100 protein-coding genes and 1 tRNA gene (2 of these 101 cut by a window edge) are annotated in these 90,338 nt (G+C 65.3%); 38 read left to right on the top strand and 63 right to left on the bottom strand.

Annotated elements, in window-relative coordinates; all coding sequences use genetic code 11:
• The 3 genes in view from ACETII_RS10250 to ACETII_RS10240 are tightly spaced (at most 9 nt apart) and all read right to left on the bottom strand, a layout consistent with a single transcriptional unit that may run on beyond the window.
• A protein-coding gene (locus ACETII_RS10250) for a cation-translocating P-type ATPase (RefSeq protein ID WP_472787952.1) crosses the window boundary here: on the bottom strand, positions 1 to 2,890 show its 5' portion. The gene continues 44 nt to the left of window position 1, outside the view; the window shows 2,890 of its 2,934 coding nt (coding positions 1–2,890); the start codon lies at positions 2,888 to 2,890; the stop codon falls past the left edge of the window.
• A 9-nt stretch (positions 2,891 to 2,899) separates the two neighbouring features.
• The gene (locus ACETII_RS10245) at positions 2,900 to 3,364 is read right to left on the bottom strand and encodes a hypothetical protein (RefSeq protein ID WP_472787951.1); all 465 of its coding nucleotides are present in this window, start codon (positions 3,362 to 3,364) and stop codon (positions 2,900 to 2,902) included.
• Complete coding sequence (locus ACETII_RS10240; protein WP_472787950.1) at positions 3,357 to 3,668, bottom strand: DUF5132 domain-containing protein; 312 nt, start codon at positions 3,666 to 3,668, stop codon at positions 3,357 to 3,359. Before ACETII_RS10240 ends, ACETII_RS10245 begins: the two co-directional genes overlap by 8 nt.
• 268 nt (positions 3,669 to 3,936) lie before the next feature.
• On the opposite strand from ACETII_RS10240, the gene ACETII_RS10235 reads away from it, so the two are divergent.
• Positions 3,937 to 5,076: a DUF445 domain-containing protein gene (locus tag ACETII_RS10235; protein WP_472788148.1), complete on the top strand. Its 1,140-nt coding sequence runs from the start codon at positions 3,937 to 3,939 to the stop codon at positions 5,074 to 5,076.
• A 217-nt stretch (positions 5,077 to 5,293) separates the two neighbouring features.
• Here ACETII_RS10235 and ACETII_RS10230 read toward each other — a convergent pair whose 3' ends face one another.
• A complete protein-coding gene (locus ACETII_RS10230) occupies positions 5,294 to 5,650 on the bottom strand; it encodes a hypothetical protein (RefSeq protein ID WP_363345567.1) in 357 nt (118 codons plus the stop codon).
• A 280-nt stretch (positions 5,651 to 5,930) separates the two neighbouring features.
• Between ACETII_RS10230 and ACETII_RS10225 the strand changes: the two genes are divergently transcribed.
• Complete coding sequence (locus tag ACETII_RS10225) at positions 5,931 to 6,086, top strand: GCG_CRPN prefix-to-repeats domain-containing protein (protein WP_405044790.1); 156 nt, start codon at positions 5,931 to 5,933, stop codon at positions 6,084 to 6,086.
• 170 nt (positions 6,087 to 6,256) lie between these two features.
• Here the strand turns inward: ACETII_RS10225 and ACETII_RS10220 are convergent, their stop codons facing one another.
• The 4 genes from ACETII_RS10220 to ACETII_RS10205 form a co-directional block, all read right to left on the bottom strand.
• On the bottom strand, positions 6,257 to 6,598 hold the full coding sequence (locus ACETII_RS10220; protein WP_472787949.1) for a hypothetical protein: 342 nt from the start codon (positions 6,596 to 6,598) through the stop codon (positions 6,257 to 6,259).
• A complete protein-coding gene (locus tag ACETII_RS10215; RefSeq protein WP_363345563.1) occupies positions 6,595 to 6,819 on the bottom strand; it encodes a hypothetical protein in 225 nt (74 codons plus the stop codon). The genes ACETII_RS10220 and ACETII_RS10215 overlap by 4 nt, the downstream gene beginning before the upstream one ends.
• 443 nt (positions 6,820 to 7,262) lie before the next feature.
• A complete protein-coding gene (gene pqqA / locus ACETII_RS10210) occupies positions 7,263 to 7,373 on the bottom strand; it encodes a pyrroloquinoline quinone precursor peptide PqqA (protein WP_363345561.1) in 111 nt (36 codons plus the stop codon).
• 106 nt (positions 7,374 to 7,479) lie between these two features.
• On the bottom strand, positions 7,480 to 8,877 hold the full coding sequence (locus ACETII_RS10205) for an ATP-binding protein (RefSeq protein WP_472787948.1): 1,398 nt from the start codon (positions 8,875 to 8,877) through the stop codon (positions 7,480 to 7,482).
• A gap of 102 nt (positions 8,878 to 8,979) precedes the next feature.
• Between ACETII_RS10205 and ACETII_RS10200 the strand changes: the two genes are divergently transcribed.
• Entirely contained in the window at positions 8,980 to 9,612 is a 633-nt protein-coding gene (locus ACETII_RS10200; protein WP_472787947.1) for a response regulator transcription factor, read from the top strand.
• A gap of 312 nt (positions 9,613 to 9,924) precedes the next feature.
• Here ACETII_RS10200 and ACETII_RS10195 read toward each other — a convergent pair whose 3' ends face one another.
• From ACETII_RS10195 to ACETII_RS10145, 11 genes are all read right to left on the bottom strand, one after another.
• The gene (locus ACETII_RS10195) at positions 9,925 to 10,449 is read right to left on the bottom strand and encodes an SRPBCC family protein (protein WP_363345555.1); all 525 of its coding nucleotides are present in this window, start codon (positions 10,447 to 10,449) and stop codon (positions 9,925 to 9,927) included.
• A gap of 23 nt (positions 10,450 to 10,472) precedes the next feature.
• Complete coding sequence (locus tag ACETII_RS10190) at positions 10,473 to 11,441, bottom strand: vWA domain-containing protein (RefSeq protein WP_472787946.1); 969 nt, start codon at positions 11,439 to 11,441, stop codon at positions 10,473 to 10,475.
• Positions 11,441 to 12,031, bottom strand: coding sequence for an MxaK protein (locus ACETII_RS10185; RefSeq protein WP_472787945.1), 591 nt, complete (start codon positions 12,029 to 12,031; stop codon positions 11,441 to 11,443). The genes ACETII_RS10190 and ACETII_RS10185 overlap by 1 nt, the downstream gene beginning before the upstream one ends.
• Positions 12,028 to 13,029, bottom strand: a complete 1,002-nt coding sequence (locus tag ACETII_RS10180) for a vWA domain-containing protein (protein WP_472787944.1) — start codon at positions 13,027 to 13,029, stop codon at positions 12,028 to 12,030. Before ACETII_RS10180 ends, ACETII_RS10185 begins: the two co-directional genes overlap by 4 nt.
• A complete protein-coding gene (locus ACETII_RS10175) occupies positions 13,026 to 13,913 on the bottom strand; it encodes a nonribosomal peptide synthetase MxaA (protein ID WP_472787943.1) in 888 nt (295 codons plus the stop codon). Before ACETII_RS10175 ends, ACETII_RS10180 begins: the two co-directional genes overlap by 4 nt.
• A gap of 8 nt (positions 13,914 to 13,921) precedes the next feature.
• A complete protein-coding gene (locus ACETII_RS10170) occupies positions 13,922 to 14,767 on the bottom strand; it encodes a DUF58 domain-containing protein (RefSeq protein WP_472787942.1) in 846 nt (281 codons plus the stop codon).
• Positions 14,764 to 15,795, bottom strand: a complete 1,032-nt coding sequence (locus tag ACETII_RS10165; RefSeq protein ID WP_472787941.1) for an AAA family ATPase — start codon at positions 15,793 to 15,795, stop codon at positions 14,764 to 14,766. Before ACETII_RS10165 ends, ACETII_RS10170 begins: the two co-directional genes overlap by 4 nt.
• Before the next feature lie 137 nt (positions 15,796 to 15,932).
• Complete coding sequence (locus ACETII_RS10160) at positions 15,933 to 16,223, bottom strand: methanol dehydrogenase [cytochrome c] subunit (RefSeq protein ID WP_363345542.1); 291 nt, start codon at positions 16,221 to 16,223, stop codon at positions 15,933 to 15,935.
• Positions 16,224 to 16,307: 84 nt separating this feature from the next.
• On the bottom strand, positions 16,308 to 16,883 hold the full coding sequence (moxG, locus tag ACETII_RS10155) for a cytochrome c(L), periplasmic (RefSeq protein WP_472787940.1): 576 nt from the start codon (positions 16,881 to 16,883) through the stop codon (positions 16,308 to 16,310).
• A gap of 33 nt (positions 16,884 to 16,916) precedes the next feature.
• On the bottom strand, positions 16,917 to 17,828 hold the full coding sequence (gene moxJ, locus ACETII_RS10150) for a methanol oxidation system protein MoxJ (RefSeq protein ID WP_472787939.1): 912 nt from the start codon (positions 17,826 to 17,828) through the stop codon (positions 16,917 to 16,919).
• A 95-nt stretch (positions 17,829 to 17,923) separates the two neighbouring features.
• Positions 17,924 to 19,798 (bottom strand): methanol/ethanol family PQQ-dependent dehydrogenase, encoded by a 1,875-nt coding sequence (locus ACETII_RS10145; RefSeq protein WP_472787938.1) that lies wholly within the window; start codon positions 19,796 to 19,798, stop codon positions 17,924 to 17,926.
• A 784-nt stretch (positions 19,799 to 20,582) separates the two neighbouring features.
• On the opposite strand from ACETII_RS10145, the gene ACETII_RS10140 reads away from it, so the two are divergent.
• Genes ACETII_RS10140 through ACETII_RS10130 form a run of 3 tightly spaced genes read left to right on the top strand, consistent with a single transcriptional unit; the run spans position 20,583 to position 23,277 of the window.
• A complete protein-coding gene (locus ACETII_RS10140) occupies positions 20,583 to 22,106 on the top strand; it encodes a phytoene desaturase (RefSeq protein ID WP_472787937.1) in 1,524 nt (507 codons plus the stop codon).
• Entirely contained in the window at positions 22,087 to 23,133 is a 1,047-nt protein-coding gene (locus ACETII_RS10135) for a phytoene/squalene synthase family protein (protein ID WP_472787936.1), read from the top strand. Before ACETII_RS10140 ends, ACETII_RS10135 begins: the two co-directional genes overlap by 20 nt.
• Positions 23,134 to 23,136: 3 nt before the next feature.
• Positions 23,137 to 23,277 (top strand): hypothetical protein, encoded by a 141-nt coding sequence (locus tag ACETII_RS10130; protein ID WP_363345530.1) that lies wholly within the window; start codon positions 23,137 to 23,139, stop codon positions 23,275 to 23,277.
• A gap of 4 nt (positions 23,278 to 23,281) precedes the next feature.
• Here the strand turns inward: ACETII_RS10130 and ACETII_RS10125 are convergent, their stop codons facing one another.
• Both ACETII_RS10125 and crtD read right to left on the bottom strand, forming a co-directional pair.
• Complete coding sequence (locus ACETII_RS10125) at positions 23,282 to 24,028, bottom strand: hydratase (protein ID WP_472787935.1); 747 nt, start codon at positions 24,026 to 24,028, stop codon at positions 23,282 to 23,284.
• A gap of 104 nt (positions 24,029 to 24,132) precedes the next feature.
• Complete coding sequence (gene crtD / locus ACETII_RS10120; protein ID WP_472787934.1) at positions 24,133 to 25,662, bottom strand: 1-hydroxycarotenoid 3,4-desaturase CrtD; 1,530 nt, start codon at positions 25,660 to 25,662, stop codon at positions 24,133 to 24,135.
• Between the two features lie 119 nt (positions 25,663 to 25,781).
• Here crtD and ACETII_RS10115 point away from each other — a divergent pair, with 119 nt between their 5' ends.
• From ACETII_RS10115 to ACETII_RS10055, 13 genes are all read left to right on the top strand, one after another.
• On the top strand, positions 25,782 to 26,651 hold the full coding sequence (locus ACETII_RS10115; protein ID WP_472787933.1) for a polyprenyl synthetase family protein: 870 nt from the start codon (positions 25,782 to 25,784) through the stop codon (positions 26,649 to 26,651).
• Positions 26,652 to 26,659: 8 nt separating this feature from the next.
• A complete protein-coding gene (locus ACETII_RS10110; protein ID WP_472787932.1) occupies positions 26,660 to 27,790 on the top strand; it encodes a methyltransferase in 1,131 nt (376 codons plus the stop codon).
• Positions 27,791 to 27,869: 79 nt separating this feature from the next.
• Positions 27,870 to 28,814 carry a chlorophyll synthesis pathway protein BchC gene (gene bchC / locus ACETII_RS10105; RefSeq protein WP_472787931.1) on the top strand — a complete coding sequence of 315 codons (945 nt, stop codon included), beginning with the start codon at positions 27,870 to 27,872 and terminating at the stop codon, positions 28,812 to 28,814.
• A complete protein-coding gene (locus tag ACETII_RS10100) occupies positions 28,811 to 29,827 on the top strand; it encodes a chlorophyllide a reductase iron protein subunit X (RefSeq protein ID WP_472787930.1) in 1,017 nt (338 codons plus the stop codon). Before bchC ends, ACETII_RS10100 begins: the two co-directional genes overlap by 4 nt.
• A gap of 12 nt (positions 29,828 to 29,839) precedes the next feature.
• Positions 29,840 to 31,372: a chlorophyllide a reductase subunit Y gene (gene bchY, locus ACETII_RS10095; RefSeq protein ID WP_472787929.1), complete on the top strand. Its 1,533-nt coding sequence runs from the start codon at positions 29,840 to 29,842 to the stop codon at positions 31,370 to 31,372.
• Positions 31,366 to 32,820, top strand: a complete 1,455-nt coding sequence (gene bchZ, locus ACETII_RS10090; protein ID WP_472787928.1) for a chlorophyllide a reductase subunit Z — start codon at positions 31,366 to 31,368, stop codon at positions 32,818 to 32,820. Before bchY ends, bchZ begins: the two co-directional genes overlap by 7 nt.
• Positions 32,821 to 32,857: 37 nt before the next feature.
• A complete protein-coding gene (locus ACETII_RS10085; RefSeq protein ID WP_363345512.1) occupies positions 32,858 to 33,100 on the top strand; it encodes a hypothetical protein in 243 nt (80 codons plus the stop codon).
• A gap of 92 nt (positions 33,101 to 33,192) precedes the next feature.
• Positions 33,193 to 33,417, top strand: a complete 225-nt coding sequence (gene pufB, locus ACETII_RS10080) for a light-harvesting antenna LH1, beta subunit (RefSeq protein WP_363345510.1) — start codon at positions 33,193 to 33,195, stop codon at positions 33,415 to 33,417.
• A gap of 12 nt (positions 33,418 to 33,429) precedes the next feature.
• Positions 33,430 to 33,615, top strand: coding sequence for a light-harvesting antenna LH1, alpha subunit (gene pufA, locus ACETII_RS10075; RefSeq protein WP_363345508.1), 186 nt, complete (start codon positions 33,430 to 33,432; stop codon positions 33,613 to 33,615).
• 88 nt (positions 33,616 to 33,703) lie between these two features.
• Entirely contained in the window at positions 33,704 to 34,528 is an 825-nt protein-coding gene (gene pufL, locus ACETII_RS10070) for a photosynthetic reaction center subunit L (RefSeq protein ID WP_472787927.1), read from the top strand.
• A gap of 17 nt (positions 34,529 to 34,545) precedes the next feature.
• Positions 34,546 to 35,520 (top strand): photosynthetic reaction center subunit M, encoded by a 975-nt coding sequence (gene pufM, locus ACETII_RS10065; protein WP_363345504.1) that lies wholly within the window; start codon positions 34,546 to 34,548, stop codon positions 35,518 to 35,520.
• Positions 35,517 to 36,545 carry a photosynthetic reaction center cytochrome PufC gene (pufC, locus tag ACETII_RS10060; protein WP_472787926.1) on the top strand — a complete coding sequence of 343 codons (1,029 nt, stop codon included), beginning with the start codon at positions 35,517 to 35,519 and terminating at the stop codon, positions 36,543 to 36,545. The genes pufM and pufC overlap by 4 nt, the downstream gene beginning before the upstream one ends.
• A gap of 95 nt (positions 36,546 to 36,640) precedes the next feature.
• Entirely contained in the window at positions 36,641 to 36,970 is a 330-nt protein-coding gene (locus ACETII_RS10055) for a hypothetical protein (protein WP_363351284.1), read from the top strand.
• A 9-nt stretch (positions 36,971 to 36,979) separates the two neighbouring features.
• Here the strand turns inward: ACETII_RS10055 and bchJ are convergent, their stop codons facing one another.
• From bchJ to bchI, 5 genes are all read right to left on the bottom strand, one after another.
• Positions 36,980 to 37,591: a bacteriochlorophyll 4-vinyl reductase gene (bchJ, locus tag ACETII_RS10050; protein WP_472787925.1), complete on the bottom strand. Its 612-nt coding sequence runs from the start codon at positions 37,589 to 37,591 to the stop codon at positions 36,980 to 36,982.
• Complete coding sequence (bchE, locus tag ACETII_RS10045; RefSeq protein ID WP_472787924.1) at positions 37,572 to 39,230, bottom strand: magnesium-protoporphyrin IX monomethyl ester anaerobic oxidative cyclase; 1,659 nt, start codon at positions 39,228 to 39,230, stop codon at positions 37,572 to 37,574. Before bchE ends, bchJ begins: the two co-directional genes overlap by 20 nt.
• A gap of 94 nt (positions 39,231 to 39,324) precedes the next feature.
• Positions 39,325 to 40,221: an alpha/beta fold hydrolase BchO gene (bchO, locus tag ACETII_RS10040; protein ID WP_472787923.1), complete on the bottom strand. Its 897-nt coding sequence runs from the start codon at positions 40,219 to 40,221 to the stop codon at positions 39,325 to 39,327.
• Entirely contained in the window at positions 40,218 to 41,990 is a 1,773-nt protein-coding gene (locus ACETII_RS10035; protein ID WP_472787922.1) for a magnesium chelatase subunit D, read from the bottom strand. Before ACETII_RS10035 ends, bchO begins: the two co-directional genes overlap by 4 nt.
• The gene (gene bchI / locus ACETII_RS10030) at positions 41,987 to 43,093 is read right to left on the bottom strand and encodes a magnesium chelatase ATPase subunit I (protein ID WP_472787921.1); all 1,107 of its coding nucleotides are present in this window, start codon (positions 43,091 to 43,093) and stop codon (positions 41,987 to 41,989) included. Before bchI ends, ACETII_RS10035 begins: the two co-directional genes overlap by 4 nt.
• 270 nt (positions 43,094 to 43,363) lie before the next feature.
• On the opposite strand from bchI, the gene ppsR (ACETII_RS10025) reads away from it, so the two are divergent.
• Genes ppsR (ACETII_RS10025) through ACETII_RS10015 form a run of 3 tightly spaced genes read left to right on the top strand, consistent with a single transcriptional unit; the run spans position 43,364 to position 47,494 of the window.
• Positions 43,364 to 44,674: a transcriptional regulator PpsR gene (gene ppsR / locus ACETII_RS10025; RefSeq protein WP_472787920.1), complete on the top strand. Its 1,311-nt coding sequence runs from the start codon at positions 43,364 to 43,366 to the stop codon at positions 44,672 to 44,674.
• Between the two features lie 34 nt (positions 44,675 to 44,708).
• A complete protein-coding gene (locus tag ACETII_RS10020; protein WP_472787919.1) occupies positions 44,709 to 46,895 on the top strand; it encodes a GAF domain-containing protein in 2,187 nt (728 codons plus the stop codon).
• Positions 46,892 to 47,494 (top strand): biliverdin-producing heme oxygenase, encoded by a 603-nt coding sequence (locus ACETII_RS10015; RefSeq protein ID WP_472787918.1) that lies wholly within the window; start codon positions 46,892 to 46,894, stop codon positions 47,492 to 47,494. Before ACETII_RS10020 ends, ACETII_RS10015 begins: the two co-directional genes overlap by 4 nt.
• Here ACETII_RS10015 and ACETII_RS10010 read toward each other — a convergent pair whose 3' ends face one another.
• On the bottom strand, positions 47,495 to 48,412 hold the full coding sequence (locus ACETII_RS10010; protein WP_363351146.1) for a cobalamin B12-binding domain-containing protein: 918 nt from the start codon (positions 48,410 to 48,412) through the stop codon (positions 47,495 to 47,497).
• Positions 48,413 to 48,754: 342 nt separating this feature from the next.
• Between ACETII_RS10010 and ACETII_RS10005 the strand changes: the two genes are divergently transcribed.
• Positions 48,755 to 50,266: an alpha/beta hydrolase gene (locus ACETII_RS10005; RefSeq protein ID WP_472787917.1), complete on the top strand. Its 1,512-nt coding sequence runs from the start codon at positions 48,755 to 48,757 to the stop codon at positions 50,264 to 50,266.
• Here ACETII_RS10005 and ACETII_RS10000 read toward each other — a convergent pair.
• Genes ACETII_RS10000 through ppsR (ACETII_RS09975) form a run of 6 tightly spaced genes read right to left on the bottom strand, consistent with a single transcriptional unit; the run spans position 50,173 to position 56,011 of the window.
• Positions 50,173 to 50,544: a hypothetical protein gene (locus ACETII_RS10000; RefSeq protein ID WP_363351142.1), complete on the bottom strand. Its 372-nt coding sequence runs from the start codon at positions 50,542 to 50,544 to the stop codon at positions 50,173 to 50,175. The two genes, ACETII_RS10005 and ACETII_RS10000, sit on opposite strands and share 94 nt — an antisense overlap.
• On the bottom strand, positions 50,541 to 51,074 hold the full coding sequence (locus tag ACETII_RS09995) for a TspO/MBR family protein (protein ID WP_472787916.1): 534 nt from the start codon (positions 51,072 to 51,074) through the stop codon (positions 50,541 to 50,543). The genes ACETII_RS10000 and ACETII_RS09995 overlap by 4 nt, the downstream gene beginning before the upstream one ends.
• Positions 51,071 to 52,255: a geranylgeranyl diphosphate reductase gene (locus ACETII_RS09990; protein ID WP_472787915.1), complete on the bottom strand. Its 1,185-nt coding sequence runs from the start codon at positions 52,253 to 52,255 to the stop codon at positions 51,071 to 51,073. The genes ACETII_RS09995 and ACETII_RS09990 overlap by 4 nt, the downstream gene beginning before the upstream one ends.
• A gap of 12 nt (positions 52,256 to 52,267) precedes the next feature.
• Entirely contained in the window at positions 52,268 to 53,593 is a 1,326-nt protein-coding gene (locus ACETII_RS09985) for a BCD family MFS transporter (protein ID WP_472787914.1), read from the bottom strand.
• Between the two features lie 29 nt (positions 53,594 to 53,622).
• Positions 53,623 to 54,525, bottom strand: coding sequence for a chlorophyll synthase ChlG (chlG, locus tag ACETII_RS09980; protein WP_472788147.1), 903 nt, complete (start codon positions 54,523 to 54,525; stop codon positions 53,623 to 53,625).
• A gap of 46 nt (positions 54,526 to 54,571) precedes the next feature.
• Complete coding sequence (gene ppsR / locus ACETII_RS09975; RefSeq protein ID WP_472787913.1) at positions 54,572 to 56,011, bottom strand: transcriptional regulator PpsR; 1,440 nt, start codon at positions 56,009 to 56,011, stop codon at positions 54,572 to 54,574.
• Between the two features lie 465 nt (positions 56,012 to 56,476).
• Between ppsR (ACETII_RS09975) and bchF the strand changes: the two genes are divergently transcribed.
• From bchF to ACETII_RS09900, 15 genes are all read left to right on the top strand, one after another.
• Positions 56,477 to 56,983: a 2-vinyl bacteriochlorophyllide hydratase gene (bchF, locus tag ACETII_RS09970; protein ID WP_363351130.1), complete on the top strand. Its 507-nt coding sequence runs from the start codon at positions 56,477 to 56,479 to the stop codon at positions 56,981 to 56,983.
• Positions 56,980 to 58,269 carry a ferredoxin:protochlorophyllide reductase (ATP-dependent) subunit N gene (locus tag ACETII_RS09965; RefSeq protein WP_472787912.1) on the top strand — a complete coding sequence of 430 codons (1,290 nt, stop codon included), beginning with the start codon at positions 56,980 to 56,982 and terminating at the stop codon, positions 58,267 to 58,269. Before bchF ends, ACETII_RS09965 begins: the two co-directional genes overlap by 4 nt.
• 3 nt (positions 58,270 to 58,272) lie before the next feature.
• Complete coding sequence (gene bchB, locus ACETII_RS09960) at positions 58,273 to 59,796, top strand: ferredoxin:protochlorophyllide reductase (ATP-dependent) subunit B (protein ID WP_472787911.1); 1,524 nt, start codon at positions 58,273 to 58,275, stop codon at positions 59,794 to 59,796.
• A complete protein-coding gene (locus tag ACETII_RS09955; RefSeq protein ID WP_472787910.1) occupies positions 59,768 to 63,499 on the top strand; it encodes a magnesium chelatase subunit H in 3,732 nt (1,243 codons plus the stop codon). The genes bchB and ACETII_RS09955 overlap by 29 nt, the downstream gene beginning before the upstream one ends.
• Positions 63,496 to 64,377: a ferredoxin:protochlorophyllide reductase (ATP-dependent) iron-sulfur ATP-binding protein gene (bchL, locus tag ACETII_RS09950; RefSeq protein ID WP_363351122.1), complete on the top strand. Its 882-nt coding sequence runs from the start codon at positions 63,496 to 63,498 to the stop codon at positions 64,375 to 64,377. Before ACETII_RS09955 ends, bchL begins: the two co-directional genes overlap by 4 nt.
• Positions 64,377 to 65,075 (top strand): magnesium protoporphyrin IX methyltransferase, encoded by a 699-nt coding sequence (gene bchM / locus ACETII_RS09945; protein WP_472787909.1) that lies wholly within the window; start codon positions 64,377 to 64,379, stop codon positions 65,073 to 65,075. The genes bchL and bchM overlap by 1 nt, the downstream gene beginning before the upstream one ends.
• Positions 65,072 to 66,508 carry an MFS transporter gene (locus ACETII_RS09940; RefSeq protein ID WP_472787908.1) on the top strand — a complete coding sequence of 479 codons (1,437 nt, stop codon included), beginning with the start codon at positions 65,072 to 65,074 and terminating at the stop codon, positions 66,506 to 66,508. The genes bchM and ACETII_RS09940 overlap by 4 nt, the downstream gene beginning before the upstream one ends.
• Positions 66,505 to 67,272 carry a photosynthetic reaction center subunit H gene (puhA, locus tag ACETII_RS09935; RefSeq protein WP_472787907.1) on the top strand — a complete coding sequence of 256 codons (768 nt, stop codon included), beginning with the start codon at positions 66,505 to 66,507 and terminating at the stop codon, positions 67,270 to 67,272. Before ACETII_RS09940 ends, puhA begins: the two co-directional genes overlap by 4 nt.
• The gene (puhB, locus tag ACETII_RS09930) at positions 67,269 to 67,928 is read left to right on the top strand and encodes a photosynthetic complex putative assembly protein PuhB (protein ID WP_472787906.1); all 660 of its coding nucleotides are present in this window, start codon (positions 67,269 to 67,271) and stop codon (positions 67,926 to 67,928) included. Before puhA ends, puhB begins: the two co-directional genes overlap by 4 nt.
• Positions 67,929 to 67,950: 22 nt before the next feature.
• Entirely contained in the window at positions 67,951 to 68,424 is a 474-nt protein-coding gene (puhC, locus tag ACETII_RS09925) for a photosynthetic complex assembly protein PuhC (protein ID WP_472787905.1), read from the top strand.
• On the top strand, positions 68,421 to 68,732 hold the full coding sequence (locus tag ACETII_RS09920; RefSeq protein ID WP_472787904.1) for a hypothetical protein: 312 nt from the start codon (positions 68,421 to 68,423) through the stop codon (positions 68,730 to 68,732). The genes puhC and ACETII_RS09920 overlap by 4 nt, the downstream gene beginning before the upstream one ends.
• Complete coding sequence (acsF, locus tag ACETII_RS09915) at positions 68,729 to 69,790, top strand: magnesium-protoporphyrin IX monomethyl ester (oxidative) cyclase (RefSeq protein WP_472787903.1); 1,062 nt, start codon at positions 68,729 to 68,731, stop codon at positions 69,788 to 69,790. Before ACETII_RS09920 ends, acsF begins: the two co-directional genes overlap by 4 nt.
• Before the next feature lie 4 nt (positions 69,791 to 69,794).
• Positions 69,795 to 70,634, top strand: coding sequence for a putative photosynthetic complex assembly protein PuhE (gene puhE / locus ACETII_RS09910; RefSeq protein WP_472787902.1), 840 nt, complete (start codon positions 69,795 to 69,797; stop codon positions 70,632 to 70,634).
• 70 nt (positions 70,635 to 70,704) lie between these two features.
• On the top strand, positions 70,705 to 72,006 hold the full coding sequence (gene hemA, locus ACETII_RS09905) for a 5-aminolevulinate synthase (RefSeq protein WP_472788146.1): 1,302 nt from the start codon (positions 70,705 to 70,707) through the stop codon (positions 72,004 to 72,006).
• 298 nt (positions 72,007 to 72,304) lie between these two features.
• Positions 72,305 to 72,541: a hypothetical protein gene (locus ACETII_RS09900; protein WP_363351101.1), complete on the top strand. Its 237-nt coding sequence runs from the start codon at positions 72,305 to 72,307 to the stop codon at positions 72,539 to 72,541.
• Between the two features lie 143 nt (positions 72,542 to 72,684).
• Here ACETII_RS09900 and ACETII_RS09895 read toward each other — a convergent pair.
• From ACETII_RS09895 to rplB, 30 genes are all read right to left on the bottom strand, one after another.
• A tRNA-Thr gene (locus ACETII_RS09895) sits at positions 72,685 to 72,760 on the bottom strand.
• Positions 72,761 to 72,865: 105 nt separating this feature from the next.
• The gene (locus ACETII_RS09890; RefSeq protein ID WP_472787901.1) at positions 72,866 to 73,210 is read right to left on the bottom strand and encodes a LapA family protein; all 345 of its coding nucleotides are present in this window, start codon (positions 73,208 to 73,210) and stop codon (positions 72,866 to 72,868) included.
• A 109-nt stretch (positions 73,211 to 73,319) separates the two neighbouring features.
• Positions 73,320 to 73,610 (bottom strand): integration host factor subunit beta, encoded by a 291-nt coding sequence (gene ihfB, locus ACETII_RS09885; RefSeq protein WP_363351097.1) that lies wholly within the window; start codon positions 73,608 to 73,610, stop codon positions 73,320 to 73,322.
• A gap of 44 nt (positions 73,611 to 73,654) precedes the next feature.
• Positions 73,655 to 74,626, bottom strand: coding sequence for a signal peptide peptidase SppA (gene sppA, locus ACETII_RS09880; RefSeq protein WP_363351095.1), 972 nt, complete (start codon positions 74,624 to 74,626; stop codon positions 73,655 to 73,657).
• A gap of 89 nt (positions 74,627 to 74,715) precedes the next feature.
• The gene (gene cutA, locus ACETII_RS09875) at positions 74,716 to 75,036 is read right to left on the bottom strand and encodes a divalent-cation tolerance protein CutA (RefSeq protein ID WP_472787900.1); all 321 of its coding nucleotides are present in this window, start codon (positions 75,034 to 75,036) and stop codon (positions 74,716 to 74,718) included.
• A 1-nt stretch (position 75,037) separates the two neighbouring features.
• A complete protein-coding gene (locus tag ACETII_RS09870; protein ID WP_472787899.1) occupies positions 75,038 to 76,498 on the bottom strand; it encodes a DegQ family serine endoprotease in 1,461 nt (486 codons plus the stop codon).
• A 131-nt stretch (positions 76,499 to 76,629) separates the two neighbouring features.
• On the bottom strand, positions 76,630 to 77,046 hold the full coding sequence (rplQ, locus tag ACETII_RS09865) for a 50S ribosomal protein L17 (RefSeq protein ID WP_363351089.1): 417 nt from the start codon (positions 77,044 to 77,046) through the stop codon (positions 76,630 to 76,632).
• 95 nt (positions 77,047 to 77,141) lie between these two features.
• On the bottom strand, positions 77,142 to 78,161 hold the full coding sequence (locus tag ACETII_RS09860; protein ID WP_363351087.1) for a DNA-directed RNA polymerase subunit alpha: 1,020 nt from the start codon (positions 78,159 to 78,161) through the stop codon (positions 77,142 to 77,144).
• Positions 78,162 to 78,264: 103 nt separating this feature from the next.
• Entirely contained in the window at positions 78,265 to 78,654 is a 390-nt protein-coding gene (gene rpsK, locus ACETII_RS09855) for a 30S ribosomal protein S11 (RefSeq protein ID WP_014890740.1), read from the bottom strand.
• 142 nt (positions 78,655 to 78,796) lie between these two features.
• Complete coding sequence (rpsM, locus tag ACETII_RS09850) at positions 78,797 to 79,165, bottom strand: 30S ribosomal protein S13 (RefSeq protein ID WP_341104731.1); 369 nt, start codon at positions 79,163 to 79,165, stop codon at positions 78,797 to 78,799.
• 226 nt (positions 79,166 to 79,391) lie between these two features.
• Complete coding sequence (locus tag ACETII_RS09845) at positions 79,392 to 80,687, bottom strand: Hsp70 family protein (RefSeq protein ID WP_472787898.1); 1,296 nt, start codon at positions 80,685 to 80,687, stop codon at positions 79,392 to 79,394.
• 68 nt (positions 80,688 to 80,755) lie between these two features.
• Positions 80,756 to 81,337, bottom strand: a complete 582-nt coding sequence (locus tag ACETII_RS09840) for an adenylate kinase (protein ID WP_363351082.1) — start codon at positions 81,335 to 81,337, stop codon at positions 80,756 to 80,758.
• The gene (gene secY / locus ACETII_RS09835; RefSeq protein ID WP_363351080.1) at positions 81,334 to 82,668 is read right to left on the bottom strand and encodes a preprotein translocase subunit SecY; all 1,335 of its coding nucleotides are present in this window, start codon (positions 82,666 to 82,668) and stop codon (positions 81,334 to 81,336) included. The genes ACETII_RS09840 and secY overlap by 4 nt, the downstream gene beginning before the upstream one ends.
• A 163-nt stretch (positions 82,669 to 82,831) precedes the next feature.
• Positions 82,832 to 83,308 (bottom strand): 50S ribosomal protein L15, encoded by a 477-nt coding sequence (rplO, locus tag ACETII_RS09830; protein WP_472787897.1) that lies wholly within the window; start codon positions 83,306 to 83,308, stop codon positions 82,832 to 82,834.
• 10 nt (positions 83,309 to 83,318) lie between these two features.
• Positions 83,319 to 83,510 carry a 50S ribosomal protein L30 gene (rpmD, locus tag ACETII_RS09825; RefSeq protein WP_363351076.1) on the bottom strand — a complete coding sequence of 64 codons (192 nt, stop codon included), beginning with the start codon at positions 83,508 to 83,510 and terminating at the stop codon, positions 83,319 to 83,321.
• 14 nt (positions 83,511 to 83,524) lie between these two features.
• Complete coding sequence (gene rpsE, locus ACETII_RS09820) at positions 83,525 to 84,097, bottom strand: 30S ribosomal protein S5 (RefSeq protein WP_363351074.1); 573 nt, start codon at positions 84,095 to 84,097, stop codon at positions 83,525 to 83,527.
• A 78-nt stretch (positions 84,098 to 84,175) separates the two neighbouring features.
• Positions 84,176 to 84,538: a 50S ribosomal protein L18 gene (rplR, locus tag ACETII_RS09815; RefSeq protein ID WP_363351072.1), complete on the bottom strand. Its 363-nt coding sequence runs from the start codon at positions 84,536 to 84,538 to the stop codon at positions 84,176 to 84,178.
• Between the two features lie 12 nt (positions 84,539 to 84,550).
• Positions 84,551 to 85,084 (bottom strand): 50S ribosomal protein L6, encoded by a 534-nt coding sequence (rplF, locus tag ACETII_RS09810; protein ID WP_363351070.1) that lies wholly within the window; start codon positions 85,082 to 85,084, stop codon positions 84,551 to 84,553.
• Between the two features lie 38 nt (positions 85,085 to 85,122).
• The gene (rpsH, locus tag ACETII_RS09805) at positions 85,123 to 85,521 is read right to left on the bottom strand and encodes a 30S ribosomal protein S8 (protein ID WP_341104716.1); all 399 of its coding nucleotides are present in this window, start codon (positions 85,519 to 85,521) and stop codon (positions 85,123 to 85,125) included.
• A 14-nt stretch (positions 85,522 to 85,535) separates the two neighbouring features.
• A complete protein-coding gene (gene rpsN, locus ACETII_RS09800; protein WP_363351067.1) occupies positions 85,536 to 85,841 on the bottom strand; it encodes a 30S ribosomal protein S14 in 306 nt (101 codons plus the stop codon).
• A 47-nt stretch (positions 85,842 to 85,888) separates the two neighbouring features.
• A complete protein-coding gene (gene rplE / locus ACETII_RS09795) occupies positions 85,889 to 86,551 on the bottom strand; it encodes a 50S ribosomal protein L5 (RefSeq protein WP_363351065.1) in 663 nt (220 codons plus the stop codon).
• Entirely contained in the window at positions 86,544 to 86,861 is a 318-nt protein-coding gene (gene rplX, locus ACETII_RS09790; RefSeq protein WP_363351063.1) for a 50S ribosomal protein L24, read from the bottom strand. The genes rplE and rplX overlap by 8 nt, the downstream gene beginning before the upstream one ends.
• Positions 86,861 to 87,229 (bottom strand): 50S ribosomal protein L14, encoded by a 369-nt coding sequence (gene rplN, locus ACETII_RS09785; RefSeq protein ID WP_016917723.1) that lies wholly within the window; start codon positions 87,227 to 87,229, stop codon positions 86,861 to 86,863. The genes rplX and rplN overlap by 1 nt, the downstream gene beginning before the upstream one ends.
• A 203-nt stretch (positions 87,230 to 87,432) precedes the next feature.
• Positions 87,433 to 87,675 carry a 30S ribosomal protein S17 gene (gene rpsQ, locus ACETII_RS09780; protein WP_363351061.1) on the bottom strand — a complete coding sequence of 81 codons (243 nt, stop codon included), beginning with the start codon at positions 87,673 to 87,675 and terminating at the stop codon, positions 87,433 to 87,435.
• Between the two features lie 14 nt (positions 87,676 to 87,689).
• The gene (gene rpmC, locus ACETII_RS09775) at positions 87,690 to 87,896 is read right to left on the bottom strand and encodes a 50S ribosomal protein L29 (RefSeq protein ID WP_363351059.1); all 207 of its coding nucleotides are present in this window, start codon (positions 87,894 to 87,896) and stop codon (positions 87,690 to 87,692) included.
• A 13-nt stretch (positions 87,897 to 87,909) separates the two neighbouring features.
• Positions 87,910 to 88,323 carry a 50S ribosomal protein L16 gene (rplP, locus tag ACETII_RS09770; protein ID WP_036285015.1) on the bottom strand — a complete coding sequence of 138 codons (414 nt, stop codon included), beginning with the start codon at positions 88,321 to 88,323 and terminating at the stop codon, positions 87,910 to 87,912.
• A 34-nt stretch (positions 88,324 to 88,357) separates the two neighbouring features.
• Complete coding sequence (gene rpsC, locus ACETII_RS09765; protein WP_472787896.1) at positions 88,358 to 89,125, bottom strand: 30S ribosomal protein S3; 768 nt, start codon at positions 89,123 to 89,125, stop codon at positions 88,358 to 88,360.
• 13 nt (positions 89,126 to 89,138) lie between these two features.
• The gene (gene rplV, locus ACETII_RS09760; RefSeq protein WP_363351055.1) at positions 89,139 to 89,525 is read right to left on the bottom strand and encodes a 50S ribosomal protein L22; all 387 of its coding nucleotides are present in this window, start codon (positions 89,523 to 89,525) and stop codon (positions 89,139 to 89,141) included.
• 6 nt (positions 89,526 to 89,531) lie between these two features.
• Positions 89,532 to 89,810 carry a 30S ribosomal protein S19 gene (gene rpsS, locus ACETII_RS09755; protein ID WP_332081193.1) on the bottom strand — a complete coding sequence of 93 codons (279 nt, stop codon included), beginning with the start codon at positions 89,808 to 89,810 and terminating at the stop codon, positions 89,532 to 89,534.
• Positions 89,811 to 89,813: 3 nt separating this feature from the next.
• A protein-coding gene (gene rplB / locus ACETII_RS09750) for a 50S ribosomal protein L2 (protein ID WP_472787895.1) crosses the window boundary here: on the bottom strand, positions 89,814 to 90,338 show its 3' portion. The gene runs 315 nt beyond the window's last position; only the last 525 of its 840 coding nucleotides appear in the window; the start codon falls outside the window, past its right edge; the stop codon is at positions 89,814 to 89,816.

Raw genomic sequence — 90,338 nt, 5'->3', positions numbered from 1 at the left:
CGCGTTTTGCCGCCTCGTTCGCCGCGAATGGCGCGAGCGCCCCGATCAAGGCGACGCCAAGGTCGGCAGGCCCGATCGGCGTGAGGCCGAGCAGACGCCGAAGCGGCGGGAAGACCATCGCTGCGCTCTGCAGAACGATCGACGCGGCGATCACGGCCGAAAGCGCGTGATTGGGCGGCAGAGCGCCGCTCGCAAAGCCATGCGTCTGCGAGCGGCAAGTCAGGGCGTGGAGAAGCTGGCCCGTGACGAGGCTCGTGAAGCAGACGCCGCGGGCGCGGGGCGAGACGCCGTATCTTGCGCAGCCGTAGGCATAGGCCCCGAAGGCGCCCGCCGCGATCAGTCCGCCTTCGCGGGCGAGCGGGCCGGCGGAGCGCCGGTCGACAATCCCTTGCTGCGGCAGGGCTGGGGGCGCCTGCATCATGTCCTTATGCGGCGGCTCGACGCCCAGCGCCAAAGCCGGCGCGACGTCGGTGACGAGATTGATCCACAAGAGCTGCGCCGGCGTCAGCGGCTGGCCGAGATTGGCGGCCGGGGCGAGCAGCATCAGCAGGATCTCGCTCATGTTGGTGGCGAGCAAATAGCGGATGGCGCGTCGGATATTCGCCTGGGTCGCGCGCCCGCGTTCGATGGCCGGGGCGAGCGACTGGAGATTGTCGTCTTCGAGGACGATATGCGCGACCTCGCGCGCGGCCTCGCTGCCGCTGCGGCCCATGGCGACGCCAATGTCCGCAGCCTTGAGCGCCGGACTGTCGTTGACGCCGTCGCCGGTCATCGCGACGACGTGGCCCGCCGCCTGCAACGCCTTGACGATCTCGAGCTTCTGCCCGGGCGTGACCCGCGCGAAGACATGCGGGACCTCCTGCAGATTCCCGTGGCTCCAGCCGTTCGCCAGCGCGTCGGAGTCGACAATCCGCAACTCGCCGTCGCCCATATCGAGCTGGCGCGCAATCGCGGCGGCTGTCGCCTTCTGATCGCCGGTGATCATGACCGGACTGATGCCGGCGCGACGCAGTTCGGTTAGCAGCGCGCCAACGCCGGGGCGCAAGGGATCAGCGAGGCCGACGAGACCGGCGAAGACATAGCCGTCGAGTTCGGGATCGGCGGCGTCGCGCCTGACGCTGCGATAGGCTGCGCCCAAAACTCTCTGCCCCGCGCCGGCCAGACGATCGTTTTCCTGCTCGACACGGCGGCGCATGTCGTCGGTCAGCATGACTTCGTCACTGCCGATCAGCATCCGATCGCAGAGCCTGAGCACAGACTCGGGGCTGCCCTTGACGGCGGCGAGCCTTTGGCCGCCCGTCGCGCCGTGAAGCGTGATCATGAACATCTGCCGCTCGGTCCGATAGGCGATCCGCTCGATCGGATGCTCATGACGCAGGCGCGCCGCGTCTATGCCGATGTCTTCCGCAAACGCAAGCAGCGCCGCTTCGGTCGCCGACGCGTCGGCCTGGTCCTTCAGCCCCGCCTCATTGCAAAGAGCGACGATCTCGCCCAGCTTCTTGACGTCCGGCGGCGGATGTCGATCACGCTCCGCCGCCGCGCCGCCGATCAAGGAATAGACGCCGCCGCCACAACTCGCCTCCGCGACGGACATCCGGTTGAAGGTGAGCGTGCCGGTCTTATCGAGGCAGATGACGCGGACGGAGGCCAGCGTTTCCACGGCGTCGAGACGACGCACCAGAACATGGCGCTTGCGCATCTCTCTGACGCCGAGCGCCAAGGTGGTCGTCGCCAGGGTCGGCAAGCCTTCGGGGACGGCGGCGACGGCGAGCGCTATGGCGTTCTTGAAGGTCGTGAACGGACCGAAGCCGCGTAACAGGCCGACAAGGAAGACAAGCGCGCAGGCGCCGCCCGCCAGCAGCGTGAGCTGACGACCCAATCGGTCCAGTTGCCGCTGAAGCGGCGTGTCGGGCGCCGCCGCCGTTTCGAGAAATCCCTGAACCATGCCGATTTCAGTGTCGGCGCCGGTTGCAACGACCACGGCGCGGCCGCTGCCGCCCGTGACGACCGTCCCCCGATAGACGATGTTGGACCGGTCGGCGAGAGCGACGTTTCGCGCCGACAGCGGTTCGGGCGATTTGCGCACGGGGGCGCTTTCGCCTGTCAGGGTCGCCTCATTTACCATCAATCCCTGTGCGGCGACGACGCGCGCATCCGCGGCGACGATGGCGCCTGGCCTGAGTTCCAGCACATCGCCCGGAACGGCGCTCTCGACGGCGATGACTTCGCTCTTCCCCTGCCTGATAACCGGGACGCCGCCGCTCAAGGGCTGCGACAATGCGCGCACGGCGCGATCGGCGTGCGTCTCCGTGGCGAAGCCGATGCCGGCGTTGAGCGCAACGACTGAGAGGACAACGATGGCGTCCGCCGCGCCGCCCGTCATAACCGACAAGGCGGCGGCGCCAATCAGCAAGGCGACGGGCAGGCTCTGGAACTGCTCGACGAAAATCTCCAAGCGGTCACGCCCGGGAATGGAGGGGAGGATGTTTTCGCCGAAGCGCTTCAACCGACCCGCAATGGATCTGGTTTCAAGTCCCGTCATCGAGCTGCGCAGCCGGCTCAAGGCCTGATCCACCGGCAGCGCATGCCAGGGCGTTCGGTCCCGTCGCGCGGGGCCGGCTCCGAGGTCGCCCGCCCTGTACCGCAACAGCGCCTTTTCAACCGCTTGGCAAATCGTCGCGACATCCGCCCGGTCGTCGAACACGACCAGAAGCGTTCCGGTGGCGACGCTGCCGGTGGCCAGTTGCACGGCTTGCGTCCCAGACAGGACGCTCTCCAGGGCGCGCTTGAGCCTGCCCGCGCCCTTCAATCCGGGGACGCGCACCCTCACCCTGCCGCGCACCGCGGTGTGGACAAGAGTCAGACCGCTCGCCGCGCCGGGCTTCTGCATGGGCGTCGCTCAGCGCGGGGTCTCTTCTGGGGTCCAGGCGCGTATCGCCTCCCCGGCATACCAGAGCAGCGTGACGGCGGGGGCGAAGACGCGCCCGCGCGCAATCTGGAACATCGCGCTGAGGAGCAGCGCAAGGATGATATAGGCGCGCGCGTCGACGCGACCGGCCGACATCGTCAAGAGGCGCTGGTTGAGCGCCTGCAACTGCTGCCCCAATGCGCCGACCTGGCTCTCGGGTTCGAGTGAAATACGGAACGGGCCGCCGTTCTCGATGACCAGTCGACTGCTGTCCGGACCCGATATCAAAATGCTCGCCGTCACAGGATTGGCGTCGATCCGGGCGGCGGGCAATTTCTCCGCCAGAATCCGCGAAGCCTCGCCGAAATAGGCTTTGTCGTGCCGCCGCGCCGGAATCTTCAAGCGCAGCCGCGTCGGCGTTTCGTGAACGACGTAGGCCTGCGGAAGGTCAGCCATGCGCCTTCTTCTCCGACTCCGTCGCTTTCATTTCGAAGGGCACGACATGGTCGTCGGCGCCTGCGCTCTCCGCGGTTCGCTCCGCCTCGATCTCGGCCTGCACTTCCGCGACGATGTCCGACATCGTCTCCGTCGCCTCACCGACGACGCCGCGAAGTCGATCGTATAACAGCATTCCACTCTTCACCGCGCGCTTCGCCGTGGGATGTACGCCGCCATCCTTCCGTTGCAATAGCGACGCCGCCGCCCCGCCCGCCGCGCCGGCCGCTAGCGCAAGAAAGAGATTTCGAGCAAGTCGCGTCATGATGAAGCTCCGAGGTGCTGGATGGGCCCGCCGTCGTTGCGGCTCGAGGCCTTTGTCGAAGATCGGCTTCGTCCCGAGATGAGTGAAGTGATAGGGCCGGTCGACCCCGCTTCAAGCGGCGCGGCGTCCTGGAGCCGCGCACCCAGCCGGTCGGGCGTCTCTTGAAGCGAGGCGAGGCGCAATCAGGTTGAGGGAGATGAACGCAGGCCACGCGCGCCCTCTTTTTCCGCCGACGCGGCGGACTCTTGCGACGGGCTTACTCGTGGCGATGGCCGCCGTGTTTCTGCTCACCTTCGCTTTCGACGAGCGAAGCTTCTGGACAAGGCTCGTCCGCGCCGCGGCGGAGGCGTCTCTCGTTGGCGGGATCGCTGACTGGTTCGCGGTGACGGCGCTGTTTCGTAGGCCCCTGGGGCTTCCCATTCCGCACACGGCCATCGTGCCGATGAACAAGGACCGCATCGGCCAGGGGCTCGCCAATTTTCTTGGAAAGAATTTCCTGTCCGCCGAGAGTCTGGCCGTCGCCATCCGAAGCGCCGAACCGGCGCGCCGACTCGGGGACTGGCTGAGCGTCGAAGCGAACGCGCGCAGGGCGACGGATCACTTCTTCGAAACCGCGCCGATGCGCGAGACAGGCGTTCTCGCCGCAAAGATGCTCAGGCCGGCTTTGCGCAAGTCGGACCTCCGGCCGCTTCTCGACATCGCGACCAACGCATTGAGCGAAACCGGCCTCGACGCCGCCCTGCTCGACGACGTCCTGCAAACGGCGCAATCGTTTCTGCACCGAAAGGCGGGGCATCTCAATGAATCCGCGGCAAGGCGGCGGCAAGGGCTGCTGCGCCGCAGCTTCGATCGGCAAGTCATGCGCGCAATTCTGGAGGGTCTGGAGCGGCTGTTGCGAGAGCTGAGCGACAAGAACAACGCCTCGCGGAGAGTCCTGATCGACACCGCGCAGGCGAGGATCAGGACTGCGCTTCTCTCGCGCGAAAATGCGAACCGCCTGCAGGACTGGGTCGCGCGGATGATCGAAAGCCCGAACTTCGAAGTCTGGCTTGCATCGCTGTTCGACGCCCGCGCCCACGGCCGCAAAGGCGCTGATGAAGAGCGGCGGGCGGCCGTCGCCGGCGTTCTGGCCGCCTTAGGCGAACGCTTGCGCGCGGACGCCAAGACGCAACAGGAGCTCGACGCCGTGCTCGCCTCTGTCGGCATGGAGCTTCTGCCGCTTCAGAACGCGCTCGTCGAGCGCATTGCGGAAGTCGTGGGAAGCTATGAAAGCAAGGCCTTCGCCGAGCTCATCGAGCGCGCCGTGGACAATGACCTGCAATTCATCAGAATCAACGGCACGGTGATTGGCGCCGTGGTCGGCTGTCTGCTCTTCCTCGTGAAAACCGGGATTGAGTCGCCATTTTAAGTCCTCCGGCAAGACGACTCTGTGATCGCCTGCGGTCACGGATGCGCCATCGGGCCAGACGCCGTGGCGACAGAAAAAAAGCAGCGGCAATGGCGATCACAGCAGCAAGTATGCGTTCCATAAGCGCCTGCGTCGGTTGAGCAGCGATAACTCGCGGCCCGTCCTTTGGCGCTCGATGCTGTCGCGCACTGGCCCCGCAGCAGGCTCTGCAGGCGACTTACGGGCGCATCTCGGCGTTCAGCCAGTCTGCCGTTGCGGAAGCGGCGTCGGGGTAGGAGGTCGAGACTCTTGACTTATTCTGATCGGGGCAGTCGCAACGCTCATTGTAAAGGGCGAAAAATGAGCGATCGGGAAACTGCCCCTTCGATTCAGTGACGCTTGCGCATGAGGACAATGCTGTCGCCAGGGTCGCGACGATCGAAGCAGAACGCAGGAACATGTTGCACCTTCGAAACGCGACGGGATGGTAAACTGTAACACCAAGATGAAATTGGTTAACCCGTTGCGTTGCATTTGATGTGTTCATAGTGAAGACTTCAATAACGCGCCCGCCGCGCTTGCGCTGGAACAGCATCGAGATCGCCAGCAGAATTCAACCGAGGTCGAGACGCGAAAATGCGTCCGGTCGATGGTTTCGGCGGAGCGCCTTGCGCTCGGCCGCGGCTTTTACCTTCCCGCCAGATTTCAATGGCGCCCGTCTGTGTCCGTTGTAAATTCGCACGCGCGGACAGGCTCTTAATAGCGTTGACCCGTTGTCCGCTTGGGAGGTTTGAATGAGCTTTAGATCTTTTCTTGTTTCAGTCGCCTTGAGCGTCGGTCTTGCATTTGCGTTTGGCCCGGGAGCGGCGCAGGCGATGCCCCTCCAAAAGATGGACGGCGTCGATGCGCCGGTTGAAAAAGTATACGGCGGATGCGGCCCTTATGGGCATCGCGGACCCTGGGGCGGTTGCCGTCGCGGCGGCCAATGGGGCGGCTGGGGCTGGCGCAGGCCGTATTGGCGCCGCTGGTGATTACTTGCGGTCTTCGGCCCTGCGGTCTTGCCGATAGCCTAAGATAAATAGCAGCAGCCATAATCATGTGACCGCCTGCGTCATGCGCGGGCGGTCGTCCGGCGCGGGCGGCTCAGAGCGCCGTGCAACGGCCGGAGGCTACGATGCGGCTTGCGGGGCGCCGCTTGAAATCAGCCTGGCGGACGATTTGTTTGGGTGGCGAACGCGCGTAGCGCCGAGAAAGCCCAGATCAGCAAATCCCGGTCTGCCTCGTGCGCCTCGAACCAGGTTAAATCGTTGTCCTCCCCCTGAGGCTGGTCCAGGCCCCACCGAGAGATGCACTGGTCGGCAAGGCTTTCATCGGAGAAGCTGGCGAATGTGAGGAACGCCGCGTTGCACTGGCCCCCGCCGCACGAGGTCAACCAGCGATCGGCGATATCGAGACATCGCACACACGCCATTGGCGGCGTGTCGGGGTGCGGCGCAGACGCAGTCACGAGATGCCTTTGCCGTCCATGAACGGCATCCTTCATTCTGCGGGCCTGACAGCCAGGAGCGTGCGCAACGCGCTGATGGCGCGTGCGACGGCCGCGTCCTCCTCTTGGAAAAAGGCAGCCTCCTCACGCTCGAGCTCATCCTGAGGATCCGGCTCGCAAAGCTGCCGCCGGATATCGCACAAGCGCTCGTGTCGATGCTCTAAGCTTCGTAAGAGCATTTCCGCGTCGGCCCGGTCGATGGTCAGCGTGACCTGCATCTCACTCTCCTAGAGCTATCGCTATAGATGGAGCGGGCCGGGAGTTGCGGCAGAGGAGCCTGCAAAGTTTTTTATACGACGGCTTGTCGCCCGTGGCCTGACACATGGGAGACAGAGACGGCGAAACCATCGGGCTTGCGGTAACGGCTAAACGCCAAAACAGGGACGAAACGCCTTGCTAAGGCGCGCTGCAGCGCCTGCATGTTTGTCTGCCGTCGCCGAAATACCGGGTGCGTGGGTTCACGAACAGCTTGCCAGCGAGGGGTGGTCGATCGAACGCAAGAAGAAAGCGACGCTATTCAATCTGTTTGAACGCACAAAGAGATCTCGAACTGAATACCAGGACAAGGGCTCGGTAGACCGGGACGCGGACCGCATTCGTCCCCGCGACAACTTCGTCGCGACGCAGCTACAGCCACGTCGCGAGCGGAGTCGTCTACGGCTCAGATTTCAGCCGACTCGTAGCTGGTGATTTCCATGCCGACGCATACTTCGACGATCAACGGGTTTGACCAGGTCATGATGATTTCCTCCTTTGGGCGGGCTTGAGACAAAGCCCTCGCCTCAAAATAACGACCAGGGGCGGTTCAATCAGCCTGAAAATTCCCCCATCGCTTTTTCCACATTTTCCCACTCAAAGATGTGCGTCCCAGGAACGCCCTACCGGCGGTCCGGCTCTTCTTCATCGCCGATCGGGAGCGCGACGATCACCCGTGTGCCGCCCTGCGCGCGTCGCTCGACTTTCATCGTGCCGCCTCGTCCCTGCACACGTTCGCGCATCCCGAGCAAGCCCATCCCCGACCGACGTTGTTCCGAAACGCCAATTCCATTGTCCTCGACAACCAGGGTCAATCTCGGGAGCTCGTCCGCTTCGCTTTCGCCCCGCTCTTCGATCCTCTCCCATCCGAATTCGATGCGCACCTGAGCCCAACTCGCCTTGGCGTGTCGAAAGATATTGGTGACGCTCTCCTGAACGACGCGATACGCGGTGAAGGCGGTCGTTTCGTCGAGCGATGACAAATCATGTGGCGCCAACAGCCGTAACTCGACCTCTGGATGGCCGAGCGACCAGGAGGCGAAAAGACTCTTGAGCGCCGCCTCGAGCCCGAGTTCGGACAGGCCCTTCGGCCGCAATCTTCCGAGCAGCCCCCCGATCAACAGCTGCAGCGTTTCGCTCGCCGTGTCGACGATCGCGCAGATTTGTTGGATTCGCGCCGTATTGGGCGGAGATTGAGCAACTGCTTCCTGTAGCGAAGCGGACGCCGCGCGGATCGAGAAGAGACATGGTCCGGCTTCGTCGTGGAGGTCCCGGGCGATTTCCTTGCGCTCGCTGTCCTGAATGTCGATGAGTTGGTTGACGAGATCGCGGTTTTCCTGACGCACCCGATCGAGCGTCGTCGCCAGTGAATTGAGCGCGCTGGAAATGTTTCGAAACTCCGAGGCGCCGCCCGGTGCGATCCTGACGCCGCTCTTACCGGTCTCCAAATCCGCGAGACCGGCCTGCAGGGCAGAAAAAGGCGCGAGCGAAAATCGCACGAGGACGAGCATGAGAACGATGATCGCAAGGGTCACCATAAGGCTGATCGATGCGAGCCGCGTCATATCGGACCAGATCTCCCCGAGTTCGTCGAGCGGATTGGAGACGATCGCCACGCCGCCAAATTCGCGGTCGTGGATGCGGATTGGAACGATGATGACCCGTGGTGGCGGGACATCGACCATCTTGACGAACCATGCGGGCGGATCGTCATCGGAAGCGTCGCCGCTTCGAGGCCACAGCGCGGGCGGCGCTTCACCACGTTCGAGTATCCTGATGTCGACGTGACGCAGGCTGCCGAGATTTGCATAAAGCCTGCGCAACGCCGGTGCGGGATCTTCGCTATCGGGAAGAGTTGCAATCGTTGTCAGGACAAATTCCCTGGCAAGACGGAGATTACTTCCTGCCTCGGCGCGAACGCGCGGTCCGGCGTGCATCAACTGAATTGTGAGATTGATCAGGAGCGTCGCCAGCAGCGCCAGGCCGATGAGCCAGCTCAACCCTGCCTTCAGAGAGATCATGCCGTCGCCCGGGAAAGAATGGCCTCGAAGTCGCCACAAGACGATTGACACCGCGCAGGCTTTTCACAACAAAGATAGAGGCTCACAGCAAGAAAAATCGTCATGCGCATTCTGATCGTCGACGACCATCCGATGGTGATCGAGGGCTGCCGAGGCATGCTCTCGGGGCAAAAGGACATCGAAGTGTTCGAGGCCCACAATGCTGACGAAGCGCTGGAAAAATACGCTTCGACCGCTCCGGATGTGGTGGTGCTGGACATCAATCTTCCCGGCGTCTCCGGCTTCGAACTGCTTCGTCTGTTGCTGAAGCGCAACCCCGGCGCAAGAGTCATTGTCTTCACCATGAACGACGATCCGGTTTTTGCAGCCCGCGCGATCGAACGGGGCGCGCGGGGCTATCTGGCGAAAAGCGAAGATCCTAAGATCTTCATCAAGGCGATTCGATCGGTCGAAGCGGGGGAACGCTTTCTCTCCAACAATCTGGCGCTCAGACTGGCTTTCGCCGATCAGAGCCTGACCAAGAATCCGCTGGACGCGTTAAATGGCCGGGAGATCGAGATCCTGCGCAATCTCGCCAGTGGCAAGGACATGACCGAGATCGCGCACATCTTGAAGGTCTCGTATAAGACGGTCGCGAACAATTGCATCCTGCTCAAGCGCAAGCTTGGAGCGCGCTCGAAAGCGGACCTCCTCCGCATCGCGGTTGAAAACAAGGTTGCGATGAAACTGGTGTGAGCGCCTGGTTCACCGGAATCGCTTTGGCGTCTCGATAACGCGCGGAAAGCCGACTCAGTGCGTCTTCGCGCGCGACCCCCTTGTGGCGCAAGTTGTAAGAATGCGGGCAAAGCTCTCCACAGGTCTGACGCTGGCCTGCCGCCTTCGCCACTTACGAAGCCCCAATAGGATTTCCGCATAGCCCTCGCCGCGCCCGTCGTCCGCCAACATTTGGCTTGGGGAGCGCTGGCGCGCTCCTCTCCGCCGCAAGCGGCGCGGAGAAGACGCCCCACAAGCGCAAGCCCTGCTTTGGCGAGGGTGGATCGCGTCACGCTACTTGCCTTCGATCTTCTTCTTGAGCCCCTCGAGCCCGTTGTGGAGATAAAGGGCGATCGCCGCGCGCGCCGCGTCGTCGTTTAGATTTTCCGGCGGCTCGTTGCTGGTGTCGCCGCGATAGAGCCGCCCATACCATTTCACCTGACTGCCGCCGCCCGCCGCCGGCTCGATTGTGAAGGTCAGCGAATAGGAACTGACGGGCATCGCCTCGAGATTGGGATCGGACATGCGCCAGGAGAGCTTGTGCGCAGCCGCGTCATATTCGTCGAGACCTTCCTTCAGCGCCCCGCCCTTCTTGAGCGTCACGTCGCGCTCGGCGCCCGCCGCGTCGCCACCCGTAGCCTTCACGGCCTGGACGTCCGGATGCCAGGCGGCGAGTCCGTCAAATTTCCCTGCGACCGCCCACACGGTCTTGGGATCGGCGGCGATGAGAATGGTTTCATCGACTTTGATCGGCGTCGGCCCGTGCGCAAGCGCTGGCGCGGCGAACAGCAAGGCGATCAGCGACAGTGATGTTCTCATGTTTATTCTCCCTCGTTCTTATTTCAGGCCAACCGCCGTCTATGCGCGAAGCGTTCGAAAAGCGGAGCGACCGAAAAGACGCCGAATAGGCAGAGAGCGGATGCGCCGCCGAGAAAGGGCCGCAGATCAAGGAGGCCTGCGCGCGTTTTTGACGCGCCGGCGGCGAGATAGGCGTCGAGCAAACCGGCCTTGTCGTCGAGATGGACGTAGCCCAGGCCGGTCTTCTCCGAGAGCGTACGCAGATACGCCTCTTTCACGGAGGAAAGATGCTCCACGCCGATCGCGGCCGTCGCGCCGAATGGCGCGTTGCGCGCATTATAGCCTTTGCGCTGCTCGGCGTCCTTGGGCGGCAGGCCGAAGCGATTTTCGTGCGGCACTTCGTCGATCGCGACAAACCCGGCTTCGCGTCCCCTGTCGTCGAATTTTGGGATAGGCGAGAGTTCGTAACCGCCGACTCCAACGATCAACCCGCGCGTTTCTCCCGCTTTGCCTTCGAAAACGGGGCCGCCCGACGCCGGCAGCGGCGGGGCCTCCTGACCGTCCGTGAAAAACAGCAAGTCGGTCTTCAATTCTCGCGCCATGTCGATGGCGCGGAACAGGCCCGCAGAGATGCGGCTGTCGCCCTCCCAAGCCATGCGCCAATCGAGCGCCGCGATCGCTGCTTCGAGAGGCGAGAAATCCTCACAGACGTCGACCGGTTCGAACAACAGGAAAGGTCGACGCTCGGTGAAGACGCCAAGCGCCACCCGCGAAGAGCAAGGCAGGCCAGCGATCAGCGCCCGCAAGGCGGCCTTGACTCTTTCCAGACGGCTGATTGGCTTTCCCGCGGCGGCATAGTCACGAACATTCATGCTGCCGGTGATGTCGACAACTGCAAGAAGGTCGTAACTCGATCGCGCGGCCCGCCATTGCGGCGTCACCAACGTCATGATGAGAAGTCCCGCCGCCAGCGCCAGCAGAATCAAGCGGAGATCGCGGAAGTCCGGACGCATCAGGGCAGGCCTTTCGGCTTACCTGGAATGTCTGTCCAGAGCTTATTGGGATCGGCGCTGAGTTCATCGCCGCTCTTTCGCTCATAATCCGGAAAGTCGCGCAGGAGCCGCGCCGCCACGTCAATATTGAATTTGGCGTCCCAGAATTCCGGGTCTAGCTGGAGCGCGCGGCGATACTCGCGCTTGGACAGATTGACGAAAGGACTGGCGGCGTCGAGCTCCAATTTCTCGAGATGCTCCAGCGCCGAAAGCAGCAGTGCATTCGCGAGAAGATAATGCCCCGGCGCGCGCGTCTGCGCGTCGCCGGCATGATCCAAAGCTTCCAGAAGGCCGCGCGCCTGGTCGAGTTCATTGCGCTTCGTGAGGAAGGCGATGCGCGCCAGCAGCGCTTCCGGCCGCGCTTGAGGATCGACGCGTATGTCTCGCCCAGCGCGAAGGCCCTCGATCACGTCGTTGGTCATGATTGCGCGCCGCCATTCGATACATTCGAAGCCCGTCGCCAGCGCAAATCCAAGGCAGGCGACGACGAGGAGTAGGGAGCGCTGCGCGCGCCAGACCTCGACCAATTTCGCGCGAAGGGCTTCGATCACAACGCCCTCCTCGGGGGCGACAGGCGTGTTTCCGCGGATTTGGCGATGAGAAGCAAAGCCGTCGCGCCGAGCGCCGTGGCGAAAAGCAGGCCGCTCAGGTCACGACGGGGGAGCTTCTCCAAATAGTGCATAGGCCGCCGTTCGAGTCGATCGATCTGGCGCAAGGCTTCCTCAATCGCTTTCGCCCCTTCCGCCTCGAACGCGCGATAAGTCACGCCGAGCGATTTGAAATAGAGATCAAGATGCCGCTCCGGCGCCGCCTGCGGCGTTTCGGCGTCGCCTTCGGGGGCGCCGTCGATCCCCCGGGTTCCTTCGGTGCGCAGGAAGAGCCAATAGAGGTTGACATGCGTCTTGCGAAAATCCGCACGCAGATCGTCCTGGATTTTCGGATCGATCAGGCCCGCGCCATCCGAGACGAGAAGAATTGCGCGTGAATGATCGGCGTCGCTTGCGCGAAGCACCGACAGCGCCATGGCGATACCGCGCGCAATATTCGTGTAATCGAGACCAGGACGATCCATCGCGTCAATCGCCGCCTTGGTCATACTCGGGTGATCGGAGAGCGGCGTGACCAGCATCGGCGACGTCGAAAAGGCGACGACCCCGACAAGATCGCGCCGGCGGTTGTCGACGAATGCTTTCAGGATGCGCTTGGCGGCTGCGGCTTTGGACTCCTCGCCTCCCGAGGGATTCCTGCCTGCAAAAGTTTCATTCATGCTGCCGCTACGATCAATCAGCATGACGATCTCCGCGCCCTCGGCGATGCGCTCGATCTCTTCACCCGCGAAAAATGGCCCCGCGGACCCAATGAGGCTTGCAAGAAGCGCTGCGAGGCCGAGGAATTTCAAAGATGCTGCGACAAGCGTCGACAGCGCGTCAGCGGGAACGCCGTTCAGAGACGAAATTGTGGACCCGCGCAATACGGATTTCAGAAGCGCCGCGACAGCGGCCGGCGCGAGCAAGAGCAATTCGGGACGATCGAAGCTTAAGGCCGTCATTGCGCGCGCTCCTGGCGAGCGAGCGCTTTCGCGAATTTGAGAAGCTCCGTGAACCCGTAATCGTCCGCCCCATCGCCCTTGGCGGAGAAGAAGGCGATTTGCGAGGCCGAGAAGAAGCGGTCGAAGGACGGCTTCAATGCCGCGTATTCCGATCGCCGAGACAAGAAGGCCGAAACATCTTCGGCCAGCAGCGCCCCTCCATTGGCGCGATCAATCGCACGATGCATGCTTTGAAAGGCGCGCCGGAGAGACCGGACGTCGGAATTTGATTGCGTAGCGAGTTCGCGGGCCAGGGCATTGAAGATGCGCGCGCGCCTTTTTTGGAATGGCGGCCAGGCGCGATCTCGCGCGACGGCTGCGAGCGCAAGGAGAGAGAGCGCTGCGAAGGAGAGCGCAAGGCGCTTTGGCCGAGTCTCGTCGGCAAAGACCACCGGCGTATCGGGGCGCAAATCATCTTCGGCGCGGTCCTGCTTCGCAGGCGCGATTTCGCGCAAGGGCGCAACGCCGACGCTCCAGGCGGGAACCGTAACGGTCTCGTCGTCGAAGCGTAAATCTAAGGGAGGGATCTCGATATGGCGGACATCGAGCGCGACGTAAAAGTTTTGATAGACGAGGTCGATCTCCCATCGCCTTTGGGAGCCGTCAGCCGTCGTGCGAACGCCAACATCCTTGATATCCAGCGAAATCCCGAGCGGTCCGGGCCGAGGCAGCGACGAAACGAACAGTGTGGCCTCCGCCGGCCCCACGATCTCCGCCCGCGCGTGGATCAGGTCGCCGACGAAATAGCCGAACGGCCTGGCAGAGTGGATCTTGACGCGGAAGTCACGCGCCTCGACCGGAAGAGCCCAGACGAGCGCGACGATGAGCGGAAGCACGATACGCATGACGCGCCTCACGCCGTCATCAGGCGCGAGCTGAGGGACCTGGGATCGAAGCGATTCTCGATGAAGATCGGCGGGCGAAGGCGTCCGGCCGCCAGCTGGATCAATCGGTCTCTACGCCTCGCCTCTGCGTCGATCCATTTCTCGCGCAGAGCTGGCCTCATCACCATCAGACGCCGCCGCGCGGTCTCCGGATCGCGTAACTCGAGCAGGCCCCAGCGTGGCGGATCGAGTTCGCAAGAGTCGACGAGCGCAACCGGCAGGACGTCATGAAGGGCGAGCAGATCGAAGACGCTCCGCGTCAGCCGCGTCGACCAGCGAAAGTCGGAGATGAGCAGCACGAGCTTGCGCGCCGCGCCAAGCCGTTTTGCGGCGTCTTTCAAACCCTCCACGCTCGCGCCCGCGGGACTCTCTTCTCGAAGCTTGTCAACGGCTCGAAGCGCCGCGTGTCGAGATCGCGTCGCGGGGCAAAACACGCGCGCGCTCACGACATCGCCCCCGGCGATAAGGCCGAAACGGTCGCCGAGCCTCGTCGCGGAAAAGGCAAGGGCCGCGCAGATATCGCAGGCGACTGCGAATCGGTCGACGGCGCCGACGAAACTCATGGACGCGGAAAGGTCGACAACGGCGTAGACATCGATCGCGCTCCGCTGTTCGAAGCGCCGGACATGGGTCTCGCCGAAGGGATCGCGCAAGGTCGCACGCAGGTCGATGCGTCTGGCGTCGGGGTAGCGCAAGAAAGGCGTCTGATCGCGAAATACGCCGAAGCCGCCGACCTCGCTCGATACATGCGCGCCGGCATGATTGGACCGGAAGCGCCCGCTCGGACGGTACATGATGTCGGTTTGCATCGTCATGGGACCGGAGTCGCTTCGAAGACAGCTTGGCAGAGTTGCTTCACTGGCTCCTCGCCGCGCAAAGCGTAGATCGGATCGACGAAGATGCGATGCGCCATGACCTCGAAAAAAACGTCTCTGATATCGTCCGGCGTCAAATAGTCTCGGCCTTCCAGCCAGGCGCGCACGCGCGCCGCGCGCGCCAGCGTAGCGAGCCCGCGCGGACTGGCGCCGCCTTTGACAAGCGTCGAGACGTCGATATCCCGCAGGGTTATGCCGATGGAAGCGGGTTGCGTAAGGCCTGCCCAGAGCGCCAGCACATAGCTTTCGAGAGCGCCGCTCGCCGTCACGGTCTCCTGAATCGCACGCGCAGCCCGGCCGATCTCGCGATAATCCACCGTGCCGGGCGCGACACGCTCGAGAAGCGCGTCCACATCCTGGAAGGCTGGATCAAAAACGAGCTTGCGCCGCGCCTCCGGGTCGCTCGGCGCGCCCATGGGAATTTCCATGAAGAAGCGATCGCGTGCGGCGGCCGGCAGTTCGAATGTCTCCTCGCGTTCGACCATATTGCGGTCCGCGAAGACCTGGAGATAGGGAAAGCGATATAAGCGGTTGAACGCCGTGACGCTTCCTTCTGCCATCAGACGCAAAAGCAGCGAATGGACCTGCGGCCGCGCGCGATTGATCTCGTTGAAGAAGAAGACCGGCAGCGTCTCGGCGAGGCGTAGGAGCTCCGAGGCTTCAACGCGTGGGCGACCGTCGTCGCCGAGATAAGTGTGATATAAAATATCGCTCGGCATCATGTCGACTGTGCCTTCGACACGGGTGAAGTCCCCGCCTAACGCACGGGAAACGGCGCGCAGCAGCGTTGTCTTGCCGACGCCGACGTCGCCTTCGATCATGACATGGCCACGCGCGAAGATGCACACCGTCACGAGCCTGATCACGCGCGCCTGGCCGACGACCGCTTTTTGGACTTCCAGCTCGAATGCAAGCGCGCGGTCGCGCCATTCCTCGAGATTTCGCTTCGTGTGTGAGACCCGATTCAAGGCGCAAACCTTAGAGCATCGCCAAAAAAGGCGGCCACGATCTCGGGAAAAGACTAAAAGCGCGCTGTTGCCGAATAACGCCTTAGTCCAGATCGTGGCCGCTTACCTTCGTCGCGTCATGGACGCGGCGAATGCCGTCACTGAGCGATCTTGCTCACGTCATATTCCCATTTGCCGGTCTTCTTGAAGTTTTCGACTCGCTTCTTGTTGCGCTCTTCCATGCTCTGGATCGACGCCTGCTGCTTGGCGAGCTCCTTCGGGTCGTGCTTGGGATCGTATTTCGAGCCTTCCACCTTTTCGGGGAAGCCGGGCTTGGGCTCCCAGCAGTTGCCGGGCGACTTGCACTTCGTCCCGTCATAGGCGAGCGCGCTCCCGGCGCCGAAGACAATGCCGACGGCAAGCGCCGCGGCGACATGGATCTTACGCATCCCTGGTTCCTCCATTTGTGAGGCAAGAGCCTCTTTGATTGCGCCTCCGGCCGATGGGGGCGGAACACTGCGCGGATTCTGGCCTTATTTCTTGACCTGACATTTGCCGGGGGGATTTTCCGGCAGCTCCTCATGGCCGCCGTAAGGCTTGAAGGCTTTGCGCTGGGCGTCCGTCAGCCAGGTCGCCTTTTCCGGCGCCTCCTTGAACAGATGACGAATCCAGGCCATGACCTTCAGCATCTCGTCGAGCTGAAGATTCTGATATTGCGGCCCCATCGACGCCTGGGCGCCGCCGTAGATCGTTGAGAAGAGCCCCTCGTCGGTCTCGTTCTGCGGATAGGTCCAATAAGCGTCGTTGAGGCCGGGGCCGATCTTGCCTTCGGCGAGATGACCGTGGCAGCCGGAACAGGCCGAGAGGAAAATCTGCTCTCCCTGTTTCAGGCAGCTTACGTCCTCATTATAAGGATTTTTGCCGGTCGACATGAATTCCTTGACCGCCGGCGTGTCTTTCCCTTCTGGCAGCGCGTCGCTGAAATTCAGCACTTCGCCGGTGATGGTGTTTCTAAACGCGATGGCCGATTGCGCCAGCGCCGTCGCCGCGAGGATGCCGCCGATCGAGGCGCCGATGATGCGGGCCGCGCTTTTCTTATGGTTCGACACGTTTTTGCTTCCTGTTCAGTAATCGCCGCTCATCTATTGGCCGAGGGGGAGAAGCGGCACGCCTTCCGCCTTGAGAATTTCCTCGATCTTGGGTTTGGCCGAAACGAGCGCCGCATCGACCGCGGCGAGCAACGCCTTGTCGTCGCGTCGGACCGCAACCGACTGATCGAAGCGCTGCGCAACCTTTTCGCCGTTGCTCTTGGCTGCATCGTCCTCGATAAGGGTGATGCGCAACGGCGTCGTCGACTCTTTCGCGTAGCGCGCTACGTCCGGCGCAAAGCCGACCGCGATTTCGGCAGAGCCGTTCACGACCTCTCCAACCATTCGGCTCGGGTCGATCTGCGTGTACTGATTCCGCGCCGATCGGAAGTTCACCAGCGAATAGAGATAAGCCATATTGTCTTCATATTGCCCCTTGTCCTTGAGGAGGACTTCGCCGGGCGACCCGAAGGCGACGACGATATGACCGACCTTCTTGAGTCGCGCGTCGTTCCAAGACTTCACGTCGAGATCGCGATCGGCTCGCGTCACGAAGACGTAGCCGGTGCGATAATAGGGCCTGGACGTCGAGACGCGCGGATCGCCCGTGTCGAGACCGACGATCACATCGCAAAGATTCTTGTCGAGATAGTCGCGAACAAGATAGATCGCCGGGCGATCGGACCAGACGAATTGCGCTTTGCGCTTCATGGCGTCGGCAAGCGCGACGCCAATCCTGTTCTCGAGGCCTGAGCCGTCTTCCATCGATAAGGGCGGCTGATTCTTCGCGGCGCAAATGCGCAGCACGTTGGGATCGGCGGCCGGCGCCGACAACGCCGACTGCGCCGAAGCGCTGGCCGCGGCGTCGCCGGAGACGCCGAGAGAGGCGGCGGATGCGCTGGCGGCTCCAAGCATCGCCAAAGCAGCGGCGCCGAACCTGATGGACGAGCGGATGACACGCGACATTTTTACTTCTTCCGTCATTTTGCCTCGCATTGCGCGGACGCATGGGGGTGCGTCCGAGCAAGCGCCTCACAATCGCTATTGCAAGCGGGAGGAGACTAGTTTGCCTTGTATTCGCCGAGGCTCAGATTATCGTAGGGGCCCTGGCCGTTGAGGGAGAACACCATGACGCCGCCGCCCATCTGCGTATAATTGGCGAGCTGCTTGAACGCGCCGACCGCGCCGAGACCAGCCGTCGGATCCTGGAGGTCGAACACGAGACCAACGCCCGGCCAACCGCCGACGCCATACAGGATGGCGACATATTCAACGCCCTTGTGCTGATAGACGATGGGATGGCCGATGACGCCCGAGGGCAGTTTGAACTTCCAGAGCAATTCGCCGGTGTCGCTGTGGCGAGCCTTGATGAAGCCGTCGAGCGTTCCATAAAAGACGACGTTGCCGGCGGTCGCGGCCGTGCCGCCCCAAACCGCAAAGCGCTCCATCTTCTCCCATTTGAACTGCCCGGTGATGGCGTTGTAGGCCTTGATCTGGCCAAGGCCCTCGGCCTTCTGACGATCGCCCTTCGGACCCGGATACATATTGAGCGTCGCGCCGACGAAGAACTGCCCCGCGCGGTAGGGAAGCATGAAGGGCTCCCAATCCATGCAGATGTGGTTCACGCCGAGGAAGAACAGCTCCTTGGTCGGATCATAGGAGTCGAGACCCTGGTTGTGATAGCCCATCGCCGAGGGGCAGACGTCCTTGGCGAGATGGTCCATGCGCGTGCCATATTCCGGATCACGCACCGGCTGGCCGCTCTTGAGGTCGATCTTCTTGAAGACATTGACCGTGTCGTCGATCTTGTCGGCGGAGATCAGCGTGCCGTCGGTGCGGTCGAGCGTGTAGACGATGCCATTGCGGTCCGGATGGGTCAGGAGCTTGCGCAGCTTGCCTTCCTTGTCCTTCTGCTCCGAGAGCATCATGAAGTTGATGCCCGCATAGTCCCACTCGTCGTGCGGCGTCTTCTGATAGCCGAACTTGGCCTGGCCGGTCTCGAGGTCGCGACCCCAGATGGTCATCGTCCATTTATTGTCGCCCGGGCGCATGGTTTCGTTCCACGGCGCCGGATTGCCGCTGCCGTAATAGACGAGGTTCGTGCCCGGATCGAAGGCGAACCAGCCCCAGTTGGTGCCGCCGCCAATCTTCCAGGCGTCGCCTTCCCAGGTCGAGGTGCCGAGGCCCTTCTGGCCGTAATGCGGATTGGCCTTGTTGAAGTCGTCGCCGATCAGCACGTCGGAGTCCGGACCCGTCGCATAGGCGCGCCACTTCTGCTCGCCGGTGCGAACGTCATAGGCCGTCATATAGCCGCGCACGCCGAGTTCTGCGCCCGAACTGCCGATCAGGACGACGTCTTTGTAAACATGTGGGGCGACGGTCAGCGTCGAGCCGACCTTGAAATCGGAGTTTTCGACCTTCCAATATTCCTGTCCCGTCTCCGCGTTGAGCGCGACGACATTGCCGTCGAGGAGCGTCTTGATGATCAGCGCGGGCGCTTTGCCGTCGCCCGGCCAATAAGCAAGGCCACGATTGACGATGTCGCAGCAGGCGACAGCGCGCGCGGCGGCGTTCTGCTTGGGCTTGTGCTGCCACAGGATTCGCGTCGGATCGCTGAGATCGAGCGCGAAAGTGTTGTTGGGGAAGGACGTATGGACATACATCTTGCCGTCGACGACGATCGGGGCGCCCTCGTGGCCGCTCAGCAGCCCGGTCGAGAACGACCAGGCGACCTTCAGGTTCTTGACATTCTCGGCGTTAACCTGGGTCAGCGTGCTGTAATGGTTGGCGCTGTAGTTCTTGCCCTGCATCGCCCAATTGTCTTCGCTCTTGGTGAGCGCCTCGAGCCGGTCTTCGGCTCGCGCCGCCATCGTCATCGCGAAGGGCGTCGCGATCAAGACCGACAGCAGGGAAACGGAATTCAGGAATTTCCTCATCGACGAGTCCTCCTGCGACGTCCCGCAAGGCCGGTTTAAGGCTTCTTGTAAGGGCGACGTCGCCTCGTAAAGACGGTCCACGCTCTTCTGGAGCCGTCGTGGTTCGTTGAAGGTCGCTTCCTTGGGAGCGCTTGCCGCGCTTTATGGGAGAGACGATCCGCCTGCATATAAATTTACGGGCTGGGGCGTGTCTTCACGATTTATCGGTAATGTTGAGCGGGAAAGATCGGCATAAGCGTTTCCTGTAATTCCCGCAGCAGGCGATCGCCCGCCCATGGCGCTCGTTCACGGCTTGACGCGCGCCGGCGCGCATTATCTCCAATCGCATTTTCGAAGAAAAAAGAAGAAGCTTAGTTCGATCGCCTGCTCCGGCCTTCTCCGCGCCCGCCTGTAAAGCCGGCTTGGTGTGAAATGCACAAAGAAAAAGCTGCGCGCATGTTAGGCGCGCAGCTTCTCAAGACCGTGTTTCCCTTTGGCCAGGCAGCCGCGCGAACCCTCCACGTGACGCGCGCCGCTGTGCGCCGCCGCGGCCGTGTGGGTTCACTGCCTGCCCCTAGCGCTGGCTTTTCGGCAGTCTGAAATACTCGACCAGCCCGATCAAGAAGGGCGCGCCGATCAGCCAGACAGGCAACAGCCATGCAAAATTTCCTTCAGTCATCGAGGCCTCCTCCGCTCGTTTGGCGCGGGATCAACCCACGTGAACCGGAGGTGTTCCGGCGAAGGCGCGGCTGTGCGGCTGTCAATCCGGCTTGATCATTCCAGCCGCGCGCGCTACTGTCCACTTATGTTGACACTTGCCGAGCGCTTCCCGAAGACGCCAGCGGCCCGAGCGCGGGCCGTGGTGATCGGCGGCGGATTTGGCGGGCTTGCGGCCGCCATCCGCCTGGGGGCGCGGGGCTATCGGGTCACGGTGCTGGAGAAGCGCGACGCGCCCGGCGGGCGCGCCTATGTCTATCGTCAAGACGGCTTTACTTTCGACGCCGGCCCAACCATCGTCACGGCCCCGTTTCTTTTCGAGGAGCTCTGGGCGTTGTGCGGGCGCCGCATGGCGGACGACGTCGAACTGAAGCCGATGTCGCCCTTCTATCGCATTCGCTTCGACGACGGCGCCTGCTTTAATTATAGCGGCGACATGGCGGCGATGCGCGCCGAGGTCGCGCGCTTTTCGCCCGCCGACGTCGACGGCTTCATGCGCTTCATGGAAGCGAGCCGAGAAATCTGCCGCATTGGTTTCGAACAGCTCGGCGACGTTCCCTTTTCGTCGCCGCTCGACATGGCGCGCATCGCGCCGGATCTCATCCGGCTGCAGGGCTACCGCAGCGTCTATGCGCTGGTCTCGCAACATTTCCGAGACGAGCGTCTGCGCACCATCTTCAGCTTTCATCCGCTGCTGATCGGGGGCAACCCGTTTCGCGCCAGCGCGATCTATTGTCTGATCGCGGCGCTCGAAAATCGCTGGGGCGTGCATTTCGCCATGGGCGGCACGGGGGCGCTGGTGTCGGGCCTCGTCGACCTCATCGACGGGCAGGGCGGAAACATCCGCTATGGCTGCGACGTCGAGTCGATCATCGTCGAAAGAGGCGCGGCGCGCGGCGTTCGCCTTGCGGACGGGGAGACAATCCACTCCGACATCGTTGTCTCCAACGCCGATTCCGCCTGGACCTATCGCCATCTCCTTCCCGCTTCGGCGCGCCGACGCTGGAGCGACCGCAAGCTCGCCCGCGCCAGCTATTCGATGAGCCTGTTCCTCTGGTATTTCGGGACGCGCCGGCGCTACGACGACGTGGCGCATCACACCATCCTGATGGGGCCGCGGTATCGCGAACTGCTGAAGGATATTTTCGAGCGAAAGATTCTCGCGCAGGATTTCAGCCTTTATCTGCATCGGCCGACGGCGACGGACCCTTCCCTGGCGCCGCCCGGATGCGACGCCTTTTACGTGCTCTCGCCCGTTCCCAATCTCGACGGCGGACAGGACTGGTCCGAGATCGCGCCGTCTTATCGACGCCGTATCGCCGCCTTTCTGGAAGCCAGCGTTCTGCCCGGCCTCTCCTCGGAGATCGTAACGTCCCGCATTACGACGCCGCTCAATTTCGAAGCCGATCTCAACGCCTATCGCGGCGCCGCCTTCGGTCTCGAACCGATTCTGACGCAGAGCGCCTGGTTCCGGCCGCATAATGCGAGCGAGGACGTGCGCAATCTTTTTCTCGTCGGCGCGGGAACGCATCCGGGCGCCGGTCTGCCGGGCGTGCTTTCCTCGGCGCGTATTCTCGACAAGGTGGCGCCGCATGCATCCGTTTTCGCCTAAGTATTCCTTTGCTACCGCCGCCGACCATGCGCACTGCGCCGCCGCCATCCGCGTGGGGTCGCGCTCATTTCACGCCGCCTCGCTGCTGTTGCCGCCGCGCGTGCGCAAGCCCGCATACGGACTCTACGCCTTCTGTCGTCTCTCCGACGACGCCGTCGATCTCGACGGCGGGTCGCTCGACGCCGTCGCACGTCTGCGTGCGCGTCTCGCCCTGGCTTACGAGGGACGCCCGCAGGATGCGCCGGCGGACCGCGCCATGGCGGACGTCATGCGCGACTACGCCATCCCGCGTGCCGCGCCGGAAGCGCTGCTCGAAGGACTGGCCTGGGACGCCGAAGGGCGGCGCTACGAGACTTTCGACGATCTTCAGGCCTACGCCATGCGCGTCGCCGGCGCCGTCGGCGTGATGATGACGCTGATGATGGGCGTGCGCGATTCCGCGACGCTCGCCCGCGCCTGCGATCTCGGCGTCGCCATGCAACTCACCAATATCGCCCGCGACGTTGGCGAAGATGCGCGCGCCGGCCGCCTCTATCTGCCGCTGGCCTGGCTACTCGAAGCTGAAATTGATCCCGACGCCTTTCTTGCCGCGCCGGTCGCGACGCCGGCGGTGAAGACTGTCGTCGCGCGCTTGCTCGACGAGGCCGATCTCCTTTACGCACGCGCCCGGCGCGGCGTCGCGCATCTGCCAAAGAGCTGCCGCCCCGCGATCCTCGCCGCAGCGCTTCTTTACGCCGAGATCGGCCGCACGCTCGGCCGTCGCCACGCCTTCGACTCGATCTCTCACCGCGCGCGGGTGAACGGCGGCGCCAAGGTCGCTTTGCTCGGAAAGGCCGTCGCGCTCTCGCCCTGGCTGTCGCGCGGCGCGCCGGCCCCGGCGCTCGACTCCGCTGCGTTTCTGGTCGACGCCGTCGCGCGCGAGCCCGTGCGTGGCGCGCCTGCCCAAGCCGCCGGTTTCGTCCTGCAGTTCGTTCGCACGCTGGAGATGTTCGAGCGGCTCGAACGCGCCGAGCGCTTCGGAGAGTAGCGAATGCCGGAATCCTCTTACGGCTTAGTGGAAATGGCGTTCTCTTTCGGCCTGCTGATCGCTTTCTGCGTCTGGCAGCTCCATGCGACCGAGAAGGCGCGCCAACGGCTTCGGCGCGAACAGTCGCGCGACAAGCCCGACTGAGGCGTCAATCGCGCCGCGGCATGCGGAAGGGCAGCATCAGCCGCACGAGCGGATGGGCGAAGCGATCGAGCGACAGGCTCTCATGGACCCAGTCGGCCGGGTCGCCGTCGAAGCGGGTCGAGATCAGCGAGCGCGCGTAAAATGGCGTATCTTCGAGCGTGCGCCGCAGCTGCGCCGCGCCCGCCTCGGCGCGCGTATAGCGCGGCACGCGCCACTTCGTCTTCGGCAGGGCCGCGATCGGCGGGGGCTCCAGCGTCGAGACCGCGCCCGCGGCGTCGAAGCGAAGCGCGAGCGACAGGGGCGCTTCCCGGCGTCTTTCCGCATCGTAGAAAATCGCGGCGCCGTCGTTCAGGCGCGCGCGCGACCATGTCCAGAAAGAAAACGCTTTTTCGAGCGGCTCGTCGCCGCCGTTCGTATCGAAATAGGCGTGCCCTTGCCAACGCAGATCAGGCGCCTCCAGCTCGATAGAAGCGCGCGCGGCGGGCGCGATTGGCCGCCAGACGTGACGGCCGCGCGCTTCGAGCGTGAACGCATGCGCATTGACCCCTTGCGGCTCGACCCGGATTTCGCCGCGAATGCGCCTCGGGATCGGCGCGGCGATTTCATCGACGCGAATGATGAGCGCGCCATCGCGCCATTGCATCGAACTCGGGCCGATGGCCAGGACGTTTGGCGACCGCCGCAGGCGCGTGCGCCCGCGCTCCGTCATCGCCCAGCGCGCGCCGCGCGGTCCGTACAGCGCAACATTCACCGCGCAGTGCCGATAGGGATCGCGCCAGCCGGACCAGGCGTAATAGGGCGAGAAGACGCTTCCAATGAAGGCGATGACGGTGAAGCCGAATGCGCCGTCGTCGCTTACGGCGTCGACATACCACCAGCGATAGCCGCCCGGCGTGACGGCCGCGTCGAAATCAAATCCGCCGTCAAGGAGTGGGCCGCGAGCCGTCCCGAAATCGCGGCCATCGGCACGCCCGGTCCCGGATGAACGCTGCCCCCCGCAAGATAAAGACCCGGCAGACGCGTCCGCGCGCCCGGGCGGGTGAAGGACGCCATCCATCCGTGCGAGGCCTGACCGTAGATCGCCCCGCCCGTTCCCGGAAAAAGCCGCGCGAAGTCCGCCGGGGCCGTACGCGACGTCGCCGCCGCGCTGATCCGCAGGCCGCAATCCGCGAGCGTTTGCATCATTGAGTCCTCGCATCGGCCGAACTCCTCCTGCGAAATGTCGCCGGCGCCGTCTCCAGCGGGCGCGTTGACCAGCGCGAACAGCCGCTCGTCGTCGCGCGCCGCGTCGTCATCGTCGCGGTCCTGCGCGCAGACATAGACGGTCGGCGCGGCGGGCAGGCGGCGGCGCGCGAAAATGTCGTCGAATTCGGCGCGGTAATCGCGTGAGAAAAACACATTGTGGCGGACGAGCGGAAAGCCCGTCGCCCGCCCGCGCATCGCCAGCGTCATCGCCGACAGCGACGGCTGCGCGCCCGGCGCGTCGCGGGCGGCGCTCTGGGCGTCGGCGCCCAGCAGGCCGGCGCGCAGCGCCGCGACGTCGCCATTCATGACGACGGCGTCGGCTTCGATGGTTTCGCCGTTATCCAGCGCGACGCCGGCGACGCGGCCGGACCGCACCAGGATGCGCGCGACGTTGCGCGCGTAGAGAAAGTCGGCCCCGCGCGCCTGCGCGAGATCGGCGAGCGCGCAGGCGAGCCTGTGCATGCCGCCATCGATGACCCATACGCCGTCCATTTCGACATGCGCGACGAGCATCAGCGTCGCCGGCGCGGCGAAGGGAGACGATCCGCAATAAGTCGCATAGCGGCCGAAGAGCTGGCGCAAGCGCGGATCGCGGAAATATTTGCCGAGCTCGTCCCACATCGTCGTGAAGGGCGAGATGCGCAGGAGGTTCGGCAGACCGCCGAAACCCGCGCGGCGCACGAGACGCACGGGGCTCGGCCGCTGCGCGAGAATGAAGGAATTGCGCAAGGTTTCGTAGATCGACCGCGCCCGCGCGCAGAAGCGGCGAAAGCCCTCGGCCTCGGCAGGCCCCGCCAAAGCGGCGATCGCGTCGGCGCTGCGCGCCAAATCGGCGAACAGATCGAGGCGCGCGCCATCCTGCCACGCGTGTCGCGCGAGAATCTCGGCGGGCCGCAGGCGCAGGAGACTGGCGAAGTCCGCGCCCGCCTCGTCGAAAATCTCGTCGAACGCCCAGCGCATGGTGAAGACCGTCGGGCCGGCGTCGAGTCTGAGCCCGCCCGCCTCGACCTCGCGCATCTTGCCGCCCGGGCTCTCGGCGCGCTCGATCACCGTCACCTCGAAGCCGCGCGCCGACAGCAGCAGCGCGGCGACGAGCCCGCCGACGCCGGCCCCTATCACAATCACGCGCTGCGTTCGCATGTCTTCGCCTTCCGCCTGCGCGGTTCGCTCCAAGAGGAGCAAGACAATTGACTCAGTCGGCAAATCTGTCAATATTTAATGACAGTCAGAGCGTCTAGACAAAATGACGGAGGCAAGCCATGCAGACTGCCGCGCGGATCGAAGAGGCGCTGGAGCAGGCCGTTGCGCTGGCGCGGGGGCCCGGCGCGCCTCCCCTCCTCGCTTCCGCCTTGCATTATGCGGTGTTTCCGGCGGGCCACCGCATCCGGCCGCAGCTCTGTCTGGCGGTCGCCAACGCCTGCGGCGATCCCGACCGCATCGCCTCCGACGCGACGGCCGTGGCGATTGAACTTTTGCATTGCGCCTCGCTCGTCCACGATGACCTCCCCTGCTTCGACGACGCCGGCCTTCGCCGCGGCAAGGCCTCGGTTCATGTCGAATATGGCGAGGCGCTCGCCGTGCTGGCGGGCGACGCGCTGATCGTGCACGCCTTCGCGACGCTTGGCGGCGCGGCGCGGCGCAATCCCGCGCAAATGGCGACGCTGATCGGCATTGTCGCGCAATCGGTCGGCTCGCCGCATGGCATTGTCGCCGGACAGGCCTGGGAATGCGAGGTTGCGGTCCCGCTCTCCGATTACCAGCGCGCCAAGACGGGCGCGCTGTTCGTCGCCGCGACCATGGGCGGCGCGGCCGCCGCGGGGCATGATCCCGAGCCGTGGCGGGCGTTGGGCGAAAAGCTCGGCGAAGCCTATCAGGTCGCCGACGATCTTCGCGACGTTCTCTGTGACGCGGAGGAACTCGGCAAGCCCATCGGACAGGACGCGATTCGGCTGCGGCCCAACGCCGCCGCGGAGCTCGGCGTCGACGGGGCGAAAGCGCGCCTGGAAGGCTTGGTGAAGGCGGCGGTGGCCTCCGTCCCGGATTGCCCGGGCGCACTGGAGTTGCGACAGCTCATCGAGGCGCAGACAAGGCTGTTCTTTCCCAAACAGCTCGCGCGCGCGGCCGCCTGAGCCCGCCGGTGTCGGCCGTTTCGCCCTCGGCGTCGGGCGCGCGCTCCTGGCGCGAGCGCTTCCTCAACTGGCGCAATCAGCGCGTCGCGGACCCGCGTTTTCAACGCTGGGCGGCGAGCTTTCCGCTCACGCGCGTCATTGCGCGCCGCCGCGCCAAGGCGCTGTTCGATCTTTGCGCCGGCTTCGTCTATTCGCAGATTCTTCTCGCCTGCGTGCGGCTGCGGCTGTTCGAGATTTTGGCGGCCGGTCCGCTGCATGAAACGGAGCTTGCGGCGCGCCTCGATCTCTCGACCGACGCGGCGCGGCGTCTGCTGCGCGCCGCCGCGTCGCTGAAGCTCCTGCGCGCGCTGCCGGGAGATCGGTATGCGCTCGACGATCTCGGCGCGTCGATGCTCGCCAATCCGGCCGTCGGCGCCTTCGTCGAGCATCATGCCCTGCTCTACGACGACATGCGCGATCCGGTCGCCTTGCTGCGTGGCGAGACCACGACCCGGCTTTCTCGGTTCTGGCCTTATGCGGCAGGCCACGACGGCGATTCGCAGGCCTGCGGCGCCTATAGCGCCTTGATGGCGCGCTCGCAGCAGCTCATCGCCGAAGACGTGCTCGACTCCTATTCGTTCGCGCGCCACCAAACCCTTCTCGACGTCGGCGGCGGCGAGGGCGCCTTCGTTGCGGCCGTCGCGGGGCGTCATCCGGGGCTGCGCCTGAAGCTCTTCGATCTGCCGCCGGTCGCGGAGCGCGCGCGCGACAGGCTCGCGGCGCGGGGGCTCGCGCGCGTCGAGACGCATGGCGGCAGTTTTCTCGAAAAGCCTTTGCCCGCCGGCGCAGACATTGTAACGCTCATCCGCGTGCTGCACGACCATGACGACGCAACGGCGCGCGCGGCGCTGGGCGCAGCCCATGCGGCGCTGCCGCCGGGCGGGACGCTGCTCGTGGCCGAGCCCCTGGCCGAAACGCCGGGCGCCGAAACGATCGGCGACGCCTACTTTGGCTTTTACCTGCTGGCCATGGGCAGCGGCCGGCCGCGCCGCGAAGCCGAAATGACGCAGTTGTTGCAAGAGGCTGGATTTACAGCCATTCGCCGCCTTCCGACGCCGCGGCCGCTCTTGGCGAGCGTCATTATCGGCCGGCGTGTGTAATTTTTAGTTGACGCTTCGAAATGTCTTTATAGACTGACTATCGGCTATGCTTGTCAGGCGCGGGATGCGCGGAAGGCCGATGATGTTCAATGCGCTCGCCATCGTCCTCGAGGAGCCCGGCAGGTTGGCGCTCAGCCGCTTGCCAATCGACGCGCCAAGCGACGCCGACGTCGTCGTCGCGACGCTGTGGAGCGGCGTCAGCACCGGAACCGAAAGACTTCTTTACACCGGACGCATGCCGGATTTCCCCGGCATGGGCTATCCGCTCGTGCCAGGCTACGAGACCGTCGGCGAAGTGATCGAAGCCGGCCCCGAGAGCGGCTTCACGGTCGGTCAGCGCGTCTTTGCGCCGGGCGCAACGTGCTTTGGAGCGGTTCGCGGACTCTTCGGCGGCGCCGCGTCGCATCTCGTCGTCAAGGGCTCGCGCGCCATCGCCATACCGAAGACGCTCGGTGACAAGGGCGTTCTGTTCGCCCTCGCGGCGACGGCGCATCACGCGCGCGGCGGCGGCGCGCCCAAGGGGCGCGAACTCATCGTCGGCCATGGCGTGCTCGGCCGTCTGCTCGCGCGCCTCAGCGTTGCGGCCGGCGGCCAACCAGCCGTCTGGGAGCGCGATCCGGAGCGTCGTGACGGAGCCGATGGCTACGCCGTCGTCGATCCGGATGCGGATACCCGCCGTGATTACCACGTGATCTACGACGTGAGCGGCGATCCGGCCATTCTCGACAGGCTGATTGCGCATCTCGCGCCCGGCGGCGAAATCGTGCTCGCGGGGTTTTACGAGCGGCCGCTGGCCTTCGATTTCCCGCCCGCCTTCATGCGCGAGGCGCGGTTGCGCGTCGCGGCGCAATGGCGGCCCGACGATCTTTCCGGCGTGGTTCGCCTCGTCGAAGACGGGCGGCTCTCGCTCGATGACCTCATCACGCATCGGCGCTTCGCGCTGCAGGCGCCGGTCGCCTATCCGATCGCATTCGACGATCCGCGCTGTCTGAAAATGGTGCTCGACTGGAGGGCGGTAGCATGAATGACGCAGAAGGCTTTCTGACCGCCGCCGAACGCGCGTCGCCGCCCGCGCATTTGCTCAGAGAGGAAGCCGCGACGCCGATCGACCCCACGCCGACCGTCGCGACCAAGGAAACCCAGATCATCGCCATTTACGGCAAAGGCGGCATCGGCAAGAGCTTCACGCTCGCCAACCTCTCCTACATGATGGCGCAGCAGGGCAAGAAAGTGCTGCTCATCGGCTGCGACCCGAAGAGCGACACCACATCGCTGCTCTTTGGGGGACGCGCCTGTCCGACGATCATCGAAACATCGACGAAGAAGAAGCTGGCTGGGGACCAAGTGGCCATCGGCGACGTCTGTTTCAAACGCGACGGCGTCTTCGCGATGGAGCTCGGCGGTCCGGAAGTCGGGCGCGGCTGCGGCGGACGCGGCATCATCCACGGCTTCGAGCTGCTCGAAAAATTGGGCTTCCACGAATGGGGCTTCGATTACGTGCTGCTCGATTTCCTCGGCGACGTGGTCTGCGGCGGCTTCGGCCTGCCGATCGCCCGCGACATGTGCCAGAAGGTCATCGTCGTCGGCTCCAATGATCTGCAGTCGCTTTACGTCGCCAACAATGTCTGCTCGGCGGTGGAGTATTTCCACAAGCTCGGCGGCAATGTCGGCGTCGGCGGCCTCGTCGTCAACAAGGATGACGGAACCGGCGAGGCGCAGGCCTTCGCCGAGGCGGCGGGAATCCCCATTCTCGCGTCGATCCCCGCCGACGACGATATCCGCCGCAAGAGCGCGAGCTACGAGATCATCGGGCGTCCCGATGGCCGCTGGGGCGGGCTTTTCGCCGCGCTCGCGACAAATGTCGCGACGTCGCGGCCCAACCGACCCAAGCCCCTGACGCAGGATGAGCTGCTCGGCCTTTTCTCCAGCGACGCCGTCGGGCGCGACGTGACGCTCGAACCCGCAACGCCCGAAGACATGTGCGGCGGAACGCTGACGCAAAAGCCGTCTCTCGAAGTCGTCTATGAAAGCATCTGAGGGAGCGCCGCAATGAACGATCTTGCTCCCTATCAAAGGTCCGTTCCGGAGATGGAGGAGACTGCTCCGACGGAAGACGGTCTCGGTTGTCATGCCGGAAAGGAGAAGATGCGCGCTGCGGCGCAAGCCGCCGGCATGAGCGAAACGCTCGGGCGCTACGCGCAGGATTATCCGCAGGGCCCGCACGATCAGCCGCAAAGCATGTGCCCGGCCTTCGGATCGCTGCGCGTCGGCCTGCGCATGCGGCGCACCGCCATGGTGCTCTCTGGCTCCGCCTGCTGCGTCTACGGTCTGACCTTCACCTCGCATTTCTACGGCGCGCGGCGCACGGTCGGCTATGTGCCGTTCAGCTCCGAGACGCTCGTCACCGGCAAATTGTTCGAGGACATCCGCGCGGCGGCGCATCAGCTCGCCGATCCGGAAAAATACGACGCCGTCGTCATCATCAATCTCTGCGTGCCGACCGCCTCCGGCGTGCCGCTGCGTCTGCTGCCGCGCGAGATCAACGGCGTACGGATCATCGGCGTCGACGTGCCGGGCTTCGGCGTGCCGACGCATGCGGAGGCGAAGGACGTGCTCGCCGGCGCCATGCTGCGCGTCGCGCGCCTCGAGGCGGAACAGGGCCCGGTCCAGGCCCCGCGCGGCGCGCGCGCGGGAATGCCGACCATCGCCCTCATCGGCGAGATGTTCCCCGCTGATCCGATGCAGATCGGCGCAATGCTCGAACCGCTCGGCCTCGCCGCCGGCCCCGTCGTTCCGACGCGCGAATGGCGCGAACTTTATGGCGCGCTGGATTGCGCCGCGGCGGCGGCGATCCACCCATTCTACGCCGCCTGCGTGCGCGAGTTCGAAGCGGCCGGGCGCAATGTCGTCGGCTCCGCGCCGGTCGGCTATCACGGGACGGCGGCCTGGCTCGAAAATATCGGCGCCGCCTGCAACGTCGGGCGCGACAAGATCGACGCCGCGAAAGCGCGCGTGCTGCCAGCGATAAAAGGCGCGCTTGCGGCGACGCCCATCAAGGGCCGCATCACGCTTTCGGGCTATGAAGGGTCGGAGCTTCTCGTCGGCCGCCTGCTGGTCGAGTCGGGCGCGGATCTTCGCTATGTCGGCACGGCCTGCCCGCGCACGCGCTTCAGCGAGGCCGACCGCGACTGGCTCGAGGCGAAAGGCGTGCATGTCGCGTTCCGCGCGTCGCTCGAGCAGGATCTCGCCGCTTTCGATGAATTCAAGCCCGATCTCGCCATCGGGACCACGCCCGTGGTGCAGAAGGCGAAGCAGAATGCGACGCCGGCGCTTTATTTCACCAATCTCATCTCCGCGCGTCCGCTGATGGGCGTCGCCGGCGCCGGCTCGCTCGCCAAGGTCGTCAACGCCGCGATCGGCAATCGCGCGCGCTTCGACGAGATGAACGACTTCTTCGCGGGCGTGGGCGTCGGATTCGCCGCCGGCGTCTGGCAGGACACCCCGCAGGATCGCGTCGATTTCCGCAAGAAGCAGCGCGCCAGAATGGCGCGAAAGCCGGCCGAGGAGATGGGCTCATGCTAGTCCTCGACCACGACCGCGCCGGCGGCTACTGGGGCGCCGTCTATGTCTTCACGGCGATCAAGGGCCTGCAGGTCGTCATCGACGGCCCGGTCGGCTGCGAGAATCTGCCCGTCACGTCGGTGTTGCATTATACGGACGCCTTGCCGCCGCACGAACTGCCGATCGTCGTCACCGGATTGTCGGAAGAAGAGCTCGGCCGCCACGGCACCGAGGGCGCGATGAAGCGCGCGCATGCGACGCTCGATCCCGATCTGCCGAGCGTCGTCGTGACGGGATCCATCGCGGAAATGATCGGCGGCGGCGTGACGCCGGAAGGCACCGGCATTCAACGCTTCCTGCCGCGCACGATCGACGAAGACCAGTGGCAATGCGCCAATCGCGCCATGAGCTGGCTGTGGAGCGAATATGGCGTGAAGAAGGGCCGCGCGCCGCCGCGAAAGGCGCGCGCGCCAGGCGAGAAGCCGCGCGTCAACATCATCGGCCCCTGCTACGGCGTCTTCAACATGCCGTCCGATCTCGCCGAGATCCGCCGCCTCGTCGAAGGCGTCGGCGCCGAGGTCAATATGGTGTTTCCGCTCGGCAGCCATATCGCCGACACGCCGCGCCTCGCGGACGCCGACGTCAACATCTGCATGTACCGCGAATTCGGCCGCCAGCTCTGCGAGGCGCTGGATCGTCCCTATCTTCAGGCGCCGATCGGCCTGCACAGCACGACCAAGTTCCTTCGAAAGCTCGGCGAGGAGCTCGGGCTCGATCCGGAGCCTTTCATCGAGCGCGAGAAACACACGACGATCAAGCCGCTTTGGGATCTCTGGCGCTCTGTTACGCAGGACTTCTTTGGCACGGCCTCCTTCGGCGTCGTCGCGACGGAGACTTACGCGCGCGGCCTGCGGCATTTCCTCGAAGACGAAATGGGCCTGCCCTGCGCCTTCGCGATCGGACGCAAGGCCGGCGAAAAAACCGACAATGCCGCGGTGCGCAAGGCCATTCACGAGACGCCGCCGTTGGTTCTCTTCGGCAGCTACAACGAACGCATGTACGCCGCCGAAGCCGGCGGGCGCGCCATCTATGTGCCGGCGTCTTTCCCCGGCGCCATCATCCGGCGCCACACCGGCACGCCCTTCATGGGCTACGCCGGCGCGGTCTATCTCGTGCAGGAAGTCTGCAACGCGCTCTTCGACGCTTTGTTCAACATCCTGCCGCTCGGAACGGAGCTCGACAAGGTGGCCCCGACGCCGTCGCGGCTTCACCGCGAAATCCCCTGGGAGGACGCGGCGAGACGCTTGCTCGACGACCTTGTCGAGGCGACGCCCGTTCTCATGCGCATTTCCGCGGCCAAACGGCTCCGCGACGCCGCGGAAAGCGCGGCGCGCCATGCGGGCGACGCTGCGGTCACGACGCCGAGCGTCGAACATGCCCGCAGGCTGGTGATGGAGACGAGCGCATGATCGGCGCCGTCAGACGTTTCGCAAGGAAGGAGAAGCCATGAGTTCGACGACCTATTCGCCTCCATCGACTCGCGGCGGGGGATTCAAAGCGTCGCTGCTGTTTGGCGCGCTCTTTCCCGTGTTTCTCGCCGCCGCCCTTATCTGGCGCGCGCTGCCGTTTTCCGCCGAAGACGGGTCGCCGCCGAAATCCGTGATCGGCGAGACGCGCGAGAACCTGTCCATTGCAATTTCATATGCGCTGATGGCGCGGGCCATGCTGCAGAGCTTCGCCCGGGATTAAGCCCGGTGCGGAACGCCTGTCGCGACCTTTTTTGAGGGCCGCGATGCTTCGGCCGCGTAAGGCGTGCGCGGCATTGCTAACGGAGGTCAATCATGGCCATCGATAAAGAGCGGAGTTCTCTGTCGGGACTGACAGAGGCAGAGGCTGTGGAGTTCCATAGTCTCTTCATCAAAAGCTTCCTGATCTTCACCGTCATCGCGATCATCGCGCATGTGCTGGTGTGGAACTGGCGGCCCTGGCTGCCCGGCCCCAAAGGATACGCGCTGCTCGACGGCGTGACCAACGCTGCGCACGCCGCGCTGACCCTCATCGGCTAATAGGAGTTGGCCATGTACAAGATATGGCTGCTTTTCGATCCCCGCCGCGTGCTCGTCGCGCTGGGCGCCTTCCTGTTCACGCTGGCCCTGCTGATCCACTTCATCCTGCTCAGCACCGACCGGTTCAATTGGCTGGAAGGGCCGCGCGTGCAGAAGACCGGACAGATCGAAACGCTTGCGCCGACATCGTTCGGCTAATCGCTTTGCTGTCTCGCCGCGGACGGATGCGCCGTCCCGTTTCCGCCCGCGGCCCAAAAAACGTTGATTTCCCATCGGAGGCGCGGCCATGGCCATGCTGAGTTTCGAGAGAAAATATCGCGTGCGCGGAGGCACGCTCATCGGCGGCGACCTCTTCGATTTCTGGGTCGGTCCCTTCTATGTCGGCTTCTTCGGCGTCACGACCGTCATCTTCGCGGGGCTGGGTACGGCGCTCATCATCTGGGGCGCCGCGCTGGGGCCCACCTGGAATATCTGGCAGATCAACATCGCGCCGCCCGACCTCAAATACGGCCTTGCGCTCGCGCCTCTAAAGGAAGGCGGTCTGTGGCAGATCATCACGATCTGCGCGACCGGCGCCTTCGTGTCCTGGGCGCTGCGCGAAGTCGAAATCTGTCGCAAGCTCGGCATCGGCTATCACGTGCCCGTCGCATTCGGCTTTGCGATCTTCGCCTATGTGTCGCTTGTCATCATCAGGCCATTGCTGCTCGGCGCCTGGGGATACGGCTTCCCCTACGGCATCATCAGCCACCTCGACTGGGTCTCGAACACTGGCTACCAGTATCTGCATTTCCACTATAATCCCGCCCATATGATCGCCGTGTCGTTCTTCTTTGCGACATGTTTCGCCTTGTCCCTGCATGGCGCCCTCGTGCTGTCGGCGACCAATCCGCCGAAGGGCGAGGCGGTCAAGACCCCCGAATACGAAGACACTTTTTTCCGCGACGTCATGGGCTATTCGATCGGCACGCTGGGCATTCATCGGCTCGGTCTGTTTCTCGCGCTTGCGGCCGTCTTCTTCAGCGCCGTGTGCATGATCATCAGCGGCCCGTTCTGGACTCGCGGCTGGCCCGAGTGGTGGAACTGGTGGCTCAATCTTCCCGTCTGGCGCTGAGGCAAGGGAGAGAATCCGTGGCCTATTATCAAAACATCTTCACGCAGGTGCAGGTTCGCGGCGCCGCGGCGGAGGCGGGCGTCCCGATCCTCAACGAGGATCGCAGCTCTGCGACCTTCTCCTATCTGCTCGGCCGTCTCGGCAATGCGCAGATCGGCCCGATCTATCTCGGTTACACCGGCCTCGTGTCGCTTCTCTTCGGCTTCATCGCCTTCGAGATCATCGGCCTCAACATGTGGGCCTCGGTGAACTGGGACCCCATCCAGTTCGTGCGCCAATTGCCTTGGCTCGCGCTCGAACCGCCGAAGCCGCAATATGGCGTCCAGATCCTGCCGCCGCTCAGCGAAGGCGGCTGGTGGCTCATCGCCGGCTTTTTCCTCACCGCGTCGGTGCTGCTGTGGTGGTGGCGCGTCTATCGGCGCGCCCGGGCGCTGGGGCTCGGCACACATACGGCCTGGGCCTTTCTCTCGGCGATCTGGCTTTATCTCGTGCTCGGCTTCATCCGGCCGCTGCTGATGGGGAGCTGGAGCGAGGCTGTGCCATTCGGGATATTTCCGCATCTCGACTGGACCGCGGCGTTTTCGATCCGCTATGGCAATCTCTTCTACAATCCCTTCCATATGCTTTCCATCGCGTTCCTCTATGGCTCGGCGCTGCTCTTCGCCATGCATGGCGCGACCATTCTCGCGGTGGGACGTTTCGGGGGTGAACGCGAGATCGAACAGATTCTCGATCGCGGCACGGCCTCCGAGCGTGCGGCGTTGTTCTGGCGCTGGACGATGGGCTTCAACGCGACGATGGAGTCGATCCATCGCTGGGCCTGGTGGTTTGCGGTGCTGACGCCGCTGACGGGCGGCATCGGCATCCTGCTCACGGGCACGGTCGTCGACAATTGGTATCTATGGGGCGTCGTGCACGGGATTGCGCCACAATATCCGCATGTTTTCCCGCCCGTCGTTGATCCGGCTCTCGCCACGGGAGGCGCGCAATGAGAATCGCTCTCTCTCTGCTCGGGGCCGTCATCGCGACGCTTCTGACCATCGCCATGCTGGTGACCGCCGGCTGGGTGCTTCCGCCGATCTACGGCGTGCAGACCGGCTTTCGCGGCGTCGGCCAGCAACAGCTGATCAGCGCGCAAGACAAGCGCATTCTCGAAGCGGCCAACGCGTTGCCGGCGGCAATCGACAAGGCAGACCCTTCCGGCGAGCGCGCGGCGCAGGCCTATAAGAATGTGAAGGTGCTCACCGACCTCAGCACCGAACAGTTCAACCGTGTGATGGTCGCGATCACGCAATGGGTGTCGCCCGAGCAGGGCTGCGCCTATTGCCATAACACGGAGAATCTGGCCGACGACGGGCTTTATACGAAGATCGTCGCGCGGCGCATGCTGGAGATGAACCGCCAGATCAACACGGCTTACACGTCGCATGTCGCCGACACGGGCGTGACCTGTTACACCTGTCACCGCGGCCAGCCCGTGCCGAGCAACATCTGGTTCGAGAATCAGGGCGGTCCGCATGCGGGCGGCATGTCGGCGCATAATTACGGCTTTGGCCATCCGACGAAGTCGAACGGCCTGACGACCATGCCGGTCGATCCGTTCAATCCGCATCTCCTCGGCGACGACAAGATCCGCGTGCAAGCCACCACGGCCTTGCCTGAGGGAACGTCGAACGCCTCGCTCCAGCAGACCCAGCAAACCTATGCGCTGATGATCCACATGTCGGAGGCGTTGGGCGTCAATTGCGGCTTCTGTCACAATTCGCGCTTTTGGGCCGGTTGGGATCAAAGCAACCCGCAACGCGCCGTCGCCTACAACGCTCTCGACATGATGCGCGAACTAAACGCTGTCTATCTCGAACCGCTGCATGCGACCTATCCGGCGAATCGGCTCGGTCCGCTCGGCGACAGTCCGAAAGCCAATTGCGCCACGTGTCATCAGGGGGCGAGCAAGCCGCTTCTGGGCCAAAGCATGGCGAAGGACTTTCCCGAGCTCGGCGGCAAGGCGAGGCCCTGATCTAAGCGACGCCTGGCCGGCGCCTCCGGCCAGGCTGCCTCACGCGGCGCATAAGAGGCTTTCCGTTTCTCGGAGGAAAATGAAAGGACTTGACCGTGTGCACAGTCGACAAGGCCTTGCAGGACGACTGCATCAGCATTGTGCAGAGGCGTGACGAGGAAGGCGCGTTTCTGATCCGCGTGGGCGCGCTGCAGACGGTCGTCACCATCCGCTTACGTCGAACATGGGGATCGCGCATCGTCTACCGTCAGAGCCATGCGATCAAGACGCCGCGTCAACCCTGCCCCAACTGGAGCTGCGCCTCGGAGGCCGATTCGCCCGGCGATGCGCTGCGCAAGGCGATCAACGGGTTGACGCTGCATTACCGGATGGCGGTCGGCGAAGGCTATCCGCCGGCGGAAGACTGGCTCGTCCCGGCGAATTAGCGGGGCGCGCTACCAGCGAACCTCGAAAACGCAGGCCGGCCCGCCGGTCGCCTCGCATGCTGTTTCCACGACGCGGACTCCTGGTCCCAGCATTGCGCCGAACACGCGCTCGAATGTCGCGGCGAAATAAGCGCAAGCAGGTTCGCGCGTGTGGAGTTCCTTGCAGATTGGCGAGCCCTTCAGCCGCAGCGTGAGCGTCGTCGAAAACGCATAGCCGAAATCTCCGCCGCCGGCGAAGGTCCAGGCATGGCGCGCGATCGCCGCGACGAGAATGCGGGCCGCCAGCGCGCGCGGCATTCTCTTCAAGACGCGTTGCGCCATTGGCGGAATGCGATGCGTTAGGAGATAGTCGCCCGTCCGCCGTCCCGCGTCTCGCGAAACATCCGCCGCTCGGGATTCGCCCAGCCTGTCAATTGCGACGCGATGCAGCTTGGCGACGTCCGTTTCCAAAACCATCTCCGTCGGCGGCTCCGCGAGATATTTGGTCAGCCCCGCGGACGCGAAAATCTCCTCGCAGAGCGAATCGTCGCCCGCCGCAGACAAGGCTTCCGCCATGCGGGTGATGGCGTTGGGGCCGATGACGGCCGGTTTGTTCGCCGCCTCAATGAACGCGATGTTCATGCGCTTTGGCGCTCTCCTGCGCGATCACGGCGTCGAGCGGCCCCTCGCTGAGCGCCTCCTCGAACTGCTGTTTGCTCCCGCCGCACGCCATCGCCTGGGCCGCCTCGTGCATTGTGCTGGCGGGCCGGTTGTGCGTGACCTGCCACTCGACATCCTCGTCCGCCGCGCGCTGTCGCGTCGTGTCGAAGTCGAATTTTACCTTCTTGCGCGACTGCGGCCCCCAATAGTCGACCTTGCCGAGGTCGTAGAATTTGCGCTCGAAGCCGGCCTTGAGGAAGGCCTTCAGACAGCCGAGAAGATAGCGTCGGCGCTGGCCGCTGCCCGCCCAGGGATAGGAAAACAGCGCCTTTTTCATATAGAAGCGGCGGTAATTGTTCATCACGCGGTCGAGCAGTTCGCCGCGGTCCATCGCCTGCGGCTTGATGATGGGCGTAACGAAATTGTATTTCTCGTAGTCGAAGATCTCGACCTTGTCGCCGAGCTCCTTGAAGAGATCGGAGAAAGGCCAAGGCGTATACATCGACCAATTGGCGAGGTCGGGTTTCCAGTCCTGCGCCATGCGATAGGTCTCTTCCAGCGTTTCGGCCGTCTCATTCTCGAGACCGACGATGAATTGCGCCTCGACGACAATGCCCGCATTGCGCAACAATTCGACCGCGCGCTTGTTCTGCGCGACCGTCGTCTCCTTGTTGAAGAGATCGAGTTTGAGTTGCGCCGCCGCTTCGGTGCCGAGCGAGACATGGATCAACCCGGCCTTGCGGTAGAAGGGCAGAAGCGCCTCGTCGCGCAAGATGTCGGTCACGCGCGTATTGATGCCCCAGAGGATGTCGAGCTTGCGGTCGATCAGCTCTTGGCAGAAAGCGACGAATTTCTTCTTGTTGATTGTCGGCTCCTCGTCGGCGAGGATGAAGAAGCCGACGCCGTGGTCGCGCATGAGCGTTTCGATTTCGTCGACGACTTTCTTCGGATCGCGAATGCGGTAGTCGCGCCAGAATTTCCACTGGCTGCAGAAGCTACAAGTAAAGGGGCAGCCTCGCGCCATATTGGGGATGGCGACCTTCACGCCGAGCGGGATGTAATTATATTTTTCCCAGTTCAGAATGCCCCAATCGGCGACGATGTCGTCGATATTCTTCACGGTCGGCGCGGCAGCCGTCGCGACGACCTTGCCGTCCTGCGCATAGGCGAGGCCCTTGATCGTCTCGCGTTCGGCAGGCCAGCGTTTTTCGTCGATGGCGCGGATGAGATTGACGATGATTTCCTCGCCTTCGCCGCGCACGATGGCGTCGATCCAGGGCGCTTCCGCCAGCACCTGGCGATACATGAAAGTGGCGTGCACGCCGCCGAGCACTGTGATCGCGCGTGGGGCCGCCTCCTTGGCGAGCTTGAGCGCCTGCTGCGCCTTGTAGATCGACGGCGTGATCGAGGTGGCGCCGACGACGTCGGGATCGTAATCGACAATCGCCTCGCGCAGGGCGTCGTCGCCCACGTCGAAGGTCATGGCGTCGATGAATTTTATGTCGGAGTAACCGGCCTTCTTCAACGCCCCGGAGAGATAGGCGACCCAGGCTGGCGGCCAATTGCCCGCAATCTCCGCGCCGCCGGAGTGATAATTGGGATGGATGAAGAGGATGCGCATGGCTGTCCCTTTCGCGGGCGTCAATCAGACCGAGCGTAAAACAAAATTGACAGTTTGCAAATTCATTCGCGCGCGCGGACAGCGGCGTTTGGTCTCAGGTTTCGCTTTCGGCGATGTCGAAGATGAGCTGCGCAAAGCCTGACGGCGCTTCTTCATGCGCCAGATGGCCGAGCCCCTGAACTGAATGGAGCTGCGCGGTTTTAAGCCCAGAGGCGATTTTGCGCGCGCCTTCGGGCGGAACTGTCTTGTCGTTCTCGGCGACGATGAGATGAAAAGGCACGCGCAAGCGCGGCAAGTCGCGGTTGAGCGCGCGCAGATCCCAATGCGCCATCATGCTGAGCGCGGCGTTGACATGCGCTGGGTTCTGCATAAGCCGCGCGTAGAGGGCGACGCCGCGCGCGTCGATTTTCGATCCTGTGCCGTCGAGAAGGCGCGTCACCGCGGCGCGATTGGCGCTCCAGGCGAAATAGCGGGGCGCGAGCGGATTGAGAAACAGCGCCTTGGCCAGCGTCGGCAGCAGATAGCCGGCGACGCCCTCGAACGGCGCGAGCGCGCCATTCAACGCGATGAGCCGTTCGGGCGCGATCGCGCCGTCGAGCGCAAGCCGCGCCAGCACGGCCGCGCCCGCCGAATGGCCGACGGCGATCGTGGGCGACAGGCCGATCGCGTCGAGCAGGGCGGCGACGGCGCGCGCCATGCCGGGAAGCGACTGCGTGCGCGCGCCGCGCGAGGAAGAGAAGCCATGGCCCGGAAGATCGGGCGCGACGACGCGATAGCGTTTTGCAAGAAGCGGCGCGAGATCGCGCCATGAATGCGTCGACGCGCCGGTTCCGTGCGCCAGCAGCAGGGTCGGGCCGTCGCCCATGATCTGCACATGCCAGACGAGGCCGCCCGCCTCGATCATCCGGCTCGAGGCCCGGTTCGGCCAATCGGCGCCGACCTCAGCGAGCGTGAGCGGGTGGAGCGGCTCGAACAAGGCGAGCGCGCTCACGCGCTGATCGCCGCGGCGCGCACCGCCTGCGAGAGACGCGCTGCGTCCACGAAGGGCAAACGCAGATAGCGGGCCTGCATGGCGTCCGCGATCTTGCGGGTCGGCGCGTCGGCGCCGCTCGCCACGGGGGACGAGTCCACGGCGAGCGCCGCGAAGCCGGCGCCGCGCAATCCGCGCGCCGCTGAAAGCGCGTCCTCAAGCGCGCGGGCGCGGCCCGGGGCGCCGGCGCGATCGATGTTCGCCTTGCCGTCGGTCAGCAAAACGACGAGCGGCGTCTGCCCCTTGCGTCTGACGCTGTCGGCGAGCGCGGCCGCGGCGTCGAGCGCGAGCGCAAGCGGCGTGCCGCCGCCGCCGGGCAGCGCCGCCAACAGCCGTTTGGCGCGCGCCAGCGCCCGCGTCGGCGGCAAGGCGATTTCGGCCCGCTTGCCGCGAAAGGCGACGAGCGCGACGCTGTCGCGGCGCACGTAACAGTCGGCGAGCATCAGTTCGATCGCGCCTTTGACTTCGGCCAGCCGCTGCGCGGCGGAGGAGCCGGAAGCGTCGACGACAAAAATGGCCGCCGTGCCGCGCCGCTCGCGAAAGCGCCTGACGCGAAAATCTTCAGGGCGGATGCGAAGGGCGAGCGGCGGCGCGTCGGGGGTTTCGGCGCGGCGCAGCGTCTGCCAGGGCGCGGCGGCCCGAAGCGTGTCGATCAGGCTGAGACGGCCGTCGCGCGGCGCGCCGCGCCTCACATTCATCGGGCGGCCGCGGCGCGCCGACACGCGTTCGGCGCCGGAATGGCCGCCGCGCGGCGACGGCGCGCGCGATCGTTCGCCTTGTTCCAGTCGCGCCAAGAGGTCGGCTGGAAGCGCCACGCGGGCCGCGGCGACGACGACATCCTCCAGCGCCTGCTGATCTCGCCATTCGTTGTCGTTTTTCGGCTCCTCGGGGCTCGCGTCGGTCTCGTCGGGCGCCGCGTCGGCGGTCTCGTCGGGCGGCGCCGGCAGGCAGGTGGCGCGCGGCGCCAAGACGTAGCGCGCGGCGACCTCGAGATCGACGTCCTCGACGACGCGTCCGCCGCGCAACGCGCAGGCCGCCCGCGCCACGCGGCGCGCCAGCAAGGGCGCGCGCAAGGAGAGAACGCCGAGACGCGCCGCGGCGACGACCAGCGCGGCGATCGCTTCGTGCGGCGTCACGACATCGGCAAGGCGCGCCCGCGCCGCGACGACGTCCTGGGGCGTCACCTCCCACGCCCGGCCCCCGCAAGGACGCAGCCCTTCGAGATCGAGATGGATGGCGAGGCGATCGAGCAGCGCCGCCGGCGGGCGTTCGTCGGGCTCATGGCCTTCATCGAGCGCGACGAGGCCGACGCGGCAGTCTTGTCGACCCGCAAGCCCGTCGCGCGCCAGTTCGATCCTGCCGTCGTCGAGCGCCGCGACAAAGCGGGCGGCGGTCGCGCTGCTGTGCCGCTCCGCCATGGCGAGCACCAGCACGCCGCCATCCGTCTGCGCTAGGAGGCCGGTTTCCGCGATCGGGCGCCCCGCGCGAAGCGTCGCGGCGAGGTCGAGGCCGCCGAGCAGACGGTCGTCGGCGATGGCGAGCGGCGCCCGGCGCATCGGCGCGCCTTCCGGCAAATAGGCGCGCAGCAGAGCGAGCCAGGCGTCGCGCGCGGGTCCGGGCGGGGCGCGCAGCGCGACGCCGGACTGCAGGGGATCGACGGCGAAGAGCGCCGCCGCGACGCGCGCCCGGGTCCAGGCGTCGTCGCGCTGCGCAGACGCCCCGCCGGTCATGCGCCAAAGGTCTCGTCGATCGCCCGCGCGACGCGGATGGCCGAGCCGGCTTCGTCGAGCGGATTGCGTCGCAGGCGATGGCCGAGCGCGAAGGCGGCGACCCGCCGCAATTCGGTTGCGCCGACCGCCGCTTCGCCTTCGAAAGCCGCGAGCGCGCGGGCGGCCCGCAACAGGGTGAGCTCGCCGCGAAGCCCGTCGGCGCCGAGCGCGACGCAGAGCCGGGCCGCTTTTTCGAGCACGGCGTCCGACGTCTCGATGTCGCCGACGCGGCCGCGCGCGGCGCCGATGCGGCGCCGCAATTTCTGCTCCTCGGCGGCGAAGGCGCGATGGAAGCGCGTTGGATCGCGCTCGAACGCGTCGCGCCGCCGCACGACCTCGACGCGCGTGGCGATGTCGGTCGGGGTTTTCACGTCGACGGCGAGACCGAAGCGATCGAGCAATTGCGGCCGTAACTCGCCCTCCTCTGGATTGCCGCTGCCGATGAGAACGAAACGCGCCGGATGGCGCACGCTCAGCCCCTCGCGCTCCACGACATTCTCGCCAGAGGCGGCGACGTCGAGCAGGAGATCGACAAGATGATCTTCGAGCAGGTTGACTTCGTCGATGTAGAGAAATCCTCGATTGGCCTTGGCCAGCAGGCCCGGCTCGAACGCCTTTTCGCCGCGCGTCAGCGCGCGTTCGAGGTCGAGGGCGCCGACGACGCGGTCTTCGGTCGCGCCCAGCGGCAGATCGACGACGGGAACCGGCCGCAGCGCCGTTTTCAAGGAGCCCTTCCGACAGGCGTCGCAAAGAGCCGAGGTCGCAGCCGGATCGCAATTATAGGCGCAGTCGCTGACGGCGCGCATCGGCGGGAGCAGGCGCGCCAGCGCGCGCACGGCCGTGGATTTCCCCGTTCCGCGATCGCCAAAGACCAGCACGCCGCCGACCGACGGGTCGATCGCCGCGAGCAGAAAGGCGAGCTTCATATCGTCCTGGCCGACGATCGCGGAGAAGGGAAATGGCGCGGGAGCGCCGAAAGGCCGCGGCGCGGCGGCTGGCGTCGTCTGAACGGCCTGCGGCGCGTGGGCCGCTTCCTGCGGGAGCTTGACCTGAATCGGCGCCATTCGCCCCCCTCGCGCGCGAGACAAGCGCGCCTTACGCTCCATATGTAACTCTTACTTTACACCTGTGCAGGGCGAACGCAAGTCCAACCAACGACCGACAACATTATTTCGACGCTGCGGCACGGAAACGTAGCAATTTTTTCGGCCAAACCCCATTATGTAGGGGGTGACTGAAGGGGGCTCGGTTCGCACTATGACTTCCATCGCCGACGGCACGCAGGCAATGGATCGCCGCGCGGGCGCGCGCGCCGCGCCGCATTGAGCGTGACGATGACCGACAAAGCCTATACCCGCCCTGATTTGACGCTGACGCTCGACGAGGACGGCGTCATCCAGAAGGTCGTGACCGCTGAGTCGCTGGCGCGAGAACCGCTCGACCAATGGCGCGGCCGGCGCTGGGGCGAAACGATCGATCCCGCCATCGACAGCCTCACGTTGAAAAAAATCGAGGATGTGCGTCTGCGCGGCGATCCTTCCTGCTTCCAGGTGCGTCAGCGCTTTCCCAGCGGCCTCGAGTTGCCGATGGAATATACGACCTTCAGCCTCGGCGAGGCCGGATTCATCGCCATTGGCCGCAATCTGGAGGCGATCAGCGAATTGCAGGCGCGTCTGCAGCTGGCGCAGGAGGCGCGCGAACGCGATTACTGGAAGATGCGCGAAATCGAGACGCGCTATCGCACGCTGTTCGACGCGACGACGGAAGCCGTTGCGCTGGTCAACGTCCCCGATCTGCGCGTTGTCGAAGCGAATTTTCGCGCGGCGAAGGATCTCTATCTCTCGCCGGGCGCACCATTCCTGCCGCAACTTTCCGAGCGCGATCGGCGCGCGCTCGACCAACTTCTCGAAAAGACGCGCGAGCAAGGGCGCGCGCCGGGAATCGTCATTCAACCAACGCCGTCAGCCGGATTGTGGAGCCTGCGCGCGTCGCTCATGAACGCGGAAGCCAGCGCGGTTTTCATCTGCCAGCTCACGCCGATGCGCGAGGCCGACAACGCCTCCCACGCCAGCGGCGTGTCGATTGCGTCGTTTATAGATCGCTTGCCCGAAGGCTTTGTCGTCATCGATTGCGACGGGATCGTGCGGGCCGCCAATGGGGCCTTTCTCGATCTCGTTCAGCTCGGCGCGGAAGTCGCGGCGATCGGCTCTAAACTGACGCGCTGGCTGTCGAGCCCGGGCGCCGACGCCAATGTCGTGATGGCGCTCATTCGCAAGCACGGCGACCTGCGTCGTTTCCAGACGCGCATCGACGGCGAACTCGGTCAGTCGACTCCCGTCGAGATTACGGCCGTCGGCGACGACGCGGACGCGCCCAATTATTTCGGGCTTCTCGTTCGCGACATTCGTCACGCGTCCGGCCAGCCGTCGCGCGAAGTCGCCGATCGGGGGCTGTCGATCGAGGCTTTGGACAACCGCACGCTCGAAGCGATTGTGCGCATGTCGACGGAAGCGATCGAACGCAAGGCGATTTTGGCCGCGCTCGAACAGTGCAATAGTAATCGCACGGCCGCAGCGCGCCAACTCGGCCTCAGCCGTCAGGGCCTTCACGCCAAGTTGAAAAAATACGGCCTCGAAAGAAAATAAGCGCCAAACGCCTGACCAAAGGGTAGCTTACGCCGTGACGCTCGACCCTTCCGCTTCGCCTGCCTTCGGGACGGCCACCCTCTCGAATTGCGAACGCGAGCAGATCCACCTCGCGGGCTCCATCCAGCCCCATGGCGCATTGCTCACCTTGTGCGCGGCGGACGGCCGCATCATGCAAGAGAGCGCCAACGCGGCGTCCTTTCTCAAAATGTCGGCTCCGCTGAAGGGCCTGCGCCTACGCGATCTCGGCGGCGATCTGTGGACGCAAATCGAGGGTCTCGTCACGCAGCCGGCCTCGTCCATCCCCTTCGCGCTGCGCTGCTTCGCGGGCGCCGGCGGCGCGCCGCTCAATGCGCTTTTGCACAAGGCGCCGAGCGGCGAGTGGGTTGTCGAATTGGAACGCGCCGGCCCGATTGTCGATTACACCAAAGCGATCGATCGCGGCGTCGACACGATCCTGACGTCGGCGAGTCTGCGCGGCCTTTGCGACGTCAGCGCCGCGATGTTTCGAGACCTTGCCGGCTATGACCGCGTCATGGTCTATCGTTTCGACGAAGAAGGGCATGGCGAGGTTTTCGCCGAAACCAGACGGCCGGAACTCGAGGCGTTCCTCGGCAACCGTTACCCGGCCTCCGACATTCCGCAGATCGCGCGCCGCCTTTATGAACGCAATCGGGTGCGTCTCCTCGCCGACGTCGACTACACGCCCGCCCCGCTCGAACCCCGTCTCTCGCCGGCGACCGGCGAGGAGCTCGACATGTCGCTGTGCTTCCTGCGCAGCGCTTCGCCGATCCACATCCAATATCTCAAAAATATGGGCGTCGCCGCCACTCTGGTCGTCTCGCTGATGGTCGCCGGCAAACTCTGGGGGCTGATCTCCTGTCATCATTACGCGCCCCGATTGCTCCCTTTCGAGATGCGGGCCGTGTGCGAATTGCTCGCCGAAGTGATCGGCACGCGGATCGCGGCGCTCGAAAGCTTCGCGCAGGGACAGGCCGAACTCGCGGTGCGCCGGCTCGAACAGCGCATGATTCAAAGCGTGTGCCGGGACGGCGATTGGCGCGGCGCACTGTTCGACAGCGCCCATGCGCTGCTGCTGCCGCTCAATGCGACAGGCGCGGCGCTGCTTTTCGAAGGCAAAATGCGCATGATCGGCGAGGCGCCGGGAACCGAACAGATCAGCGAGCTCGGCCGCTGGCTGGCGCCGCGGTTGGCGGACGGCGTCTTTGCGACCTCGGCGCTCGCGGCGGAGGCGCCGCAGTTCGCGCCGCTGGCCGGCGTGGCGAGCGGCGTCGCCGCGACGCGTATCTCCAGCGAGCCGGACGAGATGCTGATCTGGTTTCGAAAGGAGCGAATCCGCACCGTCACCTGGGGCGGCAATCCCTTCAAGCCGCCTTCGGACAGCGACGATCCGAGCGAATTGTCGCCACGCCGCTCCTTTGCGCAATGGCATCAGGTGGTGGAAGGCACGTCGGACGCCTGGTCCCCGGCCGATCGCGCCGCCGCGCGGCTGATCGGCGAAAGCGTCACCGACGTCGTCATGCAGTTTCGCGCGCTGCGCATCCTGATTGCGAAGGATCAGCTCGACCATGTGCTGCGACAGGTCCATTCGGCCGATCAGCAGATCATCGTCGCCGGCACGGACGGCCATGTTCTCGAAGCCAATCGCGCGCTCAACGATCTGCTCGGCGCGTCGGGCCCGATCAAGAGTCTCGACGACTTGCCCGGTTTTTTCGTCGACTCGGCGGCGGTCGCGCGAAGCCTCGCCGCTCTGCGCGAGACGGGCGCGCCCTGGCGCGGCGAAGCTTTGCTCATGACGGCGTCAGGAGAGACGCTGCCCGTCGCAGTGCGCGGCGATCCGGTGCTCGCGTCGCGCGACCGCGTGCTCGGCTATGTCGTGCTATTTACGGATTTGACCGAGCGGAAAGCAGCCAATATGGCGCGCGAGCGCTTCCGCCACAGCGTCATGCTGAGCCAGCGCCGCTTGATGGGCCGAATCGATTCGCGTTCGGCGCTCGCTGTGGAAGGCCTGATGTCGCGCATCATCGACAATGCGCAATTGGCGGCTTTGGAAATCGCCGACGGGCTGGACACCGCCGGCATCCCCGACACATTGGAGAGCGTACGCGCCTCGGTGGCGCGCGCCGCGGAAGTGCTCGAGCAGATCTCCCGCGCGGCAAAGCAAGGGGAGCGCGCACGCGGCGCGCCAAAAGCGCCATGAGGGTCGGGCGCCTGCGGGAGCGGCTGCGCGCTGCGACTTCCGCATCGCATGAGCGGCTGCATCGCCATCCGGGCCTCGCGGCGGCCGCGAGCGGCGCGATCGACCTTAGCGGCTACCGGGCGTTGCTGATGCGGCTTTATGGCTTTCATCGCCCCGTCGACGCCGGCATGGGCGCCCATACATGGTTGACGGATGAAACGCCGCGGTCGCGTCTGCTCGAGAGCGATCTCCAAGCGCTCGGCGTCACGCGCGATCAACAGGACGTCTTGCCGCGCTGCGCCACGCTGCCGCTCTTGACAGATGACGCGCAAGCGCTCGGCGCGCTTTACGTTGTCGAAGGCTCGGCCCTGGGGGGCGCCGCCATCGCCCGCGCGGTCGCGCCTGTGCTGGCGCCGCTCGAGGGCGACGGCTGCCGGTTTTTTTCAAATGACAGCGGCAAGCGGCGCGGCTGGCCGCAGCTTCTCGTCCGACTCGAGTCGCTGTCCGGCGAGTCGCAGGAGCAGGCGACGATCGACGCGGCCGTTGCTACATTTCTTGCGTTTGAAGCCTGGATGAAAGACTGGGGGCCAAAAACGGATGCGCGTCCTTTGTGCGTCTGACTATGCAGGCGGCTGACCGTCGTCACGCGGCCTGGCGGCGGCGTTGTGCGCCGCGGGGCGACTGTGATGACGCGCATGCTTCGTGGGCTGGCGCAGCAATAGTCTCCGCGCCAGCAAGCTTGCGCTCGCCGCGTCGCTCGCCATCGCGTCTGCCCCCACCTGCGCGACGAGATTGGGCTGGGCGCGAAACAGCGGCCCGCCGACGAGTACGGCGATCGCCGGATTGACCGACGCGGCCCGCCCCGACTGAATGGCGCGGCACAAGGTCTCGAGGCCGGCTTCGGCGCTCAATGAAAAGCCCAGAACCGCGAACCACTCGCCTGCCACGGCGTCGGCGACGTCATGGGCCTCGACGCCCTTTTGCAGGTCCACGTCCCAGCAGGCCTGACGCATGAAACACGCGACCATGTCGAGGCCAAAGATATGACTTTCTCCCGCGAGGGCGCATAACAAGACGCGATGGCCCTCGGCAAACGTCGATTCACAAACGCCGCTGAAAGCGCACAACATCTTCTGAAGGCGCGCAACGCCAATGGTGACGTCGACGAAGCTGCACAGATCTTCCTCCCACAGAGCGCCGAGATGACGCGCGGTCTCGGCCATCAGCCCAAGGTACAACGCTTCCTCGGAGCGTCCGCATGCGCGCATTTTATCGAGGAACCGATCCGCCGCAGTCATGTCGTCTTTGATCAGGATCGCGCCGAATTCCGAGATTTCAGCGCATGAGAAAGCGCGTTCCGCGTCCTTCGCCGAAAGCTCGTGGTGGAGCATGTGCAGGCGCGGGACGATGTCGTCGAAAATGACTGAAGCAAGGCGCTCCGGGTTCGGGCCCGGGCGGCTCGCAAAAAGCTTCGCAAGCTCCCCGCACGTCGATGCGTCTAAATGCTCGCCCACTTCCAATTCGCCACGGCTGCTCATCGATGGCCTCCCGGCTGCGCATAACGGCGTAATGCGCCGTTGGCGCGACGCCAATGGTTCGCCGGCCTCTCTATCTATGGCCATAGGGCGACTCTCGCCCCTCTCGTCGAGGCGTCGCTTCAGGCGCCGGCGTTTCCTGTATTGTTTTTTTGGGTGTTTCAGACTTGTCTAATTGCTTGGGATTTAGCGGTTTCGCTCCCACGCTGAGATTGAACCTCACAAAAAGCCAATAGTAAAGCTGAATTGACGGAGGCTGCGCGGTCAAGGCAAGCTGTGTCATGCAGCGCAGACAGTCGCGGCTCCAAGTACGCTTTAAGAATCCGCTCACTAAGGAGCCGCGCCGTGGCAGGCCTGCGCAATTTTTTTTTGGTTCTCTCATCCCTCGCCGTCGCTGTCGCGCTGATTGAGCTGGGCGGCCAACAAAGTGGCCTCGTCGCGACCGTTGCGGATGTTCAGGGCGTTCCCGTCACGGTTTTGCAGAAGTCAAATCATGCGCCCGCCCCGGCCGTTGTGATCGCGCATGGTTTTTCAGGCTCGCAGCAATTGATGGCGCCGCTCGCGACAACCCTGGCGCAAAACGGCTATGTGGCAGTGACCTTCGACTTTTCCGGCCATGGCCGCAATGCGCGCCCGCTCTCCGGGGGGATCGGCGACGCCGCGAAATCGACCGAGGTTCTCGTCGCCGACGTCGACAGGGTCGTCGCCTATGCGCGCGCCCTTGCCGGGGCGGACGGTCGCGTTGCGCTTGCGGGCCACTCGATGGCGACAGACGTCATCGTGCGCGCCGCCCGGCGCGATGCGACAATCGCGGCGGTCGTGGCGTTGTCGTTCTTTGCGCGCGAGGTTACGCCCGAGAGTCCCAAGAATCTATTGATCGTCGACGGCGCTTGGGAATCGCAACGGCTGATCGACGTCGGCGCGGACGTCGTCTCCGCTACGGCGGGAGGTCCCGCGCAGCCGGGCGTCACCTACGGGGATGTCGCCAGAGGCGCGGGGCGACGGCTGGCGCTGGCGCGCGGCGCCGAACATATCGGCGTGCTCTATAGTTACGACGCCCATGCCGAGACGCTCGCCTGGCTCAATTCGGTCTTCGGCCGCAGCGAAGCGGGCTTTATCGATCGGCGCGGACTCTGGCTCGCGCTGCTCTTCGGCGGCCTGATTGCGCTGGCGCGCCCGCTTGCCGCCCTGCTGCCCGCCTTGGCGCCGGCGCCGCTCGGCGCGGGCCTTCCCTGGCGCCGGCTCGCGCCGCGGGCGATTGCGCCGGCGCTGCTGACGCCCCTGCTGCTGTGGAAAGCGCCAACTGATTTCATGCCCATTCTGCTTGGCGATTATCTCACCGCTCATCTTGGACTTTACGGATTGCTGACCGCCGCCGGCATATGGGCGACGCGCGTCTCGTCGCCGGTCGCGCCGGCGCGGCTATGGCCCGCAGTCGCTTGCAGCATTGCAGTGGCCGCCTATTACACGCTGGCCTTGGGCGTCCCGCTCGACGCCTATGTCGTATCCTTTGCGCCGACGATGCGCCGGCTGACGCTGCTTCCCGTCATCTTCGCCGGCTGCGCCGCGTATTTTCTCGCCGACGAGTGGCTCACGCGGGGCCAAGGCGCGGCGCGCGGCGGCTATGCGTTCAGCAAATTCTGTTTCGTCGCATCGCTCGCGCTCGCCGTCGCGCTCAACCCGCGCCGGCTGTTTTTCCTCGTCATCATCTCCATTGTCGTCGTCATTCTGCTGGCGGTCTATGGTCTCGTCGGCCACTGGGTTTACGCCCGCACGCGCGACCCCCTCCCCGGCGCGCTCGGCGCGGCTTTTGGCCTCGCCTGGGCGATCGCCGTCTGCTTCCCGATCGTCGATTGAGCAGCAGTCTCCGAAGAGGATCGCCAGCGCAGCCATAAATCGGCCAGATGCGACGCCAGTGCGAGAACGAGGCTCGCGGCGATGGCGAAGGTCGACGCGCCGGCGAGCGCGTTGCGCAAGGCGAGCAGCAAGAACGCGCCAGCGGAGAGCGTGCAGAGGAAGCCGAGCGGCTCGGGGCCGCTGACTCGCGACCAGCGAAGGCCGAGGACGCCGACGGCCTCCAACGCCACAAGCGCGAGAATGGCGTCGATGAAGCGGGGATCGACGACGAAACTCACGCGGCGCCTCCCGTCCCGCGACCGGCGCGCGGCCAGTGCGTGGCGAATGGCTTGTTGAGCTGCACCATTTTCCAGTTGAGAAAGCCTGCGAAGCTGACCCAGGCGAGATAGGGCGCGAGCAGCGCGCCGGCGACGGTCGAGATCGCGCCGACCGCGACGATGAGCGCCGCGATCGACAGCCACAGAAAGACGAGTTCGACGAGCGCCCAATCGGGCCGCCGCAGTTTGAAAAACAGCGGGCTCCAGGCGACGTTGAGCACGGCGTTGACGAGAAAGAGCGCGAGCAGCAGCGCCCGCGCGCGATCATCTGGCGCCTGTTCGAAGGCGAGCACGCCGCTCGTCGCGGTCAGAAGGAAAATCAAAGTCCAGGCCGGCGCGAAAATCCAGTTGGGCGGCCGCCAGGAGGGAAAGCGCAGGCTCTCGTACCACGCGCCGACTTCGGTCGCGAGACCGCCGAGCACGGCGACCAGTCCGACGATCACCGTCGCGACCGCCACGAGCGTCCACCGATCCGCGGCCCAGGTCGTCATGGCGACGCCAGCCTGAGCAGATGGGCGAGATCCTTGCAGAAGATGCGCACATGCGCCATCGGATCGCGGCGCACCAGCTCCTTGTTCATATAGGCCTCCCAGGTGAGGCGCTGGACGTCCGGGTCCTTGCACATGCTGACGAAGGCTTCGCGCAGCCGGTCGTTGCGATACCAGAAATACTGCATGATCCCGAGAATGAAGAAGACGCGGCCATGCGCCTTCATGAAGCGTTTTCGCGCCGTCGCCAGCGCTCTTGCGTCGCCGGTGCGCAAACAGTCGTCCGCGGCGTCGGCCGCGAGACGTCCGCCGAGCATGGCGTAATAAATGCCCTCGCCGGAGGCGGGCGCGACGACGCCGGCGGCGTCCCCCGCAAGAACCACGTCGCGGCCATTGTCCCAGCGCTTGAGCGGCTTCAGCGGAATGGGCGCGCCTTCGCGCCGCACGGTCGCGGTCGCAGCGAGCCCCGTGGCGTCCCGCAGCTCGCGCACGGACGTTTTGAGCGAGAATCCTTTATTGGCGCTCCCGGAGCCGACGCTCATCGTGTCGCCATGCGGGAAAATCCAGGCGTAGAAATCGGGCGACAAGGCCCCGCGATAATGGATTTCGCAGCGGTCGGGATCGCCGGACTCGGCCGGCGGCGTGGCGACGACCTCGTGATAGGCGAAGACGAAGCGCGTCTTGTCGGCGCCCGGCACTTCCTGCCGGCCAACTTGCGACAGCGCGCCATCGGCGCCGATGACGAGGCGCGCGCGCAGCGTCCGCGGCTCGGCTTCGCCTTTCACGCGGTAGCGCAGTTGCGCGACGCCTGCCTCGTCGCGGGCAATGCTTTCGTAATCGCCCGTGACGCGCACCGCGCCCGAAGCGGCGGCGCGTTCGCGCAGCCATTCGTCGAATTCGCAGCGGTCGACCATGCCGACGAAGCCGCCCTTGATGGGCATGTCGACGGCGACGCCTTTGGGCGAGATCATGCGCGCCGACGTGACGCGCGCCTTCAATAGTCGATCGGGCACGTTGAAGTCGCGGATCAGACGCGGCGGAATGGCGCCGCCGCAAGGCTTGATTCGTCCGGCCTTGTCGATCAGCGCGACGCTTCGGCCGCGCCGCGCGAGATCATGCGCGGCCGTTGCGCCCGCCGGGCCGCCGCCGACAACCGCCACATCGAAGACTGGCTCCTGCGTCATCGCGCGCTCCCCTCAAGATTTCGCCGTCGCGGCTTGCGCCGGCAGGCCGACGGCGCCGCGCGCCGCCTGCGGGCGGGCGACGCCGCCCGCGAGAACCGCCGAAACGACAAACAAAGCAGCTTCCGCGACAAAAACGATGGCGTAGGCCGTCAGCGGCGCGCCGACCGCGAGCTTGGCGAGGTCGACGAGGATCGTCGCAAAGACGCCGCCGCAACCGAAGGCGATGGCCTGCGCGGCGCCCCACAGGCCCATGCGGGTGCCTTCCCGCGCCTGGGCGCCGGAGCCGGCGAGCCCCATCATCGAGCCGATCGCCGCGACGGCGAAGGCGCCGTTGGCGACGCCAAGGGCGAAGACGGACGCGCGCAGCGCGAGCGCAAGGCCCGCATAACCGCTCGCGGCGACGGCGACGAGGGCGGCGCCCGACGCGAGGCAGCCGCCGACCGTCCACATCCGCAGCGAGCCCAGGCGCGGCCCGCCGATCGCCGTCGCCGCAAGGGCGACGCCAACCATGCCGAGCAGCACGCCGCCATGCTGCAGGCCGGCAAGCTTGGTTGTCGCGCCCGGCGTCATGCCGAAAACCACGCCCGCGAAAGGTTCGACCAGCAATTCCTGCATGCTGTAAGCGAGCATCGAGACGAAAATGAAGATCGTGAACTGGCGCGCCGCCGGCTCGCGCCACACTTGCGCGAAGGCCTCGCGGAACGGCGGCTTTCTATGCGCCGCGGCGGGCGCCGGCGCCTCGGTTTCGAGGCCGATTACGGCGAGCGTCGCAACGAGAAAAGCGATCGCGCAGACGACCGACGTCACGATGATCAGTCGTTGCTGTGAGAAGGGATCGAGAAAATGCCCGGCGAGCGGCGCGCTGACGGCGAAGCCGAGGATCATCATCACCCAGACGGTCGTCGCTGCGGCGGCGCGCCGCGCCGGCGCGACGCGCGTCGCGAGCATAGCGAGCGTCGAGGTTCCCGCCGCGCCGGCCCCGACGCCGACAAGGAGAAACGCAATGGCCGAGAGCGCAAGGCCCGCAAAGAGATGGGTCGCCGTGAGCACCGCGCCGAGCGCCGCGCCGACGCCGCCGAACGCCAGCGTGGCGACGCCGCCGATGATCCAGGGCGTGCGTCGGCCGCCGACGTCCGCGCCGTAACCCCAGGCCGGCCGCAGGATCTGGATGGCGTAATGCGAGGCGACGAGCAGGCCCGGCACGAAGGCGGGCAAGGCCAGCTCCACGACCATGACGCGATTGATCGTCGAGGTCATCAGCACGACGATCGCCCCGAGCGCGGTCTGGACGAGCCCCAGCCGGACGATGCCGGCCCAGCCGAGCGACGCTGCGTTCATCCTTTGCCTCCCTCTTCCAGTGCGTCCGTTCACATGCGCAGGGCGAATGCGGACAGCAGCATGCCGAGCACGTAAAGCGTCGTGCCGGTTGCGTTGTAGAAGGGCGCCTGCGCCCGCGGATCGCTGAGAAGGCGGCGCATCAGCACAAACTGGCCGAGGAGAAGCGCCGCGACGCCGGCGGCGTGCAGCGGCCGCCCCCATGAAACGAGCAGGGCGATCACCACAAGCTGAGGCGCCGCCATTACGACGCAGGCGAAACGCGCCGCTTCATTGACGCCGAGTTGAACAGGGAGCGACGCAACGCCCATGCGCGCATCCCCGTCGACCGACTTGAAGTCGTTGAGCGTCATGATGCCATGCGCCCCGATGCTGTAGAGCAAGGCGAGCGCGATCACGCGCCAGTCGGGAAGCGACGCCGCCATGACCGCTGCGCCCGTGAACCAGGGCAACCCCTCGTAGCAAAGCGCAACGGCGGAATTTCCCCACCAGCCGTTCTGTTTCAGGCGCAGCGGCGGGGCGCTGTAGACCCAGGCCAGAAACAGCCCCACCACAGCGGCCGCGAACACCCACTGTCCGAGCGTCGCTGCGACGACAAGCGAGAGCAGCGTCCAGACGCAGGCGATATAGAAGCCCCAGCGGCCGGGAACGCGGCCGGAGGGGATCGGCCGGTTCGGTTCATTGATGGCGTCGACGTCGCGATCGTACCAATCGTTCACCGCCTGGCTCGTCGCGCAGACGAGCGGTCCGGCGAGTATGACGCCCGCAACGATGAACGACCATCGGGAGAACGGAGAGACGCCCGAGGAAACGATGCCGCAGGCGAACGCCCACATCGGCGCAAACCAGGTAATCGGCTTCAAAAGCTCGAGAACGGCTGCTGGCTTCGGGGTCTCCATGCGTGGAGAGTATGCTTGACACTCTTTTCTGTCAATCTGCCTTTACACAACGGTCGCGGCACCCGCTGCTTGGGCTGCGAGGTCAGTCCACGCCGCCGGTCGCGTCGTCGAGGTCGCCCAGCCCGTAGCGCCGCAACTTGACGTAAAAGGCCTGGCGGCTCAGGCCAAGCATTTCTGCCGCCGAGGCGCGGTTGTCTTTGGTTAGGTCCAACGCCGCCTCTATACAGAGCCGCTCGATCAGATCCGTGGTCTCGCGCACCAGATTCTTGAGCGACACGCGCCCGACGAGATCGACGAATTGCTCGGCGGTGCGCGGCAGTTCGCGCCCGCCGAGCCGCTCTCGCCCGGGCCGCCAAGCGGCGGTGCGGATGCAAAAGCCGAGACAGCGCCGCGCGCCGTCAGAGACGTCGACGGCCGAAACTTCCACGTCTTCGGTCGTTCCATGCTCGCCGCGCGCCACTGTGGAGAAATTGCGCAAAACGCCATGGGTCTGCAGATTGGCGAAGAGGACGTCGACCTCGAGGCCCGGGCGGCCGATCCATTTCTCGATCGGCTCGCCGCGCACTCTCTCCTCGGACGCGACCTGCGCGAGGTCGACGAAAGCGGCGTTCGCCATCAAAATACGTCGGTCCTTGTCTGTCAGCGCAAAAGCGTCGGGCATGCGCTCGAGCACGAGCAGCGCGCCCGCCTTTTCGATCGAGAGCGCCGCGCCGCCGTGGATCCGCGACAGCGCGACGAGAATGGCGTTGGCGCCCTCCTGGCGGAACAAGGCGCCCGACAGCAGCAGCGCCTCATGGCTCTCCGCGAGGGCGGCGTGCACATTGTCGACACGCGGGGCGACGAGAAGCGCCGCCACGAAAGACTGGGCGACGCGGCGGCTCGCGTCATCGAACAAATCGGTAAATGAGCCGCCGACGAGTTTCTTGACAGGCTTGCCGAGCAGCGCCAGGGCGGCGGGATTGGCCTCGACGATGCGATGCGTCGAGGCGTCGAGGATGAGAATGGCCTCGGCGGCGAGTTGGAACAGCAGCCGGTAGCGCTTTTCGGCGCTTCGAATGCGGGCGTATTCGCGCTCCATTTCCTGCTGCGATTCGGCGACCCGCTGCTGCAGCGTCGCGAGCGCGCGCAAATCGCGGCCGAAGGCGACGAGCGGGCCGCCCGGATGGCTCCGCGTCGCCGCGTAATTCATCGGCAGATCGGCGGCGGTGTCGGGCGACGGGTGATTGACCTGTCGCCAGCGCGGCGGGGCGCCCTTCAACGCGTCGCGCAGCAGGGCCTCGACTTTCGGGCGGCTTTCCACCGTCACCGTCTCGATCCACGGCTTGCCGATCCAGTCCTTCGCCAGGGGAGAACCATTCGCGCCGATCGCGGCGTCGACAATGACGCCCTTTGAGTCCAGAACGAGCGTCACGTCGCTGGCGGCGGCGAGGAGAGCGCCGACGTTTTCCGCGGCCAGCCCGCTCAGACGCGCATCGGCGGCGGAAAAGCCGATCGGCACGGCGGGAGTCGCAGCGTCGCTCACAACCCTGATCTCTTTTTCTGAACGCTTCTGTCGACAGGACGGCGTGTCATCGCATGTTTGCAGGAGCAGCCAGACCTCACGTCATCCCCTTTTCGGATGGAGCCAAAGCAACATCTTGGCCAGAGGAAAGCCCGCAGGGTCGGAAACGGCGTCTTTCGCGCCGGTGACCGCAAGATACAACCTATCGCCGCGCCCATCATATCCGACTCTCGCTTGGCCGATCAAAGATTTGCGGTGCGCCTTAGGCGGCTTTGCCCAGCCTTTTTTTCAAGAGGATGGCCGGGGCGGAGCAACGTTCCGCTGCGACAGGATAGCGCATCCCAGGGAAAATGTCATAAATACTGAACGTCAATTTTAGTTGACACATTCCGCCGAGGCGCTTTAGGCTTTGTCCCTGGGTCGACCTGGTTGCGCCGCGCGCGCCAGGAACGCTCCTCGAAGAACGAGGCGGGGCGAGGAAACGGCATGAGCACTAACCGGCCGCCACAGTCCAAACCGCTTTACACGGCCGACGAGCGCCGCCGTCGCGACGAGACGGTCTGGACCCTCGTGCAGGCCGTCCTCGCCCCCGCGCAATTCGTCATTTTCCTCGTCAGCCTCGTCCTCGTGATCCGGTTCCTCTTGACCGGCGCGGGCGAAAGCGCGGCGACCCTGTCCGTGGTCGTCAAGACGATCGCGCTCTACGCCATCATGATCACCGGCTCGATCTGGGAGAAGGCCGTCTTCGGCCGCTATCTGTTCGCGCCGGCCTTCTTCTGGGAAGACGTGTTCAGCATGCTGGTGCTGGCGCTGCACACGGCCTATCTCGCGGCGCTCGCCTTCGGCTGGCTCGAGCCGCGCGGTCTGATGCTGCTCGCGCTCGCCGCCTATGCGACCTATGTCGTCAACGCCACGCAATTCCTCTTGAAGCTGCGCGCCGCGCGGCTCGACATGGCGGCGCGCGTCGAGACGCGGCTGGAGTGCGCGCCATGAACGCGCTCTCGCCGCTTCCCGCGATGGGCGCCGCCGGCTGCGAGGCGCGGCCGATCCTTCAGGAGCGCGGTCAGCGCGAAGTGTTCTGCGGCCTGACCGGCATCGTCTGGCTGCATCGCAAGATTCAGGGCGCGTTCTTTCTCGTCGTCGGCTCGCGCACCTGCGCGCATCTCATCCAGTCGGCCGCCGGCGTCATGATCTTCGCCGAGCCGCGCTTCGCCACGGCGATTCTCGAAGACCGCGACCTCGCCGGCGTCGCCGATATCGACGACGAACTCGACGCCGCCGTCGACCGGCTTCTCGCGCGCCGCCCCGACATCGAGCTTTTGTTTCTCGTCGGCTCCTGTCCCTCCGAGGTCATCAAGATCGATCTCTCGCGCGCCGCCGCGCGTCAGTCGAAGAAACATGCGCCGCGCGTGCGCGTCCTGAGCTATTCGGGCAGCGGCATAGAGACGACCTTCACGCAGGGCGAAGACGCCTGCCTCGCCGCGCTCGTTCCGACGCTGCCTCAGGAGGCGCCGCATGCGCCGCCGTCGCTCCTCGTCGTCGGCGCGCTCGCAGACGTTGTCGAAGACCAATTTGCCCGCCTTTTCGACGCGTTGGGCGTCGCGCCCGTGCGCTTCCTCCCCATGCGGCGCGCCGCCGATCTGCCCCCGGTCGGCCCCAACACGTCGATTCTTCTCGCCCAGCCCTATCTCGCCGACGCGGCGCATGCGCTCGAAGAGCGCGGCGCCCGCCGGATCGACGCGCCGTTCCCGCTCGGCGTCGAAGGCGCGACGCTGTGGCTGCGCGCAGCGGCCGTGGCTTTCGGCGTGACTGAAGAGCACTTCGACGCCGTCGTCGCGCCCGCGCGGGCCCGCGCCGAGCGCGCCATGCGCCACTATCGCGATACGCTCGCCGGCAAGCGCATCTTTCTCTTCCCCGACTCGCAGCTCGAACCGGCGCTGGCGCGTTTTCTGTCGCGCGAAATGGGCATGGAGATCGTCGAGATCGGCACGCCCTATCTGCATCGGCGCCACATGGCGAGCGAACTCGAGCTGCTGCCGCCCGGCGCGCCGATCGTCGAGGGGCAGCATGTCGAACAGCAGCTCGACCGCTGCCGCGCCGCGCGCCCCGATCTCGTCCTGTGCGGGCTTGGCCTCGCCAATCCGCTGGAGGCGGAAGGCTTCACGACGAAATGGTCGATCGAACTCCTGTTCTCGCCGATCCAGGGTTTCGATCAGGCCGGCGATCTGGCCGAGCTTTTCGCGCGGCCGCTGAACCGCCGCGCGCGGCTGGAGGTCTAGGCCATGCAGCTCACGCTCTGGACCTATGAAGGCCCGCCCCATATCGGCGCGATGCGCGTCGCGACCGCCATGCGCGGATTGCATTATGTGCTGCATGCGCCGCAGGGCGACACTTACGCCGATCTGCTCTTCACCATGATCGAGCGGCGCGGCGCCCGGCCGCCGGTGACCTATACGACGTTTCAGGCGCGCGATCTCGGGTCGGACACGGCCGAGTTGTTCAAGAGCGCGGCGCGCGAAGCCTATGAGCGTTTCTCCCCGGAGGCGATGATCGTCGGGGCCTCCTGCACGGCCGAGCTGCTGCAGGACGACCCCGGCGGTCTCGCCAAGGCGCTCGCGCTCCCCTGCCCCGTCATTCCACTCGAACTGCCCGCCTATCAAAAGAAAGAGAACTGGGGCGCGTCGGAAACCTTCTATCGGCTGGTGCGCGCGCTGGCCGGTCCGCGCCGCGAGCGTCCGCGTCGCGCGCGCCGAAGCTGCAACATTCTCGGCCCGACGGCGCTCGGCTTCCGCTGCCGCGACGACGTGCGCGAAATGGAAACGCTGCTCGCCGCGCTCGGGGTCGACGTCAATGTCGTCGCGCCGCTCGGCGCGAGCCCGAAAGATCTGACGCGACTGGGCGACGCCGATTTCAACGTCCTGCTCTATCCGGAGATTGCGCTCACGGCGGCGCAATGGCTGGAGCGGACGCATGGCCAGCCCTTCACCCGCGTCGTTCCGATCGGCGTCGGCGCGACGCGCGACTTCATCGCGGAGGTCGCGCGTCTCGCGGAAATCGATCCCGAGGCGGCGTCGCAGGTCGAGCCCTCGCGCCTGCCCTGGTATGCGCGTTCGGTCGATTCGACCTATCTGACCGGCAAGCGCGTCTTCATCTTCGGCGACGCGACCCACGCCATCGCCGCCGCGCGCATCGCGCGCGACGAACTCGGCTTCACCGTCGTCGGGCTCGGCTCCTATTCCCGGGAATTCGCCCGCGACATGCGCGAGGCGGCGGCGCGCTATGGCGTCGAGGCGCTCGTCACCGACGATTATCTGGAAGTCGAAGCGAAGGTTATGGAGCTGCAGCCGGAACTCGTGCTCGGCACGCAGATGGAGCGCCATATCGCCAAGCGCCTCGGCGTTCCTTGCGCGGTGATGTCGGCGCCGGCGCATGTGCAGGACTTCCCGGCGCGCTACTCGCCGCAAATGGGCTTCGAGGGCGCGAATGTGATCTTCGACTCATGGGTCCATCCGCTGATGATGGGCCTCGAAGAGCACCTTCTCGCCATGTTCCGCGACGACGCGGAATTTCACGACGGCGCCGCGCCGTCGCATCTCGGCGGAAAGCAGACGCCGCAGCCCGCCGCGCCCGTCGCAAGCGATATTGTCGTCGTCTGGGCGGCGGACGCCGAAAAGGAACTCAAGAAAGTGCCGTTCTTCGTGCGCGGCAAAGCGCGCCGCAATACGGAGAAATTCGCCGCCGAGCGCGGCCTCGAAACCATCACCGTCGAGACGCTCTATGACGCCAAAGCGTATTTCGCACGCTGAGTCGGCGGCCGTGAAGGTCGTTATCGTGACCATGGACACGCATGTGGCCACGGCGGTGGAGCGCGCCCGTCGCAAACTCGCGCAGGACATCCCTGGCCTTTCGCTCAGCGTTCACGCGGCGTCGGAATTCACCGCCAGTCCCAAGGCGCTCGAGGCGTGCCTCGCGGCGATCGCCGAAGGCGACGTCATCGTCAACGCCATGCTCTTCCTCGAAGAGCATTTCAAGCCCTTGCTCGCGGCGCTCACGGCGCGGCGCGAGCAGTGCGACGCGATGGTGACCATCATGTCGGCGGGCGAGGTCGCCAAGCTCACCCGCATGGGTCGTTTCGACATGAGCGCGCCCGCGTCGGGCCTGATGTCATTGCTCAAGCGCCTGCGCGGCAAGAAGGGCAAGGCCGAGGCGGCCGGCGCCAAGCAGATGAAGATGCTGCGGCGGCTGCCGAAGATCCTGCGCTTCATTCCCGGAACCGCGCAGGACGTGCGCGCCTATTTTCTCACGCTGCAATACTGGCTCGCCGGTTCCGACGAGAACATGGCCAATCTGGTGCGCTTTCTCGTCGACCGCTACGCCGACGGTCCGCGGCGCGGGTTGCGCGGCAAGCTCGATCCGGCGGCGCCGGTCGAATACCCTGAGACCGGCCTTTATCATCCCGACGCGCCCGGCCATGTCTGCGACAGCGTCGACCAATTGCCGACGCCGCCGGGCGGCGGCAAGGCGACGGTCGGCCTTCTCGTGCTGCGCTCCTATGTGCTCGCTGACAACGCCCGCCATTACGACGGCGTCATCGCCGCCATGGAGGCGCGCGGCCTCAGGGTGATTCCGGCTTACGCCACCGGCCTCGACGCGCGGCCGGCGATCGAAAAATATTTCATGCGCGACGGGCGCCCGGTCATCGACGCGCTCGTCTCGCTGATCGGCTTCTCTCTCGTGGGCGGCCCCGCCTACAATGACGCGAAAGCGGCCGAGGAAATGCTGGCGCGACTCGACGCCCCCTATATCGCCGCGCATCCGGTCGAGTTTCAGACGATGACGGACTGGCGCGCGTCCGACCGCGGCCTGTTGCCGGTCGAAGCGACGGTGATGGTGTCGATCCCGGAACTCGACGGCGCGACCGGCCCGATGGTGTTCGGCGGCCGTCCGCAGGGCGCGGGCTCCTGCGCCGCCTGCGCGCGCAACTGCGTCTTTCCCGAAAGCGACAGCGCCCGCGACATGCAGGCCTGCCTCGAACGCGCCGATATGCTGGCCGCGCGCGTCGAAAAGCTCGCCCTGCTGCGGCGCACGGCGCGCGCCGCGCGCAAGGTCGCGATCATTCTCTTCAATTTCCCGCCGAATTCGGGGGCGACCGGCACGGCCGCCTATCTATCCGTCTTCGAGTCGCTGCACCGCGTGCTGCACGAAATGCAGCGCAGCGGCTACGCCGTCGAGCCGCCGGCCACGGTCGAGGCCCTGCGCAAGGCGATCGTCGAGGGGAACGCCCAACGCTTCGGCGCGCAGGCCAATGTCCACGCCCGCGTGACGACCGATCAGCATGTCCGCCGCGAAAACTGGCTTGCGGAAATCGAGGCGCAATGGGGCCCGGCGCCCGGTCGGCAACAGAGCGACGGCGCGTCGATCCATATCTATGGCGAGCGCTTCGGCAATGTCTTCGTCGGCGTGCAGCCCGCCTTCGGCTACGAGGGCGATCCGATGCGCCTGCTGTTCGAGAAGGGATTCGCGCCGACGCACGCCTTCTCGGCCTTCTATCGCTGGCTGAAGGAAGATTTCGGCGCCGACGCCGTGCTGCATTTCGGCACGCATGGCGCGCTGGAGTTCATGCCGGGCAAGCAGACCGGACTGTCCGGCGCCTGCTGGCCGGATCGGCTCATCGGCGCGCTGCCGAATTTCTATCTCTACGCCTCCAACAATCCGTCTGAAGGCGTGCTCGCCAAGCGCCGGTCGGCGGCGACCCTGATCAGCTATTTGACGCCGCCTGTCGCCAGCGCCGGACTCTATCGCGGTCTCGTCGAGCTGAAATCCTCCATCGACCGCTGGCGCGGGCTCGATCCGGCCGAGGCGACGGAGCGGCGCGAGCTCGCCGAACTCATTCAGGCGCAGGCCGCCGCCGTCGATCTCGCGGCCGCAGAACCGCTCTGGGGCGGATCGGCCGCCGAACAGATCGCCAAGCTGGGCGAAGCGGTGCTCGAAATCGAATATTCGCTCATTCCGCATGGGCTGCATGTCGTCGGCGAGCCGCTCGCGCCGGACGCGCGGCGCGACATGCTGCGGGCCATGGCGGAGGCCGCGACGGGACCCGGCGTCGACGCTGATATGATCGACGCGCTGATGCAGGGCGCGGCGCCCGAAAGCCTGTCGTCCGACCCCGCGACCCGCGAGACGCTGACCGCGCTCGCGAGAGCCGACGCGCTGCTCGGCGAAGATCACGAGCTCGACGGCCTCATGCGCGCTCTCGACGCGCGCTTCGTGCGTCCGGCGCCCGGCGGCGACGTGCTGCGCACGCCCGACGTGTTGCCCACCGGCCGCAATCTGCACGGCTTCGATCCCTTCCATATTCCGAGCGCCTTCGCCGTTCGCGACGGCGCGCGCCAGGCCGCGCGTCTCCTGGAGCGCCATATGAACGACGGCGGGGCGCTGCCGGAAACAATCGCGCTCGTGCTGTGGGGCACGGACAATCTCAAATCCGAAGGCGGGCCAATCGCCCAGGCGCTTGCGCTCATCGGCGCCGAGCCGCGCTTCGACGGCTATGGCCGTCTCGCCGGCGCCGCGCTCGTGCCGTTGGAAAAGCTCGGCCGCCCGCGGATCGACGTCATGATTTCGCTTTCCGGCATATTCCGGGATCTGTTGCCGCTGCAGATCAGGCTGCTCGCGGAAGCCTGCCTGCTCGCGGCGTCGGCGGACGAGCCTGTTGACTGCAATTTCGTGCGCAAACATGCGCTCGCCTTCATCGCCGCGCATGGCGGCGACATGGAGACCGCGGCGCTGCGCGTCTTCGGCAACGCCGACGGCGCCTATGGCGCCAATGTCAACGCCATTATCGACGGCGGCGCCTGGGAGGACGAGGATCAGCTCGCCGAGGCCTATATGCGCCGCAAGGGATTCGCCTTCGGGGTCGCCGGCCGGCCGTTGCGTCAGAACGACGTGCTCGAGAGCGTGCTCGCCGGCGTCGATCTTGCCTATCAGAACCTCGACTCCGTCGAACTCGGCGTCACGACCATCGATCATTATTTCGACACGCTGGGCGGCGTCAGCCGCGCGGTCAAGCGCGCGAGGGGCGAGACGACGCCGGTTTACATCGGCGATCAAACGACGAGCGACGGCGTGGTGCGCACGCTCAACGAACAGGTGGCGCTCGAAACCCGCACGCGCGCGCTCAATCCGAAATGGTACGAAAGCATGCTCAAGCATGGCTATGAAGGCGTGCGCCATATCGAAACGCATGTCACGAACACGATGGGCTGGTCGGCGACGACCGGCCAGGTCGAGCCCTGGGTCTATCAGCGCCTCACTGAAACCTATGTGCTCGACGCGGACATGCGTCAGCGCCTCGCCGACCTCAACCCGACGTCGTCGGCGCGCATCGCCAATCGCCTGATCGAGGCGCATGAGCGCCACTACTGGACGCCCGATGAGGAGACGCTCGCGGCGCTTCAGCAGGCGAGCGAGGAGCTCGAAGACCGTCTCGAAGGCGTGGAGATTGCGGCATGAACATTCAAATCCGCAAGCCCGTCGAAACCGATTCCTTCCAGGTCGAGCTCGACCCCGATGTCTCGATCGGAACGGCGAAGGTGTTCGCGATCTACGGCAAGGGCGGCATCGGCAAGAGCACGACCTCGTCGAATCTCTCGGTCGCCTTCTCCAAGCTCGGCAAGCGCGTGCTGCAGATCGGCTGCGACCCGAAGCACGACTCGACCTTCACCCTCACCAAGCGCCTCGCGCCGACGGTCATCGACGCGCTCGAAAGCGTCAAGTTCCACTCCGAGGAATTGCGCGTCGAGGACTTCGTCGTCGAGGGCTATAATGGCGTCATGTGCGTCGAGGCCGGCGGGCCGCCGGCCGGAACGGGCTGCGGCGGCTATGTCGTCGGCCAGACGGTGAAGCTCCTCAAGGAACATCATCTGCTCGACGACTCCGACGTCGTGATTTTCGACGTGCTGGGCGACGTCGTTTGCGGCGGCTTCGCCTCCCCGCTCCAGCACGCCGGGCGCGCGCTGATCGTCACCGCCAATGATTTCGATTCGATTTTCGCGATGAACCGCATTGTCGCGGCGATCCGCGCCAAGTCGAAAAACTATGAGGTGCGGCTCGGCGGCGTGATCGCCAATCGCAGCGCCGGGACCAATGAGATCGACCGCTACAATGACGCGGTCGGCCTGAAGCGCGTCGCGCATTTTCCCGATCTCGACGTCATTCGCCGCAGCCGGCTCAAGAAGTCGACGCTTTTCGAAATGGAGCCCTCGCCCGAGCTCGAAGCCGTTCAGGCCGAGTATTTGCGTCTCGCGCAGGAGCTTTGGGACGGCTACGAGCCGCTCGACGCGACGCCGATGAAGGATCGCGATCTCTTCGAATTTCTGGGGTTCGACTGATGACGACGCCGAGCTATGTCGCAAGACGCGGTGAACTCGAAGCCTATTTCGACCGCACGGCCGTCGAGGCGTGGAAACGCCTGACTTCTGACGCCCCGGTCAATCGCATTCGCGCGACGGTGCGCGCCGGGCGCGACGCGATGCGCAACAGGTTATTGTCGTGGCTGCCGCAGGATCTTGCCGGCCTGCGTCTGCTCGACGCCGGCTGCGGCACGGGCGCGCTCGCCATTGAAGCGGCGCGTCGCGGGGCCGACGTCGTCGCCGTCGATCTTTCGCCGACGCTGATCGCGCTGGCGCGGGAGCGGGCGGGCGATCTCGGCCCCGGCCGCGTGGATTTCCTGGTCGGCGATTTTTCCGATCCCGCCCTCGGCCGCTTCGATCACGTCGTGGCGATGGACAGTCTCATTCATTACGATGGCGTCGACATCGCCCGCACGCTGGCGTCGCTCGCGCCGCGCGTCGACGGCTCGCTGGTTTTCACCATTGCGCCGCGCACGCCGGCGCTCTCCGTGATGCACGCGCTCGGCCAGTTGTTCCCGCGCGGCAACCGCTCCCCGGCGATCGCGCCGATCGCGCTTCCCGCGCTCGAGGCGCGGATGAAGGGTCATTCGACGCTCGACGCCTGGCGGATCGCCCAGTCGGAAAAGATCGTGAGCGGCTTTTATATTTCGCAGGCGGTGGAGGCGCGACCGGCATGAATCGCGCCAGCGCCGCCCTCGTCAAAGGCCTGATGCGCGTCGGGCCGGGCATCCTGCCCTTCGCCGACGCCGGCTCCGCCGAGCTGCCGATGCCGCGGCTGCTGCGACTGTCGCTGTTCCAAGTGACGGTGGGCATGGCGGCGGTGCTGCTGATCGGCACGCTCAACCGCGTGATGATCGTCGAACTCGGCGTGCCCTCCTGGCTCGTCGCGCTGATGCTGTCGCTGCCGCTGCTCTTCGCGCCCTTCCGCGCGCTGATCGGCTTCCGCTCCGACACGCATCGCTCGGCGCTCGGCTGGCGGCGCGTCCCCTACATCTGGTTCGGCACGCTGCTGCAATTCGGCGGCCTCGCCATCATGCCGTTTTCGCTGCTGATTCTTTCCGGCGACACGACGGGGCCGATCATCATCGGACAGGCGGCGGCGGCGCTCGCTTTCCTTCTCGTCGGCGCGGGGCTTCACACCGTGCAGACCGTCGGCCTCGCGCTCGCGACCGACCTCGCGCCGCCGCATCTGCGTCCGCGCGTCGTCGCGCTCCTTTGCGCGATGCTGCTCGTCGGCATGGGCGCGAGCGCCCTCGCCTTTGGCGCGCTGCTCGCTAATTTCAGCGCGATCCGGCTCATTCAGGTCGTGCAAGGCGCCGCCGTCGTCACCGTGGCGCTGAACTGCGTGGCGCTGTGGAAGCAGGAAGCGCGGGGCGAACTGCCGTCCGCCGAAGAAGTCGATTTCGGCGACGCCTGGCGACGCTTTGCACGGAGCGGCCGCGCGCGCCGCCGGCTGTTCGCAACGGCGCTCGGCACCGCCGGCTTCAGCATGCAGGACATTCTGCTCGAACCCTATGGCGGGCGCGTGCTGCATCTGCCTGTCGGCGCGACGACGGCGCTGACGGCGATGCTGGCGCTCGGCAGCGGCGTCGGGCTCACCGTGGCGGCGCGCTGGCTCACGCGCGGCGCCGACGCCCATCGCGTCGCCGGCGTCGGCGCCATCGTGGGCGTCATCGCCTTCTGCGCCGTCATCTTTGCCGCGCCGGCCGAATCCTCGACACTCTTCAGCGTCGGCGTCACTTTAATCGGCCTTGGCGGCGGCCTCTTCGCACATGGCACGCTCACGGCGTCGATGGAAGCGGCCGAGACGCAGGATCGCGGATTGGCGCTCGGCGCCTGGGGGGCGGCGCAGGCGACCGCGGCCGGCCTGGCGATCGCCGCGAGCGGACTGATCAATGACGCGGGCTCGGCGCTCGCGTCGCGCGGCGCCCTCGGTGAGGCGCTCGTCAGCCCCGCGACCGGTTACGCGATTGTCTATGTCGTCGAAATCTTCCTGCTCTTTGCAACGGTCGTCGCGATCGGCCCCCTGGTCCGCTTTGCGAAGCCGCAGGGGCGGAAGGACTACGACTTGGTTACTTCGCCCAGTTTCAACTCGGGAGTCACGCGATGATACGCGGAGCCATCACCAGCCATATCGACGTCGCGCAGGTCGTTCTCTACGCCTTCTGGATCTTCTTTGCGGGCCTGATCTTCTATCTGCGGCGGGAAGACCGTCGCGAGGGCTATCCGCTGGAGTCCGAAGTTCATGGCGCCGGGGATCGCGGCTTCCTGCTCATCCCCGATCCGAAGACCTTCGTGCGCGCCGACGGTTCGGTCGTGCTCGCGCCGAATTTCGCCCTGCATGACAGCCGCGCCGTGAACGCGGCCAAGGTCGCGCCCTTTCCTGGCGCGCCGCTGACGCCGGAGGGCGATCCGATGCGCGCGGAAGTCGGACCGGGCGCTTATGCGATGCGCGCCGACGCCACGGAGAAAACCTTCGAGGGCCACGATCTCCTCGCGCCGCTGCGTATCGCCACCAATTTCGCGATCGCCGGCGAAGGCCCGGATCCTGTCGGCATGGAGGTGGTGGCGGCGGACCGCGACGTCGTGGGCGTCGTCAAAGACGTCTGGATCGATCGGTCCGAGTGCATGCTGCGCTACTATGAAGTCGCGCTTTCCGGCGGGCGCGACGTGCTCCTGCCCTACGCCTTCGCCAATGTCGACGCCTCGAAGCGGCGCGTCAATGTGCAGGCGATCATCGGCGAACAATTCGCCAATGTTCCCACGACGCGCGAACCCAACAAGGTGACGAAGCTCGAAGAAGAAAAAATCGCCGCCTATTACGCGGCCGGCACGCTTTACGCCACACCCGCACGCACGGAGCCGCTGCTGTGAAAGCCGTCAATCTCGAAAAACTGCTGCCCGAGGACATTCCGCAAGGCGAGCGCATTCTCTGGCATGGGCGTCCAAACTGGTTCGCGCTCTTCCGCAGCGCCTATCGCGCCGATCTGGTCGCCGGCTATTTCCTTCTGCTCGCGGCATGGAACGCGGTCGACGCCGCCGCTGCGGGGGCGATCGCGTCGGCGATCGCCGTTGCGCGCGCGCTGGCGATCGGGTCGGCGGCTCTTGCGCTGCTGGCCCTGCTCGCCTGGGCAGCCGCCCGCACGGCGCTATTCGTCATCACCTCCCGCCGCGTCGTGATGAAAATCGGCGTCGCCCTGCAGGTGTTTTACAATCTGCCATTTACGCAGATCGAGAGCGCCGCACTGCGCGTCGACTCTGACGGCTCCGGGGACGTTGCGCTGCGGCTCGCGCCGGGCCAGCGCATCGGCTATCTGCATCTTTGGCCCTTCGCGCGGCCCTTCCGCTTTGCGGCGCCGGAGCCCTCGTTGCGGGGCCTCGCCCATGCGCAGCAGGTCGGCGACATCCTCGGACGCGCGCTCGTCGCCGCCGCCAATGCGCGCGGCGACGCTTTCACCACCGCCTCGGAGTCAAACGACGCGCGGGCTGCAAAGGCGCACGTCGCCGCTGGCGACGCCGTCGCGGCTTAAACCGTAGAGAAAGGCGCATGTCATGAGTCAGGCGTCCATTGGCGACAGAAACGGCGGACATGATGGCGTGCCGCGCGGCGTCTTGCGCGGGGCCGCAGTCCTGATCGGCTTTGCGCTCCTTGCCGCCGGCGTGGCGCGGCGCACCGATGTCGGCACGCTGCATATGCCCGCGGCGGATGCGGTCGAGACGCTCGCGCTCAGCTTCGAGGATCGGGCGGACGGCGCGGTCGCCGTTCGCGAGGCGCGCGAGGGCGTCATCTATGTCGTGCAGCCCGGCGCCTATGGGTTCATTCGCTCGACGTTGCGCGGCCTTGCGCGCGAGCGCCGCCGCGCCGATCTCGACGCCACGGCTCCCTTCATGCTGACGCGCTGGAGCGACGGCACCGTCTCTCTCGAAGACCCGAGCACCCATCGCCGCGTCAATCTCGACGCCTTCGGCCCGGACAACGCCCGCGCCTTCGCGCAACTCTTCGACGAAAGGCGCGGCAAGCCATGAAACCAAACTGGATCGTCGCGCTCACCCGTCAGACGTTCGAAGCGCCCTGCACTGTCGAGATCGGCCACACCGCCGAAAGTCTCTTCGCCCATGTCGAGATCGAAGGCGATTTCGAGATCCGGCCGGGGGATCGCGTGCTGGTGCTAAACGCCCCGACGGAGACGCCCTTCGGCTATCGCATCAAAGTGGCGCGCCGCGCGACGATCATTCGCGCCGGCGTGATCGAGCGTCTCTGGACGCGGCTTTGCGGCAATTTCGAACTCACCGAACTCTATGACGTCAGCTTCACGAACAGGAGAGCGCTATGAACGCCCCGTTGCGTCAGAATGTGTCGCTCGAAGCGACCCGCGTCGCCCAGGAAGATACGCTGCTCAGCCCGCGTTTCTACACGACGGATTTCGACGAACTCGACAAGACCGACGTTTCCGCTGTGCGCAAGGAGTGGGACGAGCTGATGGCGGAGCTGCGCTCCGACCCCAACAACAAGCACTTTCAGCGCACCGAGGAATTCGACGCGGACTTCGTTTATCCAGCGGAGCTCGACAAGGAGTTCCGTGACTTTCTCATCAGCTCGATCACCGCGGAGTTTTCCGGCTGCGTGCTCTACGCCGAAATGAAGAAGCGGGCGAAAAATGAGGACATGAAGAATCTCTTCGCGATGATGAGCCGCGATGAGGCGCGTCACGCCGGCTTCATCAACGATACGCTCAAAGATTTCGGCGTGGGCGTCGACCTGAGCTTTTTGACGAAGACGAAGAAATACACCTATTTCAAACCGAAGTTCATCTTCTACGCCACCTATCTTTCCGAGAAGATCGGCTATGCCCGTTACATCACGATCTATCGTCAGCTCGAACGTCATCCGGAGCGGCGCTTTCATCCGATCTTCAAATGGTTCGAAAAATGGTGCAATGACGAATTTCGGCACGGCGAAGCCTTCGCCCTGTTGATGCGCGCCAATCCGAAGCTGATCTCCGGCCATAACGTCTACTGGATCAAATTCTTTCTGCTCGCGGTCTTCGCGACGATGTACGTGCGCGACCATTGCCGGCCCGCCTTCCATGCGGCGCTCGGCGTCGATCCCGACGACTACGACTTCAAGGTCCTTCGCTTGACCTCCGAAATTTCCAGGCAGGTCTTCCCGATCACGCTCGATCTCGATCATCCCGCCTTCAAGGCGGGGCTCGACCGGCTCGTCGAGATCGAGCGCGGCATCGCTGAGGCGAAGCGGCGCGGCGGCGTTTTCGGAAGGATCAGACAGGCCGCTCTTTCCGCCGCGGCGGCGGCGACGTTCGCGCGCCTCTATTTTCTACCGTCGAAATCCAACGCGCTGCCGGCGGATATCCGCCTGGCGCCAGTGTGGTGACCGCATGTCCGCTTACGCGCCGCCGATCGTCGCCACGCTCCTGCTCTGGTGGGCGAGCACAGGCCTGATCCTTTATCTCGACGGGCTTTCCCGGCGCAGCTTTCCCTGGAGCATGACAGGCGCCACGGCGGGCTTCCTGCTCGCCTTATGGGGCATGGTCGCAACAGGCGGAACGACGAGCGCCGCCTCGGCCTATTGCGCCTTTTGCTGCGGGCTCATGGCCTGGGGCTGGCAGCTCGTCAGCTATTACATGGGCTTCATCACCGGCCCGAGCCGGGCGCCCTGCCCGCCTGATCTGCGCGGCTGGCCTCGTTTCGTCGCCGCGGTGCGCACGAGTCTTTATCACGAGCTGGCGATTGTCATTTGCGCGGTCGGCCTCGTGGCGCTCACCTGGGACCAGCCCAACCAGATCGGCGTTTGGACCTTTCTCATCCTGTGGTGGATGCACACCAGCGCCAAACTCAATCTCTTTTTCGGCGCGCCGAACTTGAGCGAAGAGCTTCTGCCGGAACATCTGCGCTATCTCGTGACCTATATGCGTCGCCGGCCGATGAACCTTTTCTTCCCGGTTTCGGTGACGGCCTCGACCATCGTCGCGGTCTTGATCGGGCAACGGGATCTGGCGACGACAATTCCATTCGAACTTGTCGGTTACACGATCCTCGCAACGCTGATGGCGCTCGCCGTCGCCGAACACTGGTTCCTTGTCGCGCCGTTGCACGCCAACGCGCTGTGGTCCTGGGGCGTCAAGAATGTGGACGCTTCGGGCGCCGCCAGCGGTCGCGAAAACATCGACCCCTTGCGCGCGGTCATGGACGTCACCCGCGTCGCGGGCAGAATTTAGCGTCACGAAGAATGGTGCCGAAAAAGTGATGAATGAAACGCCGATGGAGAGTCTTATGAACCCGATGGCTTTGTCCTACGACCAGCACTTCCAGTCGGCGATCGCGCGATTGAAAATGGAAAACCGCTATCGGATCTTCGCCAATCTCGAACGCGACGCGACGCGCTTCCCGACGGCGCTGTGGCGGCCGGAGGGAGAGGAGCATGCGCCACGCGAAGTGACGATCTGGTGCTCGAATGATTATCTCGCCATGGGCGGGCACCCTGCGTCTCTAGACGCCGCCCGCGACGCGCTGGAGCGGCATGGCGCCGGCGCCGGCGGCACGCGCAATATTTCCGGAACGCATCATCCGATTGTCGAGCTCGAAGCCGAGCTTTCCGATCTGCACGGCAAACCGGCGGCGCTGGTCTTTACGTCGGGCTGGGTCTCCAATCTCGCCAGCATCTCGACGATTGCGACGCTTTTGCCCAACTGTCTGATTCTTTCCGACGCCCTCAATCACAATTCGATGATCGAAGGCGTGAGGCGTTCGGGCTGCGAAAAGCAGGTCTGGCGTCACAACGACGTCGATCATCTCGAAGAGCTTTTGCAGGCCGCCGGCCGCGACCGCGCGAAGCTCATCGTCTTCGAAAGCCTTTACTCCATGGACGGCGACATCGCGCCGGTCGAGAAAATTGTCGCGCTCGCGGAAAAATACAATGCGCTGACCTATGTCGACGAGGTGCATGCGGTCGGCATGTATGGGGCGCGCGGCGGCGGCATCTGCCAGCGCGAAGGCGTGGAAAGCCGCGTCGACGTCATCGAGGGCACGCTCGCCAAGGGGTTCGGCGCGCTCGGCGGCTATATTGCGGCGAGCCCGGCGATCGTCGACGCTGTGCGCAGTTACGCGCCGCAATTCATCTTCACAACCACCTTGCCGCCCATGGTCGCGGCCTGCGCGCGGGCCGCGGTGCGCCATCTCAAACATTCCGGCGAAGAACGCGCGCGCCACCAGCATATGGCGCTGATGACCAAGCATGCGCTGCGCGCCGCCGGTCTGCCGGTGATGGACAATGTCTCGCACATCGTGCCCGTGATGGTCGGCGACGCGGCACGGTGCAAGGCGGCGAGCGATCTGCTGCTGCGCCGTCATTCGATCTACATTCAGCCGATCAATTATCCGACGGTGGCGATCGGGACGGAGCGTTTGCGCATCACGCCGACCCCGCGGCACGACGAGGCGCATGTGGCCGAGCTCGTGGAGGCGATGGTCGACGTCTGGTCGACGCTTGGCCTGCCTTTCACCGAATCCCACGTGATTCCGCTGCAACCGCGCGCGTCGGCCGCAAGAGGCCAATGCGCCTATCTCGAACTGAAGAACGCCGCCGAGTAGAAAAGGCGATGACGCTCACGGCGGAGCCAACCCGCCGCGCGTCGCGCAGTCGACGCTGCGTTATACGGCGATCCGACGCTCATTTTTTCAGGGAGCGTCGATCGCGCGCCGCGACGGCGTCTCCGCCATTTTTGTACCGCCGCGACCCTGGCTGCGAGCCTTAAACATTCGACGTTGTCGTGACGTTGATCAACCGTACGGCACGCCGAGTCGACCTTTCCGATGCGCTTGCCAGTGAGGCCAATTCGAGCCACTCTGCTCTCCGCGGAACAGCGCAACCAAAGCGGGGACGCCGGAAATGTCTTTCAACGACAGAACCAAGCGTGGAATCATTCTGGCCGCCGCCGTTCTGGCGGGACTCATATCCTTCTGGCTGGCCTTGCTTGTGCTGTTACTGGCGGCGCTCCTGATTGCGTGGGGTCAGGAGCCACAAAAGACCGAGGAGCTCTTGGGAGGCTTGCCTTACGGCCCCTCTCTCCTGAAGGCGCTCGCCCAAATCGACCTTCTGCTGTCGTCGCAACGGGTGGAAAAGTGATTTTCTGTCGCTCTAACTGAGCAATCGTCCGTCCAAAAGTCGAGGTCGAAGCCGCTGCAAACGGATGCGTTGAGAGGTTAGCGAAAAGCCCATGCTTCTCAGCGCTGACCGACGCAGATGGGGCGATGACTTCTTGATGCGAGTGGTGCCGCAAGAGGGATTCGAACCCCCGACCCCATCATTACGAATGATGTGCTCTACCAGCTGAGCTATTGCGGCAAGCGCGGCCAAGCGCGCGGCTTTCTCTTATCGACGCCCGCGCCGTTTTTCAAGCGGCGGAGGCGAGGATTTTCATTTTGACTGCCGAATGAGGCCTGGCTCCCGTCAGCGCTTGCCGGCCTTGGCGCTCCCCTCCGCGGGCAACTGGGCGAGGGCCTGCTGTCGGAGTTTCTCGATTTCGAGCCGCGTCTTCTTTGCTTCGGCGCGGGCCACCTTGGCGGCGCGGCGGACCCCCAAATGCCCCAGCCAGGAGGAAACGCCTCCCGCCAGCACGCCAATCGCCATGGCGGCGAGCACCACGATGAACATCGGCGCCTCGATCGACGCCCCCGTGTCGGGCGGCGAAAACGGATCGAGCCCGATCTTCACGGGAGCGCGATTCGCCATGGAAAAAAACAGGATGAGCAGCGCCAGCGGAACGAAAATAATGATGCGCAGTATGGCTTTCATGAGCTTTTCCCCGTTGCTCGGCGACGCGCCGGAGTTTAGACGACAGCGCGCTGGCCGCGGGAGCCCGGCGTCATATGTTTGTGCCGCTGGCCACGCGGCCAGCCTCGGCTCAGCCCTGGTAATTCTCGTTCAGCCGCTCACGCATCTCCTTGCCGGTCTTGAAGAAAGGCACGCATTTTTCCTGCACGGAGACCTGCGCCCCGGTGCGCGGGTTGCGGCCTGTGCGGGCGTCCCGCTTCTTGACGGAAAAAGCGCCGAAGCCGCGCAACTCGACCCGATCGCCGCGCGCGAGCGCCGCTGTGATCTCGTCGAGGATGGTGCTGACAATCGTTTCCACGTCACGCTGATAGAGATGGCTGTTGCGACGCGCGATGCGCTGAATAAGTTCGGATTTGATCATCCCCGGCCCATCTATCTAGTTGCAGCAAAACGCCTTGCGCCGATTCAGCGCGCGTCGGAACCCTGCCAAATCGCCAAAAGACCGTCAAGACTGCTGCGTCTTTCGACCGTCACGGCCTGATCAAGCGCCACCGCCAGCGTTTCCAGACCCAGGAGCCGGGCGGCGCCCGCCGCGCCCTCGACGAGGCCGAGGCGCTCGAAGCTCGCCTTCTTCTTCCAGTCGCGCACCGGCAGATCCTTGGCAATCTTCTTATTGGCTTCGAGCCAGGCAATCGCTTCGCGCTCGCCGCCGAGAATGTCGACGAGCTTCAAGGGCACGCCCTGCCGCGCCGTGAACACGCGCCCGTCGGCGACCTTCGCCAGGGCGGCGTCGTCGAGATGCCGCCGCTCCTTCACCAAGTCCTTGAACCAGGCGTAGGAATCGGCCACCAGACTGGCGATCGCCGCCCGCGCCGCTTCACTCGTCGGCTCGAACCCGTTCGGCGAGGCTTTGAGCGGCGAGGATTTCACTTCCTCGACTTTTACGCCGAGCGAATCCAGCAGCTTGTAGAAATTGGGATACTGGAACAAGACGCCGATCGACCCGACCAGCGCATTGCCCTCCGCGACAATCGTGTCCGTCGCGATCGCCGCGATATAGGCGCCCGAAGCGGCCAGGGAGCCGACCACCGCGACAACCGGCTTCTTTTCATTGAGACGCCGCAGCTCGTCATAGAGCTTTTCGGCGCCCGTCGTCGTGCCGCCGGGGCTGTCGATGGCGAGCAGCACCGCCTTGGCCTGGCTCGAGTCGCCGATCTTTTTGATCAGATCGATCGTGTCTTTATCCCCCAGGATCATCCCCTGAAGGGAGAGCCGGGCGATATGCGGGGTCAGCTTATCGGTCGAATCGGCCCCGGTGACGCGGGAGACAAGCGCCACCAGGGCGAACCCTGCCGCAGCGATGGCGGCCATGCGCCACCAGCTGAGCTTGCGCCGGAGGCGGCGGCGGTCAATCAGATAATCGGTGGGCGCGGTCATGTCTCTCTCTTGCGAGCCTTCTACTTTGCCGCCGTAGGTAAGCTCAGTTTGCGGCTTTGAAAAGCCGTCGGGCGCAAGCGCGCCGCTTTTCAGGCGCGCCGGGTCGACTCCATGACCCACGCCGCATAGGCGGGATCGGCCTCCGCGACATCGACGCGCAGGATTTCAGGCGTCTCATAACAGTGCAGGCGGCGGACCAAAGCAGCGAGCGCCGCATAGTCGTCGGCGCGATGCTTCATCTGCAGCAGCAGTTCCTGCGTCTCGCAGACCTCGTCCTTCCAGACGTAATGGCTGGACGTCGCCGTGATCTGCACACAGGCCGCGAGCCGCGCGTCGAGCACCGCGCGGGCGAGCGCCCGAGCGCTTTCGGCCGAATCGACCGAGGTGACGAGAATCGCGACGGCGCTCATTCTAGCCGCCAACCACGGTCGTGAAGACCTGTCCGCCTCGCCCGATGGTGATCTTCCAGTAATAGGCGCGCGACGCCGCGGCTTTCTCCAGGTCGCGCGTCGTCTCCACCTTCTGGTCGTTGACGGCGAGCACGACGTCGCCGCGCTGCAACGCGAGCTGCTGGGCGAGGGAGCCGTCCTCGATGTCCGAAACGACGACGCCATTGGTGGCGCCTTGAACCGACATCTCCTCCACGACGGCCGGCGAGATATTGACCACCGTCGCGCCCGAGAAGGGGGACTGGCCTTTGAGTTTCACCGTATCGCGCGCGGGGACCTCGGGGGCCGGGGTGAGCCGTATCTGCACGGTGGTCTTCTTCCCGCCGCGCAGCACGCCGAGCGTCGCCTGACCGCCGAGCGGCTTGGTGCCGAGACGATAGCCAACCGCCTCTGGATCGTCCGCCGACTGTCCGTCGACGGCAATGATCACATCGCCGCGCTTGAGGCCCGCTTCGGCGGCCGGGCCTTTCGGCTCGACGTCGGCAAGGAGCGCGCCGGCCGGCCGCTCGAGGCTGAGGCCCTCGGCGATCTCCTGCGACATGGTCTGAAGCGTCGCGCCGAGCCAGGGGCGGCGCACGAGCTTGCCGCCGCCCTTGGCCGCCGCGAGCACGTTCTTGACCATGTTGACGGGGATCGCGAAGCCGATGCCGACCGAGCCGCCGGATTTGGAGAAAATCGCCGAATTAATGCCGACGACGCGCGCATTCATATCGACGAGCGGCCCGCCGGAATTGCCGGGATTGATGGCGGCGTCGGTCTGGATGAAGAACCCATAGTCGGAAATGCCGACATGGGTGCGCGCCAGCGCCGAGACGATGCCCTGCGTCACGGTCTGGCCGACGCCAAAGGGATTGCCGATCGCGAGCGTCAGATCGCCGACTTCGAGCGCGTCGGAATCGCCGAGCTCCATCGTCGGAAAGGCGCCGCCGTCGGCGAGTTTGAGCACCGCAAGGTCCGTGCGCGGATCGCGCAGCAGGATTTTCGCCGGGAATTCGCGCTTGTCGGCGAGGGCGACCTTCACATCGGTCATATTCTCGATGACGTGGTTGTTTGTCACGACGAGTCCCGAGGGGTCGACGATGACGCCCGAGCCCAGCGACTGCGCCATGGGCGAGCGGCCGGGCATGCCGCCGCCTTCGCCGAAAAAGCGCCGGAAAATCGGATCGTCGAGAAGCGGATTGGCCGGCATGCGCTCGACGCGCGAGGCGAAGACGTTGACGACCGCCGGCTGCGCCTTCTTCACGACCGGCGCGAAGGAATAGGCGATCTCGGCGCGGTTCCTCGGTATCGCCGGGCCTTCGGCGGCCGCCGGGACGGCCGGCGCGCTTTGCGCCCGCGCGCGCGCCGGTTCGAAGTTCGATACGGGCAAGGCGGCGGCGCAGCCGAGGGCCGCGAAAAGGACATGTCGCAAAGCAAGGCGCATCTGCCGCTCCGGTCTAAGAATCATCGCGCGGGAATATATGCGCGAAATCCAGCCGCGGCGAGAACAAGGGACGCAAAGAAAAAGGCGGCCGCGCCGGCCGCCTTCTATAGATCTGCCAAAAAGGAGGACGTTTACGCCTCTCCTTCCTCGGCGCCGAGGACGGGGCCCGAATCCTGCCCGCGGGCGTCGACGTCGCGGTCGACGAATTCGATGACGGCGAGCGGGGCGTTGTCGCCATAGCGGAAGCCCGCCTTCATCACGCGGGTGTAGCCGCCGTTGCGGTCCTTGTAGCGCGGCCCGAGCACCTCGAAGAGCTTGCCGACGAGCTTCACGTCCTTGATCTGGGCGATGGCCTGACGGCGGGCGTGGAGATCGCCGCGCTTGCCGAGCGTCACGAGCTTCTCGACGACCGGGCGCAGATCCTTGGCCTTGGGCAGCGTCGTGACGATCTGCTCGTGCTTGATCAGCGCCTGCGCCATATTGGCGAACATCGCCTTGCGGTGCTCGTGGGTGCGGCCGAAACGGCGCTTCTTGTGACCGTGATACATCTGGGCTCTCCGTTGCTTATGCGGCCGCCGTGCCAAGGAACGGCCGTCTCTTATCCCCTCTCGCCTTGCCGAATGAGAGGGTTGGGGTGAGGCGCTTAGTAATGCTCCTCGAAGCGCTTGGCGAGGTCGTCGATGTTCTCCGGCGGCCAGCCGGGGACTTCCATGCCGAGGTGCAGGCCCATCTGAGCCAGCACTTCCTTGATCTCGTTCAAGGACTTGCGGCCGAAGTTCGGAGTGCGCAGCATTTCCGCTTCGGACTTCTGGATGAGGTCGCCGATATAGACGATGTTGTCGTTCTTCAGGCAGTTCGCCGAGCGCACCGACAGCTCCAGCTCGTCCACCTTCTTGAGCAGCGCCGGATTGAAGGCGAGCTGCGGGATCGACGGAGCGGCCTCTTCGCGGCGCGGCTCCTCGAAATTGACGAAGACGTTGAGCTGATCTTGAAGGATGCGCGCCGAAAAGGCGAGCGCGTCCTCCGGCGTGATGGCGCCGTTGGTCTCGATGGTCATGGTCAGCTTGTCGTAGTCGAGCACCTGTCCCTCGCGGGTGTTCTCGACGCGGTAGCTGACCTTCTTGACGGGCGAGTAGAGGCTGTCGACCGGGATGAGGCCGATCGGCGCGTCCTCGGCGCGGTTGCGATCGGCCGGAACATAGCCCTTGCCGGTCGAGACCGTGAATTCGATGCGAATTTCGGCGCCCTCGTCGAGCGTGCAGATGACGAGGTCGGGATTGAGGATCTGGACGTCGCCCGTCGCCTGGATGTCGCCGGCCGTGACCGCGCCGGGGCCGGTCTTCTTGAGGGTCAGGCGCTTGACGCCCTCGCCCTGATATTTGATGGCGATGTCCTTGATGTTGAGGACGATGTCGGTCACGTCCTCGCGCACGCCCGGGATCGAGGAGAACTCGTGCAGGACGCCGTCGATGTGGATGGAGGTGATCGCCGCGCCCTGCAGCGACGAAAGAAGAATGCGGCGCAGGGCGTTGCCGAGCGTCACGCCGAAGCCGCGCTCCAGCGGTTCGGCGACGGCGGTGGCCACGCGGCGCGGATCGTCGCCGGCGGTCACGTCGAGCTTGTTCGGCTTGATGAGTTCCTGCCAGTTCTTCTGGATGCTCACTGGGACGCCTTTCCTTGAAGCTCCTGAACGCGGCCCGGCGGGGAGGAGGCCGGGACCGCGCGCGAAATATGCTCGATGAAAGTGGGCTTCTCGCGCCCTGGCGTCAGACGCGCCGGCGCTTGCGCGGGCGGCAGCCGTTGTGCGGGATCGGCGTCACGTCGCGGATCGAGGTGACGGTGAAGCCCGCCGCCTGCAGCGCGCGCAGCGCGGACTCGCGGCCCGAGCCGGGGCCCGAAACCTCGACCTCGAGCGTGCGAACGCCATGCTCGCCCGCTTTGCGGGCGGCGTCCTCGGCGGCCATCTGCGCGGCGTAGGGCGTCGACTTGCGCGAGCCCTTGAAGCCCATCGAGCCGGCCGACGACCAGGACACAGTGTTGCCCTGCGCGTCGGTGATGGTGATCATGGTGTTGTTGAACGTCGAATTCACGTGCGCGACGCCGGAAACGATGTTCTTGCGCTCGCGGCGACGAACGCGGGTGGTGTCCTTGGCCATTTCTGTTCCTGTCCTTCAGACGCGCCCGTAACGCCAGGCGCTGGGGAGTTGAGGTCGTCGTCGTCTCGTCATTGCCGGGTGCGCCCCGGCCATCCCGGACGATCCCCGGAACCGGTCCGGGGACGATCGGCGGGTCAGCCGATCACTTCTTCTTGCCGGCGATGGGCTTCGCCTTGCCCTTGCGGGTGCGCGCGTTGGTGTGCGTGCGCTGGCCGCGAACCGGGAGCTGGCGGCGATGACGCAGGCCGCGGTAGCAGCCAAGGTCCATCAGGCGCTTGATGTTGATCGCGACTTCGCGGCGCAGATCGCCTTCCACGAGATAGTCGCGGTCGATGGTCTCGCGGATTTGCAGGACTTCGGCGTCGGTGAGCTGGGCCACGCGACGTTCGGCGGGGATATTGACCTTCTCACAGATCTCAGCCGCCTTCTTGGCGCCGATGCCATGAATATACTGAAGCGCAATGACGACGCGCTTGTTGGTCGGGATGTTGACGCCTGCAATACGAGCCACGATTTTCTCCATCTCGGGCGGAGCTTGAAAGCGCCGCCGATGACCCCGCGTCCGGTGGAGGCCGGCCCTTGCGGGTATTCGGGTTTAGGGTTGCCCAGAACGCAAAAACGGAAGCCCTCCGAAGAGAACTTCCTCGAATTTTCGTCGGTATCGAGCCGATAACCAGCGTTTGCGGGGGAGTCAAGCAAAATAAGCAAAAAACGACCAAAAGAATCCCGGCCGCGCCTCACGCCGCCCGAGCAGTCCCATCAAAACCGAATTTTCGCGCCGCGTCCAGCCCCAGGCCCAGGCCCACCGCGCCGAACATGTCGCCCTCGACGATCGTCGCTTCGGGCGTCAAGCCGGTGACCGCGGCCCGGACCGCCGGTATGGCCGTCGAGCCGCCGGTGAGGAAAACGGCGTCGATGCGCTCGCCGGCAAGCCCCGCGGCGGCGAGCGTCTCCTTCAGCGTGCGTTCGAGCGCGCCGAGCTGGTCGTTGATGACCTCCTCCAGCACGCCCGAGTCAGCCTCGATCGCAAGGCCCCGCTGCACCTCGCCGAGATCAATGCTGGCGCGCGGCGTCGTCGACAGGCCGATCTTTGCCGCCTCGACCGCCAGCGCCACCGAATGGCCGCGGCGGCTCTCGATGATATCGGCGAGGCGCGCGATCTTTTCGGGCGAGAGCGCATAGCGCGCCAGCTCCTCGAGATCGCGCGAGACCTTGGGGGTATAGAGAAGATTGATCCGGTGCCAGGTGGCGAGGTCGACGAAGACGCCGTTCGGCACGAGGATCGCCTTGTCGGCGAAGGGCAGGCGCATCTCGGTCCCGAGCCCCAGATGCGGCATCACCGCCTTCAGGCTGAACAGCCGGTCGATATCCGTGCCGCCGATGTGGACGCCCTTATTGGCGAGCACGTCGCTCGCGCGGTCGGCCTTCGCCCTCCCCTGCGGCGAAACGCGCACGACGGAGAAATCCGAGGTGCCGCCGCCGATATCGCAGATGAGCGCATATTGCTCCTGGGGCGCCGTCTGCTCATAGGCGAGCGCGGCCGCGATCGGCTCGTATTGGAAGGCGATGTCGCGAAAGCCTTGCGCGCGGGCGATTTCCTCGAGCGCATCCTGCGCCCGGCGGTCTGCGGCCTGATCGTCGTCGACGAAATGCACGGGCCGTCCGAGCACGACTTGCGTCACCGGCGCCCCCGCTGCGGCGTCCGCCGCCTGCTTCAGCCGCCCGACGATCAGGCCGATAATGTCCTTGAAAGTATAAGCCTTCGTCTTGATCCGGACCGTCTCGTCCATGAGCGCCGTGCCCAGCACTGATTTCAAGCTGCGCATCAGCCGTCCGTCGGCCCCGTCTACATAAGCCTGGATAGCGGCGCGGCCGAAGATCGGCTGGCCATTCGAGAAGTCGAAGAAAATGGAGCTCGGCAGGGTGCGGCTTCCGCCTTCGAGCTCCGCCAGCGCGACTCCGTCAGCGCCCTCGACCGCGACGGTCGAATTGGACGTGCCGAAGTCGAGGCCGCAAAATGACTTCGCTTCCATGCCGCACTCTTTTGGAAAAGGTCAAAGAAACAGCGCGGCCCGGGCTTCCCGGGCCGGTGTTTCCAAGATCAGCGGCTGATCGACTTGTCGATCGCCGCGCTGACGTCGTCAATGGACGCCATGCCGTCAACTTGCTTCAACTCGCCGCGCGCGGCGTAATGGGCCGAAACCGGCGCCGTTTGTATGCGGTAAGCGTCGAGCCGCGTCTTGAAGCTTTCCGGATTGTCGTCGGCGCGCACTTCCTTGCCGGCCGCGAGCGTCTCGGCGACGCGCTTGCGCATGCGGTCGACGAGGGCGTTCTCGTCCACGACCAATTCAACGACGGCGTCCAGATTCATGCGCTTGCGCGCGAGCAGCTCGCGCAGCGCTTCGGCCTGAGCGACGGTGCGGGGAAAGCCGTCGAGGATGAAGCCATTGGCGCAATCCGGCGCGTCGATGCGCTGATCGATGATGCCAATCACCACGTCGTCGGGCACAAGCTGCCCCGCGTCCATGAGCGCCTTGGCTTTGAGGCCGATGGGAGAGCCGGCGGCGACGGCGGCGCGAAGCATGTCGCCGGTCGAGAGCTGGGGAATCCCCAATTTCTCGACAAGCCTCGCCGACTGCGTTCCCTTGCCGGCGCCCGGAGGGCCGAGAAGGACCAGTCTCATCTGCGGCGTCCCTTGAGCTTCGTCTTGCGAATCAGCCCCTCATATTGCTGCGCCTGCATATGGCCGTGGATCTGGGCGACGGTGTCCATGGTCACGCTCACCACGATGAGCAGCGACGTGCCGCCAAAGTAGAAGGGGAGATTCGCATAAGCGATGAGCCCTTCCGGCAGCAGGCAGATGATCGCGAGATAGGCGGCGCCGAGCACGGTGATGCGCATGAGCACGTCGTCGATGAACTTCGCCGTGCGCTCGCCGGGGCGAATGCCCGGAATGAAGCCGCCATGCTTCTTGAGATTGTCCGCGGTCTCCGTCGGATTGAAGACGATGGCCGTGTAGAAGAAGGCGAAGAAGACGATGAGGCCGACATAGGCCAGCATATAGAGCGGGCGACCATGGCCGAAATAGGCGGAGATCGTCGCGAAAATGCTCTCGGACCCGGTCGACTGGTAGAAATTCGCAACCGTCGTCGGCAGCAGCAGCAGGGAGGAGGCGAAAATCGGCGGGATGACGCCGGCCGTGTTGAGCTTCAGCGGCAGGAAGGACGTCTGGCCTTCGTAAACGCGGTTGCCGTGCTGGCGCTTGGGATAGGTGATCAGCAGCCGCCGCTGGGCCCGCTCCATGAAGACGATGAAGGCGATCACCAGGAAGGACATGGCGATGACGCCGACGATGATGCCGGTCGAAATCGCGCCTTGCCGGCCAAGCTCGAGCGTCGAGACGATGGCTGAGGGGAAGGCGGCGACGATACCCGCGAAGATGATCAGCGAGGAGCCGTTGCCAATGCCGCGCGACGTGATCTGCTCGCCGAGCCACATCAGGAACATGGTCCCGCCGACGAGCGTCACGACCGTGGTGATGCGGAAGAAGAGCCCCGGCTCCGTCACCACGCCCTGCTGGCCTTCGAGGCCGATCGCCATCGCATAGGCCTGGAAGGTGGCGAGCGCGACGGTGAGATAGCGCGTGTATTGGTTGAGAACCTTGCGGCCCTGCTCGCCCTCTTTCTTCAGCGACTCGAGACTCGGAAACACCGAGGTGAGCAGCTGAATGATGATCGACGCCGAAATATACGGCATGATGTTCAGAGCGAAGATGGCGCGGCGCTGCACGGCGCCGCCGGCAAACATGTTGAAGAGCTCCAACATGCCCTTCGACTGGCCGAAGAAGCTTTTCGCGAAGGCGTCGGGATCGATGCCCGGCAGCGGCACATAGGTGCCGAGGCGATAGACGATGAGCGCGCCCAGCGTGAACCAGATGCGTTTCTTGAGTTCCTCGGACTTGCCGAAGGCGGAGAGATTGACGTTGGCCGCGAGCTGCTCGGCTGCCGATGCCATGGAGGAACTCCCCTTTGTCGCGCCGGTTCGTCGTCGGCGCCTTTTTGTTAGTGGCGGGCGCGGGGAGCTGGAGGGCCGCCCGTTCGCGCGCCCGGCGATTGCGTGACGCTTCTATAAGACAAAGCGGCCGCTCATGCGAGAGCGGCCGCCCAAAAACATTGCATCAGGCGCTGGCGGCGTCGCCCGCGAGGAGCTTGACCGAACCGCCTGCGCCCTCGATCGCCGCAATGGCGCCCTTGGAGGCGGCCGAGACTTCGAAAGCGAGCTTCGCCTTGATCTCGCCCTGACCGAGGATCTTGACGCCGTCGCGCGGCTTGGTCACGAGACCGGCCGCGATGAGCGCATCGACGGTCACCGGCGCGGCGGCGTCTAGCTTGCCCGCGTCGACCGCCTGCTGAATGCGGCCAATGTTGACCTCATTGTAGTCTGTCGAGAACGGGTTGAAGAAGCCGCGCTTCGGCAGGCGACGATGCAGCGGCATCTGGCCGCCCTCGAAGCCCTTGATCGAGACGCCCGTGCGGGCCTTCTGACCCTTGACGCCACGGCCGCCGGTCTTGCCCTTGCCGGAGCCAATGCCGCGGCCAACGCGCATCCGGTCCTTGGTGGAGCCCGGATTGTCGGAGAGTTCGTTGAGTTTCATTGCCGCGTCCTCACTTCTCGTCGACGATTTTGACGAGATGCGCCACCTTGGCGATCATGCCGCGCACCGCCGGGGTGTCTTCCAGCTGGCGTTTGCGGCCGATGCGCGTCAGGCCGAGGCCGAGAAGGGTCCTGCGCTGACGCTCCGGACGGCCGATCGGGCTGCCCGTCTGCTCGACGGTGATCTGCTTGGTGTTCGCCATGTCAGATCCCTCCCTTAAGCGTCGACGGCGTCGGCGTCGACGCCCTGGCGGCGCGCCTGCAGCGCGGACACCTTGAGCGAACGACGCGCGGCGACCGAACGCGGCGAGTCCTCACGGCCCAGCGCGTCGAAGGTCGCGCGGATCATGTTGTAGGGGTTCGACGAGCCCTGGCTCTTGGCGACGACGTCATGCATGCCGAGCGTCTCGAAGACGGCGCGCATCGGGCCGCCGGCGATGATGCCCGTGCCGGCCGGGGCGGCGCGCAGGATCACGCGGCCCGAGCCATGGCGGCCGTAGACGTCATGATGCAGCGTGCGGCCCTCGCGCAGCGGCACGCGGATCAGCGCGCGCTTGGCGGCTTCCGTCGCCTTGCGGATCGCTTCCGGCACTTCGCGCGCCTTGCCGTGGCCAAAGCCCACGCGGCCTTTCTGGTCGCCGACGACGACGAGGGCGGCGAAACCGAAACGACGGCCGCCCTTCACCACTTTCGCGACGCGATTGATGTGGACCAGACGATCCACGAATTCGCTGTCGCGCTCTTCCCGATCGCGATCGCGACCGCGACCGCCTTCACCTTCACGCGCCATTGTTTCTTCCGTCACTTACGCGGCGCCAGCGCCGCTCGCTTCGTTTCTCTGTCCCCCCGCGCGCGGGGAGAAGAATGCTTAGAACTGCAACCCGCCTTCGCGCGCGCCGTCGGCCAACGCCTTGACGCGGCCGTGATACATATAGGCGCCGCGGTCGAACACCACCTCGGTGACGCCCTTCGCGGTCGCGCGCTCCGCCAGCAGCTTGCCGACGGTCTTGGCCGCTTCGACATTCGCGCCGGTCTTCAGAGCCTCGCGATTGGCCTTTTCGATCGACGAGGCGGCGACCAGAGTCTGGCCGTTCTCGTCGTCGATGATCTGAGCGTAGATCTGCTTCGACGAGCGGAACACGGAGAGACGCGGGCGGCCATAGGCGCGCTCGCGGATCGCCTTGCGGACACGCGCCTTGCGGCGCTGTTCGATGCTGACATCCTTGGCCATGGCGGCGAGTCCTTACTTCTTCTTGCCTTCCTTGCGGAAGATAAATTCGTTGGCGTATTTGACGCCCTTGCCCTTGTAGGGCTCGGGGCCGCGCAGCGCGCGGATCTCGGCCGCAACCTGGCCGACCTGCTGCTTGTCGATGCCGCTGATCGTGATCTCCGTCGGCTTCGGCGTCGCGATCGCGATGCCCGCCGGGATCGGATAATTCACGTCATGCGAATAACCGAGCGCGAGTTGCAGGACCTTGCCCTGAACCGCGGCGCGATAGCCGACGCCGGTGATCTCCAGCTTCTTTTCGAAGCCGTTCGTCACGCCGACGACGAGATTGTTGACGCGGGCGCGCGAGGTGCCCCACAGCGCGCGGGCGCGCTTGGAGTCGTTGCGCGGGTCGACCTTGATGGCGTTGTCCTGATAAGCGACGGCGACGTCGTCGGGCACCAGGAACTCGAGCTGGCCCTTCGAGCCCTTCACGGACACGAGCTGGCCGTCGACCTTGGCGGTGACGCCGGCCGGAACGACCACAGGCTTCTTGCCGATACGAGACATTGTTGCAATTCCTGTTCAGTCTGAGCGCTTGTGCGAGGTCAGAAGACCTTGCACAGCACCTCGCCGCCGACGTTGTTCTCACGCGCCGCGTGATCGGCCATCACGCCCTTGGGCGTCGACATGATGGTGACGCCCAGGCCATTGGCCACGCGCGGCACCGCGTCGACCGCCGCATAGACGCGACGACCCGGACGCGACACGCGCTCGATCTGCTTGATCACCGGTTCGCCGTCGAAATATTTCAGCTCGATCTCGAACTCGGTCCGGCCATTGCCGAAATCGGTCGTCGAATAGCCGCGGATGTAACCCTCGTCCTTGAGCACGTCGAGGACGTGGGCGCGCAGCTTCGAGCCGGGCGTCGACACTTTCGACTTGCGGCGCATCTGCGCATTGCGGATGCGGGTGAGGAGATCTCCCAAAGGATCATTGATCGCCATCTCTCAGGGTCTCCTTACCAGCTCGACTTCACCAGGCCCGGGATCAGGCCGCGGGACCCGAGCTCGCGCAGCGCGATGCGCGACATCTTCAGCTTGCGATAAAAGGCGCGCGGACGGCCGGAAACCTCGCAGCGGTTGCGAATCCGGATCGCCGCCGAGTTGCGCGGCAGCTGCGCCAGTTTGAGGCGCGCCTCGAACTGCTCCTCGATGCTCAAGGAGTCGTCGTTGGCCCTCGCCTTCAGCCGCTCGCGGCGGCCGGCGTAGGACTTCACGAGCCTCGCCTTCTTCTTGTTGTTCTCGATCGCGCTTTTCTTCGCCATGAGTGGTCTTGCCTTTCGGTATCCGCGTTTGAGGGCTTAGAGAGCCCTCACTGCCGGAACGGGAAATTGAACGCCTTGAGCAGGGCGCGCGCTTCTTCGTCGGTCTTGGCCGTCGTGCAGACGATCACGTCCATGCCCACAATCGACTCGGTCTTGTCGTAGTCGATTTCCGGGAACACGATGTGCTCCTTGATGCCGAGCGCGTAATTGCCGCGGCCGTCGAAGGACTTCGGATTGAGGCCGCGGAAGTCGCGCACGCGCGGCAGCGCCACGGTGATCAGACGGTCGAGGAATTCGTACATGCGGGTCTTGCGAAGGGTCACCTTCGCGCCGATCGGCATGTTCTCGCGCACCTTGAAGGTCGAAATGGCCTTGCGGGCGCGGGTGACGACCGCCCTCTGGCCGGCGATCAATCCGAGCTCGCTCGCCGCCGAGGTCACCTTCTTGGTGTCGTTGACCGCTTCGCCGACGCCCATGTTGAGAACGATCTTCTCGATCGTCGGCACTTCGAGCGGGTTCTTGTAGCCGAACTGCTGGATGAGCTGCTCGCGCACGACCTCGTCGTAATGCTTCTTCATGCGCGGCGTATAGCCCGCGACGCTCGCCTTGGCGACGGCGGCGGTTTCAGCCTTCGCCGGCTTCTCCTTGGCGGCGGCCTTCGGAGCCTTGGCGGCGGACTTTTCCGCCTTGGGCTTCTTTTCCTCAGCCATCGATCAATTCTCCGGAACGCTTGGCGACGCGGACCTTGCGGCCGTCGTCGAGAATCTTGAAGCCGACGCGCGTCGCCTTGCCGTCCTTGGGATCGGCGATCGCGAGATTGGACAAATCGATCGGCGCCGCCTTGTTGACGATGCCCGCTTCGCGGTCCTTCGTCTGACGCTGATGGCGCTTCACCATATTGACGCCGTCGACGAGCGCGCGGCCCTCGTCGGGGATCACGCGCAGCACCTCGCCCGACTTGCCCTTGTCGCGGCCGGCGAGAACGACGACCTTGTCGCCCTTCTTGATCTTGGCGGCCATTACAGCACCTCCGGCGCGAGCGAAATGATCTTCATGTGGTTCTTGGCGCGCAATTCGCGCGGCACCGGCCCGAAGATGCGCGTGCCGATCGGCTCCTGCTGATTGTTGATCAGCACCGCGGCGTTCGAATCGAAGCGGATCACCGAACCGTCCGAACGCTTGATGTCCTTCGAGGTGCGCACGACGACGGCCTTGAGCACGTCGCCCTTCTTCACGCGGCCGCGCGGAATCGCCTCTTTGATCGAGACGACGATAATGTCGCCCACGCCGGCGTATTTCCGCTTCGAGCCGCCCAGCACCTTGATGCACATCACACGGCGGGCGCCGGAATTGTCGGCGACGTCGAGATTTGTTTGCATCTGAATCATGGCTTACCCGCCTTTCACTCCGGTCTGGTTTCGGCCCCGCCCGATCGCGGCGGCCGACTTCGTCCGGAAAACCTGATGTTCAATTTCAGCGCGCTTCCCCAGCGCATGAGACATGCGTTGGGGAAGCGCGCCAGATTTTCAAGGGCTCGAGCGGTCTCTATAAAGGGCTACGACCCTTTTCTCAACCGGCTCGAGCGGCGTATTTACGCGTTCGCGCCGTTTTCGACAACCCGCCAGCGCTTCAATTTCGAAATCGGCGCCGTCTCTTCGATCGTCACGGCGTCGCCGACCTTGAACGCGCCGCTCTCATCGTGCGCGTGATAATGTTTCGTGCGGCGCACCGTCTTCTGGAACAGCGGGTGGGTGAAACGGCGCTCGACCTTCACGACCACGGTCTTGTTCTGCTTGTCGCTGACGACGACGCCCTGGAGAATTCGCTTCGGCATGGCGCTCTCTTACCTTACTTTCCGGCGCTTTTCTGCGCGGCGATGGTCTTGGCCCGGGCGATATCGCGGCGGATGACGCGCACGCGGGCGGTGTTCTCGAGCTGGCCGGTCGCCCGCTGGAAGCGCAGGTTGAACTGCTCCTTCTTGAGCTTCAGCACTTCGTCGTTGAGCTGGTCCTCGGTCATCGCCTTGATGTCCGAGAGGCGCTGCTTGGATTTCATGTCGTCCTCCCCCTTACTCGGCGATGCGTTCGATGAAACGGGTCTTGATCGGCAGCTTGGCGGCGGCGAGCGTCAGCGCCTCGCGGGCGAGCGGCGCGGGAACGCCGTCGACCTCGAACATGATGCGGCCGGGCGCCACGCGCACCGCCCACAATTCCGGCGCGCCCTTGCCCTTACCCATGCGGACTTCGGTCGGCTTCTTGGAAACCGGCACATCCGGGAAGATGCGGATCCACACGCGGCCGGCGCGCTTCATGTGGCGCGTCATGGCGCGGCGGGCCGCCTCGATCTGACGCGCGGTGATGCGCTCGGGCTCGAGCGCCTTCAGGCCGAACTGACCAAAGTTCAGCGAGAAGCCGCCCTTCGCGGCGCCGTGGATGCGGCCCTTGAAGGCCTTGCGGAACTTGGTGCGCTTTGGTGACAGCATGAGTGGTGCTCTTTAATCTTGTGCGTGTTGCGCCTCAGGCGGCGTCGCCGCGGGGTTCGCGCGGCTCGCGACGGCGGCGGTCGCGGTCGCCGCGCTCGCGGTCACGCTCGCCGTGGTGATCGCCGCCGGCGGAAGCCGCCTCGGCCGCACGGCGCTCCTGCGCCATCGGATCGTGCTCGAGAATCTCGCCCTTGAAGATCCAGACCTTGATGCCGCAGGCGCCATAGGCGGTGTGGGCGGTCGCGGTGCCGTAGTCCACGTCGGCGCGCAGCGTATGCAGCGGCACGCGGCCCTCGCGGTACCATTCGAGACGGGCGATTTCGGCGCCGCCGAGACGGCCGGAGCAGTTGATGCGGATGCCCTGGGCGCCGAGACGGATGGCCGACTGAACCGCGCGCTTCATGGCGCGACGGAAGGCGACGCGGCGCTCGAGCTGCTGCGCGATCGATTCGGCGACCAGCGCCGCCTCGGTCTCGGGCTTGCGCACCTCGACGATGTTGATGACGACTTCCGAGCCCGTGAGCTTGGCGACGGTTTTGCGGATCTTGTCGATGTCCGCGCCCTTCTTGCCGATCACCACGCCCGGACGGGCGGAGTGGATCGTGACGCGGCACTTCTTGTGCGGGCGCTCGATGACGATCTTGGAGACCGCCGCCTGCTTCAGCGTCTTCGACACCGCCTCGCGGATCGCCATGTCCTCGTGCAGGAGCTTGGCGTATTCGCCCTTGCCCGCGAACCAGCGCGAGTCCCAGGTGCGGTTGACGCCGAGGCGCAGCCCGATCGGATTAACCTTCTGACCCATGGTTCGTAATCCTTTAGGCGTTCGCTTGCGCTTCGACTTCGCGCACGATGATCGTGAGGTTCGAGAACGGCTTCTCGATCCGGCTGGCGCGACCGCGGGCGCGGGCGTGGAAGCGCTTCATGACCAGCGCCTTGCCGACGAAGGCCTGGGCGACGATCAGGTCGTCTACGTCGAGGCCATGATTGTTCTCGGCGTTGGCTATGGCGCTCTCCAGCGTCTTCTTGACCTCGTGCGCGATGCGCTTTCTGGAAAACTCGAGATCGGCGAGCGCGCGATCGACCTTCTTGCCGCGGATGAGCTGGGCGAGAAGATTGAGCTTCTGCGGCGACACGCGGATCATGCGGGCGACGGCGCGCGCCTCATTGTCCGCGTTCCGGGGCGGGTTGGCCTGCTTGGACATTTGCGCTTAGCCCCTCTTCGCCTTCTTGTCCGCCGCATGACCGTGGAAGGTGCGCGTCGGAGCAAATTCGCCGAACTTGTGCCCGATCATGTCTTCCGACACGGACACGGGAATATGTTTCTGGCCGTTGTGGACGCCGAAGGTCAATCCGACGAACTGCGGCAGAATGGTGGAGCGGCGGCTCCAGATCTTGATGACTTCGGAGCGGCCCGACGCGCGCGATGTCTCCGCCTTCTTCAGCAGATAGCCGTCGACGAACGGGCCTTTCCAGATCGAGCGAGCCATGGATCAGCCCTTCTTCTTGCGGTTGTGCCGCGAGGACACGATGAAACGGTCGGTGGACTTGTTGCTGCGGGTCTTCTTGCCCTTGGTCGGCTTGCCCCACGGGGTCACCGGATGGCGGCCGCCCGAGGTGCGGCCCTCGCCGCCGCCGTGCGGATGGTCGATCGGGTTCATGGTGACGCCGCGGTTATGCGGGCGACGGCCGAGCCAGCGCGAGCGACCGGCCTTGCCGATCGAGGTGTTCATGTGGTCCGGGTTCGACACCGCGCCGATGGTGGCGAAGCATTGGCCGTGAACCAGGCGCTGCTCGCCGGAGTTCAGGCGGATGATGACATAGCCCTGATCGCGGCCGACGATCTGCGCATAGGCGCCGGCCGAACGCGCGATCGCGCCGCCCTTGCCGATCTTCATCTCCACATTGTGGACGATGGTGCCGACGGGGATATTGGCGATCGGCATGGCGTTGCCGGGCTTCACGTCGACCTGCTGGCCCGAGACCACCTCGTCGCCGACCGCGAGACGCTGCGGCGC

The sequence above is a fragment of the Methylocystis sp. NC52PC genome, from assembly GCF_055698645.1.
This window is presented reverse-complemented; position numbering and strand designations above follow the sequence as displayed.

Bases quoted from the DNA above. Each gene is read 5' to 3' on its own strand.
- ACETII_RS10245 (WP_472787951.1), bottom strand. From the start codon at position 3,364: ATGGCTGACCTTCCGCAGGCCTACGTCGTTCACGAAACGCCGACGCGG.
- ACETII_RS10240 (WP_472787950.1), bottom strand. From the start codon at position 3,668: ATGACGCGACTTGCTCGAAATCTCTTTCTTGCGCTAGCGGCCGGCGCG.
- ACETII_RS10235 (WP_472788148.1), top strand. From the start codon at position 3,937: ATGGCCGCCGTGTTTCTGCTCACCTTCGCTTTCGACGAGCGAAGCTTC.
- ACETII_RS10230 (WP_363345567.1), bottom strand. From the start codon at position 5,650: ATGCTGTTCCAGCGCAAGCGCGGCGGGCGCGTTATTGAAGTCTTCACT.
- ACETII_RS10225 (WP_405044790.1), top strand. From the start codon at position 5,931: ATGCCCCTCCAAAAGATGGACGGCGTCGATGCGCCGGTTGAAAAAGTA.
- ACETII_RS10220 (WP_472787949.1), bottom strand. From the start codon at position 6,598: ATGAAGGATGCCGTTCATGGACGGCAAAGGCATCTCGTGACTGCGTCT.
- ACETII_RS10215 (WP_363345563.1), bottom strand. From the start codon at position 6,819: ATGCAGGTCACGCTGACCATCGACCGGGCCGACGCGGAAATGCTCTTA.
- ACETII_RS10205 (WP_472787948.1), bottom strand. From the start codon at position 8,877: ATGATCTCTCTGAAGGCAGGGTTGAGCTGGCTCATCGGCCTGGCGCTG.
- ACETII_RS10200 (WP_472787947.1), top strand. From the start codon at position 8,980: ATGCGCATTCTGATCGTCGACGACCATCCGATGGTGATCGAGGGCTGC.
- ACETII_RS10195 (WP_363345555.1), bottom strand. From the start codon at position 10,449: ATGAGAACATCACTGTCGCTGATCGCCTTGCTGTTCGCCGCGCCAGCG.
- ACETII_RS10190 (WP_472787946.1), bottom strand. From the start codon at position 11,441: ATGCGTCCGGACTTCCGCGATCTCCGCTTGATTCTGCTGGCGCTGGCG.
- ACETII_RS10180 (WP_472787944.1), bottom strand. From the start codon at position 13,029: ATGACGGCCTTAAGCTTCGATCGTCCCGAATTGCTCTTGCTCGCGCCG.
- ACETII_RS10175 (WP_472787943.1), bottom strand. From the start codon at position 13,913: ATGCGTATCGTGCTTCCGCTCATCGTCGCGCTCGTCTGGGCTCTTCCG.
- ACETII_RS10170 (WP_472787942.1), bottom strand. From the start codon at position 14,767: ATGACGATGCAAACCGACATCATGTACCGTCCGAGCGGGCGCTTCCGG.
- ACETII_RS10160 (WP_363345542.1), bottom strand. From the start codon at position 16,223: ATGCGTAAGATCCATGTCGCCGCGGCGCTTGCCGTCGGCATTGTCTTC.
- moxJ (WP_472787939.1), bottom strand. From the start codon at position 17,828: ATGTCGCGTGTCATCCGCTCGTCCATCAGGTTCGGCGCCGCTGCTTTG.
- ACETII_RS10145 (WP_472787938.1), bottom strand. From the start codon at position 19,798: ATGAGGAAATTCCTGAATTCCGTTTCCCTGCTGTCGGTCTTGATCGCG.
- ACETII_RS10140 (WP_472787937.1), top strand. From the start codon at position 20,583: ATGTTGACACTTGCCGAGCGCTTCCCGAAGACGCCAGCGGCCCGAGCG.
- ACETII_RS10135 (WP_472787936.1), top strand. From the start codon at position 22,087: ATGCATCCGTTTTCGCCTAAGTATTCCTTTGCTACCGCCGCCGACCAT.
- ACETII_RS10130 (WP_363345530.1), top strand. From the start codon at position 23,137: ATGCCGGAATCCTCTTACGGCTTAGTGGAAATGGCGTTCTCTTTCGGC.
- crtD (WP_472787934.1), bottom strand. From the start codon at position 25,662: ATGCGAACGCAGCGCGTGATTGTGATAGGGGCCGGCGTCGGCGGGCTC.
- ACETII_RS10115 (WP_472787933.1), top strand. From the start codon at position 25,782: ATGCAGACTGCCGCGCGGATCGAAGAGGCGCTGGAGCAGGCCGTTGCG.
- bchC (WP_472787931.1), top strand. From the start codon at position 27,870: ATGATGTTCAATGCGCTCGCCATCGTCCTCGAGGAGCCCGGCAGGTTG.
- ACETII_RS10100 (WP_472787930.1), top strand. From the start codon at position 28,811: ATGAATGACGCAGAAGGCTTTCTGACCGCCGCCGAACGCGCGTCGCCG.
- bchY (WP_472787929.1), top strand. From the start codon at position 29,840: ATGAACGATCTTGCTCCCTATCAAAGGTCCGTTCCGGAGATGGAGGAG.
- bchZ (WP_472787928.1), top strand. From the start codon at position 31,366: ATGCTAGTCCTCGACCACGACCGCGCCGGCGGCTACTGGGGCGCCGTC.
- ACETII_RS10085 (WP_363345512.1), top strand. From the start codon at position 32,858: ATGAGTTCGACGACCTATTCGCCTCCATCGACTCGCGGCGGGGGATTC.
- pufB (WP_363345510.1), top strand. From the start codon at position 33,193: ATGGCCATCGATAAAGAGCGGAGTTCTCTGTCGGGACTGACAGAGGCA.
- pufA (WP_363345508.1), top strand. From the start codon at position 33,430: ATGTACAAGATATGGCTGCTTTTCGATCCCCGCCGCGTGCTCGTCGCG.
- pufL (WP_472787927.1), top strand. From the start codon at position 33,704: ATGGCCATGCTGAGTTTCGAGAGAAAATATCGCGTGCGCGGAGGCACG.
- pufC (WP_472787926.1), top strand. From the start codon at position 35,517: ATGAGAATCGCTCTCTCTCTGCTCGGGGCCGTCATCGCGACGCTTCTG.
- bchJ (WP_472787925.1), bottom strand. From the start codon at position 37,591: ATGAACATCGCGTTCATTGAGGCGGCGAACAAACCGGCCGTCATCGGC.
- bchE (WP_472787924.1), bottom strand. From the start codon at position 39,230: ATGCGCATCCTCTTCATCCATCCCAATTATCACTCCGGCGGCGCGGAG.
- ACETII_RS10035 (WP_472787922.1), bottom strand. From the start codon at position 41,990: ATGACCGGCGGGGCGTCTGCGCAGCGCGACGACGCCTGGACCCGGGCG.
- bchI (WP_472787921.1), bottom strand. From the start codon at position 43,093: ATGGCGCCGATTCAGGTCAAGCTCCCGCAGGAAGCGGCCCACGCGCCG.
- ppsR (WP_472787920.1), top strand. From the start codon at position 43,364: ATGACCGACAAAGCCTATACCCGCCCTGATTTGACGCTGACGCTCGAC.
- ACETII_RS10015 (WP_472787918.1), top strand. From the start codon at position 46,892: ATGAGGGTCGGGCGCCTGCGGGAGCGGCTGCGCGCTGCGACTTCCGCA.
- ACETII_RS10010 (WP_363351146.1), bottom strand. From the start codon at position 48,412: ATGAGCAGCCGTGGCGAATTGGAAGTGGGCGAGCATTTAGACGCATCG.
- ACETII_RS09995 (WP_472787916.1), bottom strand. From the start codon at position 51,074: ATGACGACCTGGGCCGCGGATCGGTGGACGCTCGTGGCGGTCGCGACG.
- ACETII_RS09990 (WP_472787915.1), bottom strand. From the start codon at position 52,255: ATGACGCAGGAGCCAGTCTTCGATGTGGCGGTTGTCGGCGGCGGCCCG.
- ACETII_RS09985 (WP_472787914.1), bottom strand. From the start codon at position 53,593: ATGAACGCAGCGTCGCTCGGCTGGGCCGGCATCGTCCGGCTGGGGCTC.
- bchF (WP_363351130.1), top strand. From the start codon at position 56,477: ATGAGCACTAACCGGCCGCCACAGTCCAAACCGCTTTACACGGCCGAC.
- ACETII_RS09965 (WP_472787912.1), top strand. From the start codon at position 56,980: ATGAACGCGCTCTCGCCGCTTCCCGCGATGGGCGCCGCCGGCTGCGAG.
- bchB (WP_472787911.1), top strand. From the start codon at position 58,273: ATGCAGCTCACGCTCTGGACCTATGAAGGCCCGCCCCATATCGGCGCG.
- ACETII_RS09955 (WP_472787910.1), top strand. From the start codon at position 59,768: ATGACGCCAAAGCGTATTTCGCACGCTGAGTCGGCGGCCGTGAAGGTC.
- bchL (WP_363351122.1), top strand. From the start codon at position 63,496: ATGAACATTCAAATCCGCAAGCCCGTCGAAACCGATTCCTTCCAGGTC.
- bchM (WP_472787909.1), top strand. From the start codon at position 64,377: ATGACGACGCCGAGCTATGTCGCAAGACGCGGTGAACTCGAAGCCTAT.
- ACETII_RS09940 (WP_472787908.1), top strand. From the start codon at position 65,072: ATGAATCGCGCCAGCGCCGCCCTCGTCAAAGGCCTGATGCGCGTCGGG.
- puhA (WP_472787907.1), top strand. From the start codon at position 66,505: ATGATACGCGGAGCCATCACCAGCCATATCGACGTCGCGCAGGTCGTT.
- puhC (WP_472787905.1), top strand. From the start codon at position 67,951: ATGAGTCAGGCGTCCATTGGCGACAGAAACGGCGGACATGATGGCGTG.
- ACETII_RS09920 (WP_472787904.1), top strand. From the start codon at position 68,421: ATGAAACCAAACTGGATCGTCGCGCTCACCCGTCAGACGTTCGAAGCG.
- acsF (WP_472787903.1), top strand. From the start codon at position 68,729: ATGAACGCCCCGTTGCGTCAGAATGTGTCGCTCGAAGCGACCCGCGTC.
- puhE (WP_472787902.1), top strand. From the start codon at position 69,795: ATGTCCGCTTACGCGCCGCCGATCGTCGCCACGCTCCTGCTCTGGTGG.
- ACETII_RS09900 (WP_363351101.1), top strand. From the start codon at position 72,305: ATGTCTTTCAACGACAGAACCAAGCGTGGAATCATTCTGGCCGCCGCC.
- ACETII_RS09890 (WP_472787901.1), bottom strand. From the start codon at position 73,210: ATGAAAGCCATACTGCGCATCATTATTTTCGTTCCGCTGGCGCTGCTC.
- ihfB (WP_363351097.1), bottom strand. From the start codon at position 73,610: ATGATCAAATCCGAACTTATTCAGCGCATCGCGCGTCGCAACAGCCAT.
- sppA (WP_363351095.1), bottom strand. From the start codon at position 74,626: ATGACCGCGCCCACCGATTATCTGATTGACCGCCGCCGCCTCCGGCGC.
- cutA (WP_472787900.1), bottom strand. From the start codon at position 75,036: ATGAGCGCCGTCGCGATTCTCGTCACCTCGGTCGATTCGGCCGAAAGC.
- ACETII_RS09870 (WP_472787899.1), bottom strand. From the start codon at position 76,498: ATGCGCCTTGCTTTGCGACATGTCCTTTTCGCGGCCCTCGGCTGCGCC.
- rplQ (WP_363351089.1), bottom strand. From the start codon at position 77,046: ATGTATCACGGTCACAAGAAGCGCCGTTTCGGCCGCACCCACGAGCAC.
- rpsK (WP_014890740.1), bottom strand. From the start codon at position 78,654: ATGGCCAAGGACACCACCCGCGTTCGTCGCCGCGAGCGCAAGAACATC.
- ACETII_RS09845 (WP_472787898.1), bottom strand. From the start codon at position 80,687: ATGGAAGCGAAGTCATTTTGCGGCCTCGACTTCGGCACGTCCAATTCG.
- ACETII_RS09840 (WP_363351082.1), bottom strand. From the start codon at position 81,337: ATGAGACTGGTCCTTCTCGGCCCTCCGGGCGCCGGCAAGGGAACGCAG.
- secY (WP_363351080.1), bottom strand. From the start codon at position 82,668: ATGGCATCGGCAGCCGAGCAGCTCGCGGCCAACGTCAATCTCTCCGCC.
- rplO (WP_472787897.1), bottom strand. From the start codon at position 83,308: ATGAAACTCAACGAACTCTCCGACAATCCGGGCTCCACCAAGGACCGG.
- rpmD (WP_363351076.1), bottom strand. From the start codon at position 83,510: ATGGCGAACACCAAGCAGATCACCGTCGAGCAGACGGGCAGCCCGATC.
- rpsE (WP_363351074.1), bottom strand. From the start codon at position 84,097: ATGGCGCGTGAAGGTGAAGGCGGTCGCGGTCGCGATCGCGATCGGGAA.
- rplR (WP_363351072.1), bottom strand. From the start codon at position 84,538: ATGGCCAAGGATGTCAGCATCGAACAGCGCCGCAAGGCGCGTGTCCGC.
- rplF (WP_363351070.1), bottom strand. From the start codon at position 85,084: ATGTCTCGTATCGGCAAGAAGCCTGTGGTCGTTCCGGCCGGCGTCACC.
- rpsH (WP_341104716.1), bottom strand. From the start codon at position 85,521: ATGGCGATCAATGATCCTTTGGGAGATCTCCTCACCCGCATCCGCAAT.
- rpsN (WP_363351067.1), bottom strand. From the start codon at position 85,841: ATGGCGAAGAAAAGCGCGATCGAGAACAACAAGAAGAAGGCGAGGCTC.
- rplE (WP_363351065.1), bottom strand. From the start codon at position 86,551: ATGGCTGAGGAAAAGAAGCCCAAGGCGGAAAAGTCCGCCGCCAAGGCT.
- rplX (WP_363351063.1), bottom strand. From the start codon at position 86,861: ATGGCCGCCAAGATCAAGAAGGGCGACAAGGTCGTCGTTCTCGCCGGC.
- rplN (WP_016917723.1), bottom strand. From the start codon at position 87,229: ATGATTCAGATGCAAACAAATCTCGACGTCGCCGACAATTCCGGCGCC.
- rpsQ (WP_363351061.1), bottom strand. From the start codon at position 87,675: ATGCCGAAGCGAATTCTCCAGGGCGTCGTCGTCAGCGACAAGCAGAAC.
- rpmC (WP_363351059.1), bottom strand. From the start codon at position 87,896: ATGAAATCCAAGCAGCGCCTCTCGGACATCAAGGCGATGACCGAGGAC.
- rplP (WP_036285015.1), bottom strand. From the start codon at position 88,323: ATGCTGTCACCAAAGCGCACCAAGTTCCGCAAGGCCTTCAAGGGCCGC.
- rpsC (WP_472787896.1), bottom strand. From the start codon at position 89,125: ATGGGTCAGAAGGTTAATCCGATCGGGCTGCGCCTCGGCGTCAACCGC.
- rplV (WP_363351055.1), bottom strand. From the start codon at position 89,525: ATGTCCAAGCAGGCCAACCCGCCCCGGAACGCGGACAATGAGGCGCGC.
- rpsS (WP_332081193.1), bottom strand. From the start codon at position 89,810: ATGGCTCGCTCGATCTGGAAAGGCCCGTTCGTCGACGGCTATCTGCTG.